At 40.7% G+C, this 115343-nt stretch carries 111 protein-coding genes, 4 tRNA genes and 1 pseudogene (2 of these 116 only partly in view); 53 read left to right on the plus strand and 63 right to left on the minus strand.

Going from position 1 to position 115343, the window contains the following annotated elements; all coding sequences use genetic code 11:
- Positions 1-198, minus strand: the 5' portion of a protein-coding gene (locus PluTT01m_RS12875; protein WP_011146720.1) for a thymidine kinase. It extends 408 nt beyond the left edge of the window; 198 of the gene's 606 nt are visible here — the first part of the coding sequence; its start codon is at positions 196-198; its stop codon lies beyond the left edge, outside the window.
- 645 nt (positions 199-843) lie between these two features.
- On the opposite strand from PluTT01m_RS12875, the gene hns reads away from it, so the two are divergent.
- Positions 844-1248, plus strand: a complete 405-nt coding sequence (gene hns / locus PluTT01m_RS12880; RefSeq protein WP_011146721.1) for a histone-like nucleoid-structuring protein H-NS — start codon at positions 844-846, stop codon at positions 1246-1248.
- 298 nt (positions 1249-1546) lie between these two features.
- On the opposite strand, the gene PluTT01m_RS12885 is transcribed toward hns, so the two are convergent.
- From PluTT01m_RS12885 to rssB, 4 genes are all read right to left on the minus strand, one after another.
- Positions 1547-2560 carry an NAD-dependent epimerase gene (locus tag PluTT01m_RS12885; RefSeq protein WP_011146722.1) on the minus strand — a complete coding sequence of 338 codons (1014 nt, stop codon included), beginning with the start codon at positions 2558-2560 and terminating at the stop codon, positions 1547-1549.
- Between the two features lie 8 nt (positions 2561-2568).
- Positions 2569-3912 (minus strand): UDP-glucose dehydrogenase family protein, encoded by a 1344-nt coding sequence (locus PluTT01m_RS12890; RefSeq protein ID WP_011146723.1) that lies wholly within the window; start codon positions 3910-3912, stop codon positions 2569-2571.
- A 23-nt stretch (positions 3913-3935) separates the two neighbouring features.
- The gene (galU, locus tag PluTT01m_RS12895) at positions 3936-4928 is read right to left on the minus strand and encodes a UTP--glucose-1-phosphate uridylyltransferase GalU (protein WP_011146724.1); all 993 of its coding nucleotides are present in this window, start codon (positions 4926-4928) and stop codon (positions 3936-3938) included.
- Between the two features lie 392 nt (positions 4929-5320).
- Positions 5321-6346, minus strand: a complete 1026-nt coding sequence (gene rssB / locus PluTT01m_RS12900) for a two-component system response regulator RssB (protein ID WP_011146725.1) — start codon at positions 6344-6346, stop codon at positions 5321-5323.
- 158 nt (positions 6347-6504) lie between these two features.
- On the opposite strand from rssB, the gene PluTT01m_RS12905 reads away from it, so the two are divergent.
- A complete protein-coding gene (locus PluTT01m_RS12905) occupies positions 6505-6984 on the plus strand; it encodes a YchJ family protein (protein WP_011146726.1) in 480 nt (159 codons plus the stop codon).
- Between the two features lie 45 nt (positions 6985-7029).
- Positions 7030-7878 (plus strand): formyltetrahydrofolate deformylase, encoded by an 849-nt coding sequence (gene purU / locus PluTT01m_RS12910; RefSeq protein ID WP_011146727.1) that lies wholly within the window; start codon positions 7030-7032, stop codon positions 7876-7878.
- A 430-nt stretch (positions 7879-8308) separates the two neighbouring features.
- Here purU and PluTT01m_RS12915 read toward each other — a convergent pair whose 3' ends face one another.
- Positions 8309-8722: a type II toxin-antitoxin system HicB family antitoxin gene (locus PluTT01m_RS12915; protein ID WP_011146729.1), complete on the minus strand. Its 414-nt coding sequence runs from the start codon at positions 8720-8722 to the stop codon at positions 8309-8311.
- Positions 8723-9023: 301 nt separating this feature from the next.
- On the opposite strand from PluTT01m_RS12915, the gene PluTT01m_RS12920 reads away from it, so the two are divergent.
- From PluTT01m_RS12920 to PluTT01m_RS12960, 9 genes are all read left to right on the plus strand, one after another.
- Positions 9024-9182: transfer RNA gene (locus tag PluTT01m_RS12920), tRNA-Tyr, on the plus strand.
- A gap of 149 nt (positions 9183-9331) precedes the next feature.
- A tRNA-Tyr gene (locus PluTT01m_RS12925) sits at positions 9332-9416 on the plus strand.
- A gap of 392 nt (positions 9417-9808) precedes the next feature.
- Complete coding sequence (gene ltnD, locus PluTT01m_RS12930) at positions 9809-10714, plus strand: L-threonate dehydrogenase (RefSeq protein ID WP_011146730.1); 906 nt, start codon at positions 9809-9811, stop codon at positions 10712-10714.
- On the plus strand, positions 10714-11991 hold the full coding sequence (otnK, locus tag PluTT01m_RS12935; RefSeq protein ID WP_011146731.1) for a 3-oxo-tetronate kinase: 1278 nt from the start codon (positions 10714-10716) through the stop codon (positions 11989-11991). Before ltnD ends, otnK begins: the two co-directional genes overlap by 1 nt.
- The gene (gene otnC / locus PluTT01m_RS12940; protein ID WP_041380095.1) at positions 11984-12625 is read left to right on the plus strand and encodes a 3-oxo-tetronate 4-phosphate decarboxylase; all 642 of its coding nucleotides are present in this window, start codon (positions 11984-11986) and stop codon (positions 12623-12625) included. The genes otnK and otnC overlap by 8 nt, the downstream gene beginning before the upstream one ends.
- An 18-nt stretch (positions 12626-12643) precedes the next feature.
- Positions 12644-13423 (plus strand): 2-oxo-tetronate isomerase, encoded by a 780-nt coding sequence (gene otnI, locus PluTT01m_RS12945; RefSeq protein ID WP_011146733.1) that lies wholly within the window; start codon positions 12644-12646, stop codon positions 13421-13423.
- A gap of 12 nt (positions 13424-13435) precedes the next feature.
- Entirely contained in the window at positions 13436-14203 is a 768-nt protein-coding gene (locus tag PluTT01m_RS12950; protein ID WP_011146734.1) for a DeoR/GlpR family DNA-binding transcription regulator, read from the plus strand.
- Between the two features lie 172 nt (positions 14204-14375).
- Positions 14376-15341, plus strand: coding sequence for a D-erythronate dehydrogenase (denD, locus tag PluTT01m_RS12955; protein WP_011146735.1), 966 nt, complete (start codon positions 14376-14378; stop codon positions 15339-15341).
- Positions 15342-15343: 2 nt separating this feature from the next.
- Positions 15344-16729, plus strand: a complete 1386-nt coding sequence (locus PluTT01m_RS12960; RefSeq protein WP_011146736.1) for a GntP family permease — start codon at positions 15344-15346, stop codon at positions 16727-16729.
- Positions 16730-16883: 154 nt separating this feature from the next.
- On the opposite strand, the gene PluTT01m_RS12965 is transcribed toward PluTT01m_RS12960, so the two are convergent.
- The 19 genes and pseudogenes from PluTT01m_RS12965 to PluTT01m_RS13050 all read right to left on the minus strand — a co-directional run bounded on the left by PluTT01m_RS12965 (position 16884) and on the right by PluTT01m_RS13050 (position 39608).
- A complete protein-coding gene (locus PluTT01m_RS12965) occupies positions 16884-18029 on the minus strand; it encodes a hypothetical protein (protein WP_011146737.1) in 1146 nt (381 codons plus the stop codon).
- A 65-nt stretch (positions 18030-18094) separates the two neighbouring features.
- A pseudogene (locus PluTT01m_RS28255) lies at positions 18095-18220 on the minus strand (IS30 family transposase); the annotation flags it as partial.
- 247 nt (positions 18221-18467) lie between these two features.
- Positions 18468-19394, minus strand: coding sequence for a cycle-inhibiting factor (locus tag PluTT01m_RS12970; protein WP_110826457.1), 927 nt, complete (start codon positions 19392-19394; stop codon positions 18468-18470).
- Between the two features lie 143 nt (positions 19395-19537).
- Entirely contained in the window at positions 19538-20434 is an 897-nt protein-coding gene (locus PluTT01m_RS12975) for a Pvc16 family protein (protein WP_011146739.1), read from the minus strand.
- 24 nt (positions 20435-20458) lie between these two features.
- On the minus strand, positions 20459-22543 hold the full coding sequence (locus PluTT01m_RS12980; protein ID WP_011146740.1) for an ATP-binding protein: 2085 nt from the start codon (positions 22541-22543) through the stop codon (positions 20459-20461).
- 9 nt (positions 22544-22552) lie between these two features.
- The gene (locus tag PluTT01m_RS12985; protein WP_011146741.1) at positions 22553-24412 is read right to left on the minus strand and encodes a contractile injection system tape measure protein; all 1860 of its coding nucleotides are present in this window, start codon (positions 24410-24412) and stop codon (positions 22553-22555) included.
- A 58-nt stretch (positions 24413-24470) separates the two neighbouring features.
- On the minus strand, positions 24471-25727 hold the full coding sequence (locus PluTT01m_RS12990) for a tail fiber protein (protein WP_011146742.1): 1257 nt from the start codon (positions 25725-25727) through the stop codon (positions 24471-24473).
- A 127-nt stretch (positions 25728-25854) separates the two neighbouring features.
- On the minus strand, positions 25855-28758 hold the full coding sequence (locus PluTT01m_RS12995) for a baseplate wedge protein (protein ID WP_011146743.1): 2904 nt from the start codon (positions 28756-28758) through the stop codon (positions 25855-25857).
- The gene (locus tag PluTT01m_RS13000; RefSeq protein ID WP_011146744.1) at positions 28751-31480 is read right to left on the minus strand and encodes a baseplate J/gp47 family protein; all 2730 of its coding nucleotides are present in this window, start codon (positions 31478-31480) and stop codon (positions 28751-28753) included. The genes PluTT01m_RS12995 and PluTT01m_RS13000 overlap by 8 nt, the downstream gene beginning before the upstream one ends.
- Positions 31481-31562: 82 nt before the next feature.
- On the minus strand, positions 31563-31979 hold the full coding sequence (locus PluTT01m_RS13005; RefSeq protein WP_011146745.1) for a hypothetical protein: 417 nt from the start codon (positions 31977-31979) through the stop codon (positions 31563-31565).
- Positions 31976-32392, minus strand: a complete 417-nt coding sequence (locus PluTT01m_RS13010) for a GPW/gp25 family protein (RefSeq protein WP_011146746.1) — start codon at positions 32390-32392, stop codon at positions 31976-31978. Before PluTT01m_RS13010 ends, PluTT01m_RS13005 begins: the two co-directional genes overlap by 4 nt.
- A gap of 13 nt (positions 32393-32405) precedes the next feature.
- The gene (locus tag PluTT01m_RS13015; protein WP_011146747.1) at positions 32406-34007 is read right to left on the minus strand and encodes a phage baseplate assembly protein V; all 1602 of its coding nucleotides are present in this window, start codon (positions 34005-34007) and stop codon (positions 32406-32408) included.
- Positions 34004-34687, minus strand: a complete 684-nt coding sequence (locus PluTT01m_RS13020; protein ID WP_011146748.1) for a CIS tube protein — start codon at positions 34685-34687, stop codon at positions 34004-34006. The genes PluTT01m_RS13015 and PluTT01m_RS13020 overlap by 4 nt, the downstream gene beginning before the upstream one ends.
- A complete protein-coding gene (locus tag PluTT01m_RS13025) occupies positions 34674-34853 on the minus strand; it encodes a DUF5908 family protein (RefSeq protein WP_011146749.1) in 180 nt (59 codons plus the stop codon). The genes PluTT01m_RS13020 and PluTT01m_RS13025 overlap by 14 nt, the downstream gene beginning before the upstream one ends.
- Complete coding sequence (locus PluTT01m_RS13030; RefSeq protein WP_011146750.1) at positions 34850-35308, minus strand: phage tail protein; 459 nt, start codon at positions 35306-35308, stop codon at positions 34850-34852. Before PluTT01m_RS13030 ends, PluTT01m_RS13025 begins: the two co-directional genes overlap by 4 nt.
- Positions 35309-35321: 13 nt before the next feature.
- Positions 35322-36518 carry a phage tail sheath family protein gene (locus PluTT01m_RS13035; RefSeq protein WP_011146751.1) on the minus strand — a complete coding sequence of 399 codons (1197 nt, stop codon included), beginning with the start codon at positions 36516-36518 and terminating at the stop codon, positions 35322-35324.
- 48 nt (positions 36519-36566) lie between these two features.
- Positions 36567-37973, minus strand: coding sequence for a phage tail sheath family protein (locus PluTT01m_RS13040; RefSeq protein ID WP_011146752.1), 1407 nt, complete (start codon positions 37971-37973; stop codon positions 36567-36569).
- Positions 37974-37984: 11 nt separating this feature from the next.
- Positions 37985-39079 carry a phage tail sheath family protein gene (locus tag PluTT01m_RS13045; protein WP_041380096.1) on the minus strand — a complete coding sequence of 365 codons (1095 nt, stop codon included), beginning with the start codon at positions 39077-39079 and terminating at the stop codon, positions 37985-37987.
- Between the two features lie 79 nt (positions 39080-39158).
- Entirely contained in the window at positions 39159-39608 is a 450-nt protein-coding gene (locus PluTT01m_RS13050; RefSeq protein WP_011146754.1) for a phage tail protein, read from the minus strand.
- 817 nt (positions 39609-40425) lie between these two features.
- On the opposite strand from PluTT01m_RS13050, the gene PluTT01m_RS13055 reads away from it, so the two are divergent.
- The 3 genes from PluTT01m_RS13055 (at position 40426) to PluTT01m_RS13065 (ending at position 42836) form a co-directional block, all read left to right on the plus strand.
- Complete coding sequence (locus tag PluTT01m_RS13055; protein ID WP_232507858.1) at positions 40426-40908, plus strand: winged helix-turn-helix domain-containing protein; 483 nt, start codon at positions 40426-40428, stop codon at positions 40906-40908.
- A 528-nt stretch (positions 40909-41436) separates the two neighbouring features.
- On the plus strand, positions 41437-41781 hold the full coding sequence (locus PluTT01m_RS13060) for a hypothetical protein (protein ID WP_011146757.1): 345 nt from the start codon (positions 41437-41439) through the stop codon (positions 41779-41781).
- Between the two features lie 572 nt (positions 41782-42353).
- A complete protein-coding gene (locus tag PluTT01m_RS13065) occupies positions 42354-42836 on the plus strand; it encodes a winged helix-turn-helix domain-containing protein (RefSeq protein WP_228902165.1) in 483 nt (160 codons plus the stop codon).
- A 362-nt stretch (positions 42837-43198) separates the two neighbouring features.
- Here the strand turns inward: PluTT01m_RS13065 and PluTT01m_RS13070 are convergent, their stop codons facing one another.
- The 7 genes from PluTT01m_RS13070 to PluTT01m_RS13100 form a co-directional block, all read right to left on the minus strand.
- Positions 43199-43489, minus strand: a complete 291-nt coding sequence (locus PluTT01m_RS13070) for a helix-turn-helix domain-containing protein (RefSeq protein ID WP_011146759.1) — start codon at positions 43487-43489, stop codon at positions 43199-43201.
- Between the two features lie 2 nt (positions 43490-43491).
- Positions 43492-43803 (minus strand): type II toxin-antitoxin system RelE/ParE family toxin, encoded by a 312-nt coding sequence (locus PluTT01m_RS13075; protein ID WP_011146760.1) that lies wholly within the window; start codon positions 43801-43803, stop codon positions 43492-43494.
- Positions 43804-44256: 453 nt separating this feature from the next.
- Positions 44257-45027: a Thoeris anti-defense Tad2 family protein gene (locus PluTT01m_RS13080; protein ID WP_011146762.1), complete on the minus strand. Its 771-nt coding sequence runs from the start codon at positions 45025-45027 to the stop codon at positions 44257-44259.
- 368 nt (positions 45028-45395) lie between these two features.
- A protein-coding gene (locus tag PluTT01m_RS13085) for an IS5 family transposase (RefSeq protein WP_232507859.1) occupies positions 45396-46234 on the minus strand; the annotation gives its coding sequence in 2 pieces (ribosomal slippage) (positions 45396-45895 and positions 45895-46234; 840 coding nt in all).
- Positions 46235-46283: 49 nt separating this feature from the next.
- Complete coding sequence (locus PluTT01m_RS13090; protein WP_011146765.1) at positions 46284-46541, minus strand: type II toxin-antitoxin system YafO family toxin; 258 nt, start codon at positions 46539-46541, stop codon at positions 46284-46286.
- 108 nt (positions 46542-46649) lie between these two features.
- Positions 46650-47234: a hypothetical protein gene (locus PluTT01m_RS13095; protein ID WP_011146766.1), complete on the minus strand. Its 585-nt coding sequence runs from the start codon at positions 47232-47234 to the stop codon at positions 46650-46652.
- A 76-nt stretch (positions 47235-47310) separates the two neighbouring features.
- On the minus strand, positions 47311-47562 hold the full coding sequence (locus tag PluTT01m_RS13100) for a hypothetical protein (protein WP_011146767.1): 252 nt from the start codon (positions 47560-47562) through the stop codon (positions 47311-47313).
- Positions 47563-48459: 897 nt separating this feature from the next.
- Between PluTT01m_RS13100 and PluTT01m_RS28070 the strand changes: the two genes are divergently transcribed.
- From PluTT01m_RS28070 to PluTT01m_RS28080, 3 genes are all read left to right on the plus strand, one after another.
- A complete protein-coding gene (locus PluTT01m_RS28070; protein WP_011146768.1) occupies positions 48460-48681 on the plus strand; it encodes a hypothetical protein in 222 nt (73 codons plus the stop codon).
- Between the two features lie 61 nt (positions 48682-48742).
- A complete protein-coding gene (locus PluTT01m_RS28075; protein WP_011146769.1) occupies positions 48743-48949 on the plus strand; it encodes a hypothetical protein in 207 nt (68 codons plus the stop codon).
- A 50-nt stretch (positions 48950-48999) separates the two neighbouring features.
- Positions 49000-49284, plus strand: a complete 285-nt coding sequence (locus PluTT01m_RS28080; RefSeq protein WP_011146770.1) for a hypothetical protein — start codon at positions 49000-49002, stop codon at positions 49282-49284.
- A 268-nt stretch (positions 49285-49552) separates the two neighbouring features.
- Here the strand turns inward: PluTT01m_RS28080 and PluTT01m_RS13110 are convergent, their stop codons facing one another.
- Positions 49553-50416, minus strand: a complete 864-nt coding sequence (locus tag PluTT01m_RS13110; RefSeq protein WP_011146771.1) for a helix-turn-helix domain-containing protein — start codon at positions 50414-50416, stop codon at positions 49553-49555.
- A 502-nt stretch (positions 50417-50918) separates the two neighbouring features.
- On the opposite strand from PluTT01m_RS13110, the gene xthA reads away from it, so the two are divergent.
- The gene (gene xthA / locus PluTT01m_RS13115; RefSeq protein WP_011146772.1) at positions 50919-51725 is read left to right on the plus strand and encodes an exodeoxyribonuclease III; all 807 of its coding nucleotides are present in this window, start codon (positions 50919-50921) and stop codon (positions 51723-51725) included.
- Positions 51726-51782: 57 nt separating this feature from the next.
- Here xthA and PluTT01m_RS13120 read toward each other — a convergent pair whose 3' ends face one another.
- From PluTT01m_RS13120 to PluTT01m_RS13130, 3 genes are read right to left on the minus strand one after another with little or no spacing between them, the layout of a single operon-like run.
- Entirely contained in the window at positions 51783-53711 is a 1929-nt protein-coding gene (locus PluTT01m_RS13120; RefSeq protein WP_011146773.1) for a DNA topoisomerase III, read from the minus strand.
- A gap of 5 nt (positions 53712-53716) precedes the next feature.
- The gene (gene selD, locus PluTT01m_RS13125; RefSeq protein WP_011146774.1) at positions 53717-54760 is read right to left on the minus strand and encodes a selenide, water dikinase SelD; all 1044 of its coding nucleotides are present in this window, start codon (positions 54758-54760) and stop codon (positions 53717-53719) included.
- Between the two features lie 12 nt (positions 54761-54772).
- Positions 54773-55324, minus strand: coding sequence for an NAD(P)H nitroreductase (locus PluTT01m_RS13130; RefSeq protein ID WP_011146775.1), 552 nt, complete (start codon positions 55322-55324; stop codon positions 54773-54775).
- A 170-nt stretch (positions 55325-55494) separates the two neighbouring features.
- Here PluTT01m_RS13130 and sppA point away from each other — a divergent pair, with 170 nt between their 5' ends.
- The 3 genes from sppA (at position 55495) to pncA (ending at position 59280) form a co-directional block, all read left to right on the plus strand.
- Positions 55495-57360, plus strand: coding sequence for a signal peptide peptidase SppA (sppA, locus tag PluTT01m_RS13135; RefSeq protein WP_011146776.1), 1866 nt, complete (start codon positions 55495-55497; stop codon positions 57358-57360).
- Between the two features lie 249 nt (positions 57361-57609).
- The gene (gene ansA, locus PluTT01m_RS13140; RefSeq protein ID WP_011146777.1) at positions 57610-58629 is read left to right on the plus strand and encodes an asparaginase; all 1020 of its coding nucleotides are present in this window, start codon (positions 57610-57612) and stop codon (positions 58627-58629) included.
- Positions 58630-58641: 12 nt separating this feature from the next.
- A complete protein-coding gene (pncA, locus tag PluTT01m_RS13145; RefSeq protein ID WP_011146778.1) occupies positions 58642-59280 on the plus strand; it encodes a bifunctional nicotinamidase/pyrazinamidase in 639 nt (212 codons plus the stop codon).
- 63 nt (positions 59281-59343) lie between these two features.
- Here pncA and PluTT01m_RS13150 read toward each other — a convergent pair whose 3' ends face one another.
- Positions 59344-59613, minus strand: coding sequence for a YeaC family protein (locus PluTT01m_RS13150; protein ID WP_011146779.1), 270 nt, complete (start codon positions 59611-59613; stop codon positions 59344-59346).
- An 82-nt stretch (positions 59614-59695) separates the two neighbouring features.
- Positions 59696-60106: a peptide-methionine (R)-S-oxide reductase MsrB gene (gene msrB, locus PluTT01m_RS13155; protein ID WP_011146780.1), complete on the minus strand. Its 411-nt coding sequence runs from the start codon at positions 60104-60106 to the stop codon at positions 59696-59698.
- Positions 60107-60575: 469 nt separating this feature from the next.
- On the opposite strand from msrB, the gene gapA reads away from it, so the two are divergent.
- The gene (gene gapA, locus PluTT01m_RS13160; RefSeq protein ID WP_011146781.1) at positions 60576-61571 is read left to right on the plus strand and encodes a glyceraldehyde-3-phosphate dehydrogenase; all 996 of its coding nucleotides are present in this window, start codon (positions 60576-60578) and stop codon (positions 61569-61571) included.
- A gap of 100 nt (positions 61572-61671) precedes the next feature.
- Here gapA and PluTT01m_RS13165 read toward each other — a convergent pair whose 3' ends face one another.
- The 4 genes from PluTT01m_RS13165 to fadR form a co-directional block, all read right to left on the minus strand.
- Complete coding sequence (locus tag PluTT01m_RS13165) at positions 61672-62424, minus strand: MipA/OmpV family protein (protein WP_011146782.1); 753 nt, start codon at positions 62422-62424, stop codon at positions 61672-61674.
- 344 nt (positions 62425-62768) lie between these two features.
- Complete coding sequence (gene dadX / locus PluTT01m_RS13170) at positions 62769-63857, minus strand: catabolic alanine racemase DadX (RefSeq protein WP_011146783.1); 1089 nt, start codon at positions 63855-63857, stop codon at positions 62769-62771.
- A gap of 6 nt (positions 63858-63863) precedes the next feature.
- Positions 63864-65174, minus strand: a complete 1311-nt coding sequence (locus PluTT01m_RS13175) for a D-amino acid dehydrogenase (RefSeq protein ID WP_041380099.1) — start codon at positions 65172-65174, stop codon at positions 63864-63866.
- A gap of 523 nt (positions 65175-65697) precedes the next feature.
- Entirely contained in the window at positions 65698-66417 is a 720-nt protein-coding gene (fadR, locus tag PluTT01m_RS13180) for a fatty acid metabolism transcriptional regulator FadR (RefSeq protein WP_011146785.1), read from the minus strand.
- Positions 66418-66639: 222 nt separating this feature from the next.
- Here fadR and nhaB point away from each other — a divergent pair, with 222 nt between their 5' ends.
- Positions 66640-68187, plus strand: coding sequence for a sodium/proton antiporter NhaB (gene nhaB, locus PluTT01m_RS13185; RefSeq protein WP_011146786.1), 1548 nt, complete (start codon positions 66640-66642; stop codon positions 68185-68187).
- A gap of 181 nt (positions 68188-68368) precedes the next feature.
- Positions 68369-68878, plus strand: coding sequence for a disulfide bond formation protein DsbB (dsbB, locus tag PluTT01m_RS13190; RefSeq protein ID WP_011146787.1), 510 nt, complete (start codon positions 68369-68371; stop codon positions 68876-68878).
- Between the two features lie 251 nt (positions 68879-69129).
- Here dsbB and PluTT01m_RS13195 read toward each other — a convergent pair whose 3' ends face one another.
- Together PluTT01m_RS13195 and PluTT01m_RS13200 are read right to left on the minus strand one after the other, a co-directional pair.
- Positions 69130-69447, minus strand: a complete 318-nt coding sequence (locus tag PluTT01m_RS13195) for a putative hemolysin (RefSeq protein WP_011146788.1) — start codon at positions 69445-69447, stop codon at positions 69130-69132.
- 53 nt (positions 69448-69500) lie between these two features.
- Positions 69501-69833 (minus strand): DMT family transporter, encoded by a 333-nt coding sequence (locus PluTT01m_RS13200; RefSeq protein WP_011146789.1) that lies wholly within the window; start codon positions 69831-69833, stop codon positions 69501-69503.
- A 383-nt stretch (positions 69834-70216) separates the two neighbouring features.
- Between PluTT01m_RS13200 and PluTT01m_RS27910 the strand changes: the two genes are divergently transcribed.
- Complete coding sequence (locus tag PluTT01m_RS27910; RefSeq protein WP_269764132.1) at positions 70217-70348, plus strand: hypothetical protein; 132 nt, start codon at positions 70217-70219, stop codon at positions 70346-70348.
- Between the two features lie 335 nt (positions 70349-70683).
- Here the strand turns inward: PluTT01m_RS27910 and PluTT01m_RS13205 are convergent, their stop codons facing one another.
- Complete coding sequence (locus tag PluTT01m_RS13205) at positions 70684-71163, minus strand: Hcp family type VI secretion system effector (protein WP_011146791.1); 480 nt, start codon at positions 71161-71163, stop codon at positions 70684-70686.
- Positions 71164-71563: 400 nt separating this feature from the next.
- Between PluTT01m_RS13205 and PluTT01m_RS13210 the strand changes: the two genes are divergently transcribed.
- From PluTT01m_RS13210 to ttcA, 7 genes are all read left to right on the plus strand, one after another.
- Positions 71564-72571 (plus strand): hypothetical protein, encoded by a 1008-nt coding sequence (locus PluTT01m_RS13210; protein ID WP_011146792.1) that lies wholly within the window; start codon positions 71564-71566, stop codon positions 72569-72571.
- A complete protein-coding gene (locus PluTT01m_RS13215) occupies positions 72568-72984 on the plus strand; it encodes a hypothetical protein (RefSeq protein WP_011146793.1) in 417 nt (138 codons plus the stop codon). Before PluTT01m_RS13210 ends, PluTT01m_RS13215 begins: the two co-directional genes overlap by 4 nt.
- Positions 72985-73279: 295 nt before the next feature.
- Positions 73280-73693, plus strand: a complete 414-nt coding sequence (locus PluTT01m_RS13220; RefSeq protein ID WP_011146794.1) for a hypothetical protein — start codon at positions 73280-73282, stop codon at positions 73691-73693.
- Between the two features lie 210 nt (positions 73694-73903).
- Positions 73904-74308, plus strand: a complete 405-nt coding sequence (locus PluTT01m_RS13225; RefSeq protein WP_041380100.1) for a hypothetical protein — start codon at positions 73904-73906, stop codon at positions 74306-74308.
- A 29-nt stretch (positions 74309-74337) separates the two neighbouring features.
- Positions 74338-74757, plus strand: a complete 420-nt coding sequence (locus PluTT01m_RS13230; protein ID WP_011146796.1) for a hypothetical protein — start codon at positions 74338-74340, stop codon at positions 74755-74757.
- Between the two features lie 314 nt (positions 74758-75071).
- Complete coding sequence (locus tag PluTT01m_RS27555) at positions 75072-75305, plus strand: hypothetical protein (RefSeq protein ID WP_041380101.1); 234 nt, start codon at positions 75072-75074, stop codon at positions 75303-75305.
- 678 nt (positions 75306-75983) lie between these two features.
- A complete protein-coding gene (gene ttcA / locus PluTT01m_RS13245) occupies positions 75984-76904 on the plus strand; it encodes a tRNA 2-thiocytidine(32) synthetase TtcA (protein WP_011146797.1) in 921 nt (306 codons plus the stop codon).
- 511 nt (positions 76905-77415) lie between these two features.
- Here the strand turns inward: ttcA and zntB are convergent.
- A complete protein-coding gene (gene zntB, locus PluTT01m_RS13250; RefSeq protein ID WP_011146799.1) occupies positions 77416-78399 on the minus strand; it encodes a zinc transporter ZntB in 984 nt (327 codons plus the stop codon).
- Between the two features lie 16 nt (positions 78400-78415).
- A complete protein-coding gene (locus PluTT01m_RS13255; RefSeq protein WP_011146800.1) occupies positions 78416-80038 on the minus strand; it encodes a peptide ABC transporter substrate-binding protein in 1623 nt (540 codons plus the stop codon).
- 173 nt (positions 80039-80211) lie between these two features.
- Here PluTT01m_RS13255 and tpx point away from each other — a divergent pair, with 173 nt between their 5' ends.
- Positions 80212-80715: a thiol peroxidase gene (tpx, locus tag PluTT01m_RS13260; protein ID WP_011146801.1), complete on the plus strand. Its 504-nt coding sequence runs from the start codon at positions 80212-80214 to the stop codon at positions 80713-80715.
- Between the two features lie 37 nt (positions 80716-80752).
- Here the strand turns inward: tpx and tyrR are convergent, their stop codons facing one another.
- The 6 genes from tyrR to pspA form a co-directional block, all read right to left on the minus strand.
- Complete coding sequence (gene tyrR / locus PluTT01m_RS13265; protein WP_011146802.1) at positions 80753-82336, minus strand: transcriptional regulator TyrR; 1584 nt, start codon at positions 82334-82336, stop codon at positions 80753-80755.
- A gap of 256 nt (positions 82337-82592) precedes the next feature.
- Positions 82593-83657: a YcjF family protein gene (locus tag PluTT01m_RS13270; protein ID WP_011146803.1), complete on the minus strand. Its 1065-nt coding sequence runs from the start codon at positions 83655-83657 to the stop codon at positions 82593-82595.
- Positions 83654-85051: a YcjX family GTP-binding protein gene (locus PluTT01m_RS13275; RefSeq protein ID WP_011146804.1), complete on the minus strand. Its 1398-nt coding sequence runs from the start codon at positions 85049-85051 to the stop codon at positions 83654-83656. The genes PluTT01m_RS13270 and PluTT01m_RS13275 overlap by 4 nt, the downstream gene beginning before the upstream one ends.
- A gap of 66 nt (positions 85052-85117) precedes the next feature.
- Positions 85118-85471, minus strand: a complete 354-nt coding sequence (pspC, locus tag PluTT01m_RS13280; RefSeq protein WP_011146805.1) for an envelope stress response membrane protein PspC — start codon at positions 85469-85471, stop codon at positions 85118-85120.
- Positions 85471-85689, minus strand: coding sequence for an envelope stress response membrane protein PspB (pspB, locus tag PluTT01m_RS13285; RefSeq protein WP_011146806.1), 219 nt, complete (start codon positions 85687-85689; stop codon positions 85471-85473). Before pspB ends, pspC begins: the two co-directional genes overlap by 1 nt.
- Positions 85690-85725: 36 nt before the next feature.
- Positions 85726-86400, minus strand: a complete 675-nt coding sequence (pspA, locus tag PluTT01m_RS13290) for a phage shock protein PspA (RefSeq protein WP_011146807.1) — start codon at positions 86398-86400, stop codon at positions 85726-85728.
- Between the two features lie 181 nt (positions 86401-86581).
- Between pspA and pspF the strand changes: the two genes are divergently transcribed.
- The 9 genes from pspF to gstA all read left to right on the plus strand — a co-directional run bounded on the left by pspF (position 86582) and on the right by gstA (position 96404).
- Positions 86582-87586, plus strand: coding sequence for a phage shock protein operon transcriptional activator (pspF, locus tag PluTT01m_RS13295; RefSeq protein WP_011146808.1), 1005 nt, complete (start codon positions 86582-86584; stop codon positions 87584-87586).
- A 257-nt stretch (positions 87587-87843) separates the two neighbouring features.
- A complete protein-coding gene (gene sapA / locus PluTT01m_RS13300; protein ID WP_011146809.1) occupies positions 87844-89508 on the plus strand; it encodes an ABC transporter substrate-binding protein SapA in 1665 nt (554 codons plus the stop codon).
- On the plus strand, positions 89505-90470 hold the full coding sequence (sapB, locus tag PluTT01m_RS13305) for a putrescine export ABC transporter permease SapB (RefSeq protein ID WP_011146810.1): 966 nt from the start codon (positions 89505-89507) through the stop codon (positions 90468-90470). Before sapA ends, sapB begins: the two co-directional genes overlap by 4 nt.
- A complete protein-coding gene (sapC, locus tag PluTT01m_RS13310; RefSeq protein WP_011146811.1) occupies positions 90457-91347 on the plus strand; it encodes a putrescine export ABC transporter permease SapC in 891 nt (296 codons plus the stop codon). Before sapB ends, sapC begins: the two co-directional genes overlap by 14 nt.
- Positions 91347-92339: a putrescine export ABC transporter ATP-binding protein SapD gene (gene sapD, locus PluTT01m_RS13315; protein WP_011146812.1), complete on the plus strand. Its 993-nt coding sequence runs from the start codon at positions 91347-91349 to the stop codon at positions 92337-92339. The genes sapC and sapD overlap by 1 nt, the downstream gene beginning before the upstream one ends.
- A complete protein-coding gene (gene sapF / locus PluTT01m_RS13320; protein WP_011146813.1) occupies positions 92340-93149 on the plus strand; it encodes a putrescine export ABC transporter ATP-binding protein SapF in 810 nt (269 codons plus the stop codon). It abuts the gene before it with no gap.
- A 174-nt stretch (positions 93150-93323) separates the two neighbouring features.
- Positions 93324-94112, plus strand: coding sequence for an enoyl-ACP reductase FabI (fabI, locus tag PluTT01m_RS13325; protein ID WP_011146814.1), 789 nt, complete (start codon positions 93324-93326; stop codon positions 94110-94112).
- A gap of 434 nt (positions 94113-94546) precedes the next feature.
- A complete protein-coding gene (locus PluTT01m_RS13330) occupies positions 94547-95305 on the plus strand; it encodes a hypothetical protein (protein WP_011146815.1) in 759 nt (252 codons plus the stop codon).
- A 493-nt stretch (positions 95306-95798) separates the two neighbouring features.
- Positions 95799-96404, plus strand: a complete 606-nt coding sequence (gene gstA / locus PluTT01m_RS13335; protein ID WP_011146816.1) for a glutathione transferase GstA — start codon at positions 95799-95801, stop codon at positions 96402-96404.
- Positions 96405-96500: 96 nt separating this feature from the next.
- Here gstA and pdxY read toward each other — a convergent pair whose 3' ends face one another.
- The 4 genes from pdxY to anmK all read right to left on the minus strand — a co-directional run bounded on the left by pdxY (position 96501) and on the right by anmK (position 100888).
- A complete protein-coding gene (gene pdxY, locus PluTT01m_RS13340) occupies positions 96501-97364 on the minus strand; it encodes a pyridoxal kinase PdxY (RefSeq protein WP_011146817.1) in 864 nt (287 codons plus the stop codon).
- Between the two features lie 313 nt (positions 97365-97677).
- A complete protein-coding gene (gene tyrS, locus PluTT01m_RS13345) occupies positions 97678-98952 on the minus strand; it encodes a tyrosine--tRNA ligase (RefSeq protein ID WP_011146818.1) in 1275 nt (424 codons plus the stop codon).
- Between the two features lie 120 nt (positions 98953-99072).
- Positions 99073-99726 carry a pyridoxamine 5'-phosphate oxidase gene (gene pdxH, locus PluTT01m_RS13350; RefSeq protein WP_011146819.1) on the minus strand — a complete coding sequence of 218 codons (654 nt, stop codon included), beginning with the start codon at positions 99724-99726 and terminating at the stop codon, positions 99073-99075.
- 49 nt (positions 99727-99775) lie between these two features.
- The gene (gene anmK, locus PluTT01m_RS13355; RefSeq protein WP_011146820.1) at positions 99776-100888 is read right to left on the minus strand and encodes an anhydro-N-acetylmuramic acid kinase; all 1113 of its coding nucleotides are present in this window, start codon (positions 100886-100888) and stop codon (positions 99776-99778) included.
- A gap of 347 nt (positions 100889-101235) precedes the next feature.
- Here anmK and PluTT01m_RS13360 point away from each other — a divergent pair, with 347 nt between their 5' ends.
- Positions 101236-101706, plus strand: coding sequence for an outer membrane lipoprotein (locus PluTT01m_RS13360; RefSeq protein ID WP_011146821.1), 471 nt, complete (start codon positions 101236-101238; stop codon positions 101704-101706).
- 84 nt (positions 101707-101790) lie between these two features.
- Here the strand turns inward: PluTT01m_RS13360 and slyA are convergent, their stop codons facing one another.
- The gene (slyA, locus tag PluTT01m_RS13365; protein ID WP_011146822.1) at positions 101791-102222 is read right to left on the minus strand and encodes a transcriptional regulator SlyA; all 432 of its coding nucleotides are present in this window, start codon (positions 102220-102222) and stop codon (positions 101791-101793) included.
- 560 nt (positions 102223-102782) lie between these two features.
- Positions 102783-103022 (minus strand): DUF1289 domain-containing protein, encoded by a 240-nt coding sequence (locus PluTT01m_RS13370; RefSeq protein ID WP_041380104.1) that lies wholly within the window; start codon positions 103020-103022, stop codon positions 102783-102785.
- Positions 103023-103194: 172 nt separating this feature from the next.
- On the opposite strand from PluTT01m_RS13370, the gene gloA reads away from it, so the two are divergent.
- Both gloA and rnt read left to right on the plus strand, forming a co-directional pair.
- Complete coding sequence (gene gloA, locus PluTT01m_RS13375; RefSeq protein ID WP_011146824.1) at positions 103195-103608, plus strand: lactoylglutathione lyase; 414 nt, start codon at positions 103195-103197, stop codon at positions 103606-103608.
- Positions 103608-104261: a ribonuclease T gene (gene rnt / locus PluTT01m_RS13380; RefSeq protein ID WP_011146825.1), complete on the plus strand. Its 654-nt coding sequence runs from the start codon at positions 103608-103610 to the stop codon at positions 104259-104261. The genes gloA and rnt overlap by 1 nt, the downstream gene beginning before the upstream one ends.
- Positions 104262-104487: 226 nt before the next feature.
- Here the strand turns inward: rnt and PluTT01m_RS13385 are convergent, their stop codons facing one another.
- A complete protein-coding gene (locus tag PluTT01m_RS13385; RefSeq protein WP_011146826.1) occupies positions 104488-104838 on the minus strand; it encodes a Grx4 family monothiol glutaredoxin in 351 nt (116 codons plus the stop codon).
- A 582-nt stretch (positions 104839-105420) separates the two neighbouring features.
- Between PluTT01m_RS13385 and purR the strand changes: the two genes are divergently transcribed.
- The gene (gene purR, locus PluTT01m_RS13390; RefSeq protein WP_011146827.1) at positions 105421-106446 is read left to right on the plus strand and encodes an HTH-type transcriptional repressor PurR; all 1026 of its coding nucleotides are present in this window, start codon (positions 105421-105423) and stop codon (positions 106444-106446) included.
- A 6-nt stretch (positions 106447-106452) separates the two neighbouring features.
- On the opposite strand, the gene punR is transcribed toward purR, so the two are convergent.
- The gene (gene punR / locus PluTT01m_RS13395; protein WP_011146828.1) at positions 106453-107361 is read right to left on the minus strand and encodes a DNA-binding transcriptional activator PunR; all 909 of its coding nucleotides are present in this window, start codon (positions 107359-107361) and stop codon (positions 106453-106455) included.
- Positions 107362-107632: 271 nt separating this feature from the next.
- Here punR and punC point away from each other — a divergent pair, with 271 nt between their 5' ends.
- Entirely contained in the window at positions 107633-108829 is a 1197-nt protein-coding gene (gene punC, locus PluTT01m_RS13400) for a purine nucleoside transporter PunC (protein ID WP_011146829.1), read from the plus strand.
- A 420-nt stretch (positions 108830-109249) separates the two neighbouring features.
- Positions 109250-110401 (plus strand): cyclopropane fatty acyl phospholipid synthase, encoded by a 1152-nt coding sequence (gene cfa / locus PluTT01m_RS13405; RefSeq protein ID WP_011146830.1) that lies wholly within the window; start codon positions 109250-109252, stop codon positions 110399-110401.
- A gap of 303 nt (positions 110402-110704) precedes the next feature.
- Here the strand turns inward: cfa and PluTT01m_RS13410 are convergent, their stop codons facing one another.
- Complete coding sequence (locus PluTT01m_RS13410; RefSeq protein WP_011146831.1) at positions 110705-111682, minus strand: CgnE/CgnB domain-containing protein; 978 nt, start codon at positions 111680-111682, stop codon at positions 110705-110707.
- Between the two features lie 406 nt (positions 111683-112088).
- On the minus strand, positions 112089-112766 hold the full coding sequence (locus tag PluTT01m_RS13415) for a riboflavin synthase (RefSeq protein ID WP_011146832.1): 678 nt from the start codon (positions 112764-112766) through the stop codon (positions 112089-112091).
- Positions 112767-112992: 226 nt separating this feature from the next.
- Between PluTT01m_RS13415 and PluTT01m_RS13420 the strand changes: the two genes are divergently transcribed.
- The 4 genes from PluTT01m_RS13420 to pykF form a co-directional block, all read left to right on the plus strand.
- The gene (locus PluTT01m_RS13420) at positions 112993-114366 is read left to right on the plus strand and encodes an MATE family efflux transporter (protein WP_011146833.1); all 1374 of its coding nucleotides are present in this window, start codon (positions 112993-112995) and stop codon (positions 114364-114366) included.
- A gap of 171 nt (positions 114367-114537) precedes the next feature.
- Positions 114538-114614, plus strand: a tRNA-Val gene (locus PluTT01m_RS13425).
- Positions 114615-114662: 48 nt separating this feature from the next.
- Positions 114663-114739, plus strand: a tRNA-Val gene (locus PluTT01m_RS13430).
- Between the two features lie 575 nt (positions 114740-115314).
- Positions 115315-115343: the beginning of a pyruvate kinase PykF gene (gene pykF / locus PluTT01m_RS13435; protein ID WP_011146835.1), read on the plus strand. It continues 1381 nt past the right edge of the window; 29 of the gene's 1410 nt are visible here — the first part of the coding sequence; its start codon is at positions 115315-115317; its stop codon lies off the right edge, out of view.

Consider the following 115343-nt stretch of genomic DNA (forward strand, 5'->3'; position numbering starts at 1 on the left):
TGTCTGTTGACTAAACAGAAGTGCATCAGAAGATAATCCAATCCGAGAATTGACTTTTCCATTTTCAAACCGGGTGTCAATTTCTGCGGTAAACACCAGCGTTCTCATCCCTCTTTCATTATAGTTATAAGAGGATTGCAACAAGGATGTCGATTTTCCAGCATTCATTGCGGAGTAATAAAAATAAAGTTGAGCCATCAACCCTGCCCCTTAACAAAATTTATAAAGCCATATAGTCAGATGAGTTTACCATAAACTTGAGTCGTGATTATCCATCTTAGTAAGCTGCACGGGTTGATATACCGAAATATTTAGCTTAGTGATGTCTTAATGATTCATGACCACCATCACACCAGCCGAGTAATAAAACGCATTTGAGTGACAAATGTTCATGCTTAAATTAAAAAATGAAAGCCAGGCTGATTTGTTGCATATCGTATGCAAATTAATAATGTGCGTGATTTACTTCCAGGAACCGGTAACAGTAAATCAGCGATAACTCATGGATTAGTCATAAGTTTTTTTTAACTTAGTATTATTCTGCTTTAGCGGGTATGATAAGAAACAGTTAAAATTACTTACCGATTTAGTATATACCTGGTTTATAAATTAGAGAGATTATCATGTCGCCTCTTTGTTAAAGGTACCCTGAACATGTTATTGGGGAATGACAATCGAAATAGCTGTATAAAAAGCGCTATATAACTTTTGTAAAGAAATTACGTTTAAAAAAAAAGAGCTATTTTATCGGAATATGAGAAATTGACTATTGCAGAAAATAAAATAGCATTCTATTATTATATCCACATCCGCCATCATCATTAATAATTTGAGACCAGGACAATGAGCGATTTAAAAACCCTAAATAACATCCGTACTTTACGAGCCCAAGCAAGAGAATGCCAACTTGAGTTCTTAGATGAAATACTTGAGAAACTGACCGTCGTTGTTGAAGAACGTCGTGAAGAAGAAAGTCAGGTACAAGCTGAATTAGAGGAACGTACACGTAAATTGGAAGAAGTTCGTAAAATGATTCTTGACCAAGGAATTGATCCAAGCGAATTGCTTCAGACAATGAGCGCCGGCAAATCTGCTGGTAAAGCAAAACGTCCTGCACGTCCAGCTAAATACCAATATGTTGATACAAACGGTGAAACTAAAACTTGGACTGGCCAAGGACGTACACCTGCTGTTATCAAAAAAGCAATTGAAGACGAAGGAAGAACGCTGGAAAGTTTCTTACTCTAATTCATTGTTTTTCAAGTTAATTTAATTAAAAACACCCTTTTAAAATAGAAGGGTGTTTTTATTGTAAAACAACTTAGCTGACAAAAGAATTAACGTCTATCGTACAAACGAGATAAGTATCCTTGAGAAGAATTTAGTCGAGTTGCCCGTTTTTTGTATCCTTTCTTTATGACAAAGCAAGGCTAGTTACTCACTTAGCCAATGCCTAGATAAATTAATAATCAAACAGGCACAACTATTTCCTTCTCTCTGGTCACGGTCGTTGATTCAATAGATAAGGAGCCAACGGCTCCTTATCTTATTTAGACTGATGATAGAAACTCAAATACCACTCTACAAACTGCTTCACACCCTGCTTCACAGATGTATTTGGGGCAAACCCTATTTTTTGGACAATGCCACTTGAATCAGCACAGGTCGACAGAACATCACCATCTTGCATGGGCATGAAATTTTTCTTAGCCTGAATGCCTAATGATTCTTCTATTGCTTCAATAAAATCACCTAGTCTAGTTGGTTGACCATTACCAATATTATAAATACAGTAAGGGGCAGAGCTGGCAGATATTTGCCCATCTTCAACCATCCAGCCCTCATTTGATGTGGGAATGATCTCTTGCAATCTGATTATTGATTCAACGATATCATCTATATACGTAAAATCTCTAACCATATTACCGTGGTTATAAACATCAATAGGCTGCCCTGATAACATGGCCTTGGTGAACTTAAATAAAGCCATATCAGGACGTCCCCACGGACCATATACTGTAAAGAAGCGCAAACCTGTCGTTGGCAACTGATAAAGATGAGAGTAACTGTGAGACATTAATTCATCTGATTTTTTCGTTGCCGCATATAGTGAAACGGGATGATCAACCGAATCGTTTGTAGAAAACGGTTGCTTTCTATTTAATCCATAAACAGAACTAGAAGAAGAATATAATAAATGCTCAACATTATTGTGACGGCAACCTTCCAGAATATTGATATGCCCTATTATATTCGAATCAATGTAAGCCATTGGGTTTTGCAACGAATAGCGAACACCCGCCTGAGCTCCCAGATGGATAACCCGCTGAAATTGGTGTCGCGAAAAAAGATCGGGAATGGCTATTCTGTCAGCTAAATCTAGCTTTTCAAATTTAAAACCTGACCTATCAAATAATAGATCTAACCGTGCTTGTTTGAGATTCACATCATAATAGTCATTAAGGTTGTCGATACCCACAACCTCATGCCCCATTTGCAATAATCTCTGGCTCACATGAAAGCCAATAAAACCAGCAGCACCTGTGACTAAGAATTTCATTGTATTACTCAGATAACCGGATTAATGGAAGCACCACGACCAATCCCATAATAAGTAAAACCTCGGGATTGCAGGCGTTCAGGATCATAGAGATTCCGGCCATCAAAGATAACCGGCGTTTTGAGAGACTCTTTGATGACATCAAAATCTGGCGCACGAAAACTTTGCCATTCAGTACAAATGATCAAGGCATCGGCTCCCTTAAGCGCTGCTTCTTTAGTTCCCATCAATAATAAATCATCACGCTGACCATAAATACGCTGAGCTTCCTGCATCGCCTCAGGATCGTAAGCCTGTATTTTGGCTCCGGCCTGCCATAATGCTTCCATCAAAACACGGCTTGATGCTTCACGCATATCATCGGTATTCGGTTTGAACGATAATCCCCAGACAGAAAATGTCTTACCGGATAAATCTTCACCGAAATGGCGCGTTACAAAAGAAGGCAATTTATGCTTTTGCAGTTCATTCACTTGCTCCACAGCACGAAGAATTTTAGGCTGATAACCAATTTGCTCTGCGGTACGAATTAACGCCTGCACATCTTTCGGGAAGCATGAGCCACCATAACCACAGCCCGGATAGATAAAATGATAGCCAATACGGGAATCAGAACCAATTCCTTGACGAACATGTTCAATATCAGCGCCAAGCATTTCAGCTAAATTAGATATCTCATTCATAAAACTGATTTTCGTTGCCAACATACAGTTAGCAGCATACTTTGTCAGTTCTGCGCTACGGATATCCATCACAATCATACGATCATGATTACGATTAAATGGTTCATACAATTCATACATTAGGTCAACGACTCTTTCATTGTCACACCCAATAATAATCCGTTCAGGGCGCATACAATCTGCAACAGCCGCGCCTTCTTTAAGGAACTCAGGGTTAGAAACCACATCAAATGGAATATCAATATTACGTTGACGCAGAGTCTCATTAACAACGGCATTAACTTTATCTGCGGTACCAACAGGAACCGTAGATTTATCGATAATCACCTTATAGCTATCCATATATTCCGCAATAGTACGAGCAACCGCTGTCACATACTTCAAATCTGCTGAACCATCTTCATCAGGAGGAGTACCAACAGCAATAAATTGCAATTTACCGTGTGCCACACCGGCCTTTGCATCCGTACTAAAATTCAGACGGCCTTCTTCATAATTTTTTTTCACCAGTGGAGCTAATCCAGGTTCAAAAATGGGAATTTGGCCATTTTTCAAATTTTCAACTTTATTTGCATCTATATCAATACAAAGAACATTATGACCGACTTCAGCTAAAACCGCCGCCTGAACCAAGCCAACATAGCCAATACCAAACACCGTAACTTTCATATAATCCCTAAATTTCCGTAAAATTATTCTTTAACCTGATCCTGCAACGCCACTAACCAATCCGTAAATTCTTTGCCCAAAGCATGATGTTTCATACCATACCGGACAAATGCCTGCATATAACCAAGCTTATTACCGCAATCATGGCTTACACCCTGCAAATGATAGGCTTCCACAGGTTCCCTTTCTATTAACATAGCGATTGCATCAGTAAGTTGAATTTCATCACCGGCACCGGGCGCTGTTTTTGCTAATAACGGCCAAATTTTCTCGGACAATACGTAACGGCCAACAATAGAAAGATTTGATGGTGCTTCTTTCGGTTTAGGTTTTTCAACCACGCGCTTAATGAGTTTGCTGTCACCGGGTTGAAGATTTTCCCCCTGACAATCGACAATACCATAACTAGAAACTTCTTCATGAGGTACAGGTTCTACTAATATTTGACTCGCGCCCGTTTCATTATACCGAACCAACATTTCGCTTAGATTATATCTGGTCAGATCTGTACTGTATTCATCAAGAATAACATCAGGCAGTATCACAGCAAAAGGTTCATCACCGATTAAAGGCTTGGCACATAACACCGCATGCCCTAATCCTTTAGCAATTCCCTGACGAGTTTGCATGATGGTGACATGACTTGGACAAATAGATTGAACTTCGTCCAATAATTGACGCTTCACCCTTTTCTCAAGGATAGCTTCTAACTCAAAACTGGTATCAAAATGGTTTTCAATTGAATTTTTTGATGAATGAGTCACCAAGATAATTTCATTAATCCCAGCGGCAATACATTCATTAACAACATACTGAATAAGAGGTTTATCTACTAAAGGCAACATCTCTTTAGGAATTGCTTTCGTAGCAGGCAACATCCTCGTTCCCAAGCCCGCAACGGGAATAACGGCTTTTTTTACTATTTTTTCTACTGATGTTTTTTCTACTGATGTTTTTTCTACTGATACTTTTTCTACTAATGATTTTTCTACTAATGGTTCGTTTACTAATGGCATTACCTTTCTCCCGATGTTTTTTGGCTGAAACAAATCTGTCTTCAACTCAAAATCAGTGCCAATTCTTTAATAAGGCATCACTATTACTGATTATTTTGTGTCAATAAACCGCGCACACGAACAGCACGCAGGAACCAATGCATACAAAAGTTCACGGCTTCGTTCACCCTTCTGACCACTCAAAAAGTTATCACTTTCATCTGAGCAGTGCTAAATCCGTTCTTTGTACTAAAGAGCGGCAAATAAAATAGCCTGATTAGATAGATTTCCAAGCATAATAGGCGGAGTATACCAGCTAATTCTCTTCGATAAACATCACCATTCTGTATAATTACATTACCGTGACTTGATGTTTAAAATCCATTTTAAACAAAATTCCACCTTGGGAATATTCACCCAGAATACATTGAAGAAAGCATCAGATTTATTTGACTATTTGTATTCCAAATCCGACATTGCCATTCAGCACTATGAGAACAAACTTGGTTCGAACAAATCGTTCTCAATGTCCCAAGAGGAACACCACTGTCTAATTGGATTTGGCGATTACCCGACTTAATACTGGCATGTAACCCCGCGGAAGTGAGCAGAACCGTTTTATTGATCGTATGATAATACCCAAGCAGCAATGGAAATTGCCCTTGTAACCCTGCACCTTCCAGTAAGTTATTAATTCTATTTAGAATAGCTGCCATATTGGGTAAACGCCGGGAATGGTGGATGATATGCTCTTGTAACAAACTGTTAAATATGACTCTAAGTAATAATGCTGAAATCACACCATACTCTTTTGAACGGCTAATATCTAGACAATAAAAAGCTAATTCATTGTCAGATAACGCCGCCATATCGAGAATTAACCCTGGATTATCAATCATATTTAATTTTCGGTAATTGACTTTACAATGGGCAATCACTTGAGAAACTGGGGGTTGTAACTGCTTAAGCATATTTAATGCTTCATCCGAATTATGCTTTAGGGTTAACCAATCTTTATTCAAGTTATTCTGTTCAATCGCACCAGACATAAAGACCGTAGGATGTAAATAGGCCAACACCGATTTTTTTATCTCATTAAGATCTGAAACCGGTTTTAATAAAACATCTTTTGCTCCCAAACGAAGCACTTCATCAATTTCGGCCATCTTGTTAGTCGCTGAAATAATAATAACTGGAATGCTAATACCCTCATTCGTCAATTTCGCAATAAATTCAATGCCATTCATAACCGGCATATCTAAATCACATAAAATAAGTTCAACATGAGCTTCGCGTCCTAGCACCTGTAGTGCAACAGCGCCATTAGATGCGACTAATACCTTAGCGCCCAACGTTCGCAAATACCCTGCCAGCAAAGAACAAAAAACAGGTTCATCCTCCACAATCAGAATTTTTTTGCCTGCCAATGCCTTTTCCATAAATACGCTCCCTTACCTTAATATTGCGACCTTCACCTTTTCTTAGGTACTATCACTCATATTAGTTCAATTAAGTGACTATCATTTGTTCTCTTACGTTTCTTTGCAATAGAAAACCCATAAAAATGGTATTTCACCCTTTACAATTGGAGTTAATTTTGACAGAGCTATGTCCTTGTGGTAGTGGAATAGATTTTGCGGATTGCTGTTCCCCTTATCTCCAAAACATAAAATTTGCCCAAACTGCCGAATCACTGATGCGTTCCCGATACAGTGCCTATGTAAAGCACAACGCCGATTATCTAATTACCAGTTGGCATCCTGACTGCCAGGCTGAAAAGTGGCGTTTAGATATAGAACAGAGTTTTATTGTTACCCAGTGGCTCGGACTCAATGTCATTACAACTGAAAAAGGCGAAAATGATAACGAAGCCTATGTTGAATTTTCAGCTTGCTTTCTTGATCAGAAATCCCAAGATAAGCAACTTATTCATGAGCGTTCACGTTTTCTTCGTATAGACCAGCATTGGTACTATATTGATGGCGTAAAACCTATTGATGGCATAAAACCTCAAATTGGCCGTAATAGCCCCTGCCCATGTGGTTCGGGTAAAAAATACAAAAAATGTTGTGGTTAAGGCCCATAAACAGCAAACACAAAATATTTAAGGATAATCCCATCCATGCAACACCAACATATACAAAAGAAAATTTTACGCACTATTTGCCCTGATGCTAAAGGACTGATCGCCAAAATTACTAATATTTGCTACAAACACCAACTGAATATAGTTCAGAATAATGAATTCGTCGATCATCGTACTGGCCGCTTTTTTATGCGTACTGAGCTTGAAGGAATCTTCAATGATGAGACATTGCTTGCTGATTTAGATGATGCACTACCGGTGGGTTCTCAACGGGAATTAAATAGTGCGGGGCGTCGGCGTATTGTCATTATGGTGACAAAAGAAGCGCATTGTCTTGGGGATTTGCTCATGAAAAGCGCTTATGACGGGCTTGATGTTGAAATTGCGGCGGTTATCGGCAATCACGCAACATTACAATCATTGGTTGAACAATTTGGCATTCCTTTCCATTTAATCAGTCACGAGGGTTTAACCCGTGAACAACATGATGAAAAACTGATTGCCCAGATTGACCAATACAAACCTGACTACGTGGTATTAGCTAAATACATGCGAGTACTGACACCAGAATTTGTCCAACATTATCCAAATCAGATTATTAACATTCACCACTCCTTTTTACCTGCATTTATCGGGGCGCGTCCTTATCATCAGGCTTATGAGAGAGGGGTAAAAATCATCGGCGCAACAGCACATTATGTGAATGATAATCTGGATGAAGGTCCAATTATTACTCAGAAGGTCATTAACATAGACCACACATACACGGCTGAAGATATGATGAGAGCGGGCCGGGATGTTGAAAAAAATGTTCTGAGCCATGCTTTATTTTGGGTTCTTGCTCAGCGGGTTTTTGTTTACGGCAACCGTACTGTAATTCTTTAAAGCTGAATTAATTGAGGCCCAAAAACAGGACACGGTAACTTATTTTCAAGCATATGCTTTACAGCGGCAGTTCATTTGATGTGATTCTGGCCGCTGTAAGCAGTAGTGGTGACTTTTCAAAAATGATGAATCATCCTTCCCCCGCCACCAGCAAACAGACCACTTATTTGCTCACAACCAGATCAATAAGGATGGAAAATCGTAAGCGGCTCATCTAAACCGTCTGGTCGGTCCGGCCGTTTCCTCTTAGTAAAGAAAACCGAGAGCTTCTGTATTACAAAGGACGTGGTTTTGAAGGAGAGCCGGATTATCCAGTTGAATTTGAAATGTAATCCTTACGTGTAGCATGTACATATACAAGTACAGATTTAAACGCCCTCATTAAATTAAGCCTCATAAAAAATATGAGGCTGATTGATCATCATTATTGCTAAATACTGTTTTGCAATTCATGCAAAGCAGCCACTTGCAAAAAGTGGCTACGATTCTTGTACAAGTTTGGGCTTGCTTTAACTTGATCATCGATTTTCTTTGATAACAAATCAGGCAGAGTGACGTTGAATTTTGTCGATTTACCTAAATATGGTTCAACATCAATGTCAATTACGGCCCATGCCCACCCTGCGTATTCTTCATCTTTGATCCAGTAATCCAATGACTTTGCTTCAGGGGGTAATTGGTTCATTTCGGCCAATAACTCTAAATGCCCAGTAATCGCTTCCTTGGAGTTTTTTATTGCATCCTCCATTGAATCACCCGCCGAGAAACAACCTGATATATCGGGCACAACCACGCCGTAAGCGTGGTTCTCATCACCAATTTCAATCGCAATAGGATATAACACGTTATACTCCTCCAATAATTTTAAGAACTCCTATCTGTTTAACTTGGTAAAAATCATAACCCCAATAACTCCAAATATCAATAAAAAATAACCTCGATAACCTTATTTAAGGGCGAGGAGCGCAGTGACGAGTCATCCTTCCCCCGTCACCAGCAAACAGACCACTTCTTTGCTCACAACAAGATCAATAAGGATGGAAAATCAGCATATCGTCACTTATTTTTAAATATCTACTTTACAGCGGCGGCTCATTTGATGTGACTCCGGCCACTGTTAGCAACAATGATACATTTCAAAATCGGGTGAAGTTCCCGAGCGGCCAAAGGGAGCAGACGGTAAATCTGCCGTCACAGACTTCGAAGGTTCGAGTTGAGCGCAGCGAAACAACAATGCGGCGCTTGCGACGCGTTGGCCCGCAGGGCGAGGAACGCAGTGACGAGTCATCCTTCCCCCGCCACCAGCAAACAGACCACTTCTTTGCTCACAACAAGATCAATAAGGATGGAAAATCAGCATATCGTCACTTATTTTTAAATATCTACTTTACAGCGGCGGCTCATTTGGTATGATTCCGGCCACTGTTAGCAACAGTGATATATTTCAAAATCTGGTGGGGTTCCCGAGCGGCCAAAGGGAGCAGACTGTAAATCTGCCGTCACAGACTTCGAAGGTTCGAATCCTTCCCCCACCACCATAAATATCCTTCAAGCCTTACAAACAAACCCAATAAAAACATACTTCTCGTTTATACCCCTTGATTCCTCCAAAAACAGACAACCTACAGCAACGCTCCTAAATTACCTACCCTTAACAGTTCCAGAGACTAACTAACATCTTTAAAAGAATTCAGTGAAAAGCGCTTACCCAACCTTAATGTACCCACAATGATATTTCTTATCACACCTTTATGTGAAATTTAACATTTCGCAAAAATCAACAATAAATAATATAAATCAAATAATTACAAAAATAACCACCTTCAAACAGCGGGCATTAGAATGTGATAACCATCGTGTATTTGTGAAATGACGTGTGAAATAATGATAAAAGAATAACAAATTATAACAACAACACCAGGGAACCACCATGAGCCAATCAATACAAAAAATAGGAATTATAGGATTGGGGGCTATGGGCATGGGAATTGCCCGCGCGTTAATACGCGCGGGCATTCCCACGTATGGATTTGATTTAAACCAAAAAGCCTGTGACCAACTACTACAAGCAGGCGCTAAAGCGGCGACAAACAACGCAGCAAATTGGGCATCAGAGCTGGATGCTATCTTACTTGTTGTTGTCAATGGTGCTCAAATAGAAAGCATCCTGTTTGAGGGCGAAACACCGTTAGTCAACCAGTTAAAAGCCGGTACGATCATTGTGCTTCACAGTACCGTTGCCGCAGAACAGGCTAAAGATTTTGCCCATCGTCTTAGCCAACACAATCTAAACATGCTGGACGCGCCTATTTCAGGGGGCGCACTAAAAGCTGAACAAGGCCAGCTCACCGTTATGGCTTCCGGTGAACCCGCATTATTTGAACAACTAAAACCCGTATTTGATGCCACCACCGAACGTCTCTACCATGTTGGAAATGAAATTGGTCAAGGCTCTACCGTCAAAACAATCCATCAATTACTTGCCGGTATACATATTGCTGCCGCAGCGGAAAGTATGGCATTGGCGGCCAAAGCCGGCATTTCTCTGGAGCTGATGTACGACATTGTCACCCACGCGGCGGGTAACTCTTGGATGTTTGAAAACCGCGTCCCCCATATTCTGGCAGGGGATTACACTGCTAAATCCTCCGTAGACATTTTTGTCAAAGATCTGAGATTAGTCTTAGAAACAGGTAGAGATCTGAAACTCCCATTACCATTATCAGCCACTGCACATCAAATGTTCCTTACTGCCAGTAATGAAGGTTTCGGCCAATGGGATGACAGCGCGGTTATCAAAACATTTAAAGGTATCACTTTGCCGGAGAAAAAATAATGACCATTAAATTGGGCGTTATCGCTGATGACTTTACCGGCGCAACCGATATCGCCGGTTTTATGGCACAAAGCGGTTGGCGAGTTGTCCAGTTACTGGATACACCTGATGAAAATATCGCCATTCCACAGGATATTGATGCTATCGTTATCAGCCTGAAAAGCCGTTCCTGCCCGATAGACGAAGCCGTGAATAACGCAGTGAAATCCTGCCGCTGGTTACGTCAGAAAACAGGTTGTCAACAAATATTCTTCAAATACTGCTCAACTTTTGACTCTACCAGCAAAGGCAATATTGGGCCGGTCACGGATGCCCTGATGGATGAACTACAAACAGACATCACGCTGATCTCCCCTGCCCTTCCCGTTAACGGGCGAACCGTTATACATGGGCATCTATTTGTCAACGGTCAACTACTTAATGAAAGTGGTATGCAGCACCATCCGGTGACACCAATGACAGATGCCAATCTACTGCGCCTAATAGAACAACAAGCTCAAGGGAAAGCAGATCTGGTGGATCTGGCATGTGTACACCAAGGCGAGCAGGCAATCCGCGTAAGGCTAAATCATTTACAACAACAAAACATACGCTACGCAATAACAGATACCCTCTCCATGAATGACCTACTGCCTATTGCCAGAGCGGCATCAGCGCTGAAATTAATCACTGGTGGCTCTGGTCTTGGTGCTGCCCTTGCCAGCACAGACACCGGTAAGCCATTGATGCCATACCAACCGGAAGGAGCAACCCCACCCGCCGAGAATAGACGCACCGTGATCCTTTCTGGCAGTTGTTCCGTCATGACCAACAAACAAGTTGCTCTATACCAGAAATTCGCTCCAACTAAAGCCCTGAATATTGATTCATGCATCAATGATCCACAATATGCCGAAAAGCTGGTTGCGTGGGTTATTCAGCAATCCGAAAACTATCTGGCACCGATGCTATACACCACTCACCTCCCAGAAACATTACAGAAAATCCAGCAACAATATGGTGCAACTACTGCCAGTGAAGCAATAGAAAACACCTTCGCCAGCGTTGTAAAAGGTCTGAGCCAGCTAGGATTCAATACCTTTATTGTCGCAGGCGGCGAGACTGCCGGTAAGATAGTACAAAGCTTGGACATCCAACAATTCAGTATCGGTGCACCCATTGCTCCCGGAGTACCTTGGGTACACGATCGACAACACAATTATTGGCTGGCATTGAAATCAGGTAACTTCGGCAATATCGATTTCTTCCTGCATGTACAGGAGATGTTTCATGAGTGAACAAGCACTAAGGTCAGAGTTAGTCGAATGGGCTCGTTCAATGTTCTACCGGGGTTATAGCAGTGGCGGTGCAGGTAACATCAGCGCCAAACTGGAAGATGGCACGATTATCATCACGCCGACCAACTCCAGTTTTGGTGACTTGCAAGCGAATCGCCTGAGTAAGCTAGATGCAGAGGGTAATTGGCTATCCGGTGACAAACCCACAAAAGAAGTTTCCATGCATTTGGCCATGTACCGCAACCGTCCCGAATGCCATGCGGTGGTCCATCTACATTCCCCTTGGTTAACTGCCCTTTCCTGCCTATCCAATCTGGATAGAAGTAACTGTCTACCTCCGATTACGCCCTACTATGTCATGCGGGTCGGAAAACTGCCTCTGGTCAAATATCTGCCACCAGGAGATGAAAGAATCGGTGAAGAAATTGCGAAGCTGGCCGCAAAACACAACGCAATCCTCCTCTCGAACCACGGACCTGTTGTCGGCGGCAAAACTTTACGGCAAGCTTTTTTCAACGCAGAAGAATTGGAAGATACCGCACGGCTCTATTTAACCTTATTGCCACACGGCTTCACGACATTAAATGAAGAGCAAGTCCAAGAACTTGAAACTCGTTACCCAAAAACTGAGTGAACAAACAAGGAATTCGTCATGGCTAAATTCGCGGCAAACTTGAGCATGATGTTCAATGATGTACCTTTCACAGAACGTTTTGCCCGTGCAGCCAAAGCTGGATTTAAAGGCGTTGAATATCTGTTTCCTTATGAAGTCGCAGCGGAAGAGCTTGCTGCCCTATTAAAACAGCATCAATTAACCCAAGCTCTATTCAACATGCCCGCCGGAGACTGGGCGGCGGGAGAAAGAGGAATAGCCTCTATGCCTGGCCGTGAAAAAGAATTTGCCGCCGGTGTGCAAACCGCGCTGAAATATGCACTGGCGCTGAACTGCAAGCAAGTTCATGCGATGGCAGGAAAGCTGCATGAACACTTCACACCAGAACAACAACGTGAGTGTTATATCAGAAACATTCGATATGCCGCTGATGTGATGGCAGAACATAACATCAACGTATTAATTGAACCAATTAATACGCGTGATATGCCGGGTTACTTTCTGACAACTCAGCATCAAGCTGAAACATTACTCAAAGAAATTGACCGTCAAAATGTTTTTATCCAGCTAGATCTTTATCATTGCCAGATTATGGAAGGGGATTTGCTACGCACCATTGAACGTCTATGGGACAAATTCAGTCACATCCAGATTGCCTCGGTGCCCGAACGCCACGAACCCGATAGCGGCGAAGTGAACTATCCGTGGCTATTTAACAAACTGGATGAAATGGGCTATCAAGGGTGGTTGGGCTGTGAATATCACCCTGCGGGTTACACCGAAGAGGGTCTGGATTGGTTGACCAAAGCACAGAAATAATCAGGAGAAGATATGCTTCCATCAGAGCGTAGGGACTTTATTTATCGCTATGTACACGAATATCGGACAATTTCTATCAGTACACTGGTTAAACTGATGAATGTCTCACATATGACAGTACGGCGGGATATCCACACTCTGGAGGAAGAAGGAAAAGTCGTTAGTGTCAGTGGCGGTGTGCAACTTAGTGATGTTTTACGTCAGGAATTGCCTTGGAATGAAAAAGCCCAGCTTAATCATCGCCATAAGCGGGAAATTGGTCAATATGCAGTCTCTATGGTTGAAGATGGACAAGTGGTCTATCTTGATGCTGGCACCACCACGTTTGAAATTGCCAGAGTCTTGGCTGAGCGTTTTAACCTCACTATCATCACGAACGATTTTTCCATTACCCAATATCTGATGAACAAACCCCAATTAAATCTGTTCCATACCGGGGGGCAGGTAGATAAGAGAAATCATTCCTGTGTTGGCCCTATCGCCGCCATGCTGCTTCGCAATCTAAATGTGGATATTGCCTTTATTAGCACCAGTTCATGGGATCTAGAGCATGGTGTCTCCACGCCACATGAAGAAAAAGTATTAGTCAAACAGGCAGTATTGGAAATCGCCCGCCGTCGTGTTTTGGTATCTGATAGCAGTAAATATGGCAAATACGGCATGTTTCGGGTCTGCCCGCTTGCAAGTTTGGATGATATTGTCTGTGACAGCCAGCTTCCGCCGAAAGTGCAGCAACAATTACGAGAACACAACCTGGTATTACATACTGTCAGCGTATAAGGATAAAAACCCTATACCCTATGGATTTCAAGATGCACCGCGACGGCAAGGGAGTGAATCCCCGGGAGCATAGCAAACGATGTGACCGGGGTGAGCGAGTGCAGCCAACAAAGAGGCAACTTGAAAGATGACGGGTATATATAACCAAAGCTATTAAACAAGGAGAGTCGCAATGAAAGTCATAATCACTGGTGGAGCAGGTTTTCTAGGCCAGCAACTCGCCAGCACTTTGCTAAACAACCATCAAACATTAAATTTCGATCAACTTATATTGACCGATATTCAATGCCCTGTCTCACCGGTTAATGATCCCCGCGTCCAGTGTCTGGCATTGGATTTAACTCAATCAAGGGCTGCGGAAAAGCTGATCGATGAAAACAGCACGGTATTATTCCATCTCGCCGCCATTGTCAGTAGTCACGCTGAAAGCGATTTTGATCTTGGCTTGCAAGTTAACTTTGATGTTACTCGCAACTTATTAAACGTTGCCCGGGCTAAAAATCCAAAATTGAAATTTATTTTCACCAGCTCCTTGGCCGTATTTGGTGGAGAATTACCCGCAACCATTACAGATCAATGTGCGGTTAATCCTCAATCATCCTATGGTGCACAGAAAGCCATGTGTGAATTGATGATTAACGATTACTCCCGCAAAGGATACGTCGATGGCCGAGTTCTTCGTCTACCGACAATCAGTATCCGCCCTGGGAAGCCAAACAAAGCAGCATCCTCTTTTGCCAGTGCTATCATCCGTGAACCTCTACACGGAGAAAGCAGCATCTGCCCAGTTTCTCGCGATCTGACTTTATGGCTCTCCAGCCCTGAAACCGTGATCCACAACTTTATACATGCGGTTCAAATTCCGGCGGAAAAATTTGGTCTTTCCCGCACAGTCAATTTACCGGGTATTAGTGTCACGGTTCAGGAGATGATTGATGCACTGGCAGAGGTTGCCGGGCAGAAAGCGGTGGAACTCATCCGCTTCGAACCAGACGAAAACATTAACCGTATTGTTGCCAGTTGGCCGGGTCATTTCGATATCAGCCGTGGCTTATCACTGGGTTTTCATGCTGATAATACTTTCAGTGATACAATCCGTGCCTTTATTACCAATAACCTGTCCCAAACTGGAGGCTAATTATGGAACACTACATTCCGGTCGTTGGTCTGGGTGTAGCCGTATTTACGTTGATCTTTCTGGTGCTACGTACCCGTGTTCATGCTTTATTAGCCATGCTCATCGCAGCAGCGATCGCTGGGCTCTCTGGTGGCTTAACCGCAGCAAATACCATTGATGTTATGACTAAAGGTTTTGGCTCCACACTGGGCAGTATCGGAATTGTTATCGGTCTGGGGGTCATGATGGGACGGGTGCTGGAAGTTTCCGGCGCCGCGGAACAGATAGCCTACAGCTTTATCAAATGGTTAGGTAAAAAACGCGAAGAGTGGGCATTAGCGATCACCGGTTATATCGTCAGTATCCCAATTTTCGTCGACTCTGCCTTTGTTATCCTCTACCCACTGGCAAAAGCACTCGCAAAAAAGGGAAAACGTCATCTTCTAACGCTTGGCGTGGCACTGGCTGGCGGATTGGTTGTTACCCACCACACTGTTCCGCCAACACCGGGGCCACTGGGGGTTGCTGGTATTTTCGGTGTCGACATTGGTGCCATGATGTTAACCGGTATGGTTCTGGCGGTGCCTTGCGTTATTGGCATTGTATTTTATGCCAAATGGTTAGCAGTAAAATATCCTGAATTTCAACCCATTGATGAAGCAGAAGAAGCGCAAGATCTACAAACAATCCACCAACGCTACATGGAAGAGAAAGCGAACAAACCGCTACCGAGCCTATTTCTTTCCCTGCTGCCGATTATTGTCCCTATCGTTTTGATCTTCATTAAAGCCATTAATAGCCTATTATTAAACACTAAAACTTTGACTGGACAAGAAAACAACTTCTATTTTCAGACATTTGATTTCCTTGGTGCACCCGTTATTGCTTTAGCCATCAGCGTATTATTGGCGGTTTATACCTTGATGCCAAAAGCCAATAAACATGAAGTCATTGACCGTCTGGAAGAAGGTTTACAGGCTGCCGGTATTATTTTATTGGTGACAGGCGCAGGCGGTGCGTTAGGAGCGGTATTGCGCGAAAGTGGTACCGGCACCATTCTGGCGCAATATATAGCCACTCTCCCACTAACACCGGTGCTGATTCCATTTATCATCGCAACACTGGTTCGCTTAATTCAAGGTTCCGGCACGGTGGCAATGATTACTGCTGCTTCTATTTCTGCGCCAATTATTAGTCAAATTCCGGGGATCAACATGCTGGTTGCCGCACAAGCAGCAACGATGGGCTCATTATTCTTTGGTTATTTTAATGACAGCCTATTCTGGGTCGTTAACCGCATGATGGGAATCAAAGATGCCAAACAACAGATGTTCGTTTGGTCAATACCCACCACTATTGCATGGGCGATTGGCTTGTGTGGTGTCATCATCTTGGATCTGGTGTTATAGACGCCTACTCACCAATAAAGCGATATTAATTCGGCCTCTCTTGTATGGGAGGCTGAATCAGATTATTGATAATCCTACGACGCTTACAGAGTTTTATTTCTTAATCTTAGAAAGCCACAACTGCAATATAGGGCACGCAACACTATCATTGTCCTTAAAAACCACTGTTTCCGATAAGCTGCCGTAAGGTAGCCACACCAGCATTTTCTTGGATCGGGTTATTCTCAATCAACTCTTCTATTTCTTTATTCAAATCTAATCCAGGATAGGCAACATCAAACACCTCAGTTGCTGAATGGTATCCTCCACCAACTAAAAATGCAAAGGTTGCTATTGCTAATTTCTTCCTTTCCACCATAGTCATATCAGGGAATAAAATATCAGCAGCAACTAAAACACAAGATGTACTACCAGATACGGATCCTATTAATGGAGAATCACAATCAAAGGTTCTGTTAACAAACACTGACTCTACGACCCTTTTATCCTCAGCATCCAATTCATGTGTAAATGTTCTAAATAGTGGTCTACGTTTTGTAAGTTCTGGAATGGTTAAAAATGATTTTTGCTCTTCCGTAAGACTATCAAAGGTTGGAGTATCTAAAATACCTATATCTGAACGATGTTGGCTGCTCTTAATATTGGTCCTTCCTCTAACTTTAAAAAGATTAGTTGGTCTGTTTTTTTCTATTATATCATTTACTTCTCTCCCTTTTCCATCAAAGATAAAATCATAATTTCCAATATCTTTTGAGGAAAAATCAATAATAAAAGCTCCCAAAGACTTTATTAATAGCATTTTTTTAACAAATAATTGAGGAGTATCCGATTTTACTTGCAATACATTTAAGATTTCATTTTTACCTAGAGTAAATCGGCCAAATTGGCCCTCTGGACTCGTATCTTTTTCAATAAAATCGTACAGTTTTTTTTGGAAATTATTTCTTTCATCGATCTTAGATATTATATTGAATAATTTTTTTGATAATTTATCTATTACACCTGAAAAAAAAGATGGATTTTGTAAAACAAATGATGCAGCGAAAGACTCAAACAATGACTTATTTTTATTATTAAAATTAGTATCATGTTTAATATCCGACTGGTATTCAAATGTATGCATTGTCTTCTTTTTTTCACCAAAATAATCAACAGTGGTCAATATATCATTTCTGTTTTTTATTCTGGCACGATTCATGTCTTCATAGTGGTTAATGCTGTCATCCCATTGACTATAATTACTTCTTTCAAATTTCTTCTTTGTTGTTGGTTCACTATTCTTTTTTTTCGAGTCATACATATAATCACCTCTACCTTTTCAAAGATAAAATTCTTATAACCACGAGGATTCAACTAATAAATGAACTCATAGCAACCATATCGTTTACAATAATATTTACTGGCAATCCTCAGATGCTTCCATAAATCACCTCATTTTATTTTATCTTTACAAATCTATCTATAAATAGTCTCATGACACAAAGACACTCCTTGCCTAAGGAGTATTAAATCTTCTACGATAAAGTGACTCACAGAATCCTTAGGCATAAATATACCCGTCATCTTTCAAGTTGCCTCTTTGTTGGCTGCACTCACCCCGCTCACATCGTTATCTATGCTCCCGGGGATTCGTTCCATTGCCGTCACGATCTATCTTGAAATCCATTGGGTATATCCAAGACTTTGATTTACCTAATATTATTCTGACAATCCTAATATAATATTTAGATAACACAATTCATTTTGGTTTACTCAATTTTTTATCATAATTAGAAAGTTTAGATTTTAATGTTTCAATATTTTCATAAAAGTTATTAACATCGTATTCGGTTAAATAAATATCCACCCCTCTATCTCTCTTTATTCTATCCAACTCAACATTAGATACATCTTTATGTATATCAAGCGTCTCTGAAATCAACGCTCTCTTTTCATCATCAGATAATAGATTAAACTCACGGCTTAACAACTTTTTTAATTTATTAAGACTAACGGCATCTTTTCCTCTGGAATTTAACCAATCTGCTATTTTCAGCGGAGGTAATGCCCCTTGTCCTAAATCTGATTGATAGATATATCCCACTGTTTCCTGATCATTGGATGGGATATCAATTAAAAACATATGCCCAAGTCGACGATCATTAACCAATGCAACATAATTTTTTGCACTACTAAGCTGATCAACACTTTCAGCAAATTCATTACCATCTATTTTCCCTGTCTGGGCCATTTCTACTGGATCAACTGCATGTTCTCCCTCAGTCATTAATTTAAATATATTTTGGGCAGATAAACCGCAAACTGGCTCAGTAGGATCATAAGGATTTACCCCAACCATTTCTTGGTACATTTCAAGACCACCTAATTCAGAAACACTTTCATCAATCTTTTCAAATATATTCGCCAAATCCCGATTAATGATTTTATCCTGCCAATTATCATTCCACAGTAATTTATTCCCTTTCGGATCATTATGTAGTGCGATAATATCATCTATCAATTTTATGGTATTTATACTATTTTTTTTAAATTTTGAGGTATCCTTTGATCTCGATAAGCCAGAAGAAAGACCTATTTCCAGATGATTATCGGTTTCTATATTTTTACAGGGTATATCTTTTACGGCACGAACTTCAGATTCTTTTGCAAGATTGCTGATTGGCATAATATCATCACCCAAGAGTTATAAGTAAGTAATATATAGATTAAAACACTACTAATAACAAGATGTTTTTATATAAAGCAATCAATAAAAATATTGTTATCTTCTATTACTTGCCATCTTATTATGGGTAATTAATTAAGTAATTACTTTTCAATGCTAATTAATTTATTAAAATCTACTTTATCAACAATAATACCTATGCCATTTATCTTAACAACTGCTTTACGACTGTTTACCCATGTTGAAAGAATCTCTTTTATTTTAGAGTAATAGGTTGAAAAAGTAATACCTGAAGCCTCAAGAATAATTTTTTCATTTTCATTATTGCCTGTGGCTGGTACAAGCGGTTCAATTGTTAGATTCACTTTAGTCAGTGCCAAACGTATATCTTCCGTACCACCTAAATCAACACATAATTTTTCTAATAATTCCTGACATATTTGTGAGCTAGTCAGATACAGTTTTTGATCCACAGAATGGGAAATATCCATAACTGGCTCTACTATATTTGTAATATCTTGAAGTTTCACCGGTGCGGTAATGGAATATAATAAAGAAAGTCGAGGTCGATTGCCAAGAGCCTGCCAAAAATTACCTAAACTATTTAAATTTTCCTGTGGTGGAATAACTTTGGTGTAGGCACCAGGAATTTTGGGTAATTGACGATGATTAATCAACGCGTTCAAAATAGAGGTCATTATTTTTGCCGCCTGATTATCAGGCTGACTATCCGGGCTACTACCATCAACTGAGGGTTTATTCGAATGCCAGTAAGTAATTAAATAATTATAATTAATATTGACCCATCCCGGTAACAATAAATTAGTCACAGGATTATAACGCTTCGGTTCAGCAGAGCGTAATTGCAAATCTTCATGTACATCATAAAGAAATACACTTATTGTCGGTTTAGATGGAATTGAATCTATATCTGGCAAATCAAAACGAATATCAATATTATTTAAATATCGAGATAGAATATCTTTTAATGCATTATTAACTTCGACAATAGCATTGTTAGGTTCAATGGTATCTTTCATATCGACTCCAAATTTAATAAATATTTAAAAAATCAGTCTGCCACTCTTATTTAATTCGAGAATAACTGCCCGCTCTATATGTTGATGCTCAATTTTTTCACTATTATTGTCTGTGGCTAATATTGATGCCAATAAGGCAATATTTCTGATATTAGCCCCAGTCAAATCAGCTCGTTTAGCCAAATGTGCAAAATCAATTTCACCGGATAATTTCAGTTGTTCAGGCCAAATAGTTTGCCACATTTTTTTACGTAATACTTCGTCAGGATAAGTAAAATGGGTAATAAAAGTAAAACGACGATTAAAAGCGCTATCCAAATGGCTACGGTTATTAGTCGCTAAAATCACCAATCCCGGATAATCCTCCAGCCGTTGTAACAGATAAGAAACTTCAATATTGGCATGTCTATCTTGAGCATCTTTGGTTTCACTGCGCTTACCAAACAGTGCATCGGCTTCATCAAAAAACAGTACCCCGGAATCCGATTCAGCTAAATCGAAAATACGGGCGATATTTTTTTCCGTTTCACCAATATATTTATTCACCACGGTAGAAAGATCAACTTTAATCAAATCAACACCAAGATGCCCGGCAATCACTTCTGCGGCCATCGTTTTACCCGTTCCCGATTCACCGTGAAACAGTGCACTAATACCCGTGCCATAACCTACTTTTTCCTGAAAGCCAGCACCCAAAATCTGGTCACGGTAATTAATCGTTGCAATAATCTCTTTCAATTGTTGAGCTAATTCATCAGAAACCACTAAATCATTAAAATTACGTTTTGGCGTTATTCGTCGAGCCAGTTTACCTAAATTCTGTTGAGCGCGGAAACTTAATGCTTTACGTAAATCTATCTCTTCTAATTGATCATCTGGTTGTCGTAATATTTGATATTGATAAGCTTCTTTAAGAATTAACGGTAAAGTTTCCGCGGTAAATGAGAAACGCTGACACAATTGTGCAAGATTAACTTTCTGAGCGGCATTATCCGGTAAACATTCTTTCAACATAGATTCTTTATCCACCCGTGTAGCTACCGGCATCTCAATTTGCACCATTGATAAATGTTTAATCCAGACTAATGCGTCTCCCGGCTCTACTAAACAAACCACCGGTAATTTGGGTTGATGCAGCAAAATGGATAATAGGTTATTCAATGTTTTCTTTTCATCTGCAAGTAAAGAAAAATGACGAATTAATAAACAAGCATTATGTAACCGTGCTTCTCTCACTGCATCTGCCAGCAAACTAGCTATTACAGTTAAATTCTCTTCCTCTGGCAATCGAGCTAAATCCAAAATTAGAGTACTGATGCTATGAAACGCCATAATATTGCTAACCGCTAACTCTCTGGCACTGCCCTGTTTTCCTCTCAGTATCACCAACGGGCGAATTTCATCAGTTTCATTCAATAATATCTTTTCAAATGAATGATAAAGAGTTGATGGATACCAAACGTTCGAAGTAGGAGAATGCCAATAAGCACAATTTATTAGGGGCGGAAAAATTACCTGTTGTCCTGATAAAAAATGCCAGACGGCGCTGTGGGTTAAAAATTGCGTTTGTAACCAGATAGCTTCTTCGTGGTTATTGAGCCGTAATAGTTGGTTCCTTATTAATGGTGAGGATGGTAAAAAGCAGTTTTGCAATAATTGCCAATCACTGTGGCGTTGACTAAATAATTCAATTGCTAAAGCAAAGCCAGGCCACTGTTTTTTACTATTACCGTGCAGAGCAGCAAATAATGCATGATAACGGCTGTCAAAATGTGGCAATAAACCGAGTAATAAGACATCACGCTCAAATTCCGTGAGTTCAAAACGTTCAACCAATAAAGACAGCGCATCAGAAGCAAAATGTTCTTCGGTTTTCGGATGATCAACAATATTACCCTCCTCAAATAGCCAATGAGGAAAGCCTTGCGGTTGTATCAAATATTCCTCTACCTTATTCTCAGTAAGTAAAAAACTCTCCGGTAATGAATCGTACCTTTCCCTCTTTTGATAATAATAGCGCTGTAATAGCAGATCGATACGCTCCAGATGGGGATAAATCCAATGTAATTCCGTCACCACGTAGTGACTATTTTTAAGTAAAGAGTTCATATAGACCTTTTAAATATTTTGCCAGTCAACCTGTAAAGGACGATTTAACCAAGGGAGTTTGACGATATTTAACGGCCACGGCCAGTCAGCTAATAACAGATCAAATGGCTGATGTTGTAGCGTAATTTTGATTTCCTGTTTATCTATCAGTAATTCACCCGGTCGTTGTAAAAACAGTTGGCGAACATCATTACGGCTCAGTTTTTTCCAGCCCGGAAGTTGAGCGATAATCACATCCAACCATTGTGCTATTATTAACTGTTTTTCTGGTTCAACAAGAATTGATTGCGTCTCTTCATCAATCATTAGCCCACATAAAACTTTATTTAGGGTTTTTCTCTCTACCAGACCCTCTTCATCTCCCCAAATAAGATAATCAAGGAAATCAACCGCCCTAAATTGAGCTTGCTGATGAATAAACTTCTTCTCCTCAAGTAGATCTAGTTGATTAAATAAAGCGGGTAACATCGGCCATAGAATTAATATTCCAGCATTACTTATCTGATATTGATTACAATTATTGTCTTTGACGTGAAAATTATTTGATATTGATAATATTGTCTGATCTTGAGGGATTAATGCTTGATTGGCATTATTTGACATAAAACGTTGCGACAGTTCGTTATACTCTTCAGCAGAGAGATGTTTTTTACAGAGTTGTGAAACAGAGTCTAATTGCCATAGTGGGGATAACCAAGTTGTCCCTGTTTGGTTATATAACGCTGGATGTTGCAATAACTGGATGATATTTTTTACTTTTATTTCTCCTTTTTGAATCGCTGTAGTGATCAATGAAAGAGTTATTGATGAAAGTTGATGCTGACTTAATGGTGGTAAATTTTCCCGATGTTTTGTAGATAATTTCAGTAATAGCTCAGTAATCATTGAATTAACTGGATCTGTTTGCTGTAAAGATTGTTCTCTAAAAGTCTGAGTTTCACAGCCAAAACGATTGGCTAAACTTTTATATTCCTGAACAGAGAGGTGTTTTTTACACAGTTTTGGAATCCATTCTATTTGCCAAATTGGCTTCAACCATTCATTTAATAAGGTACTTTCAGCGATTATATTTTGGCGAAATAAGGTAATAATAGGCACAATATCAAGCATACTGCTATCAAATTCAGCCATGATATATGATATCACTTTTATATCTGGTTTAGGTATTTCCTGCATATTATGCCGCTGTATATATCCCAATGCATTCAAGACCAATTGCCAAGAGGTAACTACCTTTCCTTGATGCTGAGATCTATCTATATTCTCCGATAATTTGTGATTAATTTCGCTTAATAAAGTTGGCTGGCTGATAGCTAAAAGCCGTTGTAAACCGTGCTCAGATAAGCAGCTTTTTGCTAATAATAATGTTAAATTTTTCTCTATTCTCATTAATTGATTAATTAAAGACTCAGCATTAACATTAATATTCCTATTACTCTCCATTGCTTTTTCATGATTTAATTTAATATCTTTTTGATATAAATACTGGATAAATTCCTCGATATTAGATAAATAATCACTCTGTAATAAAGAGAACTTACCGGCACTTTTGGATATTATTGAATTTTCTGTAATGGTTTTTTCCTTATTATTTTTACAATATTGATCTAATGATTTATTTAATTCAGAATTAAGACGAATAGGAAATAATGAATTAAAATCAGGTGAGTTAATTTCACCAAGATTCAGCGTTAATTTATCCAAATAGATATCCTGACTAACAACATGTTTATTAAAATATAAATTAAATAATTTACGTACACCGATTTGATTGAGCAGAGAACCATGTAATAATTTTTTAGCTCCTTGTTGATTATTAGCTTCAATAGTAATAGTAATTCGATTTAACAAATTTTTCTCCGAAATCATAAATAGTACTCTCTTTGAGATTAATTGATAATTTAAACTCTCAATTTCTTCATAGATATTAAAGTTTAATAATGAAAGCCAATATATAATACGGCACAGTAACATTATTGCTATGATTATGCCCACCGCTGGTCAGATTTATAGGGTGAGAGTGTGGATTTCCCTTACCGCTTGGAAATGTGTATGCCCTATAATTAGGTGGCTCAGGACCTCGTCTACCACCGTCAACCCAGTCACGATCAGTATTATCTTCTGTATAGCCATTATGGCACTTACCTTGCCTGTTTAGAGTTTCACCTTGCTCATGTTGGTGAGGACCATTTTCATCAGCAGTTAATCCATGTCCGTCAGTACTTCCTGATATACGAACGGTCTGGCTTTCTGATATGAACGTGAATTTTTTATTGTCTTTAGCGCCCGAAAATGAATCTGAAGACTTACCACCAATATTCTGTGTTGTACCTCCCATGATAAATCTATCAATAAGATTGGGCCTATTATCTTTACCATCACACAATGCCCATCCCTCAGGAACACTGCTACCAGAAAACATCACAATCATTCCTCTAGGAAGGACTTTGTTAGGATCAATGCTGACACCTTTATCATCGACCTTAATACCATTACCCGCTTTAACTTTTACACCATTTTTACTCAGGCTCAAACCACTTACACCACTCCAAGCATTGTTTGTATTTCCTCCCTCTAATTTCAAATAAAGACCGGTATTATCAGTTACCACAATACCGCCCCCGTCCCAACATTTAACAGCTATACCATCTGGCTCGACAGAAATACTGCCATTATTCTTGGCCTTAACTTCTACTCCATTTCCACTAACCGAAATACCATTACCCGCTTTAATTGAAACACCACTACCATCAACAGTAATACCATTAGCGGCCTTGACAGCTATATTATCTGTATTTACAACAATACCATTACCTTGACCAACAGATATTCCATTGTCTTTATTAATCAAACCACTACCAAGGTCTACAGATAAAATATCATTTTTTAACATTAATGGAGAAAAGCCTTTATCGGCAAGATCGGGGATAGTACCTATCTTTAAATTAAGCGTACCATTATCATCCAACTTCAATCCTATTCCTGGTCCATTTTGTTGCGGTGCTTTCCCTACTGCTTTACGGCCAATATCAGCCATATTAATCAAGCGTTCATAATCAGTTTGCAATGGAATACTACCTGCTTTAAAGCGTTTTTTTAAATCATCCGCCGAAGGAGATTCTGTTTTATTATTGGTATTTTCTGGATTAATCTCTGAATTAGATAGATTATTTTTCTTTTCCATTTTTATCACCTTATATATATTAGTCTATGCTATTGCTAATATCCTAAAATTACGACTGTATAATGACATAATCATTAAAGACAATGAATTTAATAGTGCAATAAGTATCTCCTATTGCAATACAATATTAATCCCCTTTATTACGATTAATATCTTCCTGAATTTTCGGTATATACAGCAACTGGTTACTCTCAATAAATCCAGAATGCCATTCTGTTTCAGATTCACCAATAACCTCAGTTCTTTGTTCTTCAGTAGCAATTCTCATATTCCCTGTTCCCGTTAATGGGGAAGGTATACGACCTAACGTTAACATTTCCAAAATATGGTATGCTTCATCCCCTAAAGCAGAACCGTTATTTTGCCAATGTTTATAGGTGCTGGCAAAATTCCTGAAATGCTCTAAGGGTAACCAATGGATAATCATGGAAACATGTGCCGGAAATTCAGTTAAAATCTCAGTTTTTACCCATGATTCCAATTTATGAGGATCAACTTTGCTATTTTCAATTAACTGACGATTAATGACTACGCTGACGACAAATGAGAAACGATCAGTATGCGCGTATTCTGCACCAGAGAAATACCAGCGATAACGCCATGCATTTTCCTTTTGTGGAAAAGCAGCCTCATTGTCTTTATCTCGTTTAATTAATATTTTACCCTCAATACGATCGAATTTCTTTACCACAGCTTTAAGCATATAGTCAGATGGAGAATTCATGCTAGCTACTATTTTTTTGGTTGGTTCATAAGGGGTAATTTTATATTTTAGCGTGATTTCATCACCTTCTTTAATCATGGCTGGAAAAGGGCTTTGGGGACTGGAAGTGATCCAGTATTCATCTTTGACATCGATTTGATCTGTCTCATCGGCATAAACCAATTGATAATCCATATCTTCCAACCACACCGGGCTATTTTGCCAGCATAGTTTTTTATCGATAAACGCTTGTTGTACTCTGTCCAAATTGTATTCCAGAGCAACACTGTTACGGGTATCAAGATAAAATGATTTTTCTGTAATTTCCGTGATCACTTGGCCCCGTAATGTGAATCCGCCCTCACCTTTAACAATTAAGTCAATTATCTGACCATGCAATAACTGCCCTGCCGTACTTTGCTGAGTAATAATTAAGTGATGGCTTTTAGAATCAGGATGATCTTTAATTTCCAGATTATCAGGTGTTTGTTCACTATTGAATACCGGATCAGGTTTCACGGGTAACAATTGACGATGCTCAATTAAATAGAAAGGCAGATCAGCCAAATCAGGCGGTTCATTAAAACATTTTCTTCCCAAGCCTAACCGGGCGGCAATTCGTTTTTGCAACGCCGATACTTTATCAATACAAATATTATTACGATGATAGGCCAGCTCTGGTTGTTGAGCCAAATAACCGCGCTGAGTGGATAAAAAATCCTGTGGATTGAGAATAAGTGGTCTGGCCGCTCGATGAGCACCAAAATAACTTAACAGATATTCAAGGATAGCTAGCTCTTTTGCATAGTTTCGCTCATGGATGCCACCATCGTTCTCAATTTGCCCATCATCATTCAGTTTCTTAATTAAGTCAGGCATTATCGCCTGATGAACGTTCTGACTAACGGAATTAACTTTAAAAGGCCATTGTGCACCGTATACCGTATTTCCCCGTTGTGTAAACGCCAATAGTTTTGGCAATAAGGCAAGTTCTGCACAGCCATTAGCTAGCAGTTGTTCAAAAGGCAACATAAATTGGTGTAACTGTAGTTGTTGTAAGCTATGTTTATTAGTCTGCAATCCATAGCAAGCGGGTAATTTATTGCTTACCGGGTAATAATCCCGCACTTTACGATGCTTACCCCAGTTCAATAATTCCGGTTGTGTATTAATCAACGGTTCTGTAATAAGCTTTTTCTTGATTTCTTCGCTAGAAACCGTAACTTTCACGCCACCTTTGGCAATAATATTCAATGGACTGTTTGGTGAGGTAATCAATTTTAAGGGATCACTGCCCCATAATCTGGGATAATATCCTTTTGCAATTTCCCAAGACCAATTATCTTGCGGTAGCAGAGAAATAATTTCCTTATTATCTTTATCTAATTCCAGCCGAGTAATACCTTGAACTCCCTTGATAGCCAATAATTGGTTAACCAAATGGCTTAAACTTAACACTATGGCACCGTTGTAATCTTTGGTCGGCGGTAATTCAGGTATCCAACCGTGATGCAAATAAGGCCCATCAAAAATTTCTTCATTACTGTAACCCATCTCTTTCATTGCTTGAGTGGTATAACGTAGCGGCTTTTCCTGCACCGTTTGTTCCGCTGTCATATAAATTTGAGCAAATACGTCAGCGATATCTTTAACATCATTATCAAGCTGAATATCAATCTTCAATGGCAAATCAACAGGTTTTAACCAGATAACCCGACTCACCCATTCCCCCAGATTACGGTTATCTTTCAGGAAAGCGTTAAGTTTCTCCTGAGCCAGCTTATTATCGGCCTGAGTTTCCCGGCTAGGCAGCAAATAAAGCCAATAATTTCCTCTTAATGTTAATTGTTTACTTTCTGAATCAGGGAGTTGCATGAAACTGTATTCACGTTTCTTTTTGCTATACCAGTATGTATAGCGCTGATCGTCAGGTTCACATATCAGTAGTACATCATTAAATAAAAAGTAACCCTCAACCGTATCGCCACTGTGTAAATCCAGCAACGCCCGACGATAATCCGCTAGTGTAATTGGACCACAGGTCAGCATCTGCTGCGGACCAAACTCTTGAGGGAAAATACCATCACCGGGTGCCTGTTCCTCTTTTCCGGGCGTAAGAAGATCCAAAAGTGGCAACGAATGACGATAAGCTAAATCAGACGCCCCATAACAACAGGCTTCCAATAAAGTGATACCGGGATCATTTTCACTCATATCACTCCAATATTGACCGGAATATTGCTCAATCACAGCCTTAGCCTGAGCAAGTAAGGTATCAAAGGCAATATCGTCTTTAACGATGGGAAACAGAGCATCCTGATTATTCATTGTTAACTCCTTGGTTTAAAGAACGCTTATCTGTCCAAACTAAAATCAACACTTCGTCATCGTTGGCTTCGATACTTGCACCCACGTCACCCGTAGTTCGGTTAGCTATGGTTATGCTTAAATCGGTGACACGTTCTACCAGAGGGGATTGTTGGATGGTGGCTAATAACTGGTAATAGTCAATGCAGTTACCGGTCGTCACGCCGATAGCAGGATTCTCCGCCCACGGCATATATATCCGGTTTAATTGCTGTTGTAGCTGATGGTGGCCATAGTCAGAATTAACGCCAGAGATGAAGGTCACTTGATAGTCCACATTAACATCAACATAAGTAGGATTGTTGATTTCAATGGTTGCCCAAGGGCTACTTAATTGACTTAACCATTCGACCATCTCAGCCAATCGTGCCGGGTTCAATTTTGGGCGTAACGCATCATCATTATCCTTGTAACGGCTGTCCGGGATAACTATCAGTTGTTGCTCTTCCGGTGCCGGAATGGTAGTCAATTTACTGCCTGAATGGTGTCTGACATCAAGTAGGCTGACAAAATGATCCTTTAGTAAGGTGACCATATTTCCCCAACTCAACACTCGGTTACGATGGGACAACCGGACAGGGATTCGTGTTAAGAAGGCTTGCTCACTCTCTTGCGGGCGACCATTCCAAGAAGCCCAAGGTTGCGTAACACTGCTGATTGCCGGAATAGTGGTTACCGGCTGTTTTATGCTGTCGGCGGTCAATCCATTAATAAAATGCTCTTGCTCAACAGTTTCTGCGTTAGCTAAGGTGGCGGTGGTGGCGTTATATAGCAGACCTTTAACAAGTGGGTAATCTTGGGGATCTGTTTTTCCAACTATCTCAGCTTTCAACCAGTACCGCCCCGTCGGCATCAAAGCGGCTTTATTTGAAGCCTCCTTTGGCAATAAGGTGCGCCAGATACCTCGCTCAAACAGGTTACCGGTTTGATCATCAACTAATTTATCCAATTTACGCCAGGTATTGTGCTTGTTGAGATAAAACCAAGATAAAGTGAGCTTCTTAATACCTTCTAATTGCCAATAAAGAGATAAAGTTTGCCCCGGCTGTACACCCGTGAAGCCTAAATAGAATGCTTCATGAGTTAATGCAGGCATTTCTGCTGTTGCCTCGCCCCAGCCAAAAGGCGTCAGAGGGTAAACAGCAAATTGCTCAGGTTTAGCTTTAGCGCTGAATTGAATCTGCAATGCACTGATTTGTGGGGTATAAGGTAAATTCTTACCGGTAGGATCTTGCCAATATTGGGTATGCATAAAATCCTGTCCGGCCAGTTCTATACGCACAGACGCAGGCCATTCATTGGGCGATGAGCTATCTGCAACAAGGTGATTCATTGCCGGTAAGGTGAATTTTAAGCTTTGGACCTGTGGTTCCTTATCTCCACCAAATAACGATTGGGTAGCACTGAGTGTCTTTCTTTCTTGAGGAGTGATTAAATAGCCCTGTACTTTGAATGCGTCATTTGCAGTAATCCTATAAACAGGGTTAAGTTCTTTACCCTTCTTAACCTCCTTATACCACTCTTTAAAACCTTCTTTGGGCAAGCCAACCCATTGGGGAGTAATCGTGAGCGTTGCGTTTTCAGTGCCATACCATTCAGGGGCAATCAGATTAAAACCGGAGCCTAGCAACGGTGATTGACCAAAGGGAAAACTGGATGCATCCGTTCGTTCAATACCACTATCAGAGGCATAGTACACACTTTGGTTACCATTAATGCTGACTTCTATGTCTATAATTTTGGGCAAAATCGGTCCCTGTTTGGTACCCAGTTTTAATACCGGTACATCAAACGTCATATTATCCAAGGCATCAGGAGGAGTTATCGACGCATCACTGGCAGACAATCCAAGTTCAAGCGTTGTTTTGTTGACAAGTTTTACCGCCAAGGAAAGCCAGCGATTTTCTGTGCTGATATTAGCCGTGATATGCTCAGATTCACCATCCCACTTGCTGGCTAATGTGACTTTAATCGTGCGCTCTCCTGCTAACATCGCAAATAAAGGCGAAGTAATTAAGTAACCGGACAGAACTGAAACATCATTAGGTGTTGGGCTAAAAAGCCGAATACCGTTCTCAGGTAATTTAATGCTATCTGCAAGATTCAGTGACATTGCCGATTTCCAACCATCGCCCTCTTTTCGATACCAATATAGGTCAGTCAATTCTCCTTGATTCACCAATACATTCGACTCGGACACATACTGTAATGGATTGCCAGCGCTATCATGTCCGGCATCAAAGTAAGTTCCTTGAGGGACAAGATATTCTGCGTTACCTCCATTCAAGGTAATACCTATCGCCACCCGATCCGCTCGGGCACTTCTCGGCGTTAAACCCAATAATTCCCGATAATAAAGATCGCGATGACGCGCCGGAAAGGTATTGAATAATATTTTTGTCGTTTCTAAAAGTTTTAAAAAAGCCAATAAAAAAGCTTGATGAGCGGGTAAAAGACCATTGGCTTTATTCACATTTTGGTAAATATCCGCTAATTGCTGAGGATGATTTTCCTGAATAAAGTAGAAGCTATGCCAGAATTTTTCTTTCCCCTGTTCAAAAGGGATTTTTTCCGTATATTCCTGAATCCAGTTTAATATATCCCGCGTACTTCTTTCATCAAGTTTAAAAGTCGTATCCGATACCATAGCGGTAAGTTTATTTTCTAATTCGGTCTGTTCCATATTTATACCACCTGTTATTTGAATATAACTTTAATATTTTTTCAGGAGATCATTACTATTTAAAAATAAATTAAAACATTATTTATCCAGCACTGACAGCATATTGACTGGCAATAAATCGGCCTTTTCCCATACTGGGTGCGGTTATATCGGGGCCACTCGATGGATTATTTGCCGGCTGTGATGGGGTAAAACGGGCAATGAATTGCTGTCCAACCACAATCACCGTGGCAGGGCTACGACAAAAATTTACCTGCTGACCGACATCCAATTGAGCAATGGTGACCATACCCATGCCGGGTATTGGATGGCTAGGAGTAATATATTGTGCTTGAAGCTGTATCTTTTTTTCATCCCCCACCATTACGATTTTTTTGCCTTGGATCTTAACGTGACCACTGCCCCGGACGATTGCCGGCCCCAGAATAGTGACCTGCCGGTTACCGAACAAGGGTTCGAATAGCAAAGTGTCGCCATCAACCACCAGTTGTTTACTCATAAGATCACTTCTCCTTCACCAAGCTTAATAATACCTTCAACTTGCTGGCTAATTTCGCTACCTCTCAGGGCATAGCTCACCTGAATATGCAGGCTATTAGGCAAATTTATTTTTTGATTCACCTGAATTTCAGTCATTTCCACTCGGGGTTCATAACGTAATATTCGCTCTTCAATACGCGTTTGAATACGCGCCATTAATTCATCAGTGATATTTTCAAACAGATAATCATGCAAACCACAGCCATAATCTTCACGCATAATCCGCTCACCGGGTTCGGTGAGAAAAAGTACTTTCATACTCTGGCGGACATGTTCTGCCCCTTCTGCCATGATGACTCCCGTCTGAGAAGAAAATTGTGGCGGAAATGCCCAGCCCCGACCATAAATATCGGCTAATATTTTGTCTGCCATCTTATTTAACCTATTATTGTGTTAAATTAATTTTCGCCCCTTTAATATCAACCCCAGATTTTCCAGCGGCTGATAGGGATTTTTCGGCTTGAATATTAATTTCCTGCGCCTGAGTGATGAGATTTTTAGCGGAATTAATAGTGATATCTTTATCCTGTTGCAAAGATAAGGTATTTTTTCCACTATTAAATGCGAGCGTATTGTCTTTATTATCGAAGATTAATGCCTGCTGATTCTCTCCCTGTTTAATCACTAACGTTTTCATTTGATTCTTTTCACTGGGTTCTAACGGTGATCTATTTTTAGGATTATGCATGGCACCTAATATCACCGGAAAACGAGGATCACATTCAAAGAAACCGATTATTACTTCATCCCCCGGCTCTGGATAGAAGCAGAATCCACTCTCATGACTAGCATAAGGTTTGCCTAAACGGGCAAAAAGGGTGCCGTTGGTTAAGTTTAAGGCCGGTATGTTGACCGGAATACGGCCTAGCGATTGGCCATCCTGTTGGTATTTTTCTACGATCCCGATATGCAACTCTTTAACCTGAGGTATAACCTGTTCTATATCTGATTGCATGCCTAACGTTAACCGGGTACGCCAACCTTGCCGCGGGTTAATGATCTGGCTGACACCAGTGATAATCGCCTGACCATCCATTCCCGCCCCAAAGCCAGTTAACGCCAAAACATCACCCGGCTGATAGCAATCATGGCCTGCAACCTCAAAGCTGCCGGATATATTATGGTTTCGCCGGTTGCCCATGATGCCCTGAGTAAACTGTTTGGTTTGTTCATTATCCAATGGGGAGCTGAAAATCCATTGCCACTCTTGATCGGTCAGCGGTTTCAGCGTGTCGGTAGCAAGTTGACCATGCCCAAACCCACTATTTTTTACCTGAATCGCCTGAGACAACTTTTGTTGGTTAATGTCCCAAGACTGTACACTCACCGTTTTGGGGCTGCGCTGATTATCCCATTGCAAATTCGCTTCAAACAGCACAATGTCCCGGAGGTCGCCGCGCTGACGAATGGTGTGGACAGTTGACCGATTAAGTGATTCCGGCGTGACCAACGTAACAACATCATGGCTGGGGATCAGCCAGGTATTGGTAGCACTCAATCGGCTCTTTAAGAATGTCCAATCATTGCAACGAAACTGCACCATTTGCTCATGTACCGTTTTAAGTTGAGGTGCCTGTTTTATCGTGACAGGTACCCCAGCCTGACTGCATAGCTTCTTGATAATCGCCTCATCACTCTGCTTACTGAACAGTTGTGAGTGAAAATTATGGGTTAATTTTTGCAGTGGATGTTTTGCCGTCAGAATCATTAAACTGTCCTGACCTTTAAGCCCCAGTGTCTGCCGAACGATGACTCCCTTAAACAACACGGTTTCTTGCATTTGCACGATAAGTTCATGGTTCGGGCGGCAATTTGCTAACTCAGCCTGCACCTTGGCATCAAAAATATGGCTGGAATCACCAATAATACCCAAAGTGACGTTAGCCGAAGGAATGCCATTGATAGGGTAATTGGCTGACAGGCTGATAACTGTAAACTGATTGAGCGTTTTGCCGCCTATCTTAATCGCGATCGGAGGTATCTTCATGCCTTTCTCCGTGCTTGTAGCGTTTGTCCCGGCGTGAAATCATCAAGATTATCCAGATCGTTTTGCCAAGCCAGCGAAAGATAATCGATACCGCCCGCCAGAGCCGCGCCAGCGCCCAATGCAATCAATGGCAGAGAGAGCATATCGGTTACGCTAACCGCAGTAGCCGGTGGTGATTTTAACTGCTGCTCAGTGGCCTGAATAATAAAGCTCTCATCCGCCACCAGCGATAAGGTGGCAATTGCCCGTAACGGCATGGCATCCCGATCAAACAAGGTGTAATGAATGTTGAGACCGCTGGCCCGGCAAGCAAAATAACCTTTGTTTTCCCAACGCATTTTGCCCCACTTGATTTTAAGAAAATGAGGGACGTTGGTACCGGCATCAACGGCACAGAGGGTTTTCAGTGTCGCCAGTTGGGTTTCTATCGGCGTATTGTTGCCGGGCATAGAGGCATCAAACAGTAGATCTAATGACAAGCCCGCGGGCTGAGACGACACATAATGGTTGCCTTGGTGGGCATGGGTAATGCTTTCATCGTTTCTATAATTGGCTTGATAGTTGAACTGGATCGCATCGGGGTTATACATCACCGGTAAACTGCCCACCAAGATTTTACCTTCCCGATCTTTAAAAGCCGTCAGCGTCAATTTGGACAGACTACGTTCAATTAAGCTCATAATCGCCCCCGGTTTCACGTAATGCCTCTAACACCTCCCGTTTCACCCTCTCAATCAGGCGAGCGTCATCCAGTGCTTCTTGAGCTAAGGTTCGCAGGGAAGATAAATCACTCGCAGAATCGGTAACTTTGGCCTGAATAATCAGTTCTTTAATTTCTACAGTCATGCTTTCACTCCTAACCAGCGCATATCCTGATAACGTAACTCCAGGGAATTGACCAAAACGGCATTACTATTGGCATCAAAGTCACCGGTAGACCAACGAACCGGTAACGCGTTACTCACGGTCCAGCTTGCCACCGGTAAAAAATTTTCATTCAGCAACATGATGACCACATCAGCATAAACCGCTTTTTCCCCACGCAAGACACGATCAAATATCAGAGTCAGCGGTGTAATCGTCATCACACCACGCTCCAATACCAAACTACCGTGCTGGATCTTCTCGGCCAGCCAAACATTTCTGGCGTTTTCCCCGCCTTGACTGTGTTGAGTAGTTTGCAGTTCACGACTGAGCCCCGATATGCGCTGAAAGGCAATATCAAGTGGACTGGGAATATTGTTAAACAGAAAACTGGCGATAAAACGGTGTGACACTGACGGGGTGTATAGATTGTGCATATTTTGCCCCTGTTTAATTTAATCCCATGGTCCCGGTGCGCGTATCAAACGTCAGACTCAGCTCAATAAATTCCGCCGGAATGAGCAGAGCCAGTTTGATTTTCATAATCATTTTCCCAGCCCGCAGATCCGCTTCATTCATTGATTCGTTAACACCGAGTAATATGTCAAATGCTTGGTCCTCTTGGGTCCCTAACAGTCCACCTTTCAACCATAATTGATGCAGCCAGTTGTAAGTTTGGCCTTTAAGTTTCATCCAAGTGATAGCGTTGTTAGGTTCGAAAACAAAAGCCCGGCCTAATCGGGTGAGATGAGCTTCGATATAGGAGACCAATCGGCGAGTTTGGATATAACGCCAGGGAGAACCGGGGATGTTATCCAGCGTTCGGCATCCCCAGACTTTAATCCCTTTGCCGGGGAAGCTGCGAATCAGATTCAACGAAGTGCCATTCTGATTAAAGAGCGCATCAGCTTCAATAAAGGATCGTACTGGGCTGACAACCTTAGCTAAAGCTACGTTGGCCGGTGCGGTCCAGATACCTTGTTGATGATCATTACGCTGGATAACCGCCGCCACCGCCGCAGTAGGCGAAAGGATGATATGTTGACCATTTTCTTGATATGTGGTTTTCAGCCCCGGCCAATATACCGCGCCCCATTGCCGATCACTTGAGGAAAACTGCGCCAAACATGTCGCGGCCAGTACCGGATCATCCGGGGCATCCAGCAATCCCATGATGCCACGTCGGCTCTTGCACAGTTCGAGTATCGACTGCCAAAACTGCAACCAAAGATCTATCTCGGCACCGGACTCTCCCGTCTGATTAAAACGGACAATATCAGGGACGACAACCAGTGTAATAGCACTCTCCGCGGCAATAGCCTGCTTAAGCCAATCCTGTTGCAGTGCGATGATCAATGATTGAAAATCGCTCAGTGGTTCATCAAGGGTCAGCGGCAGCACATAGGCTTGTTGACCGCCATTTTCAAAAAAGTGGCGCACGGAGGTGTACATTAATGAGTCGTACATTAATCCTGACTCACAAAATTTTAGGGTAAAATCGGTCAGGCTGTTTAATTTGACTATGGTTTTACTGCCCGAACTTTTTGGAATATCACCAATAAAAACCGGTACACCAATAAATGCATCCCCCGGCTTCTGGGATATCAGGTTTTCCGCGCTTGTCACACCCGGCTGTGTTATTTCCATTATCATTTCCTCAACAGGACAGGCGCGGCAAACCGCGCCCCAGTACAGTTACTGTGCGACTTTTTGCGAAAATTGCAGGATAATAAATTCAGCCGGGCGAACCGCCGCCATACCAACCTTGACGATCATTCTTCCTTGCTTAATATCCACCTCGGACATGGTGACACCTTGACCAATCTGGACAAAATAGGCTTCTTGGGGATGACTGCCAACCAGCGCCCCTTGTTGCCAGAGTTGATGGAGATAGTTGTCAATGGCTGACCTTACTCGTTCCCAAGTCGGTTGACTATTGGGTTCAAAGACGGCAAATCGCATTGCCTGTTTGATATCCCGTTCCGCCGCATTAAATAAACGCCGTACCGGAATATAGCGCCAGTTGTCATCATCTTTCAGAGTACGTGTACCCCACACGACAAACCCTCGATTATTGAAATAGCGGATAACATTGATACCTTTTTGATTCATGGTACCTTGCTCATCTTCGGTGAGCCGTTCTTCTACATCACTAATGCCACTCAGAACAATATTAGCCGGTGCTTTCCAGACACCACGGCTGGCATCAGTAGCACAATAGACGCCGGCCATGATTGCACTGGCGGGAATAGTTTTGTTTACATTCTTTATTGCAGTAATAGCCTCCTTATAGACATTCGGGTTTTTCTCTTTGAGTTCCGTCAAATTGGTAATATTGTTTGCTTTTGCATCCTTATAACCTAAAACATCTATAAGACTCTCTTCCGTTTGCATAAGTTGTGAGACTTTCACCGCGGGATAATACGTTGCGGTTTGTGAGGATACGTTAGTGCTGATAGCGAATGCTTTATCCTGATTATCAGCGATAAGGAAATAGCCCTCATTCAATAATGAAGATGTCAGGTTGTTATATATCTTGCTTTGGTAATCAGAATCTTGTTCAGGGCAGACGATCAAGGTAATTTCTAAAGCCTGCTTAATTAACTCAGGGATTAAAGCCAGAGTTTTAGTATCTTCCGAATCAGCAATCGGTAGGATATAACAAGGCCCACCGCCATTTTGGAAATAAAGTTTTAAGGCATCGCTGCTTGTTGTATAGGTACCGACAGTCACCTCATAAGTGTAATCAGCTTTTTTTTCTTCTTCTGTTTCTGTATTGCTATTAACCTCTTCATTTTCTTTGGTGGCTTTGTTTTCGGTTGATATATCACCTTCAATTTTTTCAACTTTCTTAGGTTTTTTAGCGGCAGATGGAGGTGTTGATTTAATCGCTATTGACGTAACACAACCCACATGAAACAGGTTAGTGAAATCCAACCAGCTACTAACACGTGTCACTTGTGGTGTCGTAGTCGTACTAGGTTTTTTCAGTGAAAAACGTCCAATAAAAACAGGGATTGCCGTATTCCCTTGGCTGACAGAAAGCGCCGGTGGGGCATCTTCTTCAATATAGACGCCAGGATAAGTTGGTACTGTTGGCATACTGCCTCCAATTATTGTCCGATGTTCTGCGTAAACTGCAAGATAATAAATTCGGCCGGACGAACTGCCGCCAAACCTATTTTGACAATCATTCTGCCCTGTTTAATATCGTCATCAGTCATGGTGATACCTTTACCAATTTGAACAAAATAAGCTTGTTCAGCTTTATTGCCCATCAATCCGCCTTGTTGCCAGAGAGAATAGAGATAATTATCAATCGCTCGACGTACAATTTCCCAAGTTGGTTGGCTATTAGGTTCAAAGACCGCAAAGCTCATGGCATTTTTAATATCTCGTTCTGCGCTGTTAAACAGACGGCGAACAGGGATATAACGCCAATTATCACTGTCCTCAAGTGTTCTGGCTCCCCAAACCAATGGGCTACTTTTAGGAAAAGTACGGATCATATTCAACGCTTTATCTTTGTTATATTGTCCTTGCAGATCATCAGTCACCGGATATTTAGGTTGTAATCCTCCTTGAATAGCAACGTTAGCTGGCGCTTGCCAGACACCTCGATTGTTATCGACACTGGCATAAATACCGGCCATCACTGCACTGGGTGGAATATCAACGCTAGCTCTTTTCCCTTCTTCATTTTTTTCTCCCCACTCAGCGGTCAGCCAAGGATAATAAACTGCGCCATAGGCGGTAGCGGTATAAATCTTAAGTACTTCATCGGGTTTTTGGTTCAAATCTATTTGAGTGACTGGGCCATCAAAAATGGCAAATAAGCCTTTGCCCGGTTGGCAAAGTGTACCTACAGCAGTAGTAATATCCTCTCCGGCAGCAACCAGCAATGTGACATCATCCAACTTTGGAACTTGGTTTACTAAATCTTTAGTTTTAACGAGATAACAATATCCACCGCCGTTAATAAAATAGGCACGTAGTGAAATATCAAGCTTATCACTAGGATTAAATTGTCTACCTCTTAGAGCCAGATATTCTAGCCAACTATTAACACGATGATAGTCATCTCCTGACCTAAAAAGATTTTCATCTCCGACAGCAAAAACAGGGACCGCCGTTGCACTGGTACGGACAGAGAGTGCCAATGAAGCATCTTCTTCAATATAGACACCCGGATAATGATAAGTTGTCATAATATTCGCCTTTAAAAAGCACTGCATTGACGTGCCAGACTATTCCTGACAACAAACAGTCCTGACACCAAACAGTGTATTAATGGAACTCAACAGTCACTCGATCGGCTTTTAAACTTATTTCCTGTACCGCAACTTCATTACTGGTCGCATCAAAACTGGGGGCTGTGAGTTTTTCCGGGAAAGCATTAGCAATATTCCAGGTAATCAGCAAATTTGAGCCTGTTTCATCGGTGAGACTAATAGAAATATCTTTCTTTTCTATCTGATTAAGCGAAATAGAATTAATCCAATCGTACAATTTAGATTGCCCTTTAAAAATACCGCGCTTCAAGGTAATGCTTGGTCTCTGACGCTGACCGGGCATTTGTAACCAATTACCAATTCCATCACGATATTCAATCGTGTCATAGCTAATATCTAATCCCGATACACTTTGAAAAGACATTTGCTCATCACCAACGGTCACGACAAAACGGTAAGTTGGAATAGGGTATTGAACAGCAATTTGATCGACAGTTGTAGACATTGTTATTTCCTTAAGAGTTAAATTCATAACCGGGTTAGAACACATATCATTTTAGGTACGCTACCGCCCTTAGGTATCATGCCTAATGCCTTACTTGTATACCCGTCATCTTTCAAGTTGCCTCTTTGTTGGCTGCACTCACTCACCCCGGTCACATAGTTCTCTATGCTCCCGGGGATTCGTTCCCTTGCCGTCGCAATGCATCTTGAAATCCATAGGGTATATATTCACTGTGCTTTAATATCCAAACCCTCATTCAAGGTTCAAGGAATGAGGCGACCTGACTACTGACTAACTACTGATTAACGTAAGTTAATACGTGATAAACATCACACTGTTGGAGCTTTAAACTATTCATCGAACAGTAATCACTCAAATACCGCCAAATAAAAGTTAAAAATAAAAAATAATGATTTTTATCTATTTTTTACCTTTTAATTCAATTACATAAATAAATCACGTTCAATTCACAGCATTATTGCTCGTGGATATCTATTCATTAATTTTTACAAAAGGAATTTATAAACAATAAATAACACCTAAAAATATTTTATCTATATTTCTAAATCTTACATCACTTCATGGGTAATCATCACAATATAAATAAAACTAATAATTAATTATCATTAGTTTTACTTCTTAATAAAAAACAGAAAAATAACCCATATGACAAAATAAAATAAAAAATTTTAAATAATTTATTTTCTTGCATTACTCATTCATAAAATATATAAACTCTAACAGGTATAAGTGCCTATTGAGCCCTCCTGGCTATATAAAAAATAGACAAACACTAAACAGAGGCAGAGAATGCGTTATGTTGAAAATAACTAGAGATGTTTATTTAGACTGTGACTCAAACAAAATAATTCATGGTAAAAATATATTTATCATTACAGAGAAAGAGAAACGCCTGCTACTTGCACTGTGGGAACATGCATCCCAAGGGAATACGTTAAACCGGGAGCAACTGATCCCTCTAGTTTGGCCTGAACGCAAAGATGGGGTAGCAGAAACCAATTTACTGCAATTAATCTGCAAGTTACGCCGAACATTACGTTATTGTGATCTAGGTGAAGCCATACACACGGTGTACCGACAAGGTTATCGTTTTATCCTGCCACTTCAAGATGACGAACAAGATAATCGTCAGCTCCAAAATACTCAATTACCTATTCCCATCGCTACACCGCCAAAGCCATTTTACTGGCGTTTCACCAGGATGATTGTTATGTTTATCACCGCAATCATCTGGATATCAACTATCCTATATACAGCTCCTTTTCTGGCTAAGAAATAATGGTGACTTTTATTTAAAAAATGATTAAATCCCCATCAATGGATGGTCTATTAAATTAAACAGCATGCAAGCGGGTTATCCATTTCTTTGCGGCTCATTTCAGCAAGTCATGAGCCGCTTTAATAAGAAAAGATCATGATTCATGATATTAAGTTATCTATTTTTTATCGGTGTAACTCCTTCGTCATTAATTACGACTACCGCTATCGGCAATAAATCCGTCAGGAATACATGTCCCCGCCACTGTCGGGATTTTCGTATCTCTTTGACTGATAACAGCCATAATCATAGCTACATCCAGATGTCAATCGGCTTGTCCATGAATTTCATATTTCCACCCCAACTAGAAATTAAGATCCCGTTAAACGTGTGTGAAAAAAGAAAAGGCCACGCAATGCGTAGCATGGAATGTGTATTAACCGCTTTTACGTTTACCTTATTCCTTTTACGTCACTGATAAATTTCAATATTTAACTGCTCATAGAAAGTGTTAAGTTAAATGTCACAGGTGAAATCACCTGATTATATATGCCAACAAATAACAGCAATAATAAGGAAACCAATATGATATCAACAAATTTCAAAATATTCCTAAACCCTAACCAAGCTATCGAAGCTTATAAAAATGGGAATATAGCCATTCCTATTCGATGGAGAAGTATAGCAATAAAAAACAACGGCCAAGCAGCAATGAGGGTTTTAAATTTCTGGGCATCCCCATTTGGGGAGTATGAATTCTATAATTCTATTGATGTCTGGCCTGGAGAAACTAAAATACTCAACGCGCCTCCTAACGCTGTTTATTACTATAGAATTACAGCCGTCAATTTAGACGCAACTCTAACCACAGAAGCTGAGTTTAATTGGATATAAAGATTCTTAAGAGTTAGCTATATATCTCTCGTATATAAGAAGATTTAGTTCAATATAGCTCAAACTTCACTACGCAGAAAGTAACATCTTCATTCTCTGCTAAATACTTATCAACTACCGAGGATTACTCGGTAGTTGAAATTGAATGCCACATCAGACATTATCTGAGAACGTGGAAGTGGACTTTATATATGAAAAACTCCGCAAGTAAGAGGCTTGGAATTCAACATAATATATACCCGTCATCTTTCAAGTTGCCTCTTTGTTGGCTGCACTCACTCACCCCGGTCACATAGTTTTCTATGCTCCCGGGGATTCGCTCCCTTGCCGTCGCGATGCATCTTGAAATCCATAGGGTATAAAACTAATAATTAATTATCATTAGTTTTACTTCTTAATAAAAAACAGAAAAATAACCCATATGACAAAATAAAATAAAAAATTTTAAATAATTTATTTTCTTGCATTACTCATTCATAAAATATATAAACTCTAACAGGTATAAGTGCCTATTGAGCCCTCCTGGCTATATAAAAAATAGACAAACACTAAACAGAGGCAGAGAATGCGTTATGTTGAAAATAACTAGAGATGTTTATTTAGACTGTGACTCAAACAAAATAATTCATGGTAAAAATATATTTATCATTACAGAGAAAGAGAAACGCCTGCTACTTGCACTGTGGGAACATGCATCCCAAGGGAATACGTTAAACCGGGAGCAACTGATCCCTCTAGTTTGGCCTGAACGCAAAGATGGGGTAGCAGAAACCAATTTACTGCAATTAATCTGCAAGTTACGCCGAACATTACGTTATTGTGATCTAGGTGAAGCCATACACACGGTGTACCGACAAGGTTATCGTTTTATCCTGCCACTTCAAGATGACGAACAAGATAATCGTCAGCTCCAAAATACTCAATTACCTATTCCCATCGCTACACCGCCAAAGCCATTTTACTGGCGTTTCACCAGGATGATTGTTATGTTTATCACCGCAATCATTTGGATATCAACTATCCTATATACAGCTCCTTTTCTGGCTAAGAGATAATGATGATTTTTATTTAAAAAATGATTAAATCCCCATCAATGGATGGTCCATTAAATTAAACAGCATACAAGCGGGTTTCATCCACTTCTTTACGGCTCATTTCAGCAAGTTATGGGCCGCTTTAATAAGAAAAGATCATGATTCATGACATTCTTTTTTATCGGTGTAACCCAGTTTTTCACCCGGTTCTAATTTTTGTACGTCTGATGTGATATTCATGCTGAAATGCCTGCTCAAATGTTGCATTAATTGTCAAAGCGGTAGGTATTCTGTATCTGAGTTCTCCATTTAAATTCTTCTGCCCTATTTCCCCCATAAAAAACCTCGCTGAAACGAGGCTGAGGAATTCCTATGCGCTCTATTTACATAGATAACGCCTTTAAAACATGAACCGGATCTTTCTCTATTGCCTTCAACAGGGCTTTTGCTGGTCCGGTTGGCTCACGCCTTCCCTGTTCCCAGTTGCGCAGAGTTCCAACATTAACGGAAATCAACTTAGCAAAACCGGTCTGAGTTAAACCGGTTGCCTGGCGAATATTCTTTACTTTTACTGCTTCAACGTGAGTTTCACGAGAGGCAGCACGTTCGCCATTAATAATTTCGTTCATCTGTGTCATGCTTTCAGTTAGTCTAGAAAATAATTTACTATCCATTGTTACCACCCCTCATTTAGTGCTCTCAAGACTTTCTTTTCTGATTCACTAAGGTCATCCTTGATGCCTTTTTTGTAAATCAGTAACAATCTGATGTGTGAGACATCTACTTTATAGTAATAAATAATGCGCACACCACCCCGCTTACCTTTACTCCCAGATGCCCATCTGACTTTACGTAAGCCACCAGTGTGTTGGATAACATCACCAGCAATAGGATTGTCTGCGAGATATTGCTGAAATTCACGATATTCATCGTCACTTAACAACTCTTTACAATCTTCAGTGAAGATATGGGTCTCAATAAATATCATGTCTTAGTGCGTCACTGGTGTACATTTAGGTGATAGTATACGCTTTGGCGGGATAAGTCAATGGCGCACATACAGCATTATATATCATGTGGGTCTATTTTAAATTTGCCATCCTTGACCTGGAGTTAGTACTTCCAGCTATTTTCCATGCTCAAAAAGTTTTCTCTGTGAATGATGAGATAGCCAGCCTTTTGATTTACTTAACATCAAATCAACTCGTCCTGACGAACCATCAGGTCGGACAACTTTAGAATCATCATCGTTGCGAGTGCCTAATAACCTTAAATGCTTATTAAGTACTTCATTAAGATTATCCTCTATTCTTATGCATAAACTGATCTCAGTTAAGCAGAATATTTCCGCTCTCTTGCCTCGCTGAAAATATTTACATAGGTGGCCTTTAAAACGAAAAAAGGCCACGCAATGCGCAGCCTGGAATTCAATGTAATATAGTTAACGCCAGTTACAGTAAAAACGCTTGGTTTCACCTGTCTGCTTTAATATGGCACCTAGTTTTTCTACGGTTGGGTTTTCCGATTCATAATAGTAGACATCGTATTCATAATTATCGTTATCTGCATCATGATCATGCAAGAAAGTTCCAAAATCATAAGTTACATTATCAACTGAGACATAAAAATTCTTCTTGAGTACTTCTTTAACTTTCTGATAATTAGCTTTATCAAAATATACTCTCAAATACAATCCGCTGCTATTATAGTAGAACCTTAAAATGCTTTTAATATCTATTTTATTTTGGGTTATATTTAAAGTACCGAAAGTAGATTCTCCCTTACCAAAGACTCCCTTGTCACTCATATATCCCCAGTCCTGCCCTGTATCATACTTACTAGTCCCTAAGGTAACATCAAAAACCATCATATTGTTATCTGGCTCTAACAATGACCAATCACTACCCATTATATCTTCCGGCGTTGGTTGCCAAGGTAACCAATGCCCATGCTTATCGCACTTCTCAATATAAATCAGATTATTGCCTTCACTGTTAGCGTTCGATTCAGGAATAAGGCGTATGCATTCATTAGGAGAATCCCAATCACCACGACGTGCTTGATTTCCTAGATACACTTGAATAATCGCCCACGGACAAGAATTTTCTGGGGCAACAACATGATTACATTTGTATTGATCAGGGTTTAATGATTTATGCTCAGGGAGTTTATTTTCTATTTCAGTAACTTCTGGCTTATTAATTTCAGACATAAACACCTCACTTAATTATTTATTAATAAAGGTAATTTCATCTTACTGCCAAATAGCCATAAGATATTATTCAAATTAGATTCTTACTTCAATAGAATATTTTTAAGTTTACTACTGCATAGACGGTAAAGCACCGCGAGTGCTAAGCCTAAACTATTAATAAGAGTAGTTAGTGATTACGATATTTCCTGACTTATCTCCAATAGATTGGCATTGTGAAAACTCCATAAAAAAACCTGCCGGAGCAGGTCTATATGCTTTTCTTAGTAAATGGGTTCATGCGCTTACATGATTAAGCAGCCTTAATTCCCGCTCATTTAGACACTGGAAAGAATCTTCTACGATATGAACTAGGTTATGTCCCTCAATTAAATTATGGCCTTAAGAAATAAGCGGATACAACCTAATTTCACCATAGCGATATAATTTCTTGCTGTCTTTTCATAACGGGTGGCGATGCGACGATGCTCTTTGAGTCGACCAAAACATCTTTCTACAACATTTCTTCTTCGATACGTTTCATGGTCGAATTTAACCCGTCCATCTGACCGCGCTTTTTCATTTGATTTATAGGGAATTATCACTTTTATTCCCTGACTTTTTAACCGGTTACGTAATGCGTGGCTGGCATAACCTTTATCAGCAATCACCGCTTTTGAACGACGTTTCATAAAACCGTTTTTACGCTGAATACCCAGACCATCCAGCAGGCGCACTGCATATTGACTTTCATGACATTGACCTGCACTGAGTACCACATTCAGTGGATAGCCTTTTCCATCGACCGCCAGATGGATTTTGGAGCCATAACCACCCTGAGAGCGACCCAGGCCATGATTTTCGGTGACATCGGGATGTTTTTTTTGGCGCCCGCCGCACAATGTGCCGCACGAATGTTACTGCCATCCAGAGATATAGCTGACCAATCAACTAAACCTTGTTCATCCAGTATTGACAATAACTTATTGAAAATGAGGTTAATGAGCCCCGATTTTGCCCACCGATTAAAGCGATTATAGACGGTTTTCCAGGAACCATAACGTTCGGGTAAATCCCGCCAGGGGGCACCGGAACAGAGTATCCAAAACATGCCGTTGATAACCCGGCGGTGTTCAACATAAGGATGTCCCGCCCGTTGAGAATGTTCAGGGGGCAATAAGGGGAGCAGTAACTCCCATGCTTCATCAGGAAGGTCGTAACGAGCCATAACATGTTTTTTCCGAAAGTCAGAGCCACATAGATTATTCTATCTCAGCCTATTGCGGGACACACCCTAGCTTATCCAAGAGCCTATCAATACGCGAATGTGCATCTGGCATCACCACGGCCATGACCTGATAATGATTTTCATAATACCAATGTTGAGCATAAACCAGATAATTGTCACTTTTCCTGTTGTGTAGCATCACATTTGTCGGCCACGGTTTTTCATTCAGGGGAAGAATATGTAACTTCCATATTCCTGATTCCATAGCCTGCATGTTGCGCTCAAAACGCCCTTGGCACCCAGCCAACCAGACACCTCTTCTGCACCACTCAAATATTTAACCAACATGGTTGCGTAATCATGAGCAGCCGCATTGAAAAGTAGCTCTTCCGCCACGCTGACGTAAACCATATACCTAACCCCACACAGGCAATGGAATACCGAGCTTTTTATGCGAGAGATTCACCAACTCTTTGTAACTTTCCGCGTCGGCTTTCGGTGTATATTCACCTGCATTAACTGGCAAGTACTGCTTTAACATTGTTGCAATACGCAATAAAACGTTTCTATTATTTGCAAAAATCCTCAACGCTCTCTGAGAATGCGTTTGGAATAGCTTGACATGCGGTCCCCATGCAGGCGAAGACTCCGCAAGAATATAACTTAATTTCAAGAGATGGAGTTGACTCGTGGCGATTTTTGCAGCGGATTCGTAACGCTCGACTACATCACGAATATCTATACCTGGTTCGATCCCGTCACGGTCAATGGTTTCAAGTAATTCAATACCAATTTGGGTATTTTCTTTCAGGTAGGCAAGCGCCATTTTAGATTCAGAGAAATATGACATCACCTCTTGAGCAGTCAGCATTTTTTGCCCTGCTCTGTCTTGCACCAATTGCGTAATCGGAGCAGAAAGATACTCTGGCAATTTTGCTAACTGATTAACGTCTGGAAGTGGAGTTAGCAACGTTACTAACGTTGTCATTCCTACTGTCATGTGACCCCCTTTGATCTGTCTGTGGGATAAGTATATAGGAATACAGTATACATATCGCCTTCCGCACTACCTTACATTATTCTGCATAATTGCTTATCAAAGCACAATCAAATTTACTAGGATCTAACGTCTCTTTCCTATAAGAAGCATTCTTCATTATCCAACTTGCAACGCCAATCTCAGAATTTACCAACCAGACTGGCTCATCATCGCGTTTCGATTTTAGATTGCTCTCCATTACCCCGGCAGGAAAATGATACGTTGTAGTACGGACGACCACATTCATCATATTCAGGATGAAGGTAAATCTCATTTTCCTTCGCTTCATTCATCATTGACTCCTCATCTTTTCGCAACACACCAACACATGAACAAAATAAGCGATTGCCTAATTCCCCTATCCTCTTAATGGGTGTATATAAAGATCAACTCTTTTTTTCAAAAAAATACGATTTTTAATGCCCAGACTCTATCGCCATCGATATAACAACGTATCGGGCAGGATATTTAATCCCCATAACAATAACATGACATTTACTGACAAAAATAAGCTTGCATTGGTTGCCATAAAATGAAATGGAGTTGAATATCTGGTTATAATTAGATAATCACCCCATGAGAGAAATATACTATTTTCATTATTATTCAACACGTTGCATTAATTTAAATCTCATTATTCCTTTTTAAATATCATTCATAAAATCGCTGTAAAAAGGAATAATTCTCATTCATGTTATGCGAATAACAAGCTCTCAGGGATTCATTCCTTTGCCGTCGCGATGCATCTTGAAATCCATAGGGTATAAATTATATTTTACGCTGATATGCCCACCATTTATTCCTTATCTTCTACAGCAAGATAAATTATTTATAGATGGGACAATCCCCTTAATTATCTGATAACAAAGTCAAGACTTTATTATCACAAAATGCCGTTCGTTTAATTTTTATTGAACTTCAACAATAAACAACTAAATAATTCCAAAAAACAGTCAACAATCCTAATAAAATTATATTAATTAATAATATTCTTATTTGTTTTTAATGAGAACTTATTTACAAAGATAGGGATAAATGAGTACTAAGATGCGGAAAATAATTACCAATTAATCAATAAAGTAACTTTGTGGTGTTAAATAAATTCGTAAAGTCATGGAACTATCTGTTTTGTTAAACTGCCATAAGCCGGTTACTCGTTCCCTTACAATTAAGGAGGGAAATAATCATGGTGCTAAAACAACTCATCTTAGCCACTCTGATTTTTAGTTTATTGTCAACTGATGCACTCGCAGGAAAACCACAAAACTATCTCTACACTTCATCCGATGAGCTCGATCAATTATGTCCTCTGTTAGAACGTCAAAATATTGACGGTGTACAAGTTGTTTATGCCATTTTATCTCTAACAAGGCACAAAATATCAAGGCGGTTTAGTTGCTCAAGTTGATAATCCCGGTGAAGGCAAAGCACAAGGTTATGGTTGGATTGCTATTCAATGGAATACAGCGTTGCGCAAACGCTATCAGGATCTGCTTTTCGAACTGGTAAAAGAGTTTGACGGCCGTATTACCGGGATTAATCTACCAGAAACCGCCGTTGATATTGACATGAAACAGGATAAGACCGGTTTTAGCCGTGACCGCTATTTTTCCGCCGAACTTGATAATATCAAATTCGCCCGCCAGGTATTTAAAAAATTCTACAATCCTACGTAGTACAATACGTTAATTTCTGGCCATGTGAATGGGATAACGATCATCAGTATATGTCTCGCTTTTTTAATTTCGCGTCGAAAAATAAGATCGGTCTCGACGGTCCCGATATCGTGCCATATCAATCTGCTCAAATGAAAAACACTTATCCCTTTTTCAATCGTTACAAAGGCAAACTGGATTTGGTGGCAATGGCAGTCCAAGAACCCACACTGACCTACACCAATCCAAAAACTAAAAAAGCCTTCACTCAGGAGGAGTTTACTAATTTTGCCGAAAACGACTTGGGGGCTAACATTATTTTTTGGAGTACCACAACACCCCGGCTAAAGCAGTAAAACCAAGGCCATGCAGATTTGTGCATGCACAATGGGCTGTGCCAAACACCAGACGAGAGTGAATATAATGTCAGGTTTGTCGTACAAGTTGCTCCAAAAGGCGAGGAACAGTCCATTTTTCCTCACCACGATCAAACATTCACTTGGAATATTCAAATAAGAATTATAAATATAAATTTATCATTTAGGTACAGTGAAAAATCTTTATAATTATCTCCGCATATTAACAACGCGGAGCTTACAATAATCCTCTCCGCGTAGATGAATTTTAACTCATGTCATTAACTGAATCGATAAAACGATTAAGAACACTTGAGTGTGATTTAGACTTATAAATATAACATTGATTTGCTGCGCCAGGTTTTTCAATGGGAACAAAACTCAAAGCGTCTCCTCCTTCCAATTCATCAGGATGAGAATCTGTAATAAATATATAATCTCTGGAATAAATGAAATTCATGCAGCATCCCATATTATCCATCTGACGCATATTTACTTTTCCACCACTTTGAATAACTTCTTCTTCCAAGTTTTTAACGAAGCTACTTTTATAAAGTACAGGATCGCATAGCCAAGTATTACTCTTTAGCAATTGCATCACATCGCCATTAGCAATATCTAATAACTCTTTTCGGCAGCAAATTCCCAATTCAGGCCCTTTTATTTTGCGAATGAGACTAAAACGGTCACTTAGTATCTTTTCTGAGCTCAGAATGAGCGTGTTGCCGTCATAATCCACTATTTCTTCAATGTTATCATAACTAAACCGGAATATATTTACCTGTGAGCTATTTCTATCAGCTGCCTTATATAAATAAATAAGATGTTTGTTTTTCCCCCAATCGTAATAAATATTAACTATGTTACATATACTACCACTGATATGTTTTTTAGTTATTTCTTTTTCTTGTAAATAAAGATCTTTAAGATCATTATATAATTCTAAACCATCTTTAGTCAGACTCATCCCAAATTTCTCCCTTTTGAAAAGGCGCTTCCCTAATGTTGCTTCGAAGTCTTTGATTGATTTAGCTACTGGGGGAGTTGTACGGTTCATCACTCTTGCCGCTTTACTTAAAGAACCATTTTCCACCACTGCCATGAATGCTTCTAATTTACGAGAAAAAAACATAATTCACCGTTCCTATATAACTTGTGGCTAAAATAATTTCTTTGAAATAGCCTTCACCAAATGACAGCTAAATCAAGTTTGATACTGTGAAGGCATAAATTTTGTACAAAAAAACAAATACTTCTCAAACATATACCACATAAAAAAAGCGTATGTTCAATACATAGGTGGCTCAATAAACTCTATTATTCATGTTTATCATGGTTCAAAAATTAATCTCAACCAATCAACCATTAGAAAATATAAACATTACTAACGAGCTCAATTTTCTATCAAAGATTAGGATAGGGTTCTACATTTTTCAGTAATCAATTTTTGTAACACTTGAGATAAAAACGGTCTAACTGAGGCTCTTTCTCACCACAATTTATTATATTTTTCACAGCAAATTATAATATTAGGGGATCCGTTACTATTTCGTGCTGACCATTGTCAATAGTTACTTTTTAAGATCCATCTGTTACTATTGTTCCTGTGTCTTTTTACTGGATGGCTGTAAAAGATGAAATTTATCTCTTTTAATATTAATGGATTACGTGCCCGCCCCCATCAGTTAGCTGCGATCATCGAGCAACATCAACCCGATGTTATCGGTCTACAGGAAACAAAAGTTCATGATGAAGCGTTTCCTCTAGAAGAGGTTGGGAAGCTTGGCTATCATGTATTTTATTACGGCCAGAAAGCCCATTACGGCGTTGCACTGTTAACGCGCCAGGTGCCTCTTGCGGTGTATCGTGGTTTTCCAGGGGATGATGAAGAGGCTCAACGCCGGGTTATCATGGCAGAAGTGGAAACCCCACACGGATTATTGACCGTTATTAATGGCTATTTCCCACAGGGAGAAAACCGTGAACATCCAGTGAAATTTCCGGCAAAAGAGAAATTTTATCAGGATCTGCAAAACTACCTGGAGCAAAACTTAACCCCTCAATCACACGTGATTATCATGGGTGATATGAATATTAGTCCGACCGATCTGGATATCGGCATTGGTGAGAACAACCAAAAACGCTGGTTAAAAACAGGTAAATGTTCTTTTCTGCCAGAAGAGAGAGATTGGATGGATCGCCTGAAAAACTGGGGTCTGGTTGATACATTCCGCCATCTCAATCCTGAATGTAACGACCAATTTTCCTGGTTTGATTATCGTTCCAAAGGGTTTGATGATAATCGAGGGCTACGTATTGATTTACTGCTTGCAAGTAAGCCTTTGATGGATCGCTGTATCGCAACAGGTATTGACTATAAAATCCGTGAGATGGAAAAACCGTCAGATCATGCCCCAGTTTGGGCAGAATTTGAAATTTGATATTCCGTTAACACCGAATATCAATCGTTTTTAAAATAATGTAATAATTGCTGCGCGCTATGGCGCAGCTCTTTTGGTATTTTTCGGTGCTTTTATTTTCTTCCCTTTTTTATCTTTCACTGGGAGGGGGGGTAAATCACGAAAAGCGGTTAAATTACGGTTCTGTTTGGCCTGCCAAATTAATTGCTGCAATGTCTCCTCAAGTGGCCCCATGAAATCTTGATAGCGGAACTGTTTTTCACTGATTTGCGTTAACCGCGACTCCCAATGGGCGGTCATATCCGGTAAAGCGGCCATATCAGGCAATACATGGATCAACGCCCTACCCGCAGGTGTGGCATGAATATGACGCCCTTTTTTATAAAGAAACTCCCGTTTAAACAATAGTTCGATAATGCCAGCCCGCGTGGCTTCCGTTCCCAACCCATCTGTTGCACGAAGGACTTTTTTCAGCTCTTTATCCTGTACAAAACGGGCAATTCCGGTCATAGCAGAAAGGATAGTCGCATCAGTAAATGGCTTTGGCGGTTGGGTTTGGCGCTCGACTACCTCTCCTCTTTCACACAATAATTCATCACCTTTAGCAACAACGGGTAATGGCGTTCCGTCATTCTCTTCATCACGCTCTTTATTACCAAGTAACGTTCTCCAACCTGCCTCAGCAAGAAAACGGGCTTTAGCAATAAATTTTCCACCCGCAATTTCCAATTCAATAACACATTTACGGAATATGGCATCCGGGAAAAATTGCATCAAATATTGTCGGGCAATCAAACCATAAATATTAGCCTCGCTATCCGTCAGATTTATATGGCTACTTCGAGCTGTAGGGATAATTGCATGGTGAGCATCAACCTTTTTATCGTCCCAACAACGATTCTTTCTATCTATTTCCAGTAACTCTTGTGGCAACAGCTTTGTTGCATGAATAGATATCGCATTAAGCACGGCATGACGACCGGCAAAGTGTTCATCGGGCAAATAACGGCAATCAGAACGGGGATAAGTAATTAACTTATGGGTTTCATACAATCGCTGACAAATATCCAACACTTGCTGCGCATTTAAGCCAAAACGTTTAGCGGCTTCAATTTGCAAAGAAGATAATGAAAATGGCAAAGGAGCGACTTCAGATTCCCGTTTATCCTGATAAGAGATCACATAGGCTGGTTGACCGGTTATTCTGGTAACAATATGGTCAGCCAGAGGCCGGTGTATCAATCGCCCTTCTTCATCCAAAAAATCGATACAAGATTCACTTGGTTGCCAGATAGCGATAAAACGTTCATCTTTCGGCGTAACAATATGCGCTTTCACCTCAAAAAAATCTTTGGGTACGAAATGCTCAATCTCTTCATCCCGGCGAACAACTAAACCCAAAATAGGGGTCTGAACCCGCCCGACAGATAGTACCCCCTGATACCCCGCATTACGGCCAAGCAAGGTATAAGCACGGGTCATATTAATGCCATAAAGCCAATCAGCCCTAGCTCTGGCGAGAGCTGAAACACATAGCGGAATAAAATCCCGATTATCTCTTAACCGATCAACCGCTCTGGTTACCGCTTGTGGATTTAGATCACTTATCAAACAGCGGCGAACATTTTTTCGCCTCACTGCATCCAGTTTCAAAAAATCCAGCACCTCATCCACCAACAGTTGCCCTTCCCGATCTGGGTCACCGGCATGCACTATTTCATCGGCTTTTTCCAACAACGTCTGGATAATATTGAGCTGTTTCTCAACAGAAGGTCGCGGTTTTAACTGCCATTTTTCAGGAATGATGGGAAGATCAACTAATGACCAACGAGCAAAGCGATTGTCATAGGCATCAGGTTCCGCCTGTTCCAGCAAGTGCCCAATACACCAAGTAACAAACTGGTTATCGCCACAAGCGATAAAGCCATCACCACGGCGATGCGGTTTTGGTAAAACATCGGCAATCGCCCTGGCTAGACTTGGTTTTTCTGCAATAAAAAGCCGCATGGGTATTATTCATTAACCTCAATGAGTACTCTGCCTGACTGTTGCTCAGACAATTCACCAATCGCGGTCAGTTCGATGCCATGACATCGTGCAATCGCTTTCACTTCGTCCATAGCTTCTGGTAGAACAGCCAACAGCAGGCCACCGGAGGTTTGCGGATCACATAACAGTTTGCGCTGAAGTTCTGTCATTTCACCAATAAGATGACCGTAACTATCAAAGTTACGCCCGGTTCCCCCCGGAACACAACCCTTTGCAATATAGGATTCCACTTCCGGCAATTTAGGCACTTTTGCAAAATGGAGTGTTGCCTGAACCCCCGATCCTGCACAAATTTCACTTAAATGGCCTAAAAGACCAAACCCGGTTACATCGGTCATTGCTGTAATGCCAGCCACTTCCGCAAAATCCATTCCCAATTTATTTAAGCGACACATGGTTTCTATCGCAATTCCCTGATGTTCAGGTAACAGCAAGCCTTTTTTCTCCGCGGTGGTCAATACACCAATTCCAAGCGGCTTGGTCAGAAATAGCTGGCTTCCTACTTTCGCGGCACTGTTCTGTTTCACTCGGTCAATATTAACGATACCGGTTACAGCCAAACCAAAAATAGGTTCAGGCGCATCAATAGAGTGCCCTCCTGCCAGTACAATCCCAGCCTCTTTACACGCAGCCCGGCCACCTTCAATCACCTTACGGGCAATTTCCGGCGCTAATTTATCAATAGGCCATCCCAAGATAGCTATCGCCATAATAGGCTTACCGCCCATCGCATAAATATCGCTGATAGCATTTGTGGCAGCAATGCGCCCAAAATCAAATGGATCATCGACAATCGGCATGAAGAAATCTGTCGTACTGATAATGCCGGTACCATTGCCAATATCATAAACCGCAGCATCATCACGGGTTTCATTACCAACCAGTAAGTGAGGATCAAGAAATTTTTCCTGCTCACTATGCAGAATGGTTTCCAAAACTTTTGGTGAAATTTTACAACCGCATCCAGCACCGTGGCTGTATTGGGTAAGACGAACTTCTGTTGACATAACAGACCCCGGTTACAAGTAGCTGACAAAATTGGTCATATCAGGCGCAGTCACCTTATTGGGTGCTTTTAGTGCAGGCGTTCCAAGGTAGAGAAAACCCACTATTTTGTCATGTTCATGACAACCCAAACCGGTACGCACGGTATTATCATCAGTCCATGAACCCGTACGCCAGATACCACCAAACCCTTGAGCCACAGCCGCCATTTGCATCGCATGCACCGCACAACTGGCTGAAACCACCTGCTCCCATTCAGGTATTTTGGAATTCTCCACCACTTTTGCAATAACAGCGATGATTAATGGTGCACGATAAGGCGCACTTTTCGCTTTTTCTTCCGCCTCAGCGCCAAGCTGACTATCAATGGCGGCTTGATGGAGTAATCGACTGAATCGCTCAATACCGTCATCCTGCATGACAATAAAGTGCCACGGACGTAATGCACCATGATCAGGTGCTCTCATTCCCGCCGCCAGAATATGCTGTAATGCTTCACCTTGAGGTGCCGGGGTGGTTAAACGTGATACTGAACGTCTGTTCAACAAAAGTTCTAATGCATTCATCTTTTCTCTCCTAAGTAATGTATTTTGTTATAAGCTAACATTTTCTGTTTATTTGTTAACAAATAAAAGCCCTAAAGCTGTCTTTTCAGGCAATATGCCACTATTTGAAGCTGACATTTACATGTCTGATCATTAGGATAGCTTCACTTGATCCTATTTTTGGAGATGATATGCGTATTTTATGGAAGTTGATCGCAAGATTATTTAAATGGAGTTGGCGACTATTAAATTTTATTCGGGAAGTCATTTCAAACCTGATTTTTATCATGCTGATTCTGGTGGTGGTTGGCAGTTTTCTACTTTACCAACAGACAAACAAAACGGCAGATAGTTATCAAGGAGCATTATATGTCAATCTCACCGGTGTTATTGTGGATCAGGTCTCCAACCGTACCCCATTGACTCAATTAGGCCGTGAGTTGTTTGGTACATCCAGCAATAAATTCCAGGAAAACTCCCTGTTTGATATTGTTGATAGCATTCGCCAAGCAAAAACCGATAACAAAATCACGGGACTGGTGCTGAAACTTGATGATTTCATCGGTGCCGACCAGCCATCTATGCAGTATATCGGTAAGGCGATTAATGAGTATAAAACTTCCGGTAAACCGGTTTATGCTATCAGTGATAGTTATAATCAGTCACAATATTATCTGGCGACTTTTGCCGATAAAATCTATCTATCACCACAAGGAACGGTTGGTCTTTATGGCTATTCAACCAATAGCCTGTATTACAAATCCCTGCTGGATTCGCTGAAAGTCACCGCGCATATTTTCCGCGTCGGCACGTATAAATCGGCCGTTGAACCGGTTATGCGTGATGATATGTCTCCCGCTGCCCGCGAAGCTGATAGCCGTTGGATCAACGGCCTGTGGCACAACTACCTCAATACTGTCGCTACCAACCGCAAACTCACTGTTGATCAGGTATTCCCAGGCGCTAATGAGATGATTGCCAGCTTACGTGCTGTTGGCGGAGATAATGCGCAATATGCGCTTAAACACAAGCTGGTCGATTACGTTGCGCCACGCAATGTCATTGAAAGTGACATGACAAAAGCCTTTGGTTGGGACGAAAAAAACCGCCACTTCAATGCTATCAGCATTTATGATTATGCACCGCAATTGGTAGAAGGCAGGTTATCATCTAAAGGCAATATCGCCGTTATTGTCGCGCAAGGGGCAATCGTCGATGGGCAGCAGACCCAAGGCATGGTTGGCGGTGACACAACCGCCGCTCAAATCCGTCAAGCTCGTTTGGATGATAATATCAAAGCTGTTATTCTGCGAGTAAACAGCCCTGGCGGCAGCGTGAGCGCTTCAGATGTTATTCGCACCGAACTGGCTGCGCTACGTGCAACGAATAAACCTGTGGTGGTTTCTATGGGGGGAATGGCGGCATCCGGTGGCTATTGGATCGCGACCCCGGCTAATTACATCATCGCAAACCAAAGTACGTTGACGGGTTCGATCGGTATCTTCGGTGTCATCACCACTTATGAAAACAGTCTGGAACATATTGGTATCCACACTGATGGCGTTTCTACCACACCACTCGCGGGTATTTCTGTTACTAAAGGGCTCAGCAAAGAGTTCTCAGCACTGATGCAGCTTAATATTGAGAACGGCTATAACAACTTTATTGGCCTTGTTGCTACTTCGCGCCATAAAACACGCGAAGAAGTCGATAATATTGCTCAGGGGCATGTGTGGATTGGTCATGATGCGAAAACCAATGGATTGGTCGACCAATTAGGGGATTTCGATGATGCGGTCACCAAAGCGGCTGAATTAGCAAAATTGGATAACCCTGAGCTTGACTGGATGCAACCAGAAATGTCATTCAGTGAGTTGCTGATGAGCCAGTTGACAACAACCGCACAAGCTATCGTGCCGGAAGCGGTTCAAGCCTGGCTACCCGCGCCATTGGTGCAGGTAGCTCAGGAAGTGAAACAACAGAGTGAGTTCTATCGCCATCTGAATGATCCACAAAATCGTTATGCATTCTGTTTAAATTGCGGAGATATTCGCTAAGCAACCTATCACAGTGCATGATTCTAGTTAATAGCTCGATTAATTTAGCCTGACAAACCCTGTCAGGCTTTTTTTATTTTGTAATACTCCTATACCCTATGGATTTCAAGAGGGATCGCGACGGCAAGGGAGCGAATCCCCGGGAGCATAGCGAACGATGTGACTGGGGTGAGTGAGTGCAGCCAACAAAGAGACAACTTGAAAGATAACGGGTATATAATCCAGCTGATCTTTTTATGAGGTACAGTCATGCAGAAGAAATCTATTTATGTCGTCTATACTGGCGGAACCATTGGGATGCAACACTCATCTCAGGGATACATCCCCGTTTCCGGGCACTTACAGCACCAATTAACAAAGATGCCCGAATTCCATCGACCGGAAATGCCCACATTCACTATCCGTGAACATCAACCATTGATCGATTCTTCTGATATGACCCCAGAAGACTGGCAATTTATCGCTGATGATATCCGAGAAAATTATCATGATTATGATGGGTTCGTGATCCTGCATGGTACGGATACCATGGCATTTACGGCTTCTGCCCTCTCCTTTATGTTCGAGAATCTGGGTAAGCCAGTCATTGTCACCGGGTCACAAATCCCGCTGGAAGCACTGCGCTCTGATGGGCAGACAAACTTGTTGAATGCGCTTTATCTTGCCGCTAATTACCCTGTTAACGAGGTCAGTCTGTTTTTCAATAATAAATTGTTTCGGGGGAACCGGACCGTCAAAGCACATGCCGACGGCTTCGATGCTTTTGCCTCACCAAACTGTTCTCCATTAATGGAAGCTGGTATTAACATCAAAACCTTCAATGCATGTTCTGCCCCTGCCAATCACAGTGAATTTATTACTCATCAAATCACCCCTCAGCCCATTGGCGTAATCACCATTTACCCCGGCCTTTCCAGTCAGATTGTGAATAATATTTTGATGCAACCGGTTAAGGCGCTTATCCTACGCTCATATGGCGTCGGAAACGCACCTCAACACCCTGAATTATTAAAAGAGCTAAAACAGGCCACAGAGAGAGGGATCGTGGTGGTTAATTTGACTCAATGCATTTCTGGCCGAGTAAATATGGAAGGGTATGCAACAGGCCATGCTCTGGCTGAAGCGGGGGTGATAAGCGGCTACGATATGACTTTTGAAGCAACTTTAACCAAGTTGCACTATTTACTTAGCCAACCTTATAGCAATGAAAAAATTCGTTATTTAATGCAACAAAATTTACGTGGTGAATTAAGTTATATTGATAAATAATCAAGGAAAGAGATGAAAACAGCCCTATTACTTATTGATCTACAGAACGACTTCTGTACCGGCGGCGCTTTAGCCGTAGAAGAGAGTGAACAAGTCATTGTTGCGGCAAATCAGGCAATGGCTATTTGTCTGAAACACAATATCAGCACTATTGCCAGCCAAGACTGGCATCCTGCTGAACATATGAGCTTTGCCGTAAATTCCGGCCAGAAGATCGGTGATATCGGTCTATTAAACGGTATTCCACAAGTCTGGTGGCCGGTACACTGCGTTCAACGTCAGCATGGCGCAGATTTCCATCCACAGCTAAACAAGCAGGCAATTGTTGAAATTTTCCACAAAGGCGAAAATCCACAGATCGATAGTTACAGTGCTTTCTTTGACAACGGCCATCAGAATAAAACCCGGCTTGATGGCTGGTTGCAAACCCAGCAAATTGAACGTCTGTTTATTATTGGTATCGCCACTGACTATTGTGTGAAATTTACCGCGCTGGATGCGCTGGCATTAGGTTATGAAACCTGGGTCATTACGGATGGCTGTCGAGGGGTTAACCTGAGTCCAAATGATAGCCAATCAGCCTTAAAAGAGCTAAAAGAGCAAGGCGCTATATTGATAGAACTTGCTCAACTAGAAGATGCTCTTCTCTGATATCAATCCAAGGCGAGGCTGAGTTTTACACACTCAGCCTTTTCATACCTAATTTGCCAAAGATTATGGCTTGAATGTTGCCACCATTTTAGACCGAAAGATCGCTTTCAGTTCTTGTTTACTCTTCATCACCAACTGACCATCAGTACCAATCGTCATATGTTGCGGATCATGGTTATGCCTTGATTGCCATAGCATAATCATTTGTAAACTATTCTCTTTCTGCTCGACCGTTAGAGGCACACCATCCTGCCATTTACCCAGTTCTACTGCCTGAACCAAGCGTTGATATATTTCTGGTGTCATTACAGATAACAGATCATCCAGTTCCATTGATATTTCCTCATTATTTTTCAGAATTAGCTGAAACGATTTTTCGCATAAACTAAGATTATGGCCGCAATACTAAAAACGGTTAACCTACTGTTTTTTCGCCTGTATTTTCATCAGTAAAGCTTAATGCAGCCGAGTTGATACAAAAACGCTCTCCTGTCGGCTGCGGCCCATCAGGGAACACATGCCCCAAATGAGCGTTACAATGACCGCAACGCACCTCAATACGATGCATATTGTGACTATCATCATCAAGATACTGCACTGCATCATGAGTGGCAGGCTGGTAAAAACTCGGCCAGCCGCAACCAGAATCAAATTTAGTGCCGGACATAAATAACGGTTGCTCGCAGCACAAACAATGATACACGCCACTTTTCTTATTATGTAGCAATTTCCCTGAGAATGGCGGCTCTGTCCCGGCATTTTGGGTTACATGACGCTGAATATCAGTAAGTTCTTTATAAAGGGAAACCTCAGGATGCTTAGCCATAACGACCACCTTAATAGTAAGACTCATGTGCTCAATAAAATTGATTAATAATAACAAAAAATTAACATTGCATCAGTGAAATTTATTTTAAGCGGTTAACTGAATCTGTCTATACCCAATGGATTTCAAGAGGGATCGCGACGGTAAGGGAGCAAATCCCCGGGCGCATAGATAACAATGTGACCGGGGTGAGTGAGTGCAGCCAACAAAGAGGCAACTTGAAAGATAACGGGTATATCCTACTATATTGTGATGTGACTCGCATATCTAACCAATTAACTTTCAATATCTGTCTGCGCCTTGATAATGATGGGCGGCTCGATTGCCAGTACCCTATAGCAAGCGTCTAAATGATGAACTCAAAGCTAATGTTTTTCGGCTATTGACACGATTCCGCTTGACGGCTGGCAAGGTTTTGGTAACTTTAGTAATAATTTTTAATTCACTAAAAAATAGCTGGTGGAACACTATGACTATCAAAGTAGGTATCAACGGTTTTGGTCGTATTGGCCGTATTGTTTTCCGTGCTGCACAAGAACGTTCAGACATCGAAATCGTTGCAATCAACGATTTGCTCGACGCCAAATACATGGCTTACATGCTGAAATACGATTCAACTCACGGTCGCTTCAACGGCACTGTTGAAGTAAAAGACGGCCACCTGATTGTTAACGGCAAAGCTATCCGCGTTACAGCAGAAAGAGATCCAGCTAACCTGAAATGGAACGAAGTAGGTGTTGATGTTGTTGCAGAAGCAACAGGTATCTTCCTGACTGACGAAACTGCACGTAAGCACATTGCCGCTGGTGCGAAAAAAGTTGTTCTGACCGGTCCGTCCAAAGATGACACGCCGATGTTTGTTATGGGAGTCAACCACAAAGCTTATGCAGGCCAGGAGATCGTTTCCAATGCTTCCTGTACTACTAACTGTCTGGCACCGCTGGCTAAAGTTATCAATGATAAATTCGGCATTGTTGAAGGTCTGATGACCACTGTTCACGCAACAACGGCAACTCAGAAAACAGTTGACGGCCCTTCTGCGAAAGATTGGCGTGGTGGTCGTGGCGCTGCTCAGAATATTATCCCATCATCTACCGGCGCAGCTAAAGCTGTGGGTAAAGTTATCCCTGAACTCAATGGTAAGCTGACTGGCATGGCTTTCCGCGTTCCTACGCCTAACGTATCGGTTGTTGACCTGACTGTACGTCTGGAAAAACCCGCCACTTATCAACAAATCTGCGATGCAATCAAAGATGCTGCTGAAGGTGAACTGAAAGGCGTTTTGGGTTACACCGAAGATGATGTCGTATCTAACGATTTCAATGGTGAAAAGCTGACTTCTGTATTTGACGCAAAAGCAGGTATCGCTCTGAACGATAACTTTGTAAAACTGGTTTCCTGGTACGACAACGAAACCGGTTACTCTAACAAAGTTCTGGATCTGATTGCTCATATTTCCAAATAACTGAGTCATTACTTTGTCTGAAAAGAGCTGCCTTCCCCCGGCAGCTCTTTTATACCCTACGGATTTCAAGATGCATAGGGTATATTATCGCCGTGGGTAATTAAAAACTATATGTAACACCTGTCCAAACAATACTTGAATATGACTTATTAACCATTGGACTATCTTTAATTTCACTCGGTAAACGCTCAACACGCCCCATCATAAATACAGACCATTCTTGGTTAAATTTATAATTAGCAGATAATTCCAAATAAGGAGCCCAGCTATCATCTGGGGTATATTTTTCTAGTCCGCTATGGCGTGATTCACTATCTTTAATGCCATATTCATAACGATTTTGTTTTTTACTATTCCAAACCACACCTAATCCTGGTTGTAATGACCAATCATCACTTTTAAATTCATATAAATAAGCCAGGTCAATCGTTATGCCTTTACTTTTACCCAACGTATCCGCAGCAAAAGAGCTACGCAACGTTCCCCAATCTTCAATATGACGATAGCTAAAGCCGCCCATCATAGTATCATGGCGACGATCCAGCTTTTTCATCTGCTTATCTTCATTATCTTTTGGGCGGAAATTTTGAGGATAGTAATAGACATCTAAAGATAGCTGATCTTTTGGTTGATTCCACAAATAATACCCGGCGGCTAAAGTATGAAAATAGAAATTGTCACTTTCATAATTAACCATTGGAACAAACAACACTTTATCTTTATTCTTTACCCCCTTATAAGGTGATGCCTCAGCCAAAACAGAGGCACCAATTGACCACTGTCCCGCATAAGCTAAAGATGAAGAAAGACAAAAAGCGGCGACTGTGGCTAAAATTTTAGCTTTGTTGATCATGATTAACTATTTCCTTTAAAACAATTATGCGATTAGCTATATCAAGTGTAAAAGATCATTTCCCTCATTTCCAAGTAATAACGTTCTATTTTGCCTTAAAAAGCACGATATGTTTAGCTCCCACCTAATTCTTCTGACAAAAATAGACTGATTATAGGAAACAAAGAGATATTAATTTAGCGAAAACGGTAACTTATTTCCTGCAATAATACCAAACGCTAACGACTATTTGACACTATCCCCGTTATCTTTCAAGTTGCCTCTTTGTTGACTGCACTCACTCACCCCGGTCACATAGTTACCTATGCTCCCGAGGATTCGCTCCCTTGCCGTCGCGATGCACCTCAAAATCCATAGGGTATAGATACCGGGACCCGATTTGCCAATGCGCACAATAATTCATAGCCAATTGTTCCAGAGCTCTCCGCCACATCATCCACCGGTAAATTTTGCCCCCACAATTCAACAGGGCTGCCAATTTGGGCCTGCGGACAAGGCGTTAAATCCACCGATAACATATCCATTGATACCGTACCTAATACTTGGGTCCTAACGCCATCAACAATAATCGGTGTTCCCGTCATGGCACAACGGGGATAACCATCAGCATAGCCACAGGCGACGGTACCGACTCGCATAGGGCCTGGCGCTGTATATTCACTGCCATAACCTATTTTATCTCCTGCCTTGAGATTCTGAATAGCAATAATCTCACTTTGCAGACTCATCACCGCTTTCAACCCAATATCGGCAATATCTTTCCACTTTCCACTGGGTGAGGCACCATAAAGCACGATACCGGGACGTACCCAATCTCTATGAGTTTGTGGATACCACAAGGAAGCGGCTGAATTCGCCAAACATTGAGAAATATCCAATCCCTGACTCACCGAATGAATAACGTTAAGTTGTTCAGTAACGCTGATCTCCTTATTATCCTTATCCGCATTCGCAAAATGTGACATTAACGTTATTTGCCCAATTTGCCGGATCCCTCTTGCTAATGATAAAACCGCGCTATATTGATCCGCAGGAAATCCCAATCGATTCATACCGCTGTTGAGTTTGAGATAAATATTGATGGGTTTACTCAAATTGGCCGCTTCTATTGCTTCAAGTTGCCAATGGCTATGCACCACCGTTGTCAACTGATATTCATCAATTATTGGCAAATCTTCGGGTTTGAAAAACCCTTCCAATAGTAAGATTGCACCCTGCCACCCCTGCTCCCGCAATAAAATCGCTTCATGAAAATCAAGTAAAGCAAACCCATCAGCCTGATCAAGAGACCGCCATATACAATGCAGACCATGCCCATAAGCATTTGCTTTAACAACAGCCCAGATTTTACTATTACCGACCTTATTACGAATAATCGCCAAATTATTTTCCAATGCATCAAGATGGATCGTTGCCGAAATCGGACGTGGCATATTCTATTAGCCTCTCAGTTCAGTGTGTAATTGATGGCTAAATGGCACCAATTTTGTATTAAAACCATTAACATAACGAAATACGGATAAATCATCAGATGCAATAGCAGGCTTTTTACCCGAAATAATATCCGCCAGTAATTGACTGGAACCGCATGCCATTGTCCATCCCAATGTACCATGCCCTGTATTTAGGTAGAGATTGTGATATTCAGTCGGACCAACAATTGGCGTACCATCTGGCGTCATTGGACGTAATCCTGTCCAAAAATGAGTCTGAGTAATATCGCCACCACCTGGATAAAGGTCTTGCACCACCATTTTCAATGTTTCATGACGTGCTTTAAGCAGATTCAAATTGAAACCGACAACTTCTGCCATTCCACCCACACGAATACGGTTATCAAACCGGGTAATCGCAATTTTGTATGTTTCATCCAATGCAGTAGATACCGGAGCCCGTTCCGCATCGACAATAGGCATAGTTAATGAATAACCTTTCAGTGGATATACCGGAATTTTGACAAGACCTTTCAGTAATTCAGTGGAATAAGCTCCCATTGCAACAACATAGTTGTCTGCTGTCATAACACCATCTTCGCACTGGACGCCGATAATCCGATGCCCTTCCACCAATAACTGTTTGACCTGTTTATTAAACAAAAACGTTACACCTGCCGCTTCTGCCATTTTTACCAACTCTTTGGTAAAAAGCTGGCAATCACCCGTTTCGTCGTTCGGTAATTGTAAGCCCCCCGTCAGTTTGTGAGCGGCATGCGCCAATGCCGGCTCTACTGTCGCGAGTTTATCTGCCGTTAATAAATTGTAAGGAACACCTTCCTGTTCAAGAACGGCGATGTCATTCACCGCATTATCAAACTGCTTATTGGTGCGGAATAACTGAAGCGTGCCTCTCTGACGCCCTTCGTATTGAATACCCGTATCAGCCCTCAACTGTTTGATACAGTCACGACTGTACTCTGCCAATCGTACCATCCGGCTCTTATTTATCGCATAGTGACTTGCATCACAATTACGCAACATCTGCCACATCCAGCGTAACTGAAACAGCGATCCATCCGGACGAATAGCCAATGGAGCATGACGTTGAAACATCCACTTAATCGCTTTCAATGGAATACCCGGCGCTCCCCACGGGGTTGCGTATCCCGGTGAGATCTGCCCGGCATTCGCCGCACTGGTTTCCTCAGCAGCACTTCCCTGGCGATCAATGACAGTGACTTCATGACCTTGCTGTACCAAATACCAGGCACTGGTTACACCAATAACACCACTACCTAAAATAAGGATTTTCATCATGGCCCCCGGACAATTTAAAATTTTAGGCAAGCATAATATGCTGTTTATAAAAAACCAATATAGAACAATCATCGGTCACGTCAATAATCTATATTTATGATTTAGATCACAATTAGATTACATTTATGCAACAGACTTATTTATGATTTATACATAACCAAGTTATGAAAATTAATATTAAAATCATAAAATTAAGATAATAATTACGATATGAGCCGCAGGCTAATTATTTCATATCAAGTCATTATTCAGCGTTTTTCGGTGAAAAAAATGAATCAATTAAACAACCACAAGATACCAATAACCATCAATTAATCGAAATAAAAACCCAAACAAAAACCAAAAAATCAGAATAATACTCTGAAATAGAGACATTAACGATTGGCTGGAGATGGAATGAAAAAAAAGAAACAAAATGCCCGGTACAGAACATTCTGCACCGGGTCAATTTAAAATAATGTTGATTTGAAACTAATAGATCGGATAACGCCTGGAATTAAGTAAAAATACTAACGAGATATCAGCGATACACTTCAGACAAATCACTTGGCATCGTACTTTGCATACTGTGCCAAATGACACCACTCTCTTTACCATAGTTACGTACACATTCCATGACGTTATCGTAAGATTGATCACGACATAATATCACCAATTGCTGATAAAAATTCAGCGCCAATTTACGCGCCTCAGGATTAGAGAAGTAATAACGCCCTATACGGGTATATAGCCCTTTCAACCCATTGATAATAAGGCCGTAAATTGGATTACCTGAAGCAAAAGCTAAACCACGGAAAATATCATAATCTAGCATACTAAATGACTCTGAATTATCTTCCACATGCTCCTTTTCTGCCAGTACTTCCAATGAGTTACCCGGATTATGCTTAAAAGCCGTGCGAATAAATATCGCTGCAATATTCGTTCTCACCGCCAGTAGATTATCAATCAACTCAGGAACGCGATCGTGATCAAGACGGGCCAGAGTCTCTAAAATATTAAGACCCGATGTTTCCCAAAAGTTATTCACTTTTGTTGGTTTGCCATGCTGAATTGTTAACCATCCATCACGTGCCAAACGCTGCAATACTTCACGCAGGGTGGTCCTTGTCACACCAATTAACTCAGATAATTCACGTTCTGCCGGAAGAATAGAGCCTGGAGGAAAACGGCCGTTCCATATACTCTCAATAATATACTCTTCCGCAAAACCTGCGGGACTTTGAGCCTTAATGACCATATTTTTATTATTCCAACGTGATTTTTCCAACTAATAATAGATGAAATTATATCAGAATACGCAACTTCAATATAGCTATGTAGTCTAGAAAGCGTAAAGGCGGTCATGAAAAAAAGCGTACTCATGCTTAGTTATGCCTCATTTCCCTTAAAACATTCTGTATAAAAGCGTACTATTGTTTAAAGAACACGATTTTACGAATTTAGAGGAACTTTAATTGCAATGGAAACCAGTATCCTAAAAACAGCGGTAAAAAACTTTCTCGGCAACTCGCCAGATTGGTATAAGCTCGCTATCATCATCTTTCTCATCATCAACCCATTGATATTCTTTTTTATTAATCCATTTGTCACAGGCTGGCTGCTTGTTATCGAATTTATCTTTACGTTAGCAATGGCACTTAAATGTTACCCGTTACAACCGGGTGGCCTGTTGGCAATTGAAGCGGTCATCATCGGCATGACCTCCCCGCAACAAGTCGGTCATGAAATTGCTAATAACTTGGAAGTTGTACTGTTACTGATATTTATGGTCGCAGGAATTTACTTTATGAAGCAATTACTATTATTTGCTTTCACTAAACTCCTGCTCTCCATAAAATCTAAACGTATGCTTGCCTTAGCATTCTGCCTAGCCAGCGCATTCCTGTCAGCATTTCTTGATGCTCTGACAGTTATCGCGGTAGTTATTAGTGTTTCCCTTGGCTTCTATTCTATCTACAACAACTTCATTACTGATCAGAATGATGTCATTAACGCTAAACATGACAATCACATTGATACAGCAAAAAAGAAACAAACTCTTGAACAGTTTCGCGCTTTTTTGCGCAGTCTAATGATGCATGCAGGGGTAGGCACTGCACTTGGTGGTGTGATGACGATGGTAGGAGAACCCCAAAATCTGATTATCGCCAAAAACGTTAATTGGGATTTTGTCACCTTCTTTATTCGCATGGCTCCAATTACCCTACCTGTCTTTATCTGCGGGCTACTAGTCTGTTTTCTGGTCGAACACTTTAAACTGTTCGGTTATGGTACAGAATTGCCAGAACGCGTCCGACAGGTATTGGAAGATTACGATAAAAAAACCAGCGCAAAACGAACACATAAAGAAAAAGCACAGCTTATTGCTCAAGCGCTAATCGGTATATGGCTCATTGTCGCGCTGGCGTTTCATCTGGCAGAAGTTGGTCTGATTGGCCTTTCCGTCATTATTCTAACCACGTCGTTCTGTGGTATTACCGAAGAACATGCACTGGGTAAGGCATTTGAAGAGGCACTACCGTTCACGGCATTACTGACTGTATTCTTTTCTATCGTTGCCGTCATTGTTGACCAGCAACTGTTTACGCCATTTATTCAGTTCGTATTACAGGTTTCTGAAACTTCTCAACTTTCCCTGTTCTATCTGTTCAATGGCTTACTCTCATCAGTATCAGATAACGTATTTGTCGGTACGGTTTATATCAATGAAGCAAGAACTGCGATGCAAGAGGGCCTGATTTCACATAAACAATTTGAATATCTGGCTGTTGCGATTAATACCGGCACAAACCTGCCTTCCGTTGCCACACCTAACGGACAAGCTGCATTTCTATTCCTGTTGACGTCGACATTATCGCCATTGATTCGTTTATCTTATGGCCGCATGGTGATAATGGCACTACCTTATACCATTGTCATGACGCTGGTCGGTTTGCTGTGTGTAGAATTTCTGCTAATTCCAGTCACTGACATGATGGTTCATTGGGGCCTAATTGCTTTGCCATAACCAGCAATAATTCATTTTATAGCATTAACCAGCCAATGCCGTATTGAGCAATGATAACGCTCAATACGGCATTATTTTTCCCCGAAAAAGCCAAATTTACCTTAATTGACTTTTTTTGTTACCTGTAAATCGGCAAAATAGGCGCTCAATTGTTTATCTTAATCTGCATGGAAAAACGGAAATGATGCGATTTTTGAACCACTGTTCTCAAGGACGAAGCGCATGGCTGTTAATGATTTTGACTGCCCTGATACTAGAAAGCTCGGCATTATATTTTCAACATGTGATGAAATTACAACCCTGTGTGATGTGTATTTATGAGCGGGTTGCTCTGTTTGGTGTGTTGAGCGCTGGGATATTAGGTGTAATCGCACCAAAAACGCCGTTACGCTGGCTGGCTATTATTTTGTGGATCTACAGTGCCTGGGGTGGCCTGCAACTCGCATGGCAACATACTATGATGCAGTTGCACCCTTCTCCATTTAATACCTGTGATTTCTTCGTAAACTTCCCTTCATGGTTGGCGTTAAACCAATGGCTTCCTTCTGTATTCGAAGCTACAGGTGATTGTTCAGTAAGACAGTGGCAATTCCTGACATTAGAGATGCCACAATGGCTAGTCGGTATTTTTGCTGCTTACCTAGTGGTTGCTGCATTAGTATTAATCAGCCAATTTTTTAGCCGTAAATAATTTCCAACTTAGATAGTTGAAAATGATTGTCTGATGAATCAAATATATACCCAATGGATTTCAAGATGCATCGCGACGGCAAGGGAGCGAATCCCCGGGAGCATAGATAACTATGTGACCGGGGTGAGTGAGTGCAGCCAACAAAGAAGCAACTTGAAAGATGACAGGTATACTCACAGAATCATGCCCAAGGCTGCCTTTCCAACGGCATGTTTCTGCTCATATCAGTTGCTTGATTTCTACCTCACCTTTCAACTTGACGCACAAGAACCTTGCAACAATGCCCTTTCATCACAACGCTTACCATTTGCCAACTGGCAAACAGGTATTTGCGCACCATTTAATTGTATTGCTAATGCAGGCATGCCACCTACATAAGAACAGATTGCTCTGGCATTATCCCTAAGAGCAACTGCCGGTTGAGAATTTTCCGGTTGAGAGTATTGTATCCCCTGATATTGAGTCGCTGTTTTCCCTGTCTGGCGACTACAACCCGCTAATACAGCAATACTAAAGAGGACTCCTAATAACACTGTCTGGAATCCTTTCTTATTACTGGCATTTAACATATCTCTTCTCCAGAAAACGATTCAGGGAAAACAGGAGCACCGTTAATTGTTAATTAATGTGCACTGCTGTTAGAAAGCAGGTTTATTACCATTACACCGGCAACAATAAGAGCCATACCTAAAATAGCCGCCCAATCCAGCTTCTGTTGATATAAAAATATCGCGGCAATAGAAACCAACACAATACCCAAGCCAGACCATATGGCGTAAGCAATTCCTAATGGCACAACTTTGACCACCTGAGATAACCCCCAGAAAGCGATACCGTATCCAACAATGACCAGTATAGAAGGGAATAATTTACTAAACCCATCAGAGGCTTTTAATGAAGCCGTTGCGATAACCTCAGCAACAATTGCCATTGCTAAATATACAAATCCATTCATATCCTAACTCTCTATAGTAGAAAAAATAAATCGACCAACATTAATAGACAAAAACGGATTGAATTTATCACAAACGCTTTAAGGTGTAACGTAACAAAATTGATATATTTCGTTCCTTAAATCCAATTCAAACCTTATTTACCCCCTGCTTAAGAAGTACCACTCAGGCAGGAAAATCGTTGGAGCGATTTTACAGAGAATATGGAAAAGTACTAACGATAGGTTCCAGCTTTGAGATTTAGATCAGAATCATTCGCCGATACCCTTTAGGATTTCTAAGAAAACATAGCACTGTAGAATTAAAAACGTGTACATTTATAAGCTAAAAATAATCTTATCATTTGATTAAGCAATGATGGTGACGAAACGATAAGGAAGTTATGTTGTCCAACGTTGAGCCAACATATGTTACTCTTGGCGCAACAACTGAAAGATTAGCTGCTGAAATTTGCATGGCGGGTGGTTATATGGATAGTAAAGGAGGAAAATGGCTTATTAAACTTATTGTTGAATAAATAAGATTTCAAAATAGTGCTACATCTTATACCACTCATAATTCTATGTATAACAATGGGTTGAAGAAGGCTATGTGTAGCATAATTACGAAACGTTATTTATTCAATGGGATATTAATATTAATAGCATCATTATATCAATAGCAATATACTTACTTTTAAAAACACGCTTAGCTATTAAATGAAAACTAAGCGTATATACCCTATTGATTTCAAGATGCATCGCGGCGGCAAGGGAGCGAATCCCCGGGAGCATAGATAACTATGTGACCGGGGTGAGTGAGTGCGGCCAACAAAGAGGCAACTTGAAAGATAACGGGTATAAACTGTATTTATCAATAAACCATCTCATCCCAAATGCAATATCCTGATGTTCCCGCCATATGATGCCGACAAGTAATATTAACATACTGAACTGAAATAACTTCCTCCGGCTGGCCGTTATTATCATTAATAACATGCGGACAATTAACATTTAAATCACAAATTTTTGCCCCGGTGAGCAAGATGGAATAAAAAAGTTCCTGTGAACCTATTTGAGAAGTCCGATAAATATCAAATGTCAACTCCAGTCTTTCATGATTAGCTGCCGCTATCATTAACAATGGGGAAGATTTATCTAATAGTTTAATGAAGTTTACCGGCTGATAATTAACATTCTGAGCAACTGTCAGACCATGATTGAATTGCAACACCATAATTTGATTTTCATGTCCATGCTGATACCGATTACCAATGGAATCCAAAGTCGAACATCCTTGAGAAATAAGCCCCTGAGATTCACCTTTTATCGTCACATAAATCATATTTGCCATAACTATACCTACTTAATTTACCTTATGTTCAAGTTCTCATTCTGAGTTATTTTCCTTTGATTTCAATAAAATAATTGTAATTTCCATAAGATAATTGTAACAAATTGTTAACTATCTTATATAAATGTAAATATTGAAGGCTCGTAGTCAGACCAAATATATAAACAAATTACGTTCACTATTACTATCCTTTAGCAAAGAAAAAACTGCAAATTAATCAATATCAACCGACAACATCAGATTGAATTTATACATCACCTACTCCCTATAAATTCTCACTCTGTAAAGATTAGAAACCCATTTATTATATGTTGAAAATAATCCGATTATCTGATTAAGTTATGTCATCTAACGTCAGGCCAACATGTTAAAAGCTACCACAGGAACAAATAGAGTATTTATGAAAAGAAACATTCAACCCGGTTTCTGTGTCGTACAGCAACCTGGAGGATTAAGTTTTCAAGCCAGTCTGTTATTCAGCCATTCAAATAGCGAAGCGGCTCGCTATTTTATGGCATTAAATTCAAATTACCGATTCCTGAAACCGGGGCAAATTCTGCTGGTGGCAGATCCAGACTCTTATAATCCGCCCCACATGATACAGCTATTAAGACAATCTCAGTATCAGGTCAACCAATCCGTTTCAGCTCTGCCTAATGAATCCGCAGCATTTTTGCATCGTCATTTTGGTCTGTTTCACTATGTACTGGATCAGGGAGGAACCTTAGTTGGCACCGCATCGTCACTGGGTGATACTTATTTCTCCCAAATCAAAAAAAATCTGTCAAAGTTACAGAAGCTTTATCAAAGAGAATATCGGTTAAATGGGCTAAACCGAAAATTTGCCAGTCCCGAGTTTTATGTAGAAAGACAACTGATTATGGGTAACCTAAAGGGATTATTAAATAAAGTTGGCCGACTCTCTTTGAAAATCGATCAACATCCTAATTTAAAACATGCGCTAAAGTTATCAACCAAAGCCATTGCTCACCAATGGGATAAAGCAGGGATTGGCGCAATAAAGGGATATAGTCAAACAATTTTACAAAGTGAAAAAATGATTAAATGGATGAAATATGGTGGCCGGGTTGCCATTGGTCTGGATTTTGTTGATACCACCGGGCAGGTTATTGATGCCTGTAATTATGGGCAAGCAGGAAAATGTGAAAAAGTAACCATCAAGGAATATAGTAAATTTGCTGGTAGAACAGGAGGTGGGATAGCCGTAGGATATGGTGGCAGTATAGCAGCAGGAGCAGCATGTGTTGCCCTTGGGTTTGCAACTGAAGGATTAGCTGTTGGAATTTGCATGGCGGGCGGCGGTTTAACTGGTGGGGCTATAGGTAGCTATGGATTTGAGAAGACTATGGGATTTTTCGCGGATATATTTATAGAGCATTTTTTATGAGCATATTAGATCTAATAACCATTATCTCCGTTATTTTTTTCTTCTTATTTTTAATTATATCAATAATTATTTACAAAATAAATCAAAGAAAGATGGATAAAATTATTGATTTATATATGGAAAAAGGTTTTTGCTTATCATCAGCAGCATACATTGGTCATTCTATGGGTATTCATGGTCAGATTCATCCTGCCGTATTTTTCTATAAGTTATTAACAGGGAAAAGAATAAGGATAAATGAGCCTAGTAGTAAATATATGCCACAAGAATCTTATGATTTCATTCAAAACTTACCCTCCAATTTGACCCACTGGATAAAAATATATTTCATCACCATTAATATAAGTTTTATATCCTTCTTTATATCAACAGTAACGGCTTTATGTCATAAATACTCTTATATTTTTAACTGAACTCAACTTAAAATACGCACTAAAATTCGGAGATCAAATTAAGAATAAAAATGAAAAATGTAATGGGTAAATCTGCTATTGAGTATTTTTTTGGATATGAATATGCACAGAGTAATTCCTCTTATTGTTATTATCTTTCGCTATTGGAATAGTATTTCTTACATATGATAAATATATCTTGCCGTTTTTTAATTAAGAATTTTTTAGAAGAACACGTAACCAGGAAGGCTATAGGTAACTATGGATTTGAGAAAACTGCGGAATTTACTGTAGATTTTTTTATAGGAAATTAACTATGAGCATATTAGATTTGATAATGACAAAATGTCTTTTCTTATCTCTTTTATTTTTGGTTATATCAATAGCCATTTATAAAATAAATCAAAAAAAGATGGATAAAATTATTGAATTATATATAGAAGAAGGATTTTATTTACCAACAGGCATAACAATACAACGCTTCGGAAGGATGCGTGATCAGTTTCAAGTCGTTATGTTCTTCTACAGGCTGTTAACTGGAAAAAAAATGAAGATAAATCAGCCTGATAGTAAATATATGCACCAAGAATCCTATAACTTTATTCAAAATCTACCCTTCAGTTTAACGCATTGGATGAAAATATGTATCATTACCACTTATATAGGTGCAGCATTTTCTCTCATATCAACAATAATAATCTTAATTCAAAAGTATTATTTTTCGTGCTAAACCTAATATCAATAGCTATTTACAAGATAAATCAGCGCAACATCAATAAAATCATTGAATTATATACAGAAGCTGGACTTTATATGTCAGAACGAGCAAAAATGAGCTATTTTTTAATTAAGATTTTTTTAGAAAAACACTTAGCTAGCTATGCTATGGATTAGAGAAGACTATGGGATTTTTCGCAGATCTATTTATAGAGCATTTATTATGAAAATATTAGACCTAATAACCATCATTTCCGTTATTTTTCTCTTCTTTTTTTTCATTATATCAATAACTATTTACAAAATAAACCAAAGTAAAATGGATAAAATTATTGAATCATATATAGGAAAAGGACTTTATTTATCAGCAGGCGTAAAGCTGGGCCGTTTTTTGGGTGTTTATGGTCAGTATCAGGTTGCGATATTTTTTTATATGCTACTCACTGGAAGAAGAATGAGAATCAATGAAAAGGATAGAAAATATATGTATCAAGAATCTTATAACTTTATTCAAAACCTACCTTCCAGTTTAACTCATTGGATAAAGATATATTTCATCACCATTAATATAAGTGGTGTATTCTTCTTCATAACAATGATAACATTTCTATTCAGAGAATACGCTTAACTATACTGGACATTCAATGAGGTTTTAATATGAATAGAGTTACTTTCATCATCTTGGTTATTTCTTATACCTCTTTCAATCTTTTTCTCATTATATCAATAGCCATTTACAAAATAAATCAAAAAAAGATGGATAAAATTATTGATTTATATATGGAAAAAGGTTTTTGCTTATCATCAGCAGCATACATTGGTCATTCTATGGGTATTCATGGTCAGATTCATCCTGCCGTATTTTTCTATAAGTTATTAACAGGGAAAAGAATAAGGATAAATGAGCCTGGTAGTAAATATATGCCACAAGAATCTTATGATTTCATTCAAAACTTACCCTCCAATTTGACCCACTGGATAAAAATATATTTCATCACCATTAATATAAGTTTTATATCTTTTTTTATATCAACAGTAACGGCTTTATGTCATAAATACTCTTATATTTTTAACTGAATTCAACTCAAAATACGCACTAAAATTTGGAGATCAAATTAAGAATAAAAATGGAAAATGTAATGGGTAAATCTGCTATTGAGTATTTTTTTGGAGATGAATATGCACAGAGTAATTCCTCTTATTGTTATTATCTCTTAATCAGTTTATTATCTTTCGCTATTGGAATAGTATTTCTTACATATGATAAATATATCTTGCCGTTTTTTAATTAAGAATTTTTTAGAAGAACACGTAGCCAGGAAGGCTATAGGTAACTATGGATTTGAGAAAACTGCGGAATTTACTGTGGATTTTTTTATAGGAAATTAACTATGAGAATATTAGATTTGATAATGACAATATGTCTTTTCTTATCTCTTTTATTTTTGGTTATATCAATAGCCATTTATAAAATAAATCAAAAAAAGATGGATAAAATTATTGAATTATATATAGAAGAAGGATTTTATTTACCAACAGGCATAACAATACAACGCTTCGGAAGGATGCGTGATCAGTTTCAAGTCGTTATGTTTTTCTACAGGCTGTTAACTGGAAAAAAATGAAAACAAATCATCCTGATAGCAAATATATGCACCAAGAATCTTATAATTTTATTCAAAATCTACCCTCCAGCTTAACTCATTGGATAAAAATATATATCATTACCACTTATATAGGTGTAGCATTTTCTCTCATATCAACAATAATAATCTTAATTCAAAAACATTATTCATTGTGCTAAACCTATACCCTATGGATTTCAAGATGCATCGCGGCGGCAAGGGAGCGAATCCCCGGGAGCATAGATAACTATGTGACCGGGGTGAGTGAGTGCAGCCAACAAAGAGGCAACTTGAAAGATAACGGGTATATTTAAGAGTTTTAATAAACATCAAATATCAGTTCCAGTTTTTCACGGCTAACAACCCGCTATCATTAGCAATAGGGAAGATTTATCTAATAGTTTAATAAAGTTTACCGGCTGATAATTGACATTCTGAATAACAGCCAGACCATGATTGAATTGCAACACCGTAATTTGATTTTCATCTCCATTCTGATATCGGTTATCAACAGAATTTAGAGTATGAGCGATCCTCATTTTCCATACAGAAAAAACTATTAATTGATCAGCATTAACAGGTAAAAATAAGCGGAATCTATCACAAACTCTTTTAAGGTGTCAGGCCATAAAAATGGTATACTCCTTCCCCTAAATCCCATTTAAACATTATCTACGAGTGTCCGTGGTGGATCAAAAACAACAATATAATCTGAACAAATTACAGAAGCGTTTACGCCGTGATGTCGGTCAAGCAATCGCTGATTTCAATATGATTGAGGAAGGCGATCGTATTATGGTCTGCCTTTCTGGTGGTAAAGACAGCTATACCCTGCTATCTATCCTGCAAAATCTGCAAAAAAGTGCTCCGGTTAATTTTTCACTTGTTGCAGTTAATCTGGATCAGAAACAACCCGGCTTTCCTGAGCATATCCTTCCCGCTTATCTGGGTGAACTGGGTGTCGAATATAAAATTGTCGAAGAAAACACTTATGGCATAGTGAAAGAAAAAATACCCGAAGGTAAAACAACTTGTTCACTCTGTTCCCGCCTGCGCCGTGGCATTTTATATCGTACAGCCACTGAGTTGGGCGCAACGAAAATTGCATTAGGCCATCACCGTGATGATATTTTGCAAACCCTATTTCTCAACATGTTTTATGGCGGCAAACTAAAAGGTATGCCACCAAAGTTGATGAGTGATGATGGTAAACATATTGTCATTCGCCCTCTCGCTTATTGTCGCGAGAAAGATATTGAGCGCTATGCAACCGCCAAAGCATTCCCGATCATTCCTTGTAATCTCTGTGGTTCGCAACCCAATCTGCAACGCCAGGTTATCAAGGATATGTTACGGGAATGGGATAAGCGTTATCCGGGCAGAATTGAAACCATGTTTCGTGCAGTGCAAAATGTTGTTCCGTCACATCTCAGCGATTTTAATCTGTTTGATTTTAAGAGTATCACTCACGGCAGCGAGGTGATTGATGGTGGTGATCTCGCCTTTGACCGCGAGGAATTACCCATGCAACCCGTTGTTGATATAGAAGATCAACCCAATTATCAATCAGAACGGTTGGATATTATTGAAGTCAAATAGTTATTCTTACTACCTATACCCTATGGATTTCAAGATGGATCGCGACGGCAAGGGAGAGAATCCCCGGGAGCATGGCAAACGATGTGACCGGGGTGAGCGAGCGCAGCCAACAAAGAGGCAACTTGAAGGATAACGGGTATATCCCAATAGGACTATTGGAGTAGGCTCTTAATCACACCGCTCTGGATATACTTCAGAGCGTTAATTTCTGCTTCTCTTTCACTTTCGCCTCGATTTTTTTATTTTCCTAAAACAACAAATGAAAAATAAAAAAAGCCGATATTATAAAATAATATCGGCACAAGAATGGGCAATTATTCTGTATAAAGACTTATGTGAGAAAAACTACAATTACGGAGAACAACGTTCATCGCTTAACGTTGTTTTCACCTGCGAGAGCTATCATGCCTCAATGATGTCTAGTGAATATTGATATATCTCAAATTAAGAATCAATTTTGGTAACACTTTATCGCAGTTATGTTTTATCTCTCCAAATAACTCTTTAATCCTCACAACCATTTACTTTTCTTTAACCACCACGCAACAAATAAAACCAACCCGAATAACAATAAGCAAAAGATAGCAAAACCTAAATAATATTCATTGCCAGGAATACCACCAAGGTTGACACCAAATAATCCGGTCAGGAATGTTGTCGGTAAAAAAATCATAGCAAGTAATGACATAGTATAAGTACGCCGATTCATCGCATCCGCCATCATCGATGTAATTTCATCTGAAATAATTGCCGTGCGAGCAATACAACCATCCAAATCATCCAATTCTCTTCCCAAGCGATCAGATATTTCCTGCATTCGGTAACGATCTTCATCACTCATCCAAAGTAATTTTTCACTCGCAAGCCGGGCAAATACATCTCTCTGAGGTGCCATATAACGACGCAGAATAATCAATTGTTTACGCAACAAAGCTAACCCACCCCGCCCAGGTATCCGTTGCTCAAGAATCATATTCTCAAGCTCAATCAGATTGTCATGAAGATCTTCAATAAAATTACCCACTTCATCGGTTATTGCATCAACCATTTCAACCAACCAATGCCCGGTCGTTTTCGCACCTATACCATTTTGTAAATCACTCAGTACCTGTTCAAGCGAATGAACTTTACGATGGCGACTGGAAATGACGATCTGAGAATTAATATAAATACGAAATACCACTAATTGATCAGGGCGTTCACTCTCACTGTTATTAATTGTTCGAAATGTAATCATCGTACCATCGCCGGTACGCATTATTTTCGGCCTAAGACTCTCTCCAGCCAACCCCGCTTTAACCGTTTCTGGTAACAAATCAGTGTCCATTAGCCAGCGGTAGCTCTTGGGGTTACGGTAATCCAAATGTTGCCAAAAAGGTTGAACTGGTGTGGCTACTCCATTCATGTCAATTGGTGTCATGCCGCCTTGACCATCAAACTGACAAGCATAGACTGCATCAGCCTCTTTCAATGATGAGCCATAAATGGTTTCCACATCCAGCTCCTTACCCTTAGTGTTTAATTATGTACATAGTATGACTATATGCCACGTCTTCCGGATTGGTGATCGGGTATCCTTTTAACCAAGGTTTTATCAACCTGCCGTTAGTGTACTGATAAATCGGTGCAATAGGTGCCTGTTCAGCAATCATTTGCTCCGCTTTGTTATAGTCATCGTTTCTTAAGCCATCATCTGTTCGCAAACTAGCAGATTGTAGTAGTTTGTCGTAATTTGCCTGATGGAATTTAGCAATATTGCCACTATGCGTTGAAGTTAGCAGGCTTAGAAATGTCGAGGGCTCGTTATAATCACCCACCCAAGATGCACGAATAACATCAAAATTGCCTGTGTTACGGCTATCAATATACGTTTTCCATTCCTGATTCACCAAATTCACTTGTACACCCAACTTTTTCTTCCACATAGAAGCAATCGCAATCGCAATTTTTTGGTGATTTTCGGAATTATTATAGAGTAGAGAAAGTTTCAGTGGATTGTTCGGACCGTAACCCGCCGCGTGTAACAAAACTTTAGCCTGTTGGTCCAATTCTGCTTGCGTATGTTGTTCCATGTCACTGATCACAGGATGGAAACCCGCGGTCACATCCGGCGTAAAATGCCAGGCAGGTTTCTCCCCTGTCGCCAAGACTTTTTCCGCAATAATTTTACGGTCAATGGTCATAGAAAGCGCTTTACGCACTCTGGCATCATTCGTTGGTGCACGTTGGGTGTTAAAAGCGTAATAATAGGTCCCCAACTGATCCGGCGTATAGACTTGCCCAGATAATTCATGCTGCAATTTTTTATACATATTTTTCGGGAAGGATTCGGTGATATCCAAATCATCCGCCAGATAGCGTTTAGTCGCGTGCGATTCTTGATTAATGGGTACGAATGTGACTTTGGTCAGGACGGTTTTTTTATGATCCCAGTAATAAGGGTTTGATGTCAGAACGATTTTCTCATTAACAATTCTATCATGTAATTCGAAAGCCCCATTCCCCACCAAATGACCAACCTTTATCCACTCTTTCCCATATTTTTCAACTACTTTCTTATTGACCGGATAGAGACTGAAATTCGCAGTCAGGTTGGGAAAATAAGGCACAGGCCGGTTTAACGTCACCTTTAATGTGTGCTTGTCAATGGCTTCAACACCCAGTTTTGCTGGTAGCAGTTTACCGTCAATAATTTCCTGAGCATTTTCAATACCTGCTAGTGCGGCAAACCAAGCAAAAGATGACGTATTAGCCGGAGTGACCAACCGCTGCCAACTATATACAAAATCTGTCGCGGTAACGGGTTCGCCGTTTGACCAACGGGCATCAGAACGCAGGGTAAAAAACCAAGTTTTGTTGTCTGCTGTTTTCCACGCTATTGCTACACCGGGAATCGCATTGCCATACGCGTCCTGATTCACCAGCCCTTCAAACAGATCACGCTGAACTTGCGCCTCGGTCAAACCCACGGCATTAATCGGGTCTAAGGATGCCGGTTCGTCTTTTAGGTGACGAACCAGTTCCTGTTTGTCATTAAGCTGAGTGCCAGAAGGAACTTCCGCAGCAAAAGCAGAAACGGTGATAAGAGAACTATTGATAAGTAGTGCACAAGAAATCAAATTGAAATAGCGCATAAGGTAATAATCTGCCCTGTTATAAAATAGATATCCCATTACTAAATTATAAGCCATTGTCAGAATGACACAATCAGACAATTTTACTCTCACAAGCACTATTTTTGATGGGCAAGAGCCGAATATTCTTCTACACTGGGCAATCGTGGTTCATTTATCAGAGGAAGAAAACTATGACACAAACAGTAAAATTTCAAGGCAATGATATCTCCGTAAGCGGCCAGTTCCCAAAATCAGGGGAAAAAGCGCAAGATTTTACTCTGACAGCCAAAGATCTCTCCGATGTCTCTCTTAGCCACTATGCCGGAAAGCGTAAAGTGCTGAATATTTTCCCAAGTATCGATACCGGTGTTTGTGCGGCATCAGTACGCAAATTTAATCAGGTAGCGAGTGATTTGGAAAATACCGTCGTACTGTGCATTTCTGCCGACCTGCCTTTTGCTCAGTCCCGTTTCTGTGGTGCGGAAGGGTTATCAAATGTCGTCACGCTGTCTACCCTGCGTGGCGGTACTTTCAGTGAAGATTATGGCGTTGCCATCAGCGGTAGTCCTCTGAGTGGTCTCACAGCCCGTGCAGTCATTGTGCTTGATGAAAGCGATAACGTGATTTATAGCCAACTGGTTGATGAAATCACTAATGAGCCAGATTACGATAGCGCACTGGCCGCACTGAAATAAATCCCATGATTTATGCCCACTTCCGGTGGGCATTGTTTTATTCGTCACCATCCGGCTCATATTCGGTAGCATGCTTCCTGCTACTCAGACCGTATTCTCTCAATTTATTGGCAATCGCAGTATGCGATACCCCAAGACGTTTAGCCAGTTTACGCGTGCTGGGATAGTGCCGATAAAGACGCGTTAACACCGAACGTTCAAAACGTTTACTGATTTCATCCAGAGAACCATTGAACACATCTTCACTAAAAGAAACCTCTGTTTCAAACTCTGGCAGTTGTATATCCCGCGGCGTCAACTCCATATTTTCAAGCTGAGTCAGCGCCCGATAGATGGCATTTTGTAACTGCCTTACGTTACCGGGCCAACTGTAACTCGTCAGAAAGTGGGAAAGTTCAGGGGACAATTTCGGTTTCGGTACTCCCTGTTCTTCAGAAAAACGCTCAATAAAATACTCCACCAGCGGCATAATATCTGTTTTACGATCACGCAACGACGGGAGCGTAATCGCCAACACATTAAGGCGATAATAGAGATCTTCGCGAAATTCCCCTCGTTGCACCAATTCAACCAGATTTTTTTGTGTCGCACAGATAACTCTGACATTCACTTTGACTTCATTTTCTTCCCCTACTCGGCGGAAAGTACCGTCATTAAGAAAACGTAGCAGCTTAATTTGCATCTGTGGCGACATTTCACCAATTTCATCCAGTAAAACCGTGCCACCATTAGCCTGCTCGAAGAAACCTTTCTTTCCTTCAATCGCATTAGGATAAGCGCCAGCAGCATAGCCAAACAGTTCACTTTCTACTACATCATCCGGCATCGATGCGCAGTTCAACCCCAAAAAGGGCTGCTTTCCGCGTAAGCTGTGCAAATGACAGGCTTTTGCCAGAATATCTTTGCCCGTTCCTGTCTCGCCAATCAGCAACAGTGGCGCATCCAGCATCGCCATTTTACGCGCCTGCTCAATAATCTGAGCCATTTTTGGGCTAACAGCGATAATCGCCTTAAACTCACTACCATCATTGACAGTCAGTTTTTTCAGTTGATTCCCTATTCGAGCAGCAGATTTGAGCATAATCACTGTGCCAACACATTGCATTTTCTGCTTTTCATCCATCAGTTGAATAGGCGTAATATCCATCAGGTAGTCCAGACCTTTGAGCGTTATCCTTTCCACACGTTGCTGGATATTTTTATTTTCAAACCAGCGCGAAAAATTATAACCGCTGATAAACTGCCCGATAGGTTTTTGATAAGTTTGTTCTTCACTAACACCAAATAGCTTAAACACCGCAGAGTTAGCAAGCTCAATATTTCCTTTCAGATCAACTGAAAAAACAGGCTCAGGCAAGGATTCCAACAGTGCACACATCGCTTTGTGTTCTCTTTCTGAAGGCATAAAAGAGACGGTACGAACATCAATAACACCATTAATCCGGCGAATTTCTGCCATCAATTTACGAAATACATTGAAATCAACTGGTGAAAAATTAAGGTAAATCCGGCCGATTTGAGATATTTCTATCCCTTTTAAATCAATATTCTCTAATACCAGTAGATCGAGCAGTTCACGGGTCAGCCCAATTCGATCATGGCAAACAACTTCTAAGCGCATCTGTTTTGACCTTATTTACATTAATACATATAATTTTTTAAAATACTACTCTCTACAATTATTCATATGAAGCATTCTGTCAGTAAAAATTGACCGGACTCCGGTTTTTTAATGTCGCAAATAACATAGCATTTGAAACTTTCACTAAAATAAACAAATTGTAAGATTGATTATAAAACAAATTAATAAAATAACGTAAAAGATTGTCGTTATCTGGATATTTTGTGCGTTCATATAGAATTAAAGCATATATCATTTAATTAACTATATTCTTAGACTTATTTGGCAGGATATTCTTAAGTTGAGTGATTAGCTGACGACGGAAATCTCCTAATTTAGGTTTATCACCTTCTATCCAAGGTAATGGCCTACATAATTCCATCGCTTTGATACCCAACCGGGCAGTCAGTAAACCGACACCGATCCCTTGAGCAGCTCTGACAGAAAGGCGCGCAGCGATATCCTGCGATAACCAATCCATACCCACTTCCCGCACCACTTCTGAAGCACCAGAAAAAACAATATTCAGCAAAACAAGGCGGAAGAGCCGAATACGACTGAAATATCCCAGTTCAATACCATATAGAGCTGCAATACGATTAATTAGCCGGATATTACGCCAGGCAATAAATGCCATATCGACAATGGCCAACGGGCTAACTGCTATCATTAATGCTGATTCCGCAGCACAGCGGCTGATTTCAGCCCTGACTTGAGAATCCAAAACAGGTTGAACCCATTTACTGTACAACACCACCACTTCACGATCGTTATGTGTATCATGTAAAGCAGCCCGCCAGCGCTGTAACGCCGGGTTATGCTGTTCGATACCCGCTTGACTTGCCAACTTCTCGCAAAATTCCCGCCCTTTACCCACGCCATGATGTTGCAATAACGCTCTCGCAGTATCACGTTCCTCAGACCTCACTCTTAGCCGATAAAGACGATGCCACTCACTGACAAGAGAACCTATTCCCGCAAAGACAATCATGCTCCCGGCGGCCGCTACACCTAATGCGCTCCAATCCTGTTGCTGCCATGATTGATAAATCCACTGCACAAACTGAGCAACCGCACTCAGCCCCAATAACATCAGAGAACCATATACCATTTTACGCCAGCCACTACGCTTAGGTTTCAGTGCTGCATTAACTATCCCTTCTACCTGACCTTCGCGTTCTTCAGCCTCAAGTTCTGGTGAAGCAGGACAAAAATTCGCTGTCTCTTTTTCATTAAAGATCTGGGCAGGCTTTAAGACCGGCTCTTGTGGCCCCGATAAGGATTCTGCAAAGTCAATTCTTGGCTTCAAAGGCTCCGTCATTTCACTTTATCTCCCACTAAAAACTCCAGCACGGTATCCAACCGGATATGAGGCAATGGTGTATCAACATTTACCGGACAAGGGCTAAACTCCTCGAAGGAGAAACCCTGTTTTTGCCAGAAGTTATCCTCAGGTAAACGCCGTGGCACCTCTCCGGGAAAAAATGTCAGCGGCTTACCATCTGTAAGCCGATATCCTTTCAACGCCGGAATACTTTCACCATTGTGTTCAATCATGCCACTTTCTGTCGCCCGTACCGATGCCAGGCCAACACAATCCATGCTGATACCTTCAAAAACCGCATTTTGTCTGGCTTCCTGAACCAATTGCTGGAGTAAAGAAACCAAATTAGCATGCTGATCTGCGGTAACGTGATCGGCCTTACTGGCAGCGAACATTAATTTATCAATACAAGGGGAAAACAGGCGGCGGAAGAGCGTTCGTTTACCATAATGAAAACTTTGCATTAATTGTGCCAGCGCCAAACGCATATCATTAAATGCTTGTGGCCCACTGTTTAATGGCTGTAAACAATCTATCAACACAATCTGCCGATCAAAACGTAGAAAATGCGCTTTATAAAACCCTTTCACCACCGACTGGCAGTAATATTCAAAGCGCTGACGCAGCATACCGATATTCGTGTGTCTATCTGCCTGAGCAAATCGTGACTCAGTGATAGGGTTGATATCCGGCCACGGGAAAAATTGTAAAGCCGGAGCGCCCATCATATCGCCGGGCAGAACAAATCTCCCCGGCTGAATAAAATGTAAGCCTTGCTCTTTGCATTTAATCAAATATTCCGTATAGGACCGAGCAATAGTAGCCAACAGATTCTCATCTGCGGGTGCCAGTGGATCGCACTGTTGACAAAGTTCCAACCAAGGTTTTGCCCATTCAGCTCTTTGTCCCTGCAATAAGCTATTCATCTGATGTGACCATGCCAAATAGCTTTGCGCCAACATCGGTAGATCCAACAGCCATTCGCCGGGATAATCCACAATTTCCAGATATAACGTGGCAGTGTCTTTAAAATGGCGCAGCAGAGAATCGCCAGAACGGTAACGAAGTGCCAGACGGATTTCACTGACACCTCGCGTCGGGGTCGGCCAGGCAGGTGGTGTGCCGTAAAGTGCGGTCAACCCTTCATCATAAGTAAAACGAGGAACGCCTAAATCACGTTGAGGAACCCGTTTTACACCCAACAAGCGACCGTCGCGTACAGCAGAAAATAGCGGCAATCGAGCACCGCTATGGAGGTTAAGTAACTGATTAACCAAAGATGTGATAAACGCTGTTTTACCACTACGACTTAATCCTGTTACAGCTAGCCGTAAATGGCGATCCATCCCACGATTAACCAGCGCAGTTAATTCATTTTGTAGCCGTTTCATGTCTCTCCTGTGAGAAGTATTACAACAATTTTTTTGTATCAGCCGAGCCATAGGTAATTTTTGCTATCAAAGCTGCCTGAAACGGCTGCGAACGCTGAACGTTTCTGAGGTGATATAACGCTCCATTTGGCGCAGACGAATCTCTCCCGATTTCAATTGATAGTCGATTTCATTCAGCAAGTTTTGTGCTGAAAAATGGGCCTCTTCGGTATATTCCGAGGGTGCCGGATCAAGGACGAAAACCAGTACAATATAAGCAACAACCACAAAACCAAACAGGCCAAAGAAGAGCGACAATACCGCGATGGCTCGAATTAAACGTACTGGTACATCAAAATAATAGGCCAACCCAGCACAAACACCTTTAATTTTACCCTTTTCGGGTATTCGATACAGTTTCCGGCGGTTACCATTCGACATTATGATTGCCTCCAATCAGGATGTTCCGCATCCAGAATATCTTCCAATGTTTTGATTCGTGCCTGCATATGTTGAACACGCTCTGCCAGACGCTGAATTTCATTCTGATCTAACTGGCTTTGATTGGAATTCCGGCTGTTATAATGCAACCACAACCAGATGGGTAACACAAAAAGTACAAAAATAGTCAGCGGAATGCCAAGAAATATAGAGCCCATCACTTTTCCTTAATGGTGAGTTGAGTGCACCAACATTTAATGTTGTTCTTTATTAGCATTTATTTTAGCCTTCATTGCCGCTAACTGCGCACTGATTTCATCGTCTGCTTTTAATTCAGCAAACTGTTGATCCAACGATTTTTGTTTTCCCATGCCCACGGCTTCTGCTTCCGCTTCCATATGATCGATACGGCGCTCAAATTGTTCGAAGCGAGCCATTGCCTGATCAATTTTACCGCTGTCTAGCTGATGACGAACCTGTCGGGAAGAGGCGGCCGCCTGATGACGCAAAGCCAACGCCTGCTGTCTTGCTCGGGTTTCGCTAAGTTTGTTTTCAAGCTCAACAATCTCCCCTTTCATTCGCTCAAGTGTCTCTTCCAGTATGGTCAATTCGTGTTTCAATGTATCCACTAAAGTAGCCACTTTCTGCTTTTCAAGCAGGGCGGCCCGCGCCAAATCCTCTCTCTCTTTATTCAACGCCAGTTCCGCTTTTTCCTGCCAATCGTGCATTTGTTGTTCACCTGCGGTAATGCGGCGAGATAACTGCTTTTTCTCTGCCAGAGCACGGGCGGAAGTTGAGCGAATTTCAACTAAAGTGTCTTCCATCTCCTGAATCATTAGACGAATCATTTTCTGCGGATCTTCCGCTTTATCCAGTAATGAAGAGATATTGGCATTCACGATATCAGCAAAACGAGAAAAAATACTCATAGCAAATTATCCTCTTTGGTTAAGGTTGGTTAATACTATTCATGTCACTTCTATCCTATCAAGAGTCGTGCCAACTTTTTATTTACTCTATTTTCATGAAATATAAATAAATTTTTTTATTTAACTTTTTATCACAACATAATAAAGTGGCTAAAATAACCAATTGTCGGTGAAAATAACCATGAATGACGCCACAGAAAACCTATTGGGTGAAGCAAACAGCTTTCTTGAAATTCTGGAGCAGGTATCCGCGCTGGCAAAATTAAGCAAACCCGTTATCGTGATTGGGGAACGCGGAACCGGCAAGGAGCTGATTGCCCGCCGTTTACATTATTTATCTCCCCGCTGGCAAGGCCCATTTATCTCCCTAAACTGCGCGGCGCTGAATGAAAATTTATTGGATTCAGAGTTATTTGGTCATGAAGCTGGCGCATTTACCGGGGCACAAAAGAGGCACCAAGGAAGATTTGAACGTGCTGATGGAGGAACGCTATTTCTTGATGAATTGGCAACCGCACCAATGCAAGTTCAGGAAAAGCTATTGCGTGTCATTGAATATGGGCATCTTGAACGCGTTGGCGGCAGCCAATCATTACAAGTCGATGCTCGGCTGATATGCGCAACCAATGATAATCTGCCCGCAATGGCAGCTAAGGGGCAATTCCGCGCTGATTTGCTCGATAGGCTGGCTTTCGATGTGGTTAATATCCCACCATTGCGGCAACGGCAGCAGGATATCATGTTGTTAGCGCAACATTTTGCTATTCAGATGTGCCGCGAACTTGATTTACCCCTATTTCCCGGTTTCACTGACCAGGCAAGGCAACAGTTACAGAATTACACGTGGCCCGGTAATATTCGTGAACTGAAAAATGTTGTGGAACGATCGGTTTATCGTCACGGCGAAAATTCTGCTCAACTTGATAATATTATTATTAATCCATTCGCCTCCACACCACATTTTATTGCCAATGTTGATGATAGTCATGATTTATCTCCACAACTTCTGCCTTCATTGCCTGTTAATTTGAAACAGTGGCAACATGACAGCGAACGACAATTAATAGCGTTATCATTAAAAGAGAGCAGATTTAACCAAAGAAAAGCAGCAGAGAAACTACGACTGACCTATTATCAATTACGAGGCTTAATGAAGAAACATGATATCAACGTCGGCGAGAAGTAATCCGAATTACAGATAAAAAAAAGCCAGCACCCGAGCTGGCTAAAAAACACTGGAAGCAATGTGAGCAATGTCGTGCTTTTCCTGAGATAACAAAAGCTGTTTCCCGGAAGAGCGATACAGATGATAATGGTTATCAATACGTTTTGTAAAGCACTTTATTGAGAATTTTTCTCATTACCATTCCCGCAGCGTTTTTTTGGGCTCAAGCGCGAATTGAGATACAATGTGTCAATTCTAATTAATAACAGATGCCCTATATGCGCAGTTTGATTTATTGGATCATATTATCCCTTTCAGCACCGGCTATTGCAGAAACAATAACTACGCCTGAAAAAAATCCCCACGTTCCGACTGACATTCAGCAACAAGGGTTCATTTATTGTGTTAATGGCAACCTGAACACCTTTAATCCCCAACTGGCTAGCAGCGGTTTAACTGTCGATACACTGGCAGCACAACTCTATGAGCGTCTGCTAGATGTTGACCCTTATACTTATCGCTTACTCCCTGAATTAGCCTCCCATTGGGAAATACTGGATAACGGTGCTACCTACCGTTTTTATTTGCGCCATAATGTCTCATTTCAATCAACAGACTGGTTTACTCCGACCCGTAACATGAATGCTGATGACGTCATTTTCAGCTTTAAGCGTCTGTTTGATAAGCAACACTATTATCACAACGTCAATGGCGGGCATTACCCCTATTTTGACAGCCTCCAACTGGCCGATTCTATTCAAAGTATCCGTAAACTTAATGAATATACGGTGGAATTTCGTTTGAACGAACCAGATGCTTCTTTTCTTTGGCATTTGGCAACCCACTATGCCCCAATACTTTCACAAGAATATGGGCAACAATTGCATCAAATGAATCGCCATGAACAAATTGACTGGAAACCTGTCGGCACAGGCCCATTTATGTTGGAAGATCATCGGACCAGACAATTTATCCGTCTGGTTCGTCATGATAAATACTGGAAAGGCAAACCACAAATGCGCCAGATAGTTATTGACGTCGGTGCCGGCGGCACCGGCAGGATGTCTAAACTTTTAACCGGTGAATGTGATGTATTAGCGTATCCCGCTGCCAGTCAGCTTACTGTTTTACGAGATGATCCTCGCCTGCGTCTAACTTTACGCCCAGGAATGAATATCGCTTATCTGGCTTTCAATACCAGCAAGCCACCGCTTGATAAGCTACAGGTTCGGCAAGCTATTGCTTACGCTATTAATAACCAACGGCTGATGCAATCCATCTATTATGGTACGGCGGAAACCGCCTCATCAATTTTACCTAGAGCGTCATGGGCTTATGATAATCAAACTGAAATTACGGAATATAACCCAGAAAAATCCCGTAAAATACTTAATGATCTCGGATTGAATGGCTTGCAATTGAGTTTATGGGTACCTTCCGCCTCTCAATCATATAATCCAAGTCCACTCAAAATGGCAGAACTGATTCAGGCCGATTTAGCCCAAGTTGGTATTACCATGAGCATCAAACCTGTTGAGGGCCGCTTTCAGGAAACCAAACTGATGGATAAATCTCACGATATGACATTATCAGGCTGGTCAACTGACAGTAATGACCCAGACAGTTTTTTCCGTCCACTATTAAGTTGTGCGGCTATCGCTTCACAAACAAATTTCAGCCATTGGTGTGAGCCAACATTTGATAAAATTTTGCGGGAAGCTTTGATTAACCAGCAATTATTATCCCGAATTAAATATTATCATGCGGCTCAACAAGTCCTTGAGCAGCAATTACCTATATTACCATTAGCCTATTCTCTGCATTTACAGGCCTACCGTCATGATATTAAAGGACTAGTACTCAGTCCATTTGGTAATACCTCTTTCGCTGGCGTTTATCGGGAAAAAGAGACTAACCAAATCAATCAGAAGGGTAGCAAATGATTATTTACACTCTCCGCCGTCTGCTATTGCTGATTATTACCCTGTTTTTCTTGTCACTGATAAGCTTTAGCCTAAGTTACTTTACCCCCAATGCGCCACTCAGCGGGGCATCCCTATTTGATGCTTATATCTTCTATTTCAACAGCTTATTACTATGGGATTTTGGCGTATCCAGCATTAATGGTGAACTTATCAGCGAACAACTACGGGAAGTGTTCCCTGCCACCATGGAGCTCTGTATTCTGGCTTTCTCTACCGCCTTACTCGTCGGCATCCCCCTCGGGATTATTGCGGGAGTATGGCGTAACAAACCCGCGGATACTGTTATCATCTCCATTGCTTTGGTCGGATTTTCCATCCCGATTTTTTGGCTAGCATTATTACTCACGCTATTTTTCTCTCTTTATCTCGGCTGGCTACCTGTCTCCGGGCGCTTTAATCTGCTATATCAGATTGAACCTGTAACAGGTTTCTCATTAATTGATGCCTGGTTATCAAAATCACCCTATCGTAATGAGATGATCATTAGTGCCATACAACACTTGCTGCTGCCCGTTATTACACTCGCCGTTGCACCGACAACCGAAGTTATTCGGTTGATGAGAAACAGTACAGAAGAAGTTTTTGGTGAAAACTATATCAAAGCCGCCGCAACCCGCGGTTTATCAAGGCTGACAATTATCCGTCGTCATGTGTTACACAATGCATTGCCCCCTATCATTCCGAAACTAGGATTACAATTTTCCACCATGCTGACACTGGCAATGATGACAGAACTGGTATTTAACTGGCCGGGGCTTGGTCATTGGTTAGTCAGTGCCATTCGCCAGCAAGATTATTCCGCCATTTCTGCCAGTGTTATGGTGATTGGCACACTGGTGATTTCTGTCAATGTTCTGTCTGATATTATTGGCGCAATGACTAACCCTCTGAAGCATAAGGAATGGTATGCCCTTAGATAATTTTTATCGTGAAAAGAAAATGCCGTCACCGATAAAGGTCATCTGGCGCTTTTTCTATTCTGACATGTTGGCAATGATGGGATTTTATGGGGTGCTGATTCTGATCGCCCTAAGTCTGTTTGGTGGCTATCTGGCCCCCTATAAGCTCGATCAACAATTTCTTGGTCATCAGTTGCTGCCACCTTCATGGTCATATCACGGTAATATCGCATTTTTTCTAGGTACCGACGATCTTGGACGCGACATTCTCAGCCGATTACTAATAGGTACCGCCTCTACATTCGGTTCAGCGCTGTTAGTCACTTTGGCCGCCGCTTTATGTGGTCTGATTATCGGCTGTCTGGCAGGCATGACACGAGGACTGAAATCCGCGGTGCTCAATCATATTCTCGATACATTACTCTCTATCCCATCACTCTTGTTGGCAATTATTGTCGTCGCCTTTGTGGGTGCCAGTTTGCAGCATGCAATAATCGCTATTTGGTTGGCGCTATTACCACGTATCGTTCGCACAGTTTACAGCGCTGTTCACGATGAGCTAGATAAAGAATATGTTATTGCCGCTCGCCTGGATGGCGCTTCTAATTACCACATTCTATGGTACGCCGTATTACCCAACATTACCGCCGCCTTGGTCAACGAGCTAACACGCGCCATTTCTATCGCCATACTTGATATCGCTTCACTGGGTTTTCTCGATCTTGGTGCCCAACTTCCCTCACCCGAATGGGGGGCCATGTTGGGCGATTCACTGGAGCTAATCTATGTTGCGCCCTGGACCGTTATGTTGCCCGGCGCGGCAATTATGTTCTGTGTCTTGTTAGTCAATTTATTAGGTGATGGATTACACCGAGCAATTAATTCCGGGGTGGAATAATGCCATTACTCGACATTCGCAATCTCACTATTGAATTTATGACTGCCAAAGGGCCGGTTAAAGCGGTTGATCGCGTCAGTATGTCACTGATAGAAGGCGAAATACGCGGTCTGGTTGGTGAATCCGGCTCAGGTAAAAGCTTGATTGCCAAAGCAATAAGCGGAGTCACTAAAGATAATCTCAAAGTGACGGCTGACCGTTTTCGCTTCGATGATATTGACCTGCTCCGTCTGACTCCACGTCAGCGCCGAAAAGTGATCGGCCACAATATCTCAATGATTTTTCAGGAGCCACAATCCTGTCTTGATCCTTCTGAAAATATTGGTCGGCAACTCATTCAAGCTATCCCCTGCTGGACTTACAAAGGCCGTTGGTGGCAACGTTTCAAATGGCGAAAACGCCGGGCTATTGAATTACTCCACCGTGTGGGAATTAAAGATCATAATGACATCATGAGTAGCTTCCCTTGCGAGTTAACGGAGGGAGAGTGCCAAAAGGTCATGATTGCTATCGCATTGGCGAACCAACCACGCCTGCTGATTGCAGATGAACCAACCAATGCGATGGAACCGACCACACAAGCTCAGATTTTCCGTCTGTTAGCACGATTGAATCAGAACAATAACACCACCATTTTACTGATAAGTCATGACTTGCAAATCATGAGCAAATTGGTGGATCGCATTAATGTTCTGTACTGTGGTCAAACGGTCGAAAGCGCCGTTCCCGATGAATTACTGGTAACACCACACCACCCTTACACACAAGCGTTAAGCCGCGCTATCCCTGATTTTGGTAGTTCTTTGCCCCATAAAAGCAGGTTAAACACCTTATCAGGCGCTATTCCATCCCTTGAGCATTTACCCATTGGCTGCCGTTTAGGTCCGCGTTGCCCTTATGCGCAAAAAACGTGTATTGAAACACCACGGTTGCGGGTGATTAAAAACCACGCTTTTGCCTGCCACTTTCCACTAAATCTGGAGGAACAGTAATTGGTTAATACTCTGCTAGAAGTTAGGAATTTGGCTAAAACTTTTCGCTATCGAACAGGTTTTTTTCATCGTCAACATCTCAATGCGGTAAAACCCGTTAGTTTTACCTTAAAAGCTAAACAGACGCTGGCGATTATTGGTGAAAACGGTTCTGGAAAATCAACACTGGCAAAAATGCTTTCAGGCGTCATCGAGCCAACTTCCGGCGAAATCATGATCGAAGGCCATAAACTCACTTACGGTGATTACAGTTATCGTAGCCAACGCATTCGTATGATATTTCAGGACCCAAGTACGTCGCTAAATCCTCGTCAGCGTATTGGTCAAATTCTTGATATTCCCCTTCTGCTTAATACAGCGCTTAATACAATGGAGCGGGAAAAACGGATCAACCAGACATTGCGACAAGTTGGCCTGCTACCGGACCATGCCAATTATTATCCACATATGTTAGCCTCAGGCCAGAAACAGCGGGTAGCACTGGCGCGCGCATTGATATTACAACCTCAGATTATTATTGCTGATGAGGCATTAGCATCACTCGATATGTCTATGCGATCTCAAATCATTAATCTGATGTTGGAATTACAGGAAAAACAAGGTATTTCTTACCTCTATGTCACCCAGCATCTTGGCATGATGAAACATATCAGCGATCAGGTGCTGGTCATGCATCAAGGGGAAGTTGTTGAGCGGGGAAATACAGCAGAAGTGTTGGCTTCTCCTCTGCACGATATGACCCGCCGTTTAATCGCTAGCCATTTTGGTGAAGCACTCACCGCTGATGCCTGGCGGCAGGATATTCCTTAACATATAGAAAACGATAATCACTGCTCGGAGCAGAACGCAAAATACAGCATATTTCTCTCTAGCGTGATAGAATTACTGGGTTTATTAACAATAAAACGTCATATTGATATTGTCTCTGTGAGCAATTTTAATCCATGAATATCATTACCGGCGTTATCACACAAGGATACTGTTATGGGTTTTATGACCGGCAAGCGCATTCTGATCACTGGCGTCGCCAGTAAACTCTCCATCGCTTATGGCGTTGCAAAAGCAATGCATGACCAGGGAGCTGAGCTGGCTTTCACTTATCAAAATGACAAGTTGAAACCTCGTGTTGAAGAATTTGCTGCTTCCCTAAATTCTACTATCGTTCTGCCTTGCGATGTAGCTGAAGACGAAAGCATTGAAGTCCTGTTCACCGAACTGAGCAAAATTTGGCCGAAATTCGATGGTTTTGTTCACTCCATTGGCTTTGCACCTGCTGATCAACTGGATGGTAACTATGTCAGTTCCGTTACCCGCGAAGGCTTTAGAATCGCGCACGACATCAGCTCTTACAGCTTTGTTGCTATGGCAAAAACTTGCCGTGAAATGCTGAACCCAAATTCTGCTTTACTGACTCTCACCTACCTGGGAGCAGAGCGCTCAATCCCTAACTATAATGTAATGGGTCTGGCAAAAGCATCTCTGGAAGCTAACGTTCGTTATATGGCTAACGCCATGGGCGCTGAAGGTATTCGTGTTAACGGTATCTCTGCCGGGCCTATCCGTACTTTGGCTGCGTCTGGTATCAAAGATTTCCGTAAGATGCTGGCTCACTGTGAATCCGTTAACCCAATTCGCCGCACTGTAACAACTGAAGATGTTGGTAACGCCGCGGCATTCTTGTGCTCGGATCTGTCCGGCGGTATTACCGGTGAAATCCTGCATGTTGATGGTGGTTTCAGCATTGCCGCAATGAATGAACTGGAATTGAAATAATCTGATTAATAATCAGTAACTTTTAATTCATGAGGCCAAGGCCCGAAAAGCCTGTTTTTCGGGCCTTTTATTATCAATAAAATAAATAGATTAATCACTTCATTAAATCATCACTAATAGGTAAAAATTAATTTTAAATCAAAATATAAAAAACAATTGGAGAGAATTATTAAAACCTTTGTAATTAAAGAGTTAAATGATATTACCTTATAATTGTTTTACCGAAATAAAAAATATCATCTTGTTTCCTTGCACTAATCAGTAATATGTCCTTTAATATAATCAACAACTTAATTTCATAAAGTCGATTATCAGTTCAATATTTTTAGTACAATATTTTATTTTTATTATCATTTTAACCTTTTAGTTTTAATATTATATTTCATGATTTCATACAATTTAATCATATTTATTATTTTAGCAAGGTGCATAAAATGAAAAATGATTTTTTAATTATATCCAATATGTTTAAATCAATTACCAATATAAAATTACCAGAATGCCTGAAAAATTATGATCTATCCCAAGAAATTGCAGCTTCTTGGAATGAATTTAGTGGATCATTATATCGCTGGCCATCCACATTGGAAGATTATGAATATGCATATAATTCCGATGAACAAGATATTGATAGAATTATTAAAAATATACACAAAGCAACAACTTATTTAGGTTCACTTAGCAGTGGATATTTAGGTCATGGTTATATTGCCAGAGTCAATCATGCATTGAAAGAAATTCAATCAGATTTTAGTAAGCTAGACGGTTTCATCTCAAAATTGCCACAACCCTTTGAAATATCTCAAATTGATTTTGAAAGTAAGAAAAACTTCGCAGAAAAAACACATATAAAAATACAACAATTATTAAAAAATATTCCAGATGGCGAAGATAAAAAACAAATATATAAACTCTCTTTATTGATGGAAGAAATCACTTTAAACATACCAGATATTTCATTTAGTCTTAGAAATATAAACAATTCAGTCAATAAACTTAATGGACAAATAAAAGCAATTAATAATATTTACAATGAGTTAGTCGAAAACTTTAATGAAGAAAATAAAAAAGATATTTTCACGAGAAACTATAGGCAATGCATGGTCTATTTTAGTGATTTTACAAATAAATTCAATTTATTTTCCTATGATTACAAATCATTTAACAAAAATAATATATTAATTATCTTATAATCAATATAAGATGAATTTTTGCAACTATCAATAATCGCCATTATTTATTCCATATAATATAATCAGTTGTAAAATATGCTATATACCCGTCATCTTTCAAGTTGCTTCTTTGTTGGCTGCTCTCTCTCACCCCGGTCACATAGTTATCTATGCTCCCGGGGATTCGTTCCCTTGCCGCCGCAATGCATCTTGAAATCCATAGGGTATATAACACAAAATACGGGGAAGTTTTGGATAAGTAATTCCATCCAAAACTCTCCTTAAATTTCTAGATTAATGCAACCAATCTACTTGAAAATAACGATAAAAAAACTAATAAATCACTTCTATAATAGAGTATAGAAAAGAGTTATTCACGATACCATCACACCACCTTATATCTATTTAATCATTCATTTATTTCCATCTATCGTGGTAGTATATATCAAGGCTATAGCAATGCCTTACTGAGTTCCTTTGTTCTATTATATCGAAAATTTTTAAGGAGCCATACATGAAACTTTATTACCAACCTGGAGCTTGTTCTCTCTCACCTCACATCATACTCCGTGAAGCAGGGCTTGATTTCAGCGTGATTAAAGTTGATCTGAAAACCAAAAAAACGGAGAACGGCGACGATTTCTTCGCAATCAATCCAAAAGGCCAGATACCCACTCTTCTGTTAGATAACAATGAGATCCTCACCGAAGGCTCTGTTATTGTCCAATATATTGCCGACCAGAAACCGGACAAAAAATTAATTGCACCAGCCGGAACGATGGAACGATATCGTCAACTTGAATGGCTTAGCCATATTTCCAGTGAAATTCATAAAGGATTTTCACCTCTGTTTTTTCCAGGAACACCAGAAAATTATCGTCCTGTTGCGGTTAATAATCTACTGAGAAAATTCAAGTACATAGATGAAGTATTAGCAAAACAGCCATACATTGCCGGGGAGCATTTTACTGTTGCTGACGCTTACTTATTCACTCTCAGTAATTGGGCACCTTTAGTGCAATTGGATCTATCTGATCGGGTTCATCTTAAAGCTTATCAAGAGAGGATTGCAGAACGTCCAAATGTTCGTGATGCACTGAAAGCGGAAGGGTTAATTTGATTTACAGATAAAAGAACCGTTCCACACAATATCAGTGGAACGGTTAAATATCTTTACCCGTCATCTTTCAAGATGCATCTTGAAATCCATTGGGTATTAATCTAACTGTATTGCCCAAAATTTATGATTAGGTGCCACCATTCTGTCCTGAGCAGCCACAATCTGTAGTTCGTATTCGCCCATCTCTTTGGTTGTTACCATCACTTCATAAACCGCAGCAGCGACATGTTCGAGGGCGGTTTGTAAAGACTCACCTTTTAATAGATTAACCAATAACAAGCCGCTGGTTAAATCACCAACACCCACTGGCTGCCGTTCGCCAAAGTCCACCAAAGGCCGACTCACATGCCAGCTATGTTCTTTAGTCACTAATAGCATTTCAAAACGATCAGTCCGATAACCCGCGCGACTAAGGTGTTTAACCAGTACAATATCCGGCCCTTTATCACATAGTGTCCGAGCAGCCATAACAGCCTGTTCTACATTAGTCACTTTCTGCATACTGAGTGTTTCAAGCTCCAGCAAATTTGGCGCAATGATATCACTTACAGGAAGTGCATCTTTACACAAAAATTCAGCCACCCCAGGCACAACAATACAACCTTTTTCTGGGTGCCCCATAACGGGATCACAGAAATACCAAGCATCGGGATTCACCGCTTTTACCCGTTTTACTATGTCGATAATATGGCCCCCTTGCTCCGCTGAACCGATATATCCACTCAGTACTGCATGACAAGATTTGAGCTGTTCAATTTCTTCAATGCCCTGAACGATTTCAGTAAGATGGTTAGCCGGCATAACACACCCTTTCCATTGAGCATATTGGGTGTGATTTGAAAACTGTACTGTGTTCAACGGCCATACGTTTACCCCCATCCGACGCATAGGGAATTCCGCAGCGCTGTTACCAGCGTGACCAAAAACAACATGAGATTGAATTGAAAGAATATTTTTCACAATGACGGCCTATATTTTTATTTTGGTTTCTATTTATAAGATTAAAGTCACAGTAAGAATATACCCGTCATCTTTCAAGTTGCCTCTTTGTTGACTGCACTCACCCACCCCGGTCACATAGTTTTCTATGCTCCCGGGGATTCGCTCCCTTGCCGCCGCGATGCATCTTGAAATCAATAGGGTATGTAAGAAAATGGGCAACATTATTGTTGCCCCATCATACCCGTTATCCTTCAAGTTGCCTCTTTATTAGATCCACGCCCTTGCTGTCGCGATGCATCTTGAAATCTATAGGGTATATATGCAACCTTGGTTATTTCCAGCAGATCAAACAATCGTGTTTTTTACCACGACGCAGCAGGGTGTAACGATCAAACAGACGGTTACTGTCAGTAAACAGATATTCAGGTTCAGATTGTTTTTCACCATTAATTGCAACAGCGTTGGAACTGATCATCGTACGCGCCTGACCACGAGAAGGTACCAACCCGGCATTAACCAAAGCTTGTTGCAAATCTGCACCTTTTTCCAACTCAATTACCGGCATACCATCCTGTGCCAATTGAGCAAAATCCGCTTCGGTCAAATCAGCAGCAGCGCCAGAGAATAAACTTTCTGTAATCCGTTTAGCGGCTGCTAACCCCTCTTCACCATGCACCATACCAGTGACTTGTTCTGCCAACACGTACTGAGCACGAGGAGCTTTACCGCTATTTTTATCCTCTTCTTCCAAAGCATCAATATCTTCAAGATTCATAAAAGTAAAGAATTTCAGGAAGCGATAAACATCCGCATCCGCAGTGTTAATCCAGAATTGATAGAATTTGTATGGACTGGTTTTCTTCGGATCTAACCAAACAGCGCCACCTTCTGTCTTACCAAATTTAGTGCCATCAGATTTCGTGATCAGTGGAACGGTCATACCAAATACTTGTTTCTGGGTGATACGACGAGTTAAATCAATACCAGAAGTAATATTCCCCCACTGGTCAGAACCACCAATCTGTAACTCAACACCATGGACTTCATTCAGGCGAGCAAAGTCATAGGATTGCAGGAGATTGTAAGAAAATTCAGTGAAAGAGATACCCACATCATCACGGTTCAAACGCTGTTTAACCGCCTCTTTATTAATCATTTGATTAACTGAGAAATGTTTGCCGATATCACGCAGGAAAGCCAGAACATCCATGTTGCCAAACCAATCATAATTATTGGCTGTTTTAGCGCTATTTTCGCCACAATCAAAATCGAGGAAAGGTGAAACCTGTCTACGAATTTTCTCCACCCACTCTTTAACGGTAGCTTCAGTATTCAATTTACGTTCAGTGGCTTTAAAACTTGGATCACCAATCAGCCCCGTAGCTCCACCAACTAACGCCACGGGTTTATGCCCGGCTAGCTGGAATCGTTTTAAACACAGCAAGGGAACCAGATGCCCCAAATGCAAGCTGTCAGCGGTCGGATCGAAACCACAATAGAGGGAGACAGGGCCCTGCGCCAGTCTCTCCGCTAACGCATTCTCATCCGTCACCTGGGCAATGAGGCCCCGCTCTTGCAGTTGTTTTATCAGGTTATTGCTAGACATTAATGACTCCATCAATTTGTGTATTTTGTCTGTTGTATAAGTCGCTACTTATAAAAGAGTGCGGCATAGGATAAAACGCCAATACTATAAGTGCTAGTATTAAAAATGATAATCCACGATTTATGGTGCAAGCCTGTCAACATGCCAGCTATCGCCTTGCCGTTGATAAATAAAACGATCATGGAGCCGGTTTGCACCACCTTGCCAAAACTCAACAGAATCAAAGGTCACTTTGAATCCTCCCCAGAAGCTAGGTAAAGGCACTTCACCATTCAAGAATTTCTGTTTCAATTCAAGGAACTTCCCTTCTAAAACACCACGTGCGGAAATACGGGAAGATTGTTGTGATGCCCATGCAGCAATCTGGCTATCCCTAGGACGACTATGGAAATATTTCACCACTTCAACAGGAGAAAGACGTTCCGCTTTACCAAGAAAAGAGACTTGCCTTTCCAGAGGATACCAAGGGAAATGGAGGCTGATTTTGTTATTGTGCGCCAAATGTTTTGCTTTCCGGCTGCCTAAATTTGTATAAAAAATCAGACTATTTGAATCAAAATGCTTCAATAACACAATACGTTGATACGGTTGACCATTCTCATCGACCGTCGCTATAGACATTGCCGTTGGATCACTCAACTTAGCGTTACATGCTTGATTGAGCCAACGCTCAAAAAGCTCGATGGGTTCTTCAGTCAAATCCTTACGTCTTAACCCACCACGAATATATTCACGGCGTAATTCTGCAACATCAAATTCGTTATGTTCTGACATTAACGTAGCTCTGTTTATGACTCACTAAATACCCGATAGCTTATCATTGTTATTGATTAATAACAGGATAAATCGCCCCTAAAATAGTTTCAGTACTCGCACCAGTAACAGAGGGTAAATTCCCTGGCGCACCTGACATTGTACGGAATGCTAACCAAGCAAATGCCAGTGCTTCCATATCATCACCGCTTAGGCCATATTTATCTGTCGGGCAAACCTCCGTCCCCGGTAATAAGGCAGAAAGTCGGCTCATTATCTGCGGGTTATGTGCGCCACCACCACAAACCAGCAGACGTTCACATCCACCACTCAACATAATTTGCTGTGATACAGACGCTGCTGTCAGCTCGGCCAGCGTTGCCTGAACATCGACAGGTGGTATGTCAGGAAAATTAACTAATTGCGCCTCCAACCAACTCATATTGAAATACTCGCGGCCTGTGCTTTTAGGAGCTGGTCGTGAAAAATAGTGATCAGAAAGCATTTGCCCAAGCAATTTGTTATTAACAACACCTTCTCGCGCCCATTGCGCATCTTTATCATAAGGTTTTTTCTGATGACGCCATACCCAACTATCCATCAGCATATTACCCGGACCTGTGTCATACCCTTTGACAGGTGATCCAGGTAATAGCGTCGTTATATTGGCAATACCACCGATATTGAGAATTATCCTTCGTTCTGTCAGATGGCCTAATACGGCGAAATGAAAAGCTGGAACTAATGGCGCGCCCTGCCCACCATATGCCATATCCCTCCGACGAAAATCACCAACCACAGTTATCCCAGTCAAAGCGGCAATACGGTTATTGTCGCCAAGTTGCATCGTGAAAGGCGTATGACTATTTGGCTCATGCCAAACGGTTTGCCCATGACATCCCACAGCAGTAATGTCACTCGCGGTTAACCCTGTTTTAATCAGTAAGCCTTGTACAGCTTCAGCGAATAAAGAACCAAGTTCATAATCCAACCGACCGATTGCCGATAATGTCGTTTGCTGCCCTTGACAGACTGCGAGAATTTTCTGTTTTAATTCGTATGGGAATGGATGCGAATAACTGGCTTGCTGAGCAACAACTTTATCATTGATTGCGGCAAGCACCACATCAACGCCATCCAGACTTGTACCCGACATTACACCAATATAACGACCTGACTTCATAACCATTTAATTTGCCTTCCTGCTTAGAATCTGTCTCGATAAAATCAGAAACCATGCCAATAACTATAAAGCGCAGTAGTTTTGGCTGTATATGACTAATAGACAAACGAAGGAATAAAACCTGATTTTTGGAAACAACTTCACAAAAAATGCTGAATTTTTCATTAATAGCTATTTCTTTTAAAAATCTCTATTGACGTTTAATATACGTTTAGCACTAGATTGCTAATGTACTGATATTCTATTTGAATAAACTTTTTATTACTTATTGCCAATGCCGGTTGTTAGCCTGATTGCCCAGTGAGCTATCAGATTTCCGCAGTCAGGCATCGAAATTAGGAGTTACTATGTTTAAGCACTTTTTAGTTAGCGCGGTTGCCGTTGCTTCATTATCAGGCTGTGTCAACACCGATTCTCTTTCTGGTGATACCTACACTGCTGGACAAGCTAAGCAGGTCCAAACCGTCTCTTACGGCACAGTTGTTTCTGTTCGTCCTATCAATATTCAGGCGGGCAGCAATGAGAATGTATTAGGCGCGATTGGTGGTGCAGTTCTAGGAGGACTTGTTGGTAATACTATTGGTGGTGGCAGTGGCAACACATTAGCCACTGCCGCTGGTGCAATTGCCGGTGGTGTCGCGGGCCAAAATGTTCAGGGAGCTCTTAACACAACTAAAGGTGTAGAACTCGAAATTCGTCGTGACAGTGGTGAAAGCATCATTGTTGTTCAAAAACAAGGCAAAACAGCCTTTCATAAAGGCCAACGTGTAAGAATCGCAGGCCAAGGTAGTAATATTACTGTTTCACCTCGACAATAAGATATAGATAAGAAAACCGTGACTTCATTCTAGTAAGTCGCGGTCTTCTTTCATCCGGTTAGCATTTCATGGATATCGTAATTACTATCTACTTTGTAATTGGATAATATTTTGCTCTAACTTCTGAACTAAAGTGGAAAGAAAAGCAAGTTCCTCGCGTGAAATACCTCCCAGAATCTCATTTCTTGTGGATTCAATAACACCATCTAACTCCCTAATAACCGATGCAGAATCTTCAGTTAGCTTGATTCTCTTTGCACGACGATCATTGGCACAAGTATGCCGGGTGATAAGTTTTTTTTCCTCAAGCTGATCTAATGTCCTGACTAAAGATGGTTGCTCGATACCGATAGCTTTCGCCAACTGTATCTGAGATTGCTCCTGAGGTAACCGGCTAATATTGTATAACGTTACCCAATGAGTCTGAGTTAATTCTAACGGCTTTAAACGGTAGTCAATTAAAGCACGCCAAATACGAACTAACCGTGCCAGATCTGATCCCAATGTAGATTCCAATTGTCCCTCCTTAAATAACTAGCCTACTAAACATAACAGCCAAATTTTTCTAAATCAGGCTAAAACTAGCCTTAAAAAAGTATATATAACTTCTGTATAATCACAGTAAATTCTTAGTAACTAACTAATTCAGGTAACTATAACCAAGAACAACTAAACTTAATTTAAACTCAGAACAAAACAATTAACATACAATATTTTTACCATAAAAACTATCAGAACTATGAATACAAGCAAGCAGAAACCAATAAATATCATTCAATACTTTATTCAAAGTACTATAAGAATAGCTGTCATCTAAATGCTAAGCTATCTATTTTTACATTAATGTTGTTTTTATTTTACATTTATCACGCAATCAAGCTTAAAATTCCATTTAAAACATAAGGTTATAAAGAAATTCAAATAAGCTCACTTAGCCTTTCCGTTAATCAAAAAATAAAAAAATAACAAACAAAATACTTAAAATTATAGTAGAACATTTATAATTTTGCCAAAAATATAACCCTATATAAGTAAATCATTGGATTGTTAATTCCAATAACCTCAAAAATCGATAATTAAAACAGTGATGGCTGTTCAGGTGGTTCTTCATCTGTCTGATTTTCTGCTCTCAATACACGTAAATATCTTTGCCGGCACAGTCGCAATACTTCACGCTTTTGCCCATCTGACATTTTCATCCAATTAAATCTTTCTTCCCGGCTGCGATAACACCCCAGACAAAAGCCCCGCTCATTCGCCTGACAAATTCCTCGACAAGGGCTAGGAATAGCAAAAAATTCGAGTTGCTCAGCCATCACATCCCGTTTCCTATACAATCCACATACTATATTTAATTATAAACCTAGATAAGAATAAATTATAATTATGGACAAATTGAACTGTAACCGTAAGACACGTTATAGTTAGTGGTTTTTGTGCGATCTGCCGCACAAAAATATTGGTAAAACCATTAAATTAGAGGTAATTATGCGTTTACTCCATACCATGATCCGTGTTGGTGATCTACAACGCTCCATTAATTTTTACACTGAAGTGTTAGGCATGCGCCTGTTGCGCACCAGTGAAAACACCGAATATAAATACTCACTCGCCTTCGTTGGCTACGCTGATGAAAGCGAAGGAGCAGTAATCGAGTTGACCTATAATTGGGGAGTTGACCATTATGAAATGGGGAATGCCTTTGGTCACATCGCATTAGGTGTTGATGATGTCGCAGCCACTTGCGAATCTATTCACAAAGCAGGTGGTAGCATTACCCGTGAAGCGGGTCCTGTAAAAGGCGGAACAACCATTATTGCTTTCGTTGAAGATCCAGATGGCTACAAAATTGAACTTATTGAAAACAAAAATGCCAGCAACGCTCTGGGTAACTCAATCTGATGTCTGACAAAAAAGCGCCAAACGTCCTTAGTGGACGTTTTAGAGGTTATTACCCTGTTGTTATTGATGTTGAAACTGGCGGTTTTAATGCCAAAACAGATGCATTACTTGAAATTGCCGCCGTTACACTGGAAATGGATGGTGAAGGTTGGCTTACGCCTGGCGAATCACTTCACTTCCATATTGAGCCATTTGAAGGAGCCAACCTTGAACCAGCAGCCCTGGAATTCACCGGCATTGATCCATTAAATCCGCTACGTGGAGCGGTGAGCGAATATGAAGCTCTGCACGCTATTTTTAAAATGGTTCGTAAAGGGATAAAAAATAATCATTGTAATCGGGCAATTATCGTTGCTCACAATGCTAACTTCGATCACAGCTTTGTTATGGCTGCCACAGAACGCACCGGACTAAAACGAAATCCGTTTCATCCGTTTGCAACTTTTGACACCGCTGCTTTAGGTGGTCTGGTATTAGGACAAACAATCTTAGCAAAAGCCTGCATCACAGCCGGTATCCCATTCGATAATAATCAGGCTCACAGCGCGTTATATGATACTGATCGTACCGCTGAATTATTCTGTGAAATGGTCAACCGTTGGAAACAACTTGGTGGCTGGCCATTAACAACAACAGCAGAAAAAACTGGATAAATAGCTGAACGGCTAGATTAATATAATCAAATCTAAACAATAATCCCCCCATATATCAACATATGGGGGGATAGCATAATATACCCGTTATCCTTCAAGTTGCCTCTTTGTTGGCTGCGCTCGCTCACCCCGGTCACATAGTTTGCTATGCTCCCGGGGATTCACTCTCTTGCCGTCGCGATGCATCTTGAAATCCATTGGGTATAATCTGTAAGTAATTAAAAAATTACTCTGTCGCGTTTTCGCCCTGAGAACGACATTTATCAGCAGTTTCTTTGATTAATGTTTGTAGCTCACCACGCTGATACATTTCAATGATAATATCGCATCCACCTATCAACTCACCTTCCACCCAAAGCTGAGGAAAAGTTGGCCAATTAGCATATTTTGGCAACTCTGCACGAATATCTGGATTTTGCAAAATATCTACGTAAGCAAAACGTTCACCACACGCAGATAAAGCCTGAACCGCCTGCGCAGAAAAGCCACAATTTGGCAATTTAGGAGAACCTTTCATATACAATAAAATCGGGTTTTCTTTAATTTGGCGCTCAATCTTCTCAATAGTAGTCGTCATTTTTATTTCCTTTAAACCAACAGCCCGTTGATAACCAACATCGTCACGATATTGCGGAGAATACCATTTTCTCTCACTAATATGTATCCTGATCTCTTCGTATCCTGACACAGATGACATCATTTTCACGGTTATTTATCGTAGAGGTTGTTAAAAGCGGTGGCAGAAAGACAAAGAGCAGATAAAGAAACTATCTGCCCAATTTTTAAATCATCTAGCCCGTTCAAAACATCAGGCAAAGATCAAGCAAAGAGCGGCAAAAATGGCAATCATCACCAACGTGCTGACAGCAGTAAATAAACCAAGCTTCAAATCGGTATTCATAGAGCCTCCTCAGAATAAAAAGTTTATAGTGACAAAAACCAATCTATTGAGATGGTTAATTGCCCTTACATAAGGAAAAGCATAAATAGCGATTACCACCCATTTTATAACACTGATTATTGCTTTCACTTTTGAGCCAGATCAGACAAAATCCAGAATTTATCGCTAACTTATTGCTAGCCCCTTGATGTAAAGGGTTAGCAAGCGATTAACAAAGCGTTTTAAATTTAGACCAAAAGGTCAGGAGTCTTTCACCTCATGGCAACGATCAAAGATGTGGCTAAGCACGCTGGCGTCTCAACCACTACTGTATCCCATGTTATTAATAAAACCCGCTTCGTCGCTGAAGATACTAAAGCTGCTGTTTGGGCTGCTATTAAGGCACTGAATTATTCACCCAGTGCCGTTGCTCGCAGTCTGAAAGTTAACCACACAAAATCGATCGGATTACTGGCAACGTCCAGTGAAGCCCCCTATTTTGCTGAAATCATTGAGTCTGTTGAAAACAGTTGTTATAGCAAAGGCTATACGCTGATTTTATGTAACTCACACAATAACATTGATAAACAGAAAGCCTATCTCGCCATGCTGGCCCAAAAACGTGTGGATGGACTGCTAATTATGTGTTCAGAATACCCGGAACAGCTATTGGGAATGTTGGAAGATTATCGCAATATTCCAATGGTCGTCATGGATTGGGGACAGGCCAGAAGTGATTTCACCGATACGATTATTGATAATGCATTCCACGGCGGTTATCTGGCTGGTCGTTATCTTATCGAACGTGGTCATCGTGATATTGGTGCGATCCCCGGCCCTCTGGCACGAAATACCGGCGGTGGCCGTCATCAAGGATTCTTAAAGGCGTTAAAAGAAGCCAACATTCCGATCAAAGAAGAGTGGGTTATTCAGGGGGATTTTGAACCAGAATCGGGCTATAAAGCCATGCATCAAATCTTGAATCAAAAACAGCGCCCGACTGCGGTTTTCTGCGGCGGAGATGTTATGGCTATGGGGGCGATTTGTGCTGCTGATGAATTAGGACTGCGCGTCCCACAGGATATTTCTGTCATCGGTTATGACAATATACGCAACGCTCGTTATTTCTCTCCGGCATTGACCACCATTCATCAGCCAAAAGAACGACTGGGGCAGATGGCGTTTTCCATGTTACTGGACAGAATAATCAATAAACGTGAAGATGCACAAACTATTGAAGTACATCCACGCTTGGTTGAGCGACGTTCTGTCGTGGATGGTCCATTTGTCGACTATCGTCGTTAATCCGTTTTATTCATCTTGAAGCCATTCAGCATTAAGAGTTTCACTATCGCCAAGATAGTCAAGCAGCCAACTTAATGCTGGAGAATGGCTGTTTTGAACCCATGCCAAACAACATGGACTGTCTGGTAAAGGCTGTTCCAATTCCAGCACGGCGAGTTTATTCTGCCGAATAAGCGGCATTGCCCTATGTTTAGGCACCATTCCCACACATAATCCCTCGTTTAGACAAGACAAACCGGATTCCCAATCAGGAACCACCAACCGGCGCTGATTATCCAGATTCCAGGTGTCACGCTTCGGTAAATTACGGGATGTATCTTCAAGGCACAAACTGGGATAAGGCCGCATTTGGTCATCAGATAACAGACCCGGCAACTGAGTCAGCGCATGGTCAGCGCTAACCACACATAGCCAAGGCATAAACCCCATATCTCGGAAACTATACCTTTCCCCGACTGGAGCTACCCGGGTTGCACCAATTGCAACATCAACTCGACTATTCACCAGCGCGTCCCACACACCATTAAACACTTCCTGATGAATAAAAAGTTCTATATCAGGAAAATGGTGGTAGAAATCAAGAATAAGCTGGCGACTACGCTCTGGTTTGACAACGAGATCAATAGCAATACTAAATTGCCCTCTCCAGCCGTTTGCAATTTGTTGACACTGATGACGAGTATCAATCATTTTTTTGATAACAGAGCGAGCCTCCTTGATAAACATAGCGCCTGCCTCAGTTAATTCTACATCCCGATGACGACGCTCAAACAACGAAACAGCAAGCCACTCTTCCAGTTGTCTTACGGTATAACTGATCGCAGAAGGGACACGATGAAGCTCCAATGCAGCCGCACTAAAACTGCCTGTTCTGGCAACCGCATCCACAACTTCAAGTGAATATTCTGACCACATAATTTTACCTTTCAATTTTTTTCACAGCACTATGCAAATATTACCATTTCACAAGTAAAAATCACGACATATAGAATATGTGTCAATATTGTTATCTACCTATACCCTATGGATTTCAAGGTGCATCGCGACGGCAAGGGAGCAAATCCCCGGGAGCATAGCAAACTATGTGACCGGGGTGAGCGAGTGCAGCCAACAAAGAGACAACTTGAAAGAAACGGGTATATCACTGCAAATTATTTCAATCATGATATTCAAAGAGAGTAATCAAATGAAAAACTCAAGTCAGTTCATGTTCTACCTTGCAGGCTTGAGTATGCTAGGTTATCTGGCCATTGATATGTATCTGCCAGCATTCGGCACTATGCAACAAGAATTAGCGACATCGGCAGAAGCAATCAGTGCCAGCCTAAGCATCTTTCTTGCAGGTTTCGCCTTCGCTCAACTTTTGTGGGGACCTCTTTCAGATCGCTTTGGCCGAAAGCCGATTATCATCACCGGGCTATCCCTGTTTTCTATTGGCTGTCTGGGTATGATGTGGGTAACAGACGCCACCCAACTTTTAGTTTTGCGTTTTATCCAAGCCGTAGGTGTTTGTTCAGCCGCCGTCTCATGGCAAGCATTAGTTATTGATCGTTATGAAGCCAATCGTACCAAACGTGTTTTTGCAACGATTATGCCTCTGGTTGCGCTCTCCCCTGCCTTGGCACCTTTGATGGGAGCCTGGCTGTTACAACATGGCGGCTGGCGCATAATTTTCCTAGTCTTACTGGCAATTACATTATTACTGTTGTTTTTTACTCTGTTCTTGCAAGAAAATCGCAACAACCGTGAAACTCAAGTGCAAACAAATAATGTCTCTTTCCTTACGCTATTAAAATCACCGCTATTTAGTGGCAATGTTCTGATATTTGCATCATGCAGCGCCGGCTTTTTTGCCTGGTTAACAGGCTCACCTTCAATTCTCGGTGAGATGGGATATACCCCGGACGACATTGGTCTGAGTTATATTCCTCAAACGCTAGCCTTTATCGTTGGAGGTTATGGATGCCGCAGTATTTTAGCCAAAATAAAAAGTGATATTATTTTCCCTTATCTGTTAATTGGCTATGCTATCAGTATGATTGTGCTCTATTTAATTGCAAAATTTGACGAGCCAACGCTATTCACTATTCTGGTACCTTTTTGCTTTATGGCTGCAATGAATGGCGCGTTATACCCAATTGCAGTAGCAAACGCTTTATCCGCTTATCCACAAGACAGTGGAAAAGCCACTGCATTACAAAACACGCTTCAATTAGGACTCTGTTTTATTGCCAGTCTGATTGTATCAGCATTTATCAACAATCCACTTATATCCACAACCACTGTTATGGTTTCTACCGTTGTTCCAATGGCATTAGGATATTTTATACAGTGGAAAAAAAACGCTGATCGCTGCATTCAAACAGTTGAACAAAATTCCTGATATTAATCAGATTATTATCTCAATAAAGGCTGCTAATTATCAATTAATCGCAGCCTTTATTTATTAATTGATAAAACAATTTTACGCTTTTATACTCAATACATTCCCTATTATAAATATACCCGTCATCTTTCAAGTTGCCTCTTTGTTGGCTGCACTCACTCACCCCGGTCACATAGTTACCTATGCTCCCGGGGATTCGCTCCCTTGCCGTCGCGATGCATCTTGAAATCTATAAGGTATAACCTGGAATTTGAGGTTTTCAGGAGCAATGACTGCCCCATTAAACTCATGGATTAGTCATCTTTAAGGTTTTTTACTTTGATTCTTTGTTATTTTTTGCATTTTGCGTCTTAGCATCCTGCTTTGCTAGCTAAAACGAGCTCCTCAGTATTCCATCACCCTAACGTTGGAGAGTATATGAGTTCATCTTGTATTAAAAACCCGAAAACAGCCATTAACTCCTGGCAGAGAATGACCAATGAGATGCTAGAAGAAGCAGGTGTTCAAATTAATGGTCACAACCCTTATGATATCCAGATAAAAAACGCTAATTTCTATAAAAGAGTTTTACAACAAGGTTCGATGGGATTAGGTGAAAGTTATATGGATGGCTGGTGGGATTGTGAACGGTTGGATATTTTCTTTTATCGCGTTTTACGCGCCGGATTAGAAAATAAAATGCCCAATAATCTCAAAGATATAGTGAGAATCGCAATAACCCGCTTACGTAATCTGCAAACGCCAAAACGATCATGGATTGTCGGTCATCAACATTATGATTTAGGCAATGATCTTTTTACCCATATGCTTGACCCTTATATGCAATATTCCTGCGGATACTGGAAACAAGCTAAAACACTGGAACAGGCTCAGCTTGATAAGTTGAAACTCATCTGTGAGAAATTGGCGCTTTCTCCAGGTATGACTCTGTTGGATATTGGCTGTGGTTGGGGTGGGCTATCAGCTTATGCGGCTAAAAATTATGGTGTTTCCGTCACAGGTATCACTATTTCAGCCGAACAACAGAAATATGCACAGAAACAATGTACAAATCTGGATGTAAAAATCATTCTGAAAGATTATCGGGATTTACATGAACAGTTCGACAAAATTGTTTCTGTCGGTATGTTTGAACACGTTGGACCTAAAAATTATGCGACTTACTTCGACGTTGTTCAACGAAACCTGAAACCTGATGGCTTATTCCTGCTACATACCGCTGGTTCCAACAAAACTAAAACCAGTGCTGACCCGTGGATCAGCAAATATATTTTTCCTAATGGCTGCCTGCCTTCTATTGAGCAAATAGCCCACACCAGTAAAAGCCGTTTTGTTATGGAAGATTGGCATAACTTTAGCGCAGATTATGACCGCACATTGATGGCCTGGCATGAAAGATTTATTACCTGCTGGCCTGAAATAGAAAATAACTATAGTCCAACATTTAAACGCATGTTTAGCTATTATCTGAACGCCTGTGCAGGTGCATTTCGTGCTCGCGATATCCAATTGTGGCAAATTATATTCAGTCTAAAAGGTATTGAAGGTGGGTTACGAGTAGCCCGATAATTAACTATACCCGTCATCTTTCAAGTTACCTCTTTGTTGGCTGCACTCACTCACCCCGGTCACATAGTTCTCTATGCTCCCGGGGATTCGCTCCCTTGCCGTCGCGATGCATCTTGAAATCCATAGGGTATATATCCGTCATCTTTCAAGTTACCTCTTTTGTTGGCTACACTCCCTTGCCGTCGCGATCCATCTTGAAATCCATAGGGTATAAAAGCTACAGGTTTCCACTGTAGCTTTTAGTCAATACAACAAACATATCCATGTTTAACTCTAATTTTAAAAAGATCGCTCTGTTTTCCACTAACGGAAATCATTCACATAACCATTATCAAAGAAGACCGTTTGATCAAATGCTATTTTTCCACCAGAAAATATCAAATCTAAATGATGACTCCCTTTTACACCACCACCCAAACCAAGATGTAAACCAGGATGTCGTTCTTCAAAACCAGCATTTCTGCCATAAAGCGCTTTCACACCCCTGTTAGTCCCAATACCAAACTCTTCAACAATTCGGTTTCCGTGATTATGGTTTAGGTATAAATTAAAATCCCGACTAAATTCATCATGTTCACAATCAAATCCAATAATTTCACCCTCTTTTATATTTATAGTCATCATATCATTGACAACCCCATACTTTATGGCAAAGGGTGCCGTACTCAAAAAAGTGCCACTAAAGCTGACACTACCGTTAAGGCGCTTTATATGGCTTGCTATTTCCCCAGGAATAACATCAAGATTTCCACTGCCATCAATGGAAGTCCACTTATGGTCTTTTTCTAAATAACCTACAATTGAGTTCCCTTTATTATCTGTATATTGAATCTTCTGTGATCGATTTGATAATTCAATAAGTTTTTTGTTCCTTTCTGTTATTGATGCTGGTGGCTCGCTAAATGCTTCAATGAAATGTGGGCCATAATCTTTAAACAATACAGATTTCTTCCATGATTCAGTAATAAAGCTTCTTATTTTGGTTAGATATTCTGGCCCTTGTGGAGATGCATTCTTTAATGTTGATGATGCGTAAAGAAAAATAAACAAATCACAATCAGATATTTTTTGTTTTATATCGTCCGGTGATGTTTTTTCTAAAAAAGCAAAATCAGACTTTACATCGAAATTCTTCTTATACATATACATCTTCTGCGCAATATCGCTATGCTCAGTATCAGATCCGATAAATATTTTTATACATTCACCATTTCTTACTTTATCCGAAATTGCGGGATGATGTGATAAACAACAATACATATTTTCAAGACTTTTATCCATGAGGACAATCCTGTTTATTTTTAAGTAAGGGGTGACTCCCCTTACTTATATAGTATTATAAAGAACCTTAATTATAAAAAACCGTTAAGGCCAAAGTGCGGTACCAAAAGGTACGACAGCTTGTGCATTCATCATTTCAACAGCATCATCATGTGTAGGTTCTTCAAGCCATTCATCTAACTCAATCGGGTTTTCCATAAAAAAGTAACCTCTAAAAATATCATCACGGGGATTAACCTGCGCTTTACGAGAAAACGCATTAACACAATAATAACAATATTAACTATATTAGTTAACATTACATGCAAAACACTGCAATATAAATCACAAAAAGGAGCATCGATGGGTTCAATGCTCCCTTTTAGCACACGGTTAATTCTGTTCGAAAGCGAAAATCGGGGTCCCCCTATCGCTCCTCATTTATTGCGCATTCTTCCATCAATGTCTCCGGTTGCTGAGAGGCAACCCGTTCCCGCTCTTTCTGAGCAAGAACACGCTCCACAGTATCAACAATCGCTTGAGTTTGTGAATCAATCTCGATATTAACCCTCTGACCAAGACGTTTTTTACCTAATGTCGTACGTTCCAGTGTTTCAGGAATAAGGTGAACGCAAAAACGATTATTAACAACATCGCCAATTGTCAGGCTGATTCCGTCGATGCCGATAAATCCTTTATGTAAGATATATTTCATTAATTGCTTATCATGGATACGGAACCATATTTGATGATTATTTTCTGAAGTGAAAATTTTAGCTATCTCAGCAACCGTGATGATATGACCGGACATCAAATGTCCACCAATTTCATCCCCAAATTTAGCCGCCCGCTCCAGGTTCACATAATCCCCTAGCTGTAAATCACCAAGATTAGTCAGACGTAGAGTCTCTTTCATCAAGTCGAAACTAATCTCATCGCCTTCTATTTTGGTTACCGTCAGACAACAACCGTTATTGGCAACTGACGCCCCTGTTTCAATACCTGGCAATAATTCAGCCGGGAATTTAACAACATGAGTCCGAAAATTACTTTTTTCATCAATAGCAACCAAGGGTGCTTTTCCCTGAACAATGCCCGTGAACATAGAAGAACCTCTTAATGATTGTGTATAATTATTAATTAGTTTATATCAAGTTGTCATTGATAAATACCACCTGATCATTTGAATATAAACTCAGCATTATTGTTGTAATATGGTATTAAATAGATACAATACTCCGGTTAGTAAGCGGTTGATTTTTCAAAAATCGTTTCTTATATACAGATATCTTTCTTAATATTTTCTACTTTCAATAAAAAAGGTGTAATGCGTGCAGAAGTATTTAAAAGAAGCGCGTAGTTTGCTCGCTCTGGGGATTCCCGTCATTATTGCTCAATTTTCACAAACTGCAATGGGGGTTGTGGACACCGTTATGGCGGGTAGCGTCAGTGCAACAGATATGTCCGCGGTTGCTGTTGGCACCTCGATCTGGCTGCCAGTTATCTTATTTGGTTACGGCTTACTATTAGCTTTAACCCCCATTATTGCGCAAATGAACGGTTCTGGTCGCAGGAATCTCATTGCTAGCCAAACTCAGCAAGGGTTCTGGCTAGCGATTTTTCTCTCCATTATCATTATTGCTATTCTATACAACAGCAAGTTCCTGATTGACAGGCAACACAATATAGATCCAATTTTGGCAGAAAAAGCCGTTGGATTTATCCACGCAATAATGTGGGGTGCGCCGGGCTATCTGTTTTATCAGGTACTGCGTAATCAATGTGAAGGTTTATCGAAAACCAAACCAGGCATGGTGATTAGTTTTTTAGGATTATTGATTAATATTCCGATTAACTACATATTCATTTATGGTAAATTTGGCGCGCCCGCTTTAGGTGGTGTCGGCTGTGGTGTTGCTACCGCCAGCGTTTACTGGGTCATGTTCCTGCTAATGCGTTGGTATGTGAAACGTGCATCATCACAGAGGGATATCCGCCCTAAACATCGCTTTGCCGCACCAGAATGGCATATTTTGAAACGCATTTCAGCCCTCGGCTTGCCTATTGCGATGGCGGTATTTTTCGAAATTACGTTATTTGCCATAGTGGCATTATTGATCTCTCCTTTAGGCGTTACTGCTGTTGCAGGGCACCAAATTGCCCAAAATTTTAGTTCATTAATGTTTATGTTCCCAATATCTTTGGCCGCAGCAACCACTATTCGTGTTGGCTATAATTTAGGGAAAAAATCTATCGAGAATGCCCGGATATCAGCCTATACCGGAATTATGGTTGGTTTGGTATTTGCTTGTTTAACCGCAACCTTTTCTATTATTCTGCGAGAGCCGATCGCCTTGATGTATAACGACAATCCTGAAGTTATCACCATGGCATCACATCTGATGCTATTTGCCGCGCTTTACCAATTATCTGATGCCATACAAGTGGTAGGGGCTGGCGTTTTACGTGGATATAAAGATACGCGTTCTATCTTTTATATCACTTTTATCGCTTTCTGGATTCTGGGGCTACCAAGCGGTTATATCCTGGGATTAACCGACTATATTGTACCCGCGATGGGGCCACAAGGGTTCTGGATCGGCTTTATTATTGGCCTGACTGCATCAGCAGTGATGATATTTGCTCGTATTTCATGGACACAAAAACAACCAGATGAGGTAATTTTACAACATTCAACCCACTAATTTACTTTACTCTAAAGCCGGGGATGAATACTTAACTGGTGGAATAAACGACAAACTCACTGTAACAGATGCAAATACGAACAGTTGAACAATAATTTGTGTTATTCCCCTTGCCAGAAGGCTAACTCGCCGTTAATATTCGTCCCCGTTGTCACCAATGCAATTTAGATTGCGTCCGTAGCTCAGTTGGTTAGAGCACCACCTTGACATGGTGGGGGTCGGTGGTTCGAGTCCACTCGGACGCACCAATTGCATAGTGATTACACCGGTTTGTATTGATTACACCGGGTTATAGTGCGTCCGTAGCTCAGTTGGTTAGAGCACCACCTTGACATGGTGGGGGTCGGTGGTTCGAGTCCACTCGGACGCACCAAGTCTACAAATAAATCTTCCTGTTTTTATTATCTTTTCTCTTGGTTGTGCTTAATTTATTTCCCACGTCAAAATAGACTGTTGTTTGTTTACAAACAGTTTGCGCAATGAGCAATAACTCTCCTCTGTTAAGATCTGCGTCATTTTTCCAGTTTACCGTTATAATTAATTCATATAATCATTTTTCGATTCATTTCACAGAAATAAGTCTCTATAATACGGCGAAATTTAGGGTTGAATGGTTTCAGCTTATTGATTTGCCGAACACTGAAAAGTTACAGATTAATCGTATGTATACCCTATGGATTTCAAGATGCATCGCGAATCCCCGGTCACATAGGTAACTATGTGACCGAGGTGAGTGAGTACAGCCAACAAAGAGGCAACTTGAAAGATAACGGGTATATAAGCTCGCATAATTACATGTGCCTAACCTCACACGAAAAGCACCGCATGTCTTCCACGCCACTTGTCCTTAATGATGTTGCGCAACGTTCAACACCACATGGTATCTGCGCAAACCATAAAGTTGGCGACTCACTATTTTATCCAATTAAAACCTGTAGATAGATTGTCATGAAAAAAACCAAAATTGTTTGTACTAT

This window comes from Photorhabdus laumondii subsp. laumondii, from assembly GCF_003343245.1.
Taxonomy (GTDB): domain Bacteria; phylum Pseudomonadota; class Gammaproteobacteria; order Enterobacterales; family Enterobacteriaceae; genus Photorhabdus; species Photorhabdus laumondii.

Bases quoted from the DNA above. Each gene is read 5' to 3' on its own strand.
- hns (WP_011146721.1), top strand. From the start codon at position 844: ATGAGCGATTTAAAAACCCTAAATAACATCCGTACTTTACGAGCCCAA.
- PluTT01m_RS12885 (WP_011146722.1), bottom strand. From the start codon at position 2,560: ATGAAATTCTTAGTCACAGGTGCTGCTGGTTTTATTGGCTTTCATGTG.
- PluTT01m_RS12890 (WP_011146723.1), bottom strand. From the start codon at position 3,912: ATGAAAGTTACGGTGTTTGGTATTGGCTATGTTGGCTTGGTTCAGGCG.
- galU (WP_011146724.1), bottom strand. From the start codon at position 4,928: ATGCCATTAGTAAACGAACCATTAGTAGAAAAATCATTAGTAGAAAAA.
- rssB (WP_011146725.1), bottom strand. From the start codon at position 6,346: ATGGAAAAGGCATTGGCAGGCAAAAAAATTCTGATTGTGGAGGATGAA.
- purU (WP_011146727.1), top strand. From the start codon at position 7,030: ATGCAACACCAACATATACAAAAGAAAATTTTACGCACTATTTGCCCT.
- ltnD (WP_011146730.1), top strand. From the start codon at position 9,809: ATGAGCCAATCAATACAAAAAATAGGAATTATAGGATTGGGGGCTATG.
- otnK (WP_011146731.1), top strand. From the start codon at position 10,714: ATGACCATTAAATTGGGCGTTATCGCTGATGACTTTACCGGCGCAACC.
- otnC (WP_041380095.1), top strand. From the start codon at position 11,984: ATGAGTGAACAAGCACTAAGGTCAGAGTTAGTCGAATGGGCTCGTTCA.
- otnI (WP_011146733.1), top strand. From the start codon at position 12,644: ATGGCTAAATTCGCGGCAAACTTGAGCATGATGTTCAATGATGTACCT.
- PluTT01m_RS12950 (WP_011146734.1), top strand. From the start codon at position 13,436: ATGCTTCCATCAGAGCGTAGGGACTTTATTTATCGCTATGTACACGAA.
- denD (WP_011146735.1), top strand. From the start codon at position 14,376: ATGAAAGTCATAATCACTGGTGGAGCAGGTTTTCTAGGCCAGCAACTC.
- PluTT01m_RS12960 (WP_011146736.1), top strand. From the start codon at position 15,344: ATGGAACACTACATTCCGGTCGTTGGTCTGGGTGTAGCCGTATTTACG.
- PluTT01m_RS12965 (WP_011146737.1), bottom strand. From the start codon at position 18,029: ATGTATGACTCGAAAAAAAAGAATAGTGAACCAACAACAAAGAAGAAA.
- PluTT01m_RS12970 (WP_110826457.1), bottom strand. From the start codon at position 19,394: ATGCCAATCAGCAATCTTGCAAAAGAATCTGAAGTTCGTGCCGTAAAA.
- PluTT01m_RS12975 (WP_011146739.1), bottom strand. From the start codon at position 20,434: ATGAAAGATACCATTGAACCTAACAATGCTATTGTCGAAGTTAATAAT.
- PluTT01m_RS12980 (WP_011146740.1), bottom strand. From the start codon at position 22,543: ATGAACTCTTTACTTAAAAATAGTCACTACGTGGTGACGGAATTACAT.
- PluTT01m_RS12985 (WP_011146741.1), bottom strand. From the start codon at position 24,412: ATGATTTCGGAGAAAAATTTGTTAAATCGAATTACTATTACTATTGAA.
- PluTT01m_RS12990 (WP_011146742.1), bottom strand. From the start codon at position 25,727: ATGGAAAAGAAAAATAATCTATCTAATTCAGAGATTAATCCAGAAAAT.
- PluTT01m_RS12995 (WP_011146743.1), bottom strand. From the start codon at position 28,758: ATGAATAATCAGGATGCTCTGTTTCCCATCGTTAAAGACGATATTGCC.
- PluTT01m_RS13000 (WP_011146744.1), bottom strand. From the start codon at position 31,480: ATGGAACAGACCGAATTAGAAAATAAACTTACCGCTATGGTATCGGAT.
- PluTT01m_RS13005 (WP_011146745.1), bottom strand. From the start codon at position 31,979: ATGAGTAAACAACTGGTGGTTGATGGCGACACTTTGCTATTCGAACCC.
- PluTT01m_RS13010 (WP_011146746.1), bottom strand. From the start codon at position 32,392: ATGGCAGACAAAATATTAGCCGATATTTATGGTCGGGGCTGGGCATTT.
- PluTT01m_RS13015 (WP_011146747.1), bottom strand. From the start codon at position 34,007: ATGAAGATACCTCCGATCGCGATTAAGATAGGCGGCAAAACGCTCAAT.
- PluTT01m_RS13020 (WP_011146748.1), bottom strand. From the start codon at position 34,687: ATGAGCTTAATTGAACGTAGTCTGTCCAAATTGACGCTGACGGCTTTT.
- PluTT01m_RS13025 (WP_011146749.1), bottom strand. From the start codon at position 34,853: ATGACTGTAGAAATTAAAGAACTGATTATTCAGGCCAAAGTTACCGAT.
- PluTT01m_RS13030 (WP_011146750.1), bottom strand. From the start codon at position 35,308: ATGCACAATCTATACACCCCGTCAGTGTCACACCGTTTTATCGCCAGT.
- PluTT01m_RS13035 (WP_011146751.1), bottom strand. From the start codon at position 36,518: ATGGAAATAACACAGCCGGGTGTGACAAGCGCGGAAAACCTGATATCC.
- PluTT01m_RS13040 (WP_011146752.1), bottom strand. From the start codon at position 37,973: ATGCCAACAGTACCAACTTATCCTGGCGTCTATATTGAAGAAGATGCC.
- PluTT01m_RS13045 (WP_041380096.1), bottom strand. From the start codon at position 39,079: ATGACAACTTATCATTATCCGGGTGTCTATATTGAAGAAGATGCTTCA.
- PluTT01m_RS13050 (WP_011146754.1), bottom strand. From the start codon at position 39,608: ATGTCTACAACTGTCGATCAAATTGCTGTTCAATACCCTATTCCAACT.
- PluTT01m_RS13055 (WP_232507858.1), top strand. From the start codon at position 40,426: ATGTTGAAAATAACTAGAGATGTTTATTTAGACTGTGACTCAAACAAA.
- PluTT01m_RS13060 (WP_011146757.1), top strand. From the start codon at position 41,437: ATGCCAACAAATAACAGCAATAATAAGGAAACCAATATGATATCAACA.
- PluTT01m_RS13065 (WP_228902165.1), top strand. From the start codon at position 42,354: ATGTTGAAAATAACTAGAGATGTTTATTTAGACTGTGACTCAAACAAA.
- PluTT01m_RS13070 (WP_011146759.1), bottom strand. From the start codon at position 43,489: ATGGATAGTAAATTATTTTCTAGACTAACTGAAAGCATGACACAGATG.
- PluTT01m_RS13075 (WP_011146760.1), bottom strand. From the start codon at position 43,803: ATGATATTTATTGAGACCCATATCTTCACTGAAGATTGTAAAGAGTTG.
- PluTT01m_RS13080 (WP_011146762.1), bottom strand. From the start codon at position 45,027: ATGTCTGAAATTAATAAGCCAGAAGTTACTGAAATAGAAAATAAACTC.
- PluTT01m_RS13095 (WP_011146766.1), bottom strand. From the start codon at position 47,234: ATGACAGTAGGAATGACAACGTTAGTAACGTTGCTAACTCCACTTCCA.
- PluTT01m_RS13100 (WP_011146767.1), bottom strand. From the start codon at position 47,562: ATGAAGCGAAGGAAAATGAGATTTACCTTCATCCTGAATATGATGAAT.
- PluTT01m_RS28070 (WP_011146768.1), top strand. From the start codon at position 48,460: ATGGTGCTAAAACAACTCATCTTAGCCACTCTGATTTTTAGTTTATTG.
- PluTT01m_RS28080 (WP_011146770.1), top strand. From the start codon at position 49,000: ATGTCTCGCTTTTTTAATTTCGCGTCGAAAAATAAGATCGGTCTCGAC.
- PluTT01m_RS13110 (WP_011146771.1), bottom strand. From the start codon at position 50,416: ATGTTTTTTTCTCGTAAATTAGAAGCATTCATGGCAGTGGTGGAAAAT.
- xthA (WP_011146772.1), top strand. From the start codon at position 50,919: ATGAAATTTATCTCTTTTAATATTAATGGATTACGTGCCCGCCCCCAT.
- PluTT01m_RS13120 (WP_011146773.1), bottom strand. From the start codon at position 53,711: ATGCGGCTTTTTATTGCAGAAAAACCAAGTCTAGCCAGGGCGATTGCC.
- selD (WP_011146774.1), bottom strand. From the start codon at position 54,760: ATGTCAACAGAAGTTCGTCTTACCCAATACAGCCACGGTGCTGGATGC.
- PluTT01m_RS13130 (WP_011146775.1), bottom strand. From the start codon at position 55,324: ATGAATGCATTAGAACTTTTGTTGAACAGACGTTCAGTATCACGTTTA.
- sppA (WP_011146776.1), top strand. From the start codon at position 55,495: ATGCGTATTTTATGGAAGTTGATCGCAAGATTATTTAAATGGAGTTGG.
- ansA (WP_011146777.1), top strand. From the start codon at position 57,610: ATGCAGAAGAAATCTATTTATGTCGTCTATACTGGCGGAACCATTGGG.
- pncA (WP_011146778.1), top strand. From the start codon at position 58,642: ATGAAAACAGCCCTATTACTTATTGATCTACAGAACGACTTCTGTACC.
- PluTT01m_RS13150 (WP_011146779.1), bottom strand. From the start codon at position 59,613: ATGGAACTGGATGATCTGTTATCTGTAATGACACCAGAAATATATCAA.
- msrB (WP_011146780.1), bottom strand. From the start codon at position 60,106: ATGGCTAAGCATCCTGAGGTTTCCCTTTATAAAGAACTTACTGATATT.
- gapA (WP_011146781.1), top strand. From the start codon at position 60,576: ATGACTATCAAAGTAGGTATCAACGGTTTTGGTCGTATTGGCCGTATT.
- PluTT01m_RS13165 (WP_011146782.1), bottom strand. From the start codon at position 62,424: ATGATCAACAAAGCTAAAATTTTAGCCACAGTCGCCGCTTTTTGTCTT.
- dadX (WP_011146783.1), bottom strand. From the start codon at position 63,857: ATGCCACGTCCGATTTCGGCAACGATCCATCTTGATGCATTGGAAAAT.
- PluTT01m_RS13175 (WP_041380099.1), bottom strand. From the start codon at position 65,174: ATGAAAATCCTTATTTTAGGTAGTGGTGTTATTGGTGTAACCAGTGCC.
- fadR (WP_011146785.1), bottom strand. From the start codon at position 66,417: ATGGTCATTAAGGCTCAAAGTCCCGCAGGTTTTGCGGAAGAGTATATT.
- nhaB (WP_011146786.1), top strand. From the start codon at position 66,640: ATGGAAACCAGTATCCTAAAAACAGCGGTAAAAAACTTTCTCGGCAAC.
- dsbB (WP_011146787.1), top strand. From the start codon at position 68,369: ATGATGCGATTTTTGAACCACTGTTCTCAAGGACGAAGCGCATGGCTG.
- PluTT01m_RS13195 (WP_011146788.1), bottom strand. From the start codon at position 69,447: ATGTTAAATGCCAGTAATAAGAAAGGATTCCAGACAGTGTTATTAGGA.
- PluTT01m_RS13200 (WP_011146789.1), bottom strand. From the start codon at position 69,833: ATGAATGGATTTGTATATTTAGCAATGGCAATTGTTGCTGAGGTTATC.
- PluTT01m_RS13205 (WP_011146791.1), bottom strand. From the start codon at position 71,163: ATGGCAAATATGATTTATGTGACGATAAAAGGTGAATCTCAGGGGCTT.
- PluTT01m_RS13210 (WP_011146792.1), top strand. From the start codon at position 71,564: ATGAAAAGAAACATTCAACCCGGTTTCTGTGTCGTACAGCAACCTGGA.
- PluTT01m_RS13215 (WP_011146793.1), top strand. From the start codon at position 72,568: ATGAGCATATTAGATCTAATAACCATTATCTCCGTTATTTTTTTCTTC.
- PluTT01m_RS13220 (WP_011146794.1), top strand. From the start codon at position 73,280: ATGAGCATATTAGATTTGATAATGACAAAATGTCTTTTCTTATCTCTT.
- PluTT01m_RS13225 (WP_041380100.1), top strand. From the start codon at position 73,904: ATGAAAATATTAGACCTAATAACCATCATTTCCGTTATTTTTCTCTTC.
- PluTT01m_RS13230 (WP_011146796.1), top strand. From the start codon at position 74,338: ATGAATAGAGTTACTTTCATCATCTTGGTTATTTCTTATACCTCTTTC.
- PluTT01m_RS27555 (WP_041380101.1), top strand. From the start codon at position 75,072: ATGAGAATATTAGATTTGATAATGACAATATGTCTTTTCTTATCTCTT.
- PluTT01m_RS13255 (WP_011146800.1), bottom strand. From the start codon at position 80,038: ATGCGCTATTTCAATTTGATTTCTTGTGCACTACTTATCAATAGTTCT.
- tpx (WP_011146801.1), top strand. From the start codon at position 80,212: ATGACACAAACAGTAAAATTTCAAGGCAATGATATCTCCGTAAGCGGC.
- tyrR (WP_011146802.1), bottom strand. From the start codon at position 82,336: ATGCGCTTAGAAGTTGTTTGCCATGATCGAATTGGGCTGACCCGTGAA.
- PluTT01m_RS13270 (WP_011146803.1), bottom strand. From the start codon at position 83,657: ATGACGGAGCCTTTGAAGCCAAGAATTGACTTTGCAGAATCCTTATCG.
- PluTT01m_RS13275 (WP_011146804.1), bottom strand. From the start codon at position 85,051: ATGAAACGGCTACAAAATGAATTAACTGCGCTGGTTAATCGTGGGATG.
- pspC (WP_011146805.1), bottom strand. From the start codon at position 85,471: ATGTCGAATGGTAACCGCCGGAAACTGTATCGAATACCCGAAAAGGGT.
- pspB (WP_011146806.1), bottom strand. From the start codon at position 85,689: ATGGGCTCTATATTTCTTGGCATTCCGCTGACTATTTTTGTACTTTTT.
- pspA (WP_011146807.1), bottom strand. From the start codon at position 86,400: ATGAGTATTTTTTCTCGTTTTGCTGATATCGTGAATGCCAATATCTCT.
- pspF (WP_011146808.1), top strand. From the start codon at position 86,582: ATGAATGACGCCACAGAAAACCTATTGGGTGAAGCAAACAGCTTTCTT.
- sapA (WP_011146809.1), top strand. From the start codon at position 87,844: ATGCGCAGTTTGATTTATTGGATCATATTATCCCTTTCAGCACCGGCT.
- sapB (WP_011146810.1), top strand. From the start codon at position 89,505: ATGATTATTTACACTCTCCGCCGTCTGCTATTGCTGATTATTACCCTG.
- sapC (WP_011146811.1), top strand. From the start codon at position 90,457: ATGCCCTTAGATAATTTTTATCGTGAAAAGAAAATGCCGTCACCGATA.
- sapD (WP_011146812.1), top strand. From the start codon at position 91,347: ATGCCATTACTCGACATTCGCAATCTCACTATTGAATTTATGACTGCC.
- fabI (WP_011146814.1), top strand. From the start codon at position 93,324: ATGGGTTTTATGACCGGCAAGCGCATTCTGATCACTGGCGTCGCCAGT.
- PluTT01m_RS13330 (WP_011146815.1), top strand. From the start codon at position 94,547: ATGAAAAATGATTTTTTAATTATATCCAATATGTTTAAATCAATTACC.
- gstA (WP_011146816.1), top strand. From the start codon at position 95,799: ATGAAACTTTATTACCAACCTGGAGCTTGTTCTCTCTCACCTCACATC.
- tyrS (WP_011146818.1), bottom strand. From the start codon at position 98,952: ATGTCTAGCAATAACCTGATAAAACAACTGCAAGAGCGGGGCCTCATT.
- pdxH (WP_011146819.1), bottom strand. From the start codon at position 99,726: ATGTCAGAACATAACGAATTTGATGTTGCAGAATTACGCCGTGAATAT.
- anmK (WP_011146820.1), bottom strand. From the start codon at position 100,888: ATGAAGTCAGGTCGTTATATTGGTGTAATGTCGGGTACAAGTCTGGAT.
- PluTT01m_RS13360 (WP_011146821.1), top strand. From the start codon at position 101,236: ATGTTTAAGCACTTTTTAGTTAGCGCGGTTGCCGTTGCTTCATTATCA.
- PluTT01m_RS13370 (WP_041380104.1), bottom strand. From the start codon at position 103,022: ATGGCTGAGCAACTCGAATTTTTTGCTATTCCTAGCCCTTGTCGAGGA.
- gloA (WP_011146824.1), top strand. From the start codon at position 103,195: ATGCGTTTACTCCATACCATGATCCGTGTTGGTGATCTACAACGCTCC.
- rnt (WP_011146825.1), top strand. From the start codon at position 103,608: ATGTCTGACAAAAAAGCGCCAAACGTCCTTAGTGGACGTTTTAGAGGT.
- PluTT01m_RS13385 (WP_011146826.1), bottom strand. From the start codon at position 104,838: ATGACGACTACTATTGAGAAGATTGAGCGCCAAATTAAAGAAAACCCG.
- purR (WP_011146827.1), top strand. From the start codon at position 105,421: ATGGCAACGATCAAAGATGTGGCTAAGCACGCTGGCGTCTCAACCACT.
- punR (WP_011146828.1), bottom strand. From the start codon at position 107,361: ATGTGGTCAGAATATTCACTTGAAGTTGTGGATGCGGTTGCCAGAACA.
- punC (WP_011146829.1), top strand. From the start codon at position 107,633: ATGAAAAACTCAAGTCAGTTCATGTTCTACCTTGCAGGCTTGAGTATG.
- cfa (WP_011146830.1), top strand. From the start codon at position 109,250: ATGAGTTCATCTTGTATTAAAAACCCGAAAACAGCCATTAACTCCTGG.
- PluTT01m_RS13410 (WP_011146831.1), bottom strand. From the start codon at position 111,682: ATGGATAAAAGTCTTGAAAATATGTATTGTTGTTTATCACATCATCCC.
- PluTT01m_RS13415 (WP_011146832.1), bottom strand. From the start codon at position 112,766: ATGTTCACGGGCATTGTTCAGGGAAAAGCACCCTTGGTTGCTATTGAT.